General features: G+C 64.3%; 98 protein-coding genes and 2 pseudogenes (1 of these 100 cut by a window edge). 41 read left to right on the top strand and 59 right to left on the bottom strand.

Annotation, left to right across the window (positions count from 1 at the left end):
- Nucleotides 1-146: 146 nt before the first annotated feature.
- A complete protein-coding gene (locus NOV72_RS00750) occupies nucleotides 147-713 on the top strand; it encodes a phasin family protein (RefSeq protein ID WP_245932842.1) in 567 nt (188 codons plus the stop codon).
- Nucleotides 714-767: 54 nt separating this feature from the next.
- On the opposite strand, the gene NOV72_RS00745 is transcribed toward NOV72_RS00750, so the two are convergent.
- The 4 genes from NOV72_RS00745 to NOV72_RS31795 are packed head-to-tail and all read right to left on the bottom strand — an operon-like array spanning nucleotide 768 to nucleotide 3440.
- Nucleotides 768-1136 carry a DOPA 4,5-dioxygenase family protein gene (locus NOV72_RS00745; RefSeq protein ID WP_106852671.1) on the bottom strand — a complete coding sequence of 123 codons (369 nt, stop codon included), beginning with the start codon at nucleotides 1134-1136 and terminating at the stop codon, nucleotides 768-770.
- Between the two features lie 53 nt (nucleotides 1137-1189).
- Nucleotides 1190-1540, bottom strand: a complete 351-nt coding sequence (locus tag NOV72_RS00740; RefSeq protein WP_106852670.1) for a hypothetical protein — start codon at nucleotides 1538-1540, stop codon at nucleotides 1190-1192.
- Nucleotides 1537-3117, bottom strand: a complete 1581-nt coding sequence (locus tag NOV72_RS00735; protein WP_106852669.1) for an FAD-binding oxidoreductase — start codon at nucleotides 3115-3117, stop codon at nucleotides 1537-1539. The genes NOV72_RS00740 and NOV72_RS00735 overlap by 4 nt, the downstream gene beginning before the upstream one ends.
- Entirely contained in the window at nucleotides 3114-3440 is a 327-nt protein-coding gene (locus tag NOV72_RS31795; RefSeq protein ID WP_146149929.1) for a hypothetical protein, read from the bottom strand. Before NOV72_RS31795 ends, NOV72_RS00735 begins: the two co-directional genes overlap by 4 nt.
- Between NOV72_RS31795 and NOV72_RS00730 the strand changes: the two are divergent.
- The 4 genes and pseudogenes from NOV72_RS00730 to NOV72_RS00715 all read left to right on the top strand — a co-directional run.
- Nucleotides 3387-3908 (top strand): annotated as a pseudogene (locus NOV72_RS00730) (aminotransferase class I/II-fold pyridoxal phosphate-dependent enzyme); the annotation flags it as partial. The gene NOV72_RS31795 and the pseudogene NOV72_RS00730 overlap by 54 nt on opposite strands.
- Before the next feature lie 41 nt (nucleotides 3909-3949).
- On the top strand, nucleotides 3950-6274 hold the full coding sequence (locus NOV72_RS00725; RefSeq protein ID WP_106852668.1) for an ATP-dependent DNA helicase: 2325 nt from the start codon (nucleotides 3950-3952) through the stop codon (nucleotides 6272-6274).
- A gap of 118 nt (nucleotides 6275-6392) precedes the next feature.
- Entirely contained in the window at nucleotides 6393-6887 is a 495-nt protein-coding gene (locus NOV72_RS00720; RefSeq protein ID WP_106852667.1) for a hemerythrin domain-containing protein, read from the top strand.
- A gap of 94 nt (nucleotides 6888-6981) precedes the next feature.
- Entirely contained in the window at nucleotides 6982-7716 is a 735-nt protein-coding gene (locus NOV72_RS00715) for a 2OG-Fe(II) oxygenase (protein WP_106852666.1), read from the top strand.
- A 9-nt stretch (nucleotides 7717-7725) separates the two neighbouring features.
- Here NOV72_RS00715 and ribA read toward each other — a convergent pair whose 3' ends face one another.
- Both ribA and NOV72_RS00705 read right to left on the bottom strand, forming a co-directional pair.
- A complete protein-coding gene (ribA, locus tag NOV72_RS00710; protein WP_106852665.1) occupies nucleotides 7726-8394 on the bottom strand; it encodes a GTP cyclohydrolase II in 669 nt (222 codons plus the stop codon).
- 171 nt (nucleotides 8395-8565) lie between these two features.
- Entirely contained in the window at nucleotides 8566-9261 is a 696-nt protein-coding gene (locus NOV72_RS00705; RefSeq protein WP_106852664.1) for an NADPH-dependent F420 reductase, read from the bottom strand.
- Nucleotides 9262-9476: 215 nt separating this feature from the next.
- Here NOV72_RS00705 and ahpC point away from each other — a divergent pair, with 215 nt between their 5' ends.
- Nucleotides 9477-10040, top strand: a complete 564-nt coding sequence (gene ahpC / locus NOV72_RS00700; RefSeq protein ID WP_106852663.1) for an alkyl hydroperoxide reductase subunit C — start codon at nucleotides 9477-9479, stop codon at nucleotides 10038-10040.
- A 145-nt stretch (nucleotides 10041-10185) separates the two neighbouring features.
- Nucleotides 10186-11772: an alkyl hydroperoxide reductase subunit F gene (ahpF, locus tag NOV72_RS00695; protein ID WP_106852662.1), complete on the top strand. Its 1587-nt coding sequence runs from the start codon at nucleotides 10186-10188 to the stop codon at nucleotides 11770-11772.
- Nucleotides 11773-11829: 57 nt separating this feature from the next.
- Here the strand turns inward: ahpF and NOV72_RS00690 are convergent, their stop codons facing one another.
- A complete protein-coding gene (locus tag NOV72_RS00690) occupies nucleotides 11830-13059 on the bottom strand; it encodes a sensor histidine kinase (RefSeq protein WP_106853205.1) in 1230 nt (409 codons plus the stop codon).
- 353 nt (nucleotides 13060-13412) lie between these two features.
- Between NOV72_RS00690 and tam the strand changes: the two genes are divergently transcribed.
- Nucleotides 13413-14192, top strand: a complete 780-nt coding sequence (tam, locus tag NOV72_RS00685; RefSeq protein WP_106852661.1) for a trans-aconitate 2-methyltransferase — start codon at nucleotides 13413-13415, stop codon at nucleotides 14190-14192.
- 3 nt (nucleotides 14193-14195) lie between these two features.
- Here the strand turns inward: tam and NOV72_RS00680 are convergent, their stop codons facing one another.
- Nucleotides 14196-15131: a LysR family transcriptional regulator gene (locus NOV72_RS00680; RefSeq protein WP_106852660.1), complete on the bottom strand. Its 936-nt coding sequence runs from the start codon at nucleotides 15129-15131 to the stop codon at nucleotides 14196-14198.
- Between the two features lie 140 nt (nucleotides 15132-15271).
- Between NOV72_RS00680 and NOV72_RS00675 the strand changes: the two genes are divergently transcribed.
- The 3 genes from NOV72_RS00675 to NOV72_RS00665 all read left to right on the top strand — a co-directional run bounded on the left by NOV72_RS00675 (nucleotide 15272) and on the right by NOV72_RS00665 (nucleotide 20570).
- Complete coding sequence (locus NOV72_RS00675) at nucleotides 15272-16855, top strand: aldehyde dehydrogenase (NADP(+)) (RefSeq protein WP_106852659.1); 1584 nt, start codon at nucleotides 15272-15274, stop codon at nucleotides 16853-16855.
- A 570-nt stretch (nucleotides 16856-17425) separates the two neighbouring features.
- Nucleotides 17426-19255 (top strand): zinc ribbon domain-containing protein, encoded by a 1830-nt coding sequence (locus NOV72_RS00670; protein ID WP_106852658.1) that lies wholly within the window; start codon nucleotides 17426-17428, stop codon nucleotides 19253-19255.
- A gap of 178 nt (nucleotides 19256-19433) precedes the next feature.
- Complete coding sequence (locus tag NOV72_RS00665; protein ID WP_106852657.1) at nucleotides 19434-20570, top strand: TAXI family TRAP transporter solute-binding subunit; 1137 nt, start codon at nucleotides 19434-19436, stop codon at nucleotides 20568-20570.
- A 10-nt stretch (nucleotides 20571-20580) separates the two neighbouring features.
- Here NOV72_RS00665 and pdxR read toward each other — a convergent pair whose 3' ends face one another.
- From pdxR to NOV72_RS00650, 3 genes are read right to left on the bottom strand one after another with little or no spacing between them, the layout of a single operon-like run.
- Nucleotides 20581-22032, bottom strand: a complete 1452-nt coding sequence (pdxR, locus tag NOV72_RS00660) for a MocR-like pyridoxine biosynthesis transcription factor PdxR (RefSeq protein ID WP_106852656.1) — start codon at nucleotides 22030-22032, stop codon at nucleotides 20581-20583.
- A 60-nt stretch (nucleotides 22033-22092) separates the two neighbouring features.
- A complete protein-coding gene (locus NOV72_RS00655; protein ID WP_106852655.1) occupies nucleotides 22093-22365 on the bottom strand; it encodes a helix-turn-helix domain-containing protein in 273 nt (90 codons plus the stop codon).
- Nucleotides 22362-23795, bottom strand: a complete 1434-nt coding sequence (locus tag NOV72_RS00650; RefSeq protein WP_106852654.1) for an aminotransferase-like domain-containing protein — start codon at nucleotides 23793-23795, stop codon at nucleotides 22362-22364. The genes NOV72_RS00655 and NOV72_RS00650 overlap by 4 nt, the downstream gene beginning before the upstream one ends.
- Nucleotides 23796-23943: 148 nt before the next feature.
- Between NOV72_RS00650 and NOV72_RS00645 the strand changes: the two genes are divergently transcribed.
- Both NOV72_RS00645 and NOV72_RS00640 read left to right on the top strand, forming a co-directional pair.
- Nucleotides 23944-26256 carry an FdhF/YdeP family oxidoreductase gene (locus NOV72_RS00645; protein WP_106852653.1) on the top strand — a complete coding sequence of 771 codons (2313 nt, stop codon included), beginning with the start codon at nucleotides 23944-23946 and terminating at the stop codon, nucleotides 26254-26256.
- Between the two features lie 31 nt (nucleotides 26257-26287).
- Complete coding sequence (locus NOV72_RS00640) at nucleotides 26288-26539, top strand: hypothetical protein (RefSeq protein WP_106852652.1); 252 nt, start codon at nucleotides 26288-26290, stop codon at nucleotides 26537-26539.
- A 180-nt stretch (nucleotides 26540-26719) separates the two neighbouring features.
- Here NOV72_RS00640 and NOV72_RS00635 read toward each other — a convergent pair whose 3' ends face one another.
- The 8 genes from NOV72_RS00635 to NOV72_RS00595 form a co-directional block, all read right to left on the bottom strand.
- Complete coding sequence (locus NOV72_RS00635; protein WP_106853204.1) at nucleotides 26720-29458, bottom strand: MGH1-like glycoside hydrolase domain-containing protein; 2739 nt, start codon at nucleotides 29456-29458, stop codon at nucleotides 26720-26722.
- 84 nt (nucleotides 29459-29542) lie between these two features.
- Entirely contained in the window at nucleotides 29543-31459 is a 1917-nt protein-coding gene (locus NOV72_RS00630) for an amylo-alpha-1,6-glucosidase (RefSeq protein ID WP_106852651.1), read from the bottom strand.
- Nucleotides 31460-32567: 1108 nt separating this feature from the next.
- The gene (locus NOV72_RS00620) at nucleotides 32568-33851 is read right to left on the bottom strand and encodes a DUF445 domain-containing protein (RefSeq protein WP_106852649.1); all 1284 of its coding nucleotides are present in this window, start codon (nucleotides 33849-33851) and stop codon (nucleotides 32568-32570) included.
- Between the two features lie 11 nt (nucleotides 33852-33862).
- A complete protein-coding gene (locus NOV72_RS00615; protein WP_106852648.1) occupies nucleotides 33863-34282 on the bottom strand; it encodes an ACT domain-containing protein in 420 nt (139 codons plus the stop codon).
- A complete protein-coding gene (gene uvrA, locus NOV72_RS00610) occupies nucleotides 34272-40085 on the bottom strand; it encodes an excinuclease ABC subunit UvrA (protein WP_106852647.1) in 5814 nt (1937 codons plus the stop codon). Before uvrA ends, NOV72_RS00615 begins: the two co-directional genes overlap by 11 nt.
- A 154-nt stretch (nucleotides 40086-40239) precedes the next feature.
- Nucleotides 40240-41130: an alpha/beta fold hydrolase gene (locus NOV72_RS00605; RefSeq protein WP_106852646.1), complete on the bottom strand. Its 891-nt coding sequence runs from the start codon at nucleotides 41128-41130 to the stop codon at nucleotides 40240-40242.
- 63 nt (nucleotides 41131-41193) lie between these two features.
- Nucleotides 41194-42321, bottom strand: a complete 1128-nt coding sequence (locus NOV72_RS00600; protein ID WP_106852645.1) for a succinylglutamate desuccinylase/aspartoacylase family protein — start codon at nucleotides 42319-42321, stop codon at nucleotides 41194-41196.
- Between the two features lie 10 nt (nucleotides 42322-42331).
- A complete protein-coding gene (locus NOV72_RS00595; RefSeq protein WP_106852644.1) occupies nucleotides 42332-43102 on the bottom strand; it encodes a transporter substrate-binding domain-containing protein in 771 nt (256 codons plus the stop codon).
- Between the two features lie 115 nt (nucleotides 43103-43217).
- Here NOV72_RS00595 and NOV72_RS00590 point away from each other — a divergent pair, with 115 nt between their 5' ends.
- Nucleotides 43218-44141 (top strand): LysR substrate-binding domain-containing protein, encoded by a 924-nt coding sequence (locus NOV72_RS00590; RefSeq protein WP_106852643.1) that lies wholly within the window; start codon nucleotides 43218-43220, stop codon nucleotides 44139-44141.
- On the opposite strand, the gene NOV72_RS00585 is transcribed toward NOV72_RS00590, so the two are convergent.
- From NOV72_RS00585 to NOV72_RS00515, 15 genes are all read right to left on the bottom strand, one after another.
- Entirely contained in the window at nucleotides 44126-44614 is a 489-nt protein-coding gene (locus tag NOV72_RS00585; protein ID WP_106852642.1) for a DUF6496 domain-containing protein, read from the bottom strand. The two genes, NOV72_RS00590 and NOV72_RS00585, sit on opposite strands and share 16 nt — an antisense overlap.
- 73 nt (nucleotides 44615-44687) lie before the next feature.
- Nucleotides 44688-46541, bottom strand: coding sequence for a TadE/TadG family type IV pilus assembly protein (locus tag NOV72_RS00580; RefSeq protein WP_245932841.1), 1854 nt, complete (start codon nucleotides 46539-46541; stop codon nucleotides 44688-44690).
- The gene (locus NOV72_RS00575) at nucleotides 46538-47176 is read right to left on the bottom strand and encodes a TadE/TadG family type IV pilus assembly protein (protein ID WP_245932840.1); all 639 of its coding nucleotides are present in this window, start codon (nucleotides 47174-47176) and stop codon (nucleotides 46538-46540) included. The genes NOV72_RS00580 and NOV72_RS00575 overlap by 4 nt, the downstream gene beginning before the upstream one ends.
- A 38-nt stretch (nucleotides 47177-47214) precedes the next feature.
- Nucleotides 47215-47691 carry a TadE/TadG family type IV pilus assembly protein gene (locus NOV72_RS00570; RefSeq protein WP_106852641.1) on the bottom strand — a complete coding sequence of 159 codons (477 nt, stop codon included), beginning with the start codon at nucleotides 47689-47691 and terminating at the stop codon, nucleotides 47215-47217.
- Complete coding sequence (locus tag NOV72_RS00565; protein ID WP_106852640.1) at nucleotides 47688-48551, bottom strand: tetratricopeptide repeat protein; 864 nt, start codon at nucleotides 48549-48551, stop codon at nucleotides 47688-47690. The genes NOV72_RS00570 and NOV72_RS00565 overlap by 4 nt, the downstream gene beginning before the upstream one ends.
- A complete protein-coding gene (locus NOV72_RS00560) occupies nucleotides 48548-49516 on the bottom strand; it encodes a type II secretion system F family protein (protein WP_106852639.1) in 969 nt (322 codons plus the stop codon). Before NOV72_RS00560 ends, NOV72_RS00565 begins: the two co-directional genes overlap by 4 nt.
- Nucleotides 49513-50490 carry a type II secretion system F family protein gene (locus NOV72_RS00555; protein ID WP_106852638.1) on the bottom strand — a complete coding sequence of 326 codons (978 nt, stop codon included), beginning with the start codon at nucleotides 50488-50490 and terminating at the stop codon, nucleotides 49513-49515. The genes NOV72_RS00560 and NOV72_RS00555 overlap by 4 nt, the downstream gene beginning before the upstream one ends.
- Nucleotides 50487-51899, bottom strand: coding sequence for a TadA family conjugal transfer-associated ATPase (locus NOV72_RS00550; protein WP_106853201.1), 1413 nt, complete (start codon nucleotides 51897-51899; stop codon nucleotides 50487-50489). Before NOV72_RS00550 ends, NOV72_RS00555 begins: the two co-directional genes overlap by 4 nt.
- On the bottom strand, nucleotides 51899-53119 hold the full coding sequence (locus NOV72_RS00545) for a CpaE/TadZ family protein (protein WP_106852637.1): 1221 nt from the start codon (nucleotides 53117-53119) through the stop codon (nucleotides 51899-51901). Before NOV72_RS00545 ends, NOV72_RS00550 begins: the two co-directional genes overlap by 1 nt.
- Before the next feature lie 20 nt (nucleotides 53120-53139).
- The gene (locus NOV72_RS00540) at nucleotides 53140-53526 is read right to left on the bottom strand and encodes a CpaD family pilus assembly lipoprotein (RefSeq protein WP_106852636.1); all 387 of its coding nucleotides are present in this window, start codon (nucleotides 53524-53526) and stop codon (nucleotides 53140-53142) included.
- A 10-nt stretch (nucleotides 53527-53536) separates the two neighbouring features.
- A complete protein-coding gene (locus NOV72_RS00535) occupies nucleotides 53537-55018 on the bottom strand; it encodes a type II and III secretion system protein family protein (protein ID WP_425428704.1) in 1482 nt (493 codons plus the stop codon).
- A 159-nt stretch (nucleotides 55019-55177) separates the two neighbouring features.
- Nucleotides 55178-56131 carry a Flp pilus assembly protein CpaB gene (gene cpaB, locus NOV72_RS00530; RefSeq protein ID WP_106852634.1) on the bottom strand — a complete coding sequence of 318 codons (954 nt, stop codon included), beginning with the start codon at nucleotides 56129-56131 and terminating at the stop codon, nucleotides 55178-55180.
- 12 nt (nucleotides 56132-56143) lie between these two features.
- Nucleotides 56144-56653: an A24 family peptidase gene (locus tag NOV72_RS00525; protein ID WP_106852633.1), complete on the bottom strand. Its 510-nt coding sequence runs from the start codon at nucleotides 56651-56653 to the stop codon at nucleotides 56144-56146.
- 86 nt (nucleotides 56654-56739) lie between these two features.
- Nucleotides 56740-56904 carry a Flp family type IVb pilin gene (locus NOV72_RS00520; protein ID WP_106852632.1) on the bottom strand — a complete coding sequence of 55 codons (165 nt, stop codon included), beginning with the start codon at nucleotides 56902-56904 and terminating at the stop codon, nucleotides 56740-56742.
- Nucleotides 56905-57334: 430 nt separating this feature from the next.
- The gene (locus NOV72_RS00515) at nucleotides 57335-57766 is read right to left on the bottom strand and encodes a low affinity iron permease family protein (RefSeq protein WP_106852631.1); all 432 of its coding nucleotides are present in this window, start codon (nucleotides 57764-57766) and stop codon (nucleotides 57335-57337) included.
- Between the two features lie 60 nt (nucleotides 57767-57826).
- Between NOV72_RS00515 and NOV72_RS00510 the strand changes: the two genes are divergently transcribed.
- On the top strand, nucleotides 57827-58399 hold the full coding sequence (locus NOV72_RS00510) for a DNA-3-methyladenine glycosylase (RefSeq protein WP_106852630.1): 573 nt from the start codon (nucleotides 57827-57829) through the stop codon (nucleotides 58397-58399).
- Between the two features lie 4 nt (nucleotides 58400-58403).
- Here NOV72_RS00510 and NOV72_RS00505 read toward each other — a convergent pair whose 3' ends face one another.
- Genes NOV72_RS00505 through NOV72_RS00490 form a run of 4 tightly spaced genes read right to left on the bottom strand, consistent with a single transcriptional unit; the run spans nucleotide 58404 to nucleotide 62983 of the window.
- On the bottom strand, nucleotides 58404-59594 hold the full coding sequence (locus NOV72_RS00505) for an ABC transporter substrate-binding protein (protein ID WP_106852629.1): 1191 nt from the start codon (nucleotides 59592-59594) through the stop codon (nucleotides 58404-58406).
- Between the two features lie 34 nt (nucleotides 59595-59628).
- Nucleotides 59629-60336, bottom strand: coding sequence for an ABC transporter ATP-binding protein (locus NOV72_RS00500; RefSeq protein WP_106852628.1), 708 nt, complete (start codon nucleotides 60334-60336; stop codon nucleotides 59629-59631).
- Nucleotides 60333-61106 (bottom strand): ABC transporter ATP-binding protein, encoded by a 774-nt coding sequence (locus NOV72_RS00495; RefSeq protein WP_106852627.1) that lies wholly within the window; start codon nucleotides 61104-61106, stop codon nucleotides 60333-60335. The genes NOV72_RS00500 and NOV72_RS00495 overlap by 4 nt, the downstream gene beginning before the upstream one ends.
- Nucleotides 61103-62983, bottom strand: coding sequence for an ABC transporter permease (locus NOV72_RS00490; protein WP_106852626.1), 1881 nt, complete (start codon nucleotides 62981-62983; stop codon nucleotides 61103-61105). Before NOV72_RS00490 ends, NOV72_RS00495 begins: the two co-directional genes overlap by 4 nt.
- Nucleotides 62984-63025: 42 nt before the next feature.
- Between NOV72_RS00490 and NOV72_RS00485 the strand changes: the two genes are divergently transcribed.
- From NOV72_RS00485 to NOV72_RS00475, 3 genes are all read left to right on the top strand, one after another.
- Nucleotides 63026-63376: a hypothetical protein gene (locus NOV72_RS00485; RefSeq protein ID WP_342753358.1), complete on the top strand. Its 351-nt coding sequence runs from the start codon at nucleotides 63026-63028 to the stop codon at nucleotides 63374-63376.
- Between the two features lie 143 nt (nucleotides 63377-63519).
- Nucleotides 63520-64854 (top strand): glutamine synthetase family protein, encoded by a 1335-nt coding sequence (locus NOV72_RS00480; RefSeq protein ID WP_106852624.1) that lies wholly within the window; start codon nucleotides 63520-63522, stop codon nucleotides 64852-64854.
- A 13-nt stretch (nucleotides 64855-64867) separates the two neighbouring features.
- Nucleotides 64868-66244: an aspartate aminotransferase family protein gene (locus tag NOV72_RS00475; protein ID WP_106852623.1), complete on the top strand. Its 1377-nt coding sequence runs from the start codon at nucleotides 64868-64870 to the stop codon at nucleotides 66242-66244.
- Here the strand turns inward: NOV72_RS00475 and NOV72_RS00470 are convergent.
- Both NOV72_RS00470 and NOV72_RS00465 read right to left on the bottom strand, forming a co-directional pair.
- A complete protein-coding gene (locus tag NOV72_RS00470) occupies nucleotides 66228-67124 on the bottom strand; it encodes a LysR family transcriptional regulator (protein ID WP_106852622.1) in 897 nt (298 codons plus the stop codon). The genes NOV72_RS00475 and NOV72_RS00470 overlap by 17 nt on opposite strands.
- A gap of 67 nt (nucleotides 67125-67191) precedes the next feature.
- Complete coding sequence (locus NOV72_RS00465) at nucleotides 67192-68145, bottom strand: 2-hydroxyacid dehydrogenase (protein ID WP_106853200.1); 954 nt, start codon at nucleotides 68143-68145, stop codon at nucleotides 67192-67194.
- Nucleotides 68146-68452: 307 nt separating this feature from the next.
- Between NOV72_RS00465 and NOV72_RS00460 the strand changes: the two genes are divergently transcribed.
- Nucleotides 68453-69835 (top strand): MFS transporter, encoded by a 1383-nt coding sequence (locus tag NOV72_RS00460; protein WP_106852621.1) that lies wholly within the window; start codon nucleotides 68453-68455, stop codon nucleotides 69833-69835.
- 49 nt (nucleotides 69836-69884) lie between these two features.
- Here NOV72_RS00460 and NOV72_RS00455 read toward each other — a convergent pair whose 3' ends face one another.
- The gene (locus NOV72_RS00455) at nucleotides 69885-70520 is read right to left on the bottom strand and encodes a TetR/AcrR family transcriptional regulator (RefSeq protein ID WP_106852620.1); all 636 of its coding nucleotides are present in this window, start codon (nucleotides 70518-70520) and stop codon (nucleotides 69885-69887) included.
- A 165-nt stretch (nucleotides 70521-70685) separates the two neighbouring features.
- On the opposite strand from NOV72_RS00455, the gene NOV72_RS00450 reads away from it, so the two are divergent.
- The 4 genes from NOV72_RS00450 (at nucleotide 70686) to folE (ending at nucleotide 72578) form a co-directional block, all read left to right on the top strand.
- Nucleotides 70686-71117 carry a YybH family protein gene (locus NOV72_RS00450; protein WP_106853199.1) on the top strand — a complete coding sequence of 144 codons (432 nt, stop codon included), beginning with the start codon at nucleotides 70686-70688 and terminating at the stop codon, nucleotides 71115-71117.
- A 14-nt stretch (nucleotides 71118-71131) separates the two neighbouring features.
- Entirely contained in the window at nucleotides 71132-71575 is a 444-nt protein-coding gene (locus NOV72_RS00445) for a VOC family protein (RefSeq protein WP_106852619.1), read from the top strand.
- A 68-nt stretch (nucleotides 71576-71643) separates the two neighbouring features.
- Nucleotides 71644-71847 carry a hypothetical protein gene (locus NOV72_RS00440; RefSeq protein WP_106852618.1) on the top strand — a complete coding sequence of 68 codons (204 nt, stop codon included), beginning with the start codon at nucleotides 71644-71646 and terminating at the stop codon, nucleotides 71845-71847.
- Between the two features lie 80 nt (nucleotides 71848-71927).
- On the top strand, nucleotides 71928-72578 hold the full coding sequence (gene folE, locus NOV72_RS00435) for a GTP cyclohydrolase I FolE (RefSeq protein WP_106852617.1): 651 nt from the start codon (nucleotides 71928-71930) through the stop codon (nucleotides 72576-72578).
- Between the two features lie 57 nt (nucleotides 72579-72635).
- Here the strand turns inward: folE and epsC are convergent, their stop codons facing one another.
- Nucleotides 72636-73616, bottom strand: a complete 981-nt coding sequence (gene epsC, locus NOV72_RS00430; protein ID WP_245932874.1) for a serine O-acetyltransferase EpsC — start codon at nucleotides 73614-73616, stop codon at nucleotides 72636-72638.
- 135 nt (nucleotides 73617-73751) lie between these two features.
- Nucleotides 73752-73985 carry a hypothetical protein gene (locus tag NOV72_RS00425; protein ID WP_106852616.1) on the bottom strand — a complete coding sequence of 78 codons (234 nt, stop codon included), beginning with the start codon at nucleotides 73983-73985 and terminating at the stop codon, nucleotides 73752-73754.
- 282 nt (nucleotides 73986-74267) lie between these two features.
- Between NOV72_RS00425 and NOV72_RS00420 the strand changes: the two genes are divergently transcribed.
- A complete protein-coding gene (locus tag NOV72_RS00420; RefSeq protein WP_106852615.1) occupies nucleotides 74268-74882 on the top strand; it encodes a DUF3005 domain-containing protein in 615 nt (204 codons plus the stop codon).
- 42 nt (nucleotides 74883-74924) lie between these two features.
- On the opposite strand, the gene NOV72_RS32125 is transcribed toward NOV72_RS00420, so the two are convergent.
- Nucleotides 74925-75083: a hypothetical protein gene (locus NOV72_RS32125; protein WP_181290780.1), complete on the bottom strand. Its 159-nt coding sequence runs from the start codon at nucleotides 75081-75083 to the stop codon at nucleotides 74925-74927.
- A 175-nt stretch (nucleotides 75084-75258) separates the two neighbouring features.
- On the opposite strand from NOV72_RS32125, the gene NOV72_RS00415 reads away from it, so the two are divergent.
- The 3 genes from NOV72_RS00415 (at nucleotide 75259) to NOV72_RS00405 (ending at nucleotide 76927) form a co-directional block, all read left to right on the top strand.
- A complete protein-coding gene (locus NOV72_RS00415) occupies nucleotides 75259-75717 on the top strand; it encodes a hypothetical protein (RefSeq protein WP_106852614.1) in 459 nt (152 codons plus the stop codon).
- 100 nt (nucleotides 75718-75817) lie between these two features.
- A complete protein-coding gene (locus NOV72_RS00410) occupies nucleotides 75818-76420 on the top strand; it encodes a short chain dehydrogenase (protein ID WP_181290831.1) in 603 nt (200 codons plus the stop codon).
- A gap of 81 nt (nucleotides 76421-76501) precedes the next feature.
- Nucleotides 76502-76927 carry a GNAT family N-acetyltransferase gene (locus NOV72_RS00405; protein WP_106852612.1) on the top strand — a complete coding sequence of 142 codons (426 nt, stop codon included), beginning with the start codon at nucleotides 76502-76504 and terminating at the stop codon, nucleotides 76925-76927.
- On the opposite strand, the gene NOV72_RS00400 is transcribed toward NOV72_RS00405, so the two are convergent.
- The 3 genes from NOV72_RS00400 to NOV72_RS00390 form a co-directional block, all read right to left on the bottom strand.
- Entirely contained in the window at nucleotides 76924-77862 is a 939-nt protein-coding gene (locus NOV72_RS00400) for an SMP-30/gluconolactonase/LRE family protein (RefSeq protein WP_106852611.1), read from the bottom strand. The genes NOV72_RS00405 and NOV72_RS00400 overlap by 4 nt on opposite strands.
- 45 nt (nucleotides 77863-77907) lie before the next feature.
- Nucleotides 77908-79482, bottom strand: a complete 1575-nt coding sequence (locus NOV72_RS00395) for an aldehyde dehydrogenase (NADP(+)) (RefSeq protein ID WP_106852610.1) — start codon at nucleotides 79480-79482, stop codon at nucleotides 77908-77910.
- A gap of 212 nt (nucleotides 79483-79694) precedes the next feature.
- Nucleotides 79695-81224, bottom strand: coding sequence for an MFS transporter (locus NOV72_RS00390; protein WP_106852609.1), 1530 nt, complete (start codon nucleotides 81222-81224; stop codon nucleotides 79695-79697).
- Nucleotides 81225-81494: 270 nt separating this feature from the next.
- Here NOV72_RS00390 and NOV72_RS00385 point away from each other — a divergent pair, with 270 nt between their 5' ends.
- The 3 genes from NOV72_RS00385 to NOV72_RS00375 all read left to right on the top strand — a co-directional run bounded on the left by NOV72_RS00385 (nucleotide 81495) and on the right by NOV72_RS00375 (nucleotide 84260).
- A complete protein-coding gene (locus NOV72_RS00385; protein ID WP_106852608.1) occupies nucleotides 81495-81965 on the top strand; it encodes a universal stress protein in 471 nt (156 codons plus the stop codon).
- A 108-nt stretch (nucleotides 81966-82073) separates the two neighbouring features.
- Nucleotides 82074-82793, top strand: a complete 720-nt coding sequence (locus tag NOV72_RS00380) for a helix-turn-helix domain-containing protein (RefSeq protein WP_106852607.1) — start codon at nucleotides 82074-82076, stop codon at nucleotides 82791-82793.
- Nucleotides 82794-82958: 165 nt separating this feature from the next.
- Entirely contained in the window at nucleotides 82959-84260 is a 1302-nt protein-coding gene (locus NOV72_RS00375) for an SUMF1/EgtB/PvdO family nonheme iron enzyme (protein WP_106853197.1), read from the top strand.
- A gap of 78 nt (nucleotides 84261-84338) precedes the next feature.
- On the opposite strand, the gene NOV72_RS00370 is transcribed toward NOV72_RS00375, so the two are convergent.
- Together NOV72_RS00370 and NOV72_RS00365 are read right to left on the bottom strand one after the other, a co-directional pair.
- Nucleotides 84339-86549, bottom strand: a complete 2211-nt coding sequence (locus NOV72_RS00370; protein WP_106852606.1) for a TonB-dependent receptor — start codon at nucleotides 86547-86549, stop codon at nucleotides 84339-84341.
- 255 nt (nucleotides 86550-86804) lie between these two features.
- Nucleotides 86805-88025: a PepSY-associated TM helix domain-containing protein gene (locus tag NOV72_RS00365; protein ID WP_106852605.1), complete on the bottom strand. Its 1221-nt coding sequence runs from the start codon at nucleotides 88023-88025 to the stop codon at nucleotides 86805-86807.
- 255 nt (nucleotides 88026-88280) lie between these two features.
- On the opposite strand from NOV72_RS00365, the gene NOV72_RS00360 reads away from it, so the two are divergent.
- On the top strand, nucleotides 88281-90428 hold the full coding sequence (locus NOV72_RS00360; protein ID WP_106853196.1) for a TonB-dependent siderophore receptor: 2148 nt from the start codon (nucleotides 88281-88283) through the stop codon (nucleotides 90426-90428).
- A gap of 161 nt (nucleotides 90429-90589) precedes the next feature.
- Nucleotides 90590-91516: a sterol desaturase family protein gene (locus tag NOV72_RS00355; protein ID WP_181290779.1), complete on the top strand. Its 927-nt coding sequence runs from the start codon at nucleotides 90590-90592 to the stop codon at nucleotides 91514-91516.
- Nucleotides 91517-91568: 52 nt separating this feature from the next.
- Here the strand turns inward: NOV72_RS00355 and NOV72_RS00350 are convergent, their stop codons facing one another.
- Nucleotides 91569-93146 (bottom strand): MFS transporter, encoded by a 1578-nt coding sequence (locus NOV72_RS00350; RefSeq protein WP_245932839.1) that lies wholly within the window; start codon nucleotides 93144-93146, stop codon nucleotides 91569-91571.
- Between the two features lie 168 nt (nucleotides 93147-93314).
- Between NOV72_RS00350 and NOV72_RS00345 the strand changes: the two genes are divergently transcribed.
- The 3 genes from NOV72_RS00345 (at nucleotide 93315) to NOV72_RS00335 (ending at nucleotide 95240) form a co-directional block, all read left to right on the top strand.
- Nucleotides 93315-93806 carry a hypothetical protein gene (locus NOV72_RS00345; protein WP_106852603.1) on the top strand — a complete coding sequence of 164 codons (492 nt, stop codon included), beginning with the start codon at nucleotides 93315-93317 and terminating at the stop codon, nucleotides 93804-93806.
- Nucleotides 93807-93837: 31 nt separating this feature from the next.
- Nucleotides 93838-94464, top strand: coding sequence for a superoxide dismutase (locus NOV72_RS00340; RefSeq protein WP_106852602.1), 627 nt, complete (start codon nucleotides 93838-93840; stop codon nucleotides 94462-94464).
- Nucleotides 94465-94535: 71 nt separating this feature from the next.
- On the top strand, nucleotides 94536-95240 hold the full coding sequence (locus NOV72_RS00335) for a hypothetical protein (RefSeq protein WP_106852601.1): 705 nt from the start codon (nucleotides 94536-94538) through the stop codon (nucleotides 95238-95240).
- Nucleotides 95241-95248: 8 nt separating this feature from the next.
- Here NOV72_RS00335 and aliA read toward each other — a convergent pair whose 3' ends face one another.
- Genes aliA through badH form a run of 4 tightly spaced genes read right to left on the bottom strand, consistent with a single transcriptional unit; the run spans nucleotide 95249 to nucleotide 99653 of the window.
- Nucleotides 95249-96889 carry a cyclohexanecarboxylate-CoA ligase gene (gene aliA / locus NOV72_RS00330; RefSeq protein WP_106852600.1) on the bottom strand — a complete coding sequence of 547 codons (1641 nt, stop codon included), beginning with the start codon at nucleotides 96887-96889 and terminating at the stop codon, nucleotides 95249-95251.
- Nucleotides 96890-96916: 27 nt separating this feature from the next.
- Nucleotides 96917-98068, bottom strand: coding sequence for a cyclohexanecarboxyl-CoA dehydrogenase (gene aliB / locus NOV72_RS00325; protein ID WP_106852599.1), 1152 nt, complete (start codon nucleotides 98066-98068; stop codon nucleotides 96917-96919).
- Between the two features lie 14 nt (nucleotides 98069-98082).
- On the bottom strand, nucleotides 98083-98865 hold the full coding sequence (gene badI / locus NOV72_RS00320; protein WP_106852598.1) for a 2-ketocyclohexanecarboxyl-CoA hydrolase: 783 nt from the start codon (nucleotides 98863-98865) through the stop codon (nucleotides 98083-98085).
- 20 nt (nucleotides 98866-98885) lie between these two features.
- Entirely contained in the window at nucleotides 98886-99653 is a 768-nt protein-coding gene (gene badH, locus NOV72_RS00315; protein ID WP_106852597.1) for a 2-hydroxycyclohexanecarboxyl-CoA dehydrogenase, read from the bottom strand.
- Between the two features lie 206 nt (nucleotides 99654-99859).
- On the opposite strand from badH, the gene NOV72_RS00310 reads away from it, so the two are divergent.
- Nucleotides 99860-100285 (top strand): MarR family transcriptional regulator, encoded by a 426-nt coding sequence (locus tag NOV72_RS00310; RefSeq protein WP_216858847.1) that lies wholly within the window; start codon nucleotides 99860-99862, stop codon nucleotides 100283-100285.
- A gap of 29 nt (nucleotides 100286-100314) precedes the next feature.
- Here NOV72_RS00310 and NOV72_RS00305 read toward each other — a convergent pair whose 3' ends face one another.
- Nucleotides 100315-101490, bottom strand: a complete 1176-nt coding sequence (locus NOV72_RS00305; protein ID WP_106852595.1) for a porin — start codon at nucleotides 101488-101490, stop codon at nucleotides 100315-100317.
- 115 nt (nucleotides 101491-101605) lie between these two features.
- Nucleotides 101606-102052: a hypothetical protein gene (locus tag NOV72_RS00300; RefSeq protein ID WP_245932838.1), complete on the bottom strand. Its 447-nt coding sequence runs from the start codon at nucleotides 102050-102052 to the stop codon at nucleotides 101606-101608.
- A 265-nt stretch (nucleotides 102053-102317) separates the two neighbouring features.
- Between NOV72_RS00300 and NOV72_RS00295 the strand changes: the two genes are divergently transcribed.
- Nucleotides 102318-104714 (top strand): phosphoketolase family protein, encoded by a 2397-nt coding sequence (locus NOV72_RS00295; protein WP_106852594.1) that lies wholly within the window; start codon nucleotides 102318-102320, stop codon nucleotides 104712-104714.
- On the opposite strand, the gene NOV72_RS00290 is transcribed toward NOV72_RS00295, so the two are convergent.
- On the bottom strand, nucleotides 104715-107003 hold the full coding sequence (locus NOV72_RS00290) for a mechanosensitive ion channel family protein (protein WP_106852593.1): 2289 nt from the start codon (nucleotides 107001-107003) through the stop codon (nucleotides 104715-104717).
- A gap of 111 nt (nucleotides 107004-107114) precedes the next feature.
- A complete protein-coding gene (locus NOV72_RS00285; RefSeq protein ID WP_106852592.1) occupies nucleotides 107115-107738 on the bottom strand; it encodes a TetR/AcrR family transcriptional regulator in 624 nt (207 codons plus the stop codon).
- A gap of 269 nt (nucleotides 107739-108007) precedes the next feature.
- On the opposite strand from NOV72_RS00285, the gene NOV72_RS00280 reads away from it, so the two are divergent.
- The 3 genes from NOV72_RS00280 to NOV72_RS00270 are packed head-to-tail and all read left to right on the top strand — an operon-like array spanning nucleotide 108008 to nucleotide 113699.
- Nucleotides 108008-109120: an efflux RND transporter periplasmic adaptor subunit gene (locus tag NOV72_RS00280; RefSeq protein ID WP_245932871.1), complete on the top strand. Its 1113-nt coding sequence runs from the start codon at nucleotides 108008-108010 to the stop codon at nucleotides 109118-109120.
- Nucleotides 109117-112239, top strand: a complete 3123-nt coding sequence (locus NOV72_RS00275) for an efflux RND transporter permease subunit (RefSeq protein ID WP_106852590.1) — start codon at nucleotides 109117-109119, stop codon at nucleotides 112237-112239. The genes NOV72_RS00280 and NOV72_RS00275 overlap by 4 nt, the downstream gene beginning before the upstream one ends.
- A complete protein-coding gene (locus tag NOV72_RS00270) occupies nucleotides 112236-113699 on the top strand; it encodes an efflux transporter outer membrane subunit (protein WP_106852589.1) in 1464 nt (487 codons plus the stop codon). Before NOV72_RS00275 ends, NOV72_RS00270 begins: the two co-directional genes overlap by 4 nt.
- Before the next feature lie 169 nt (nucleotides 113700-113868).
- On the opposite strand, the pseudogene NOV72_RS00265 reads toward NOV72_RS00270, so the two are convergent.
- A pseudogene (locus NOV72_RS00265) lies at nucleotides 113869-114156 on the bottom strand (RBBP9/YdeN family alpha/beta hydrolase); the annotation flags it as partial.
- A 164-nt stretch (nucleotides 114157-114320) separates the two neighbouring features.
- Here NOV72_RS00265 and NOV72_RS00260 point away from each other — a divergent pair.
- A protein-coding gene (locus tag NOV72_RS00260) for an FAD-binding monooxygenase (protein WP_106853193.1) crosses the window boundary here: on the top strand, nucleotides 114321-115343 show its 5' portion. It continues 873 nt past the right edge of the window; only the first 1023 of its 1896 coding nucleotides appear in the window; it begins with the start codon at nucleotides 114321-114323; its stop codon lies beyond the right edge, outside the window.

Below are 115343 nucleotides of genomic sequence, written 5' to 3'. Positions count from 1 at the left end.
CGATTTTTGAATAACGGGCTATATGGTTTAAAGTCAAGCGGGGAAAACGTAATTGACACTCCACACGCTTCCCTTAAAATGGATCAATCGCTGCACTGCACAAATTCATCGCATAATCATTGGGCCACTTCCATATGGAGTCGAGCATGAGCAGTCTTGCGCCGGAAAATGTCATCGCGTCACAGAAGGCCGGGGTCGACACGACGTTCGGTCTCGCCGCCCAGTCTGTCGGGGGCTTCGAAAGGCTGGTCGACCTGAACGTGCGCACGGTCAGAACGGCGCTCGACGAGCATCAGGCGCTCATCGCCAAAACGCTCTCCGTGCGCGATCCGCAGGAATTCTTCGCGGTTCAGAATCAACATCTGCAAAGCAGCGTCCAGCGCGCGCAGGCGTACTGGACGGGCGTCTACGAGATCATGTCGGGCGTGCGCGGCAGCTACATGGAAGCGGCGCAGGATCACATCGAGAAATCGCAGCGTAATGTCCAGGCTTGCTTCGAAAGCCTCGTGAGCAACGCGCCCGCCGGCAGCGAAGCGGTCGTGGCGGCGTGGAAGACCGCGATCGATGCCGCGACCCAATCGGCGAATTCGGCTTACGAAGCCGCCAGGAAGGCCGCGAAGCAGGTGGTCGAAGCGGCGCAGAACGACGCCACGATGGCGAACCAGACGGCCGTGCGCGTCGTGTCGTCGAAGACGGCGAGCGCGAAGAAGTAAGGCGCGAATATCGGCGAAAAAGGCGGACGCGTTCCGCCTTTTTCTTTTTTCGCGTCAGCCGCCCAGACTCTTCAGCACGAGTTCATGCGAGCGGCCGATCCAGACGGCCGAATCGCGATGATCGACGAGCGCGTCGCCCGTATTCGGATGCATGAAGACATCGAGCGCGCCGTGGTTCAGCGCGAGCCAGGCGAGCATCGGCGCGAGCAGCTCGCCGCCGAATCCCAACTGGAACGACCACATCGGATGCGGTCCGACAGGACGTTCGTGAAAGCGTCCGAGGCGCAATGCGCCGCTTTGCAATTCGCCGGCGAATCGTTGCTCGATGACGAGCCGAAGCTGCCACGCCGCGTCGCGGCTCGCGGCGTCGAAATAGATATGCGCGTGCCAGTCGGCGATCGTGCGGGAGTCCGTGGCGTTCATCGTTGATCCGTGCGCGGCAATATCGAGACACGTTTCATTTTAGCGGACCGCTTTCAGCAACGTTCGAGCGTCCAGAGCACGGCGCCGTCAGCGAAGGCGCGGTGATGCGTCGCGCGCATGCCGATATCCGCGCCGAGCTGCGACAACACGAACGCGTCGGCGAAGCGCGTCAGGCCGCCGATCGGCATCGTTGCTTTCGACAATCGCTCGATCCACAGCCAGCCCGCGTCGCCGGAAAGCGATTCGACGCGGCCCTTGATCGACCGCACGAGAACGCGGCTTTGCGGCAAGCCGTCATCGATGACCCAGATTCGCGTCGAAGCCTGCGACGCGCCGGCAAGCGAAATCCACGGCAATCCCGATGCGCCCGCCGCAATGAGAAACGCGCGCCGCGTCGCGTTCACCGCCCTTCTCCGTCCGCGCTTTTCGGACCCTTCGTCGGCCAGATGCCCTGCTTGCCCGGCGACAGAATTCCGTTCGGATCGAGCGCCGTCTTGATCGTGTCCGACAGCCGCATCAGCGCGTGATCGTTGAAGTCGTATTGCGCGGCGGCCAGATCCATATACGAGAGATGCGTCCGGTATTGCCCGTAACCTGCCGCGCCCGCATCGCGGATCAGCGTTTCGATGAGCGCGCCGGCATCGCGCGACTGCTTCGGATCGTCGTGATCGAAAATCGCCGCGAAAATGTGATGCATCGCGCGCGCGCCCGCGGTGAAACCGCCGTAATAATCGAAGCCGAATTGCGCGGCGCGCTCGCGCACCATGCGGACCTGCTTCGCGGCATCGCGTCCGATCGGCGGGCAGATCGGCGAAAAATCGATATGCGCGCCCGAGCCGCCGCGCCAGTTCAGCAGATTGAACGCTTCGAGCCCCGGAATGCCGACTTGCGCGCGATCGCCGCCGCCTTCCGGCTCGACGGACGCATCGCGATACGGCATCTCGAAGAGCGTCGCGCCCGCGATCGGCTGAAAACGCGCATGCACGATATCGCGCCGCGCCTTCACGAGCGACGGCGCGCCATATAAGCAAAAACGCAGATTCCAGCGCCCGATGCCGATCTTGCGCGCCATGGCGCCGATGGCGTCGTCGGGCATCGCGCCTTCGCCGTCGTACCATTCCTTTCGCGTCGAGACGCCCGCCGCCCAGCGCACGGCGCTTTCGATGACCGCGTTGCTTTGAATCGTGCCGTCCATTTTGAGCGGACGCAGCGTATCGACGACGCGTTCGAGATCGTCCTCGCGCGCGAACGCGTAGCGGCAGATCATGTAGCCCTCGGGCGCGGGCATGAGCCAGATGCCGAGCTTCGTCACGACGCCGAAGTTCGACTGCATGAACATGTCGTCGTAGGACGGCCCGAAGCCGCTTCTGAAAACCTGCCAGTCGCGGCTCGACGCCATCGCGCCCATGCCGGTGCGCACGACGTCGCCGTTCGCAAGCACGACTTCCATGCCGCACTGATGCGCCGCGTGATCGCCGTAGGGCGTCGTGCCATAGCCGCGTTCGAGCGTGTTGCCGATCACGCTGCCCCAGCCCGCCGCGGGCGGATCGAGCCAGAATTTTCGCGGCACGCCGAGCGCGCGATGCAGCTCGTAATACGTCACGCCCGGCTCGACCAGCGCATAGCCGAGCGTTTCATCGATTTCGATGATGCGGTTCATCCGCCGCAAGTCGAGCACCACGCAGCCGTGCATGCGCGGCGCCGCGCCGCCGTAAGCGAAGTTGCGTCCCGTCGATACGGTCCAGAGCGGCACGCGATACCGGTTCGCCACCGCCAGCGCCGCGCGCACGCCTTCGACGTCCTTCGGCAGCACGACGGCGGATGGCGCGTGCGCGAGGGCGTCGGCGGGTGCGAATGGATCGAGATACGCAGCAGGATCGCCGGACAGGACCGCATCGTCGCCGAGCGCCGCCGCGAACGACGCCAGCGCCGCGCGAAACCGCTCCGCCGACAGTCCCGGCGGCAGGGGCGCCGCGCTCAATATCCGCCGCTGCTGCCGCTGCTGGACGTCGTGCCCGATGAGTTCGAACTGCCATCGGTCTGGCATCCCGCGAGCAGGCCGGCGAGCAGGGCGAGCACGACTGTTGCGATTCTGGCGAGCTTCATGAAAGCACCTCCGAAAGGTTTGAAAAGCCGGGCACGGCGATTAAGCCGCTTGTCCATTAAACGCTCGACGGTGCGCCGATATTCCTTCGCGAACCCGTGTGAGACAATTTCGCGCCCTTTCTCCCCAGCACGCGATGAAGCGCTCTCGCGAAGCACGACGTCCCGCTCATCGAGGACGATGTCTACGGCGAACTGCATTTCGCGCCGGGTTACCGGCTCGGCTGGGTCGCGGCGGGCCGATACGCCGGCGCGATCCGGCGGCTCAAGCTGATGACGAGCATTTCGACGAGCATCCCGGTGCAGGCGGGCATCGCCGACTATCTGCAGCATGGCGGCTTCGACAGACACCTGCGCAAGCTGCGCGTCGCGCTCCTCACGCAACGCGACGCGATGGAGCACGCCATCGCGCGCTGGCTGCCGCCTGACGTCGCGTTCGTTCAGCCGGACGGCGGCTATTTCCTGTGGCTGCGGCTGGCCGAGCACGTCGACGCGATGCAACTGCACAGGCGCGGGCTCGAACATGGCATCAACGTGACGCCCGGACCGATTTTCTCCGCGCGCCACGCGTTCGGGAATTACGTGCGCATCAACTTTGGTCATCCGTGGTCGCCGCAGATCGAAGACGCGATGAAAACGCTCGGCGAATTGCTGCGCGCGGCATCGTAGAAGGCGCGTCGGCGCCGATCACCAATGCTAGACTGCTGTACATGCATACAGTATCCGACGAGCCCGCCTACACCGTCGCCGTGCGCGCGCTGTGCGAGTTCACCGCGAAACAGGGCGATCTCGACCTGCGCTTCACGCCGACGCCGAGCGCGCAGGAAGGCGTCGCGGGCCACGTCGCGGTGACGAGCCGGCGGCCGGCCGGCTATCAGAAGGAAATTTCACTGTCGGAAACCTGCGGGGCGCTGTGCGTGCGCGGCCGCGCCGACGGCTACGATCCCGCCCTCAACCGTCTCGAAGAGATCAAGACGCATCGCGGCAAGCTCGAATCGATGCCGCTGAATCATCGGCATCTGCATTGGGCGCAGGCGCGCGTGTACGCGCATCTGATGTGCCGCAAGCTCGGGCTCGAAGCCATCGAGGTCGCGCTCGTGTATTTCGATATCGTCGATCAAACCGAGAGCGTGCTCGTCGAAACGCAGACAGCCGAAGCGCTCGCTGCGCATTTCGCGGCGCAGTGCGAGCGCTTCGTCGCGTGGGCGAAGCAGGAAATGCAGCACGGCGCGGCGCGCGACGACGCGCTGAAAACGCTCGCCTTCCCTCACGCGGATTTCCGGCCCGGCCAGCGCGCGCTCGCGGAAGCGGTGTATCGCTCGGCGGTGTCCGGCCGATGTCTCGCGGCGCAAGCACCGACCGGCATCGGCAAAACGGTCGGCACGCTCTTTCCGCTGCTGAAGGCATGGCCCGGCCAGCGGCTCGACAAGATCTTCTTTCTCACGGCGAAGAGCGCGGGGCGCCAACTCGCGCTCGACGCGCTGACGACGCTCGCCGCCAGGCCATTGCGCGTCGTCGAACTCGTTGCGCGCGACAAGGCGTGCGAGTATCCGGATCGCGCGTGTCACGGGGAATCGTGTCCGCTCGCACGCGGCTTCTACGATCGCCTCGCCGGGGCGCGCGCCGCCGCGCTCGAATGCGCGCAGTTCGATCGCACGTCGGTCGCGGAGGTCGCGCGGCGGCATGAAGTCTGTCCGTACTATCTGAGCCAGGAACTGTCGCGCTGGGGCGACGTGATCGTCGGCGACTACAACTATTACTTCGATACGAGCGCCATGCTCTTCGCGCTCGCGGAGGCGAATCGCTGGCGCGTGTCGGTGCTCGTCGACGAAGCGCATAACCTCGTCGAACGGGCGCGCGCCATGTATTCCGCGACGCTAGATCAGGCCGCCTTCAACGCGATGCGCCGCACCGCGCCGCCTCCGCTCAAGCAGGCGCTCGGGCGCGTGGCGCGAAGCTGGAACGAGATCACGCGCGATCAGGACGCGGCGAACATCGAATACGCGGCCCATGCGGAGCCGCCCGCGCGCCTTTTGACCGCGCTCGGACAGGCTGTCTCGCTGATGACCGAAACGCTCGCCGGGCAACCCGACGTCTTCACGCCCGACACCTTGCGCTTCTATTTCGATGCGATGCATTTCACGCGTATCGCGGAGCGCTTCGGCTCGCATTCGCTCTTCGACATCACGCTGGCCGGCGCGCGTTCGAGCGCCAGGAAACGCCACGCCGTGCTGTGCCTGCGCAACGTGATTCCCGCGCCGCACCTCGCGCCGCGTTTCGCGCGCGCCCACAGCGTCGCGCTGTTTTCCGCGACGCTCACGCCCGCGCACTTCTACGCCGATACGCTCGGCCTGCCGGAATCGAGCGTGCGCATCGAAGTCGAATCGCCCTTTTCCGCCGAACAGCTCGACGTGCGCGCCATCGCCGATCTTTCCACGCGTTATCGCGACCGCGAGCGCTCGGTGGATCGCATCGCCGATCTCATCGCCGCGCAGTTTTTCAGCGCCGAGGGCAATTACCTCAGCTTCTTCAGCAGCTTCGAGTATCTGGCGCAGGTCGCGGCGGCGCTCGCGGCGCGACATCCGTCGATTCCCTGCTGGCAGCAGTCCCGCGCGATGAGCGAAGCGGCGCAGCGCGAATTCCTCGCGCGTTTCGTCGCCGACGGGCGCGGCGTCGGCTTCGCCGTGCTGGGCGGTGCGTTCGGCGAAGCGATCGATTTGCCCGGCACGCGGCTCATCGGCGCGTTCGTCGCGACGCTCGGTCTGCCGCAGCTCAACCCCGTGAACCAGCAAATGAAAGCGCGCATGCACGCGGCGTTCGGCGAGGGTTATGCGTACACGTATCTGTTTCCCGGCTTGCAAAAAGTCGTGCAGGCGGCCGGGCGCGTGATTCGCGGGCCGCTCGATCGCGGCGTGCTTTATCTGCTCGACGACCGCTTCGCGCGCGCCGACGTGCGGCGTCTTTTGCCCGCGTGGTGGCAGGTGAAAGTGCTGCGGCAACGCGACCTGGACGAATCGCGCAATCCCGCCATTTAGACGCGCGCGAGGCCGCCGTTAACTGACTCATCGCGGGCATTCGTCTTGCTGCTCTCAGGCACCTCAGGGACACGCAGATGTCCCCACAGGGCCGAGAAAGCCCACCCTAGGAGAACCCATGTCTGCCGCTCATAACCCGCGACCCATCGATGCGCTCGACATGCTCGAAGCCGATCACCGCGCCATCGAACAATTGTTCGATGCCTTCGAACGCGCGGAACGCGACGACTACGAACGCAAGAACACGCTCGTTCAGCGCGCGTGCGAACTGCTGACGATCCACGCGATCGTCGAGGAAGAAATGCTGTATCCGGTCGCGCAGAACGCGCTCACCGCCGACCAACGCATCGACGTGGACGAAGCCTACGTCGAGCATTTTCTCGTGAAGACGCTGATCGAACGAATCACGAGCCTGAGAGCCGGCGACGACGGTTTCGACGCGACCTTCAAGGTGCTCAAGGAGAACACGACGCATCACATCGAGGAAGAGGAAACCACGCTGTTTCCGGAAGTGCGCAAGACGCAGATGGATCTCGTCGCGATCGGCGCGAAGTTGGCCGCGCGCAAGCTCGCGCTGCATGAACACATTGCAGAGACCGCGCTGGCGCACTGACACGTCTTTCCGAATTGCGCAGCAAGACCCGGAGTGCGTGCGCTGCGCGCGCGGCGCACACTGACGGCAATTCACGCACATCCGGAGAAAACACATGAAGCTGCTGGAACGCGCGACGGCGGACGATATCGGCGAACGCATCGACGCGCTCGACTGGGCCGATCTCGAAGCGCAACTCGACGGCTACGGCTGCGCGACGGCGCCCGCTCTTCTCTCACGCGACGAATGCGAAACGCTCGCCGCGCTGTACGATCGCGACGGCATTTTTCGCAGCCGCGTCGTGATGGAGCGCCACGGCTTCGGGCGCGGCGAATACAAGTACTTCGCGTATCCGCTGCCCGACACGCTGGAACGCGCGCGGCACGCGGTGTATCCGCATCTCGCGCCGATCGCGAATCGGTGGAACGAAGTGATGCGCATCGAGACGCGTTATCCGCGCGCGCACGCGGAATTCATCGAGCGCTGTCATCGCGCGGGACAGACGCGGCCGACGCCGCTCCTGCTACGTTACGTGCCCGGCGATTTCAACTGCCTGCACCAGGATCTCTACGGCGAGCACGTCTTTCCGATTCAGATGGCGATCCTGCTTTCCGCGCCCGGCCGCGATTTCACCGGCGGCGAATTCGTGATGACGGAGCAACGTCCGCGCATGCAGTCGCGTGTGGAATCCGTGCCGCTTTCACAGGGCGATGCGGTGTTCTTCGCCGTGCATCATCGGCCGGTGCAGGGCACGCGCGGGCCGTATCGGGTGAACATGAAGCACGGCGTGAGCCGCCTCAAGTCGGGGCGGCGGCATATGCTCGGCGTGATCTTTCACGACGCGCAATGAGCGCGGGCGTTATTCGTTTTCGTCGAAGTAATGCCCGAAGCGCGCCTGCTTCGTCTTGATGTAGCGCTCGTTTTCCTCGCGCATCGGGATGGCGAGCGCGACGCGTTCGCACACGGGAATATCGTGCTTGAGCAGCGTGTCGAACTTCGACGGATTGTTGCTCATCAGGCGCACCGACTGCACCTTCATCGCGCGCAGGATCGCGGCGGCGGAGTCGTATTCGCGGGCGTCGTCGGGCAGGCCGAGATGCAGGTTCGCATCGACGGTATCGAGCCCCTGCTCCTGCAATGCATACGCGCGGATCTTGTTCGCGAGGCCGATGCCGCGCCCTTCATGCCCGCGCAGATACAGCAAAATCCCGCGATCTTCCGCGGCGATATAGCGCAACGCCAGGTCGAGCTGCTCGCCGCAATCGCAGCGGTACGAGCCGAACACGTCGCCGGTAACGCATTCGGAATGCAGGCGCGTGAGCACCGATTCGCCGTTGCTCACGTCGCCCATCACGAAGGCGATGTGCTCGACGTCCGTGTGCTTCACGCGATAGACGTAGGAATCGAACGTGCCGTAGCGCGTCGGAATGGTGGCGGTCGCCACGAGTTCGACATCCGCGCACTCGTCGCACTCGCCGAAGCGATGTTGCGAATCCTGCACGTCCTGCGGGGGAGAAGCGGTTTTCATAGGTCAATCTGCGAGTCCACGACGCCGGACCTCGGCCGATGCGTCATGCTTCATCACGCCAGCCCGGTTCGTCATGGTAAAGCCCATCGGGAAAGTTTGCAGATTGTCGCACGGCGCGCACCGCTTCCCGCGCTTTCCCGTACGGGCGTGCCGCTTATCGGAGCGCCGCGCTCACGCAGGTTTGTCGAACGTGCCGGGACTACTGTCCGTCGCGCGCCACTCGGGCTTGCGGACCGGATCGGCCTTCTGCAGCGCCGCGCGCACGCCGGCCGCGTCGAAATCGCCGGTATAAACGGGCGTCGCGGGCTGCTGACGCCACGAATCGTCGATTTCGCCCGCATCGACCGGATCGAAACCGATTTCATCGACGAGCTTCATTACGACGGCTTTCGCCTTCGCATCGTCACCGGCGACCGGCAGCGCGATGCGCCCCGGCGCGCCCGAAGGCTTGCCGCGATTGCGCAGGTGGTCCGCATAAATATTGTTGAACGCCTTCACGACCGGCCGGCCGATCTGCTGCTCGACCCAGCGGCTTTCAGTCGCGCCCTTCTCGATGCCGTCGATACGGCCGTCGCGCTGCCGCGGATAATAGTTGCCGGTGTCGATCACGACGACGTTCGCCGCCACGCCCGCGAACAGATCCTTCGGCAGATTCGGCACTTTCGCCTCCGGAATCGTCACCACGACGATATCCGCGTCCTTCACCGCCTCCCGCGCCTCGACGGCTGTCGCGCCGGTTTCGCGCTCGACCTCCGCGAGCGACGCCGGCCCGCGCGAATTGGCGATGCGCACGTCATGGCCGTTCTCGCCGAACCGCAGCGCCAGCACGGAACCGATATTCCCGGCCCCGATAATTCCGATTTTCATAACGCCTCCTTGAAATGAAGGTGGAAGCAGTCAAGTGCTTCCAGGGAACCTGTAGCGAACGACGCAATCCCAATGCCTTATGCGGGAAAACGACGAATATCGGCCTGATAGCCCCGGACTATCCCGACAATAAAATCAATCCACTTCGCAGGTGTGATAGTTTTACCGTATAGTTCACTTACTTCTTCAACACCACTCCAAAAGGAATCTGGTAAATGCCTATCATCAACAGCCAAGTCAAGCCGTTCAAAGCAACCGCCTACCACAATGGCGATTTCACGACCGTCACCGATGAAAGCCTGAAGGGCAAGTGGTCGGTGTTCGTGTTCTACCCGGCCGACTTCACGTTCGTGTGCCCGACGGAACTGGGCGACCTGGCTGACCGCTACGAAGAATTCCAGAAACTCGGCGTGGAAATCTACTCGGTTTCGACCGACACGCACTTCACGCACAAGGCATGGCACGACACGTCGGACACGATCCAGAAGATCAAGTATCCGATGCTCGCCGACCCGACGCTCGCAATCTCGCGCAACTTCGACGTTCTGATCGAAGAAGAAGGCCTGGCGCTGCGCGGCACGTTCGTGATCAACCCGGAAGGCGAGATCAAGCTGTGCGAAGTGCACGACAACGGCATCGGCCGTGACGCCGGCGAACTGCTCCGCAAGGTTCAGGCTGCGCAATACATCGCGAAGAACCCGGGTCAAGTGTGCCCCGCCAAGTGGACGCCGGGCGCTGAAACGCTGACCCCGTCGCTCGACCTGATCGGCAAGATCTAAGCCTCGTTTCTCGCGAGCGCTGCATCGAACTTGTCGCGGTTCAGCGGCAAGTTCACCCCGAAAAACGCCTTCGTCCGGCGCTGCGAACATCGCAGCGACGCGGCGAGGCGCGTCTGCAAGACCCAGTCAAGGAACGGACATCGCCATGCTCGACGCCAATCTCAAGAACCAGTTAAAAGCGTATTTGGAAAAAGTCACCCGGCCGATCGAACTCGTCGCCTTCCTCGACGACGGCGACAAATCGCGCGAGCTGAAAAGCCTGCTCGACGAGATCGCCTCGCTGTCGCATCAGATCAGCGTCGTCGAGAAAGAGGACGCCAGCGCGCGCCGTCCGTCCTTCACCATCGGCGAAGCGGGCAAGCCCGCGGGCATCCGGTTCGCCGGCATCCCGATGGGCCACGAATTCACGTCGCTCGTGCTTGCGCTGCTGCAGGCGGGCGGCCACCCGATCAAGCTCGACGACGCCACCATCGAGCAGATCAAAAATCTCGACGGCGACTTCGCGTTCGAAACGTATTTCTCGCTGTCGTGCCAGAACTGCCCGGAAGTCGTGCAGGCGCTGAACGTGATGGCGGTCATCAACCCGCGCATCAAGCACGTCGCGATCGACGGCGCGTTGTTCCAGCAGGAAGTCGAAGCGCGTCAGGTCATGTCCGTGCCGATGATGTTCATCAACGGCGAGAGCTTCGGCTCGGGCCGCATGGGCGTGAAGGAAATTCTCGCGAAGCTGGACACGGGCGCATCGGCGCGCGCGGCGAAGGAACTCGAGAACAAGCCGGTGTTCGACACGTTGATCGTCGGCGGCGGTCCGGCCGGCGCGGCGGCGGCGATTTATTCGGCGCGCAAGGGCATTGCGACGGGCGTCGTCGCGGAGCGTTTCGGCGGCCAGGTGATCGATACGATGGCCATCGAAAACTTCGTTTCCGTGCAGGAAACCGAAGGACCGAAGTTCGCGACCGCGCTCGAACAGCACGTGAAAACCTATGAAGTCGACGTGATGGACGTGCAGCGCGCCGAAAAGCTCGTGCCGGGCCGCATCAACGAGATTCATCTGGCGAGCGGCGCGGTGCTGAAGGCGAAGACGGTGATTCTGTCGACCGGCGCGCGCTGGCGCGAAATCGACGTGCCGGGCGAGCGCGAATATCGCGGGCGCGGCGTGGCGTACTGCCCGCACTGCGACGGCCCGCTCTTCAAGGGCAAGCGCGTCGCGGTGGTGGGCGGCGGAAATTCGGGCGTCGAAGCGGCGATCGATCTCGCGGGCATCGTCTCGGCGGTCACGCTGATCGAGTTCGGCAACGAGCTGCGCGCGGATGCGGTGTTGCAGAAGAAGCTGCGCAGTCTGTCGAACGTGACGATCGTCACGGCGGCGCAGACGACCGAAATCACCGGCGACGGCAAGAAAGTGAACGGCATCACGTACACGGACCGCGCGACGGGCGCGAGCCATCACGCGGAACTGGAAGGCGTGTTCGTGCAGATCGGCCTCGTGCCGAACACCGAATGGCTGAAGGGCACGGTGGAATTGTCGAAGCACGGCGAGATCGTCGTCGATGCGAGGGGCGCGACGTCGCTGCCGGGCGTGTTCGCCGCCGGCGACGTGACGACTGTGCCGTACAAGCAGATCGTGATCGCGGTCGGCGAAGGCGCGAAGGCATCGCTGTCGGCGTTCGATCATCTGATCCGCGCGTCGGTGGAAGACGAAGCAGTGGTCGAAGAAGAAGCGGCGGCCTGAGCGCAGTTCAGGCGTCGTGGTGACCGAAGGCGGACGGGGCGACCCGTCCGCCTTTTTTTATTTGCCGTCCGCCGGTTTCGGAACGAGCACCATCGGGAACGTCACCTCAAACACGCTGCCGTGCCCTTTCGACGACTGGAACCGCAACTCGCCGTCCAGCGTGCGCGACAATTCCTTGACGATGGCAAGCCCGAGTCCCGCGCCGGGAATGTCGTCATCGGCGGCGCGCTCGAACTCTTCGAACACGCGCTCCTGATCCGCCACGCTGATGCCCACGCCCGTGTCGGAGACACGCAGCTTCCAGCGCTCGTCGGGCGCCGCGGCGATCGCCAGCACGATTTCGCCCGACGACGTGTACTTGATCGCGTTCGACAGCAGATTCAGCGCGACCTGCTTCACCTTCAGCCGGTTCGACGTCACCGCGCCGAGCGCCGGATCGAAGTGGCCGATGAGCTTCAGCCCCTTCGATTCGGTCGAGACGCGGCACGCCTGCATCAGTTCGTCGAAGAGGCCGACGAGATCGAACGGCTCGACCGTCAGCAGCGAATCGTCGCCGAGAACTTTCGAATATTCGACCATTTCATCGACGAGCGTGGCCATGTCGGCGACCTGCCGGTTGGCGAGACCGAGCGCCGTGTCGCGCTTCGCGGGCGAGCGGGCGGCGAGTTGCAGCGCCGTCGAGAATACGTTCAGGAAGTTGCGCAGATCGTGCGCGACGCGCCGCGCGATCTGCATGCGCGTCTCGTACAGATCGCTGATGAGTTTTTGCCGCAGCGTCAGCTCGTAGTTCGCGCGCTCCAACATGCCGGTGTATTCGTCGATCTTGCGATCGCGCTCGCCGATCGCCTCGCGTATCGACGCGAGCGTGACGAAGCTCACCACCTCGTCGGTCATGAGGCGCGCGTGCTCCTCGTCCTCGCGGGAGAAATTCTCGTGCGTGCCGGCGTACTCGCCGATGGCAAGCAGCAGCACCTGCCGGAACAGATCGAGCTCGCGCACGAGTTCATCGACACGATAACCCTGCTGCCAGCGCCATTGGCCGTGCTGGCGCGCGTTGCGCTCGATCGCGCCTTCCTGGTCGCGCAGGTTGCGCGATTCCAGCACGACGCAGATTTCCTCGAAGATGCTCGGCAGATGATCCGCGAGCTGGCGATACGTCAGTTGATCGGAATGTTCGACTTCCTGATCGCCGAACACGAGCTTCATCCAGCGCTCGGTGAGCGCGTGCTGTTGCACGCGCAGCGCGGCCACGAGACCCTTCAAGCCGCCGACTGACGTGTCGCTCATCTGCGAGTTCCCCGTTGCCCAAGGCGCCGAAAAGTGGCGCACGGTGATCCTGATATGCAGTCGGAAGCGCTTCCCGATGCCGCCCGCGAATGCTTCGCCAGTATAGGCGCGATGCCCGCGCCGATGGTGCATTTCCGAGTTTTCTACTGGACGTGGAGTTGCGTTCTGGATTCAGTATTCTATTCAGTTGCCGTCTCGCGATTTCGTCAGCATTGCGTAAAGCGGCTGCGTGGTGCGCTCGATAGCGGCATGCCGAGAAAATGCACGCCCGGCGAATCGATTTCGTTTTACGCGGGGCGCGGGCGCGTCCAGAATCGCTGTCGTCCCCAACCTACGATCGACTGGAGTTCGACATGACGACATCATCGGCCGGCTGGCAAGCCCGCCAGTACACACGCTTCGAAGCGGAACGCACGCGCCCGGTACGCGATCTGTTGAACGCGACGCAAGCCGAAACCGCGCACGCGGCGGTCGATCTCGGCTGCGGCCCCGGCAACTCGACCGAAACGCTTATCGCCTACGCGCCGAAAGCGCGGGTCATCGGCGTCGACAATTCCGACGACATGATCGACTCGGCGCGAAAGCGCCTGCCGAACGTCCAGTTCGAACTCGCCGATATCACCGCCTGGAACGGCCAAGGCCCGTTCGATCTGATCCTCGCCAATGCGTCGCTGCAATGGGTGCCCGGTCACGAGACGCTCTTGCCGTCGCTCGTCGGCAAACTCTCGAAGGGCGGCCAACTGGCCGTGCAGATGCCGGACAATCTCGACGAGCCCGCGCACCGGCTGATGCGCGAAACCGCCGCGGACGGCCCGTGGCGCGACAAGCTGAAAGGCGTCGAACGCACCGAGCGCTATCGGGCGGACAGGTATTACGCGCTGCTCAAGCCGCATTGCGAGCGTGTCGACGTGTGGCGCACCACGTACCATCATCCGCTCGACGGCGGTGTCGATGCGGTCATCGAATGGTTCAAGGGCTCGGGACTGCGGCCGTTCCTCGCGAAGCTCGACGCCGACGAAACGGCCGCGTTCCTCGATCGCTATCGCGCCGGGCTGAAAGCCGCCTACACGGTGCTCGACGACGGCACGGTGCTGCTGCCCTTCCCGCGCATCTTCATCGTCGCGACGCGCTGAAGCTCAATGCGGCCGGCTCCGTTCGCGCAGCATCTGCACGAACTGGCGCGCGGCGGGCGAAAGCTCGCCGCCCTTGCGCGTGACGATGCCGTAAGTCTGCGACTTCGATTTCATGCGCACCGGCAGGATGCGCAACATGCCGTGACGCTCGAATACCTTCGCGACGCTCGCCGGCAAGATCGACACGAGTTCCGGACTCTCCTGCAAGAGCGTCACCGTCATGAGCGGCGAGGCGGTGGAAATCGGATTGGCGGGCATCGGCAGTCCGGCGAGATCGAGTTCGCGTTCGAGCAGCGCGCTCATCGGCATGTAGCTCGGATAAGTGACCCAGCGATAACGCGCGAGGTCCGCCAAACCGACGTCCAGCGCGCCCGTGCGCTCGTGACCATGACCGACGACGATGCAAAGCGGCTCGTCCGCAAGCGGCTGATAGTGATATTTCGACGGCTGATCCGACACGCTCGATCGGCCGATCACGAGATCGACGCGGCCGTCGTCGAGCATCGGCAGCATGCGTGCGCTCGTATCCTCCAGAATTTCGATCGCCAGATCCGGATGCCGCGCGTGCATTTCGTTGACGATCGGCGCGACCACGCCCGGCACCGCGCCCATGATCGTGCCGACCGTCAGGCGCCCGCCCGTGCCCGCGCGAATCTGCGCGACTTCCTGGCAGAGCGCGTTCAGATCGGCGGCCAGCACGCGCGCGTAGCGCACGACGCAGCGGCCGAACGGATTCGGAATCAGTCCGCTCTTCGCGCGCTCGAAGAGCGGCGCTTCGAGCATCGATTCGAGTTCGGCGAGCGCCTTGCTCGCGGCGGATTGCGTCATCGCCATCGCGCTCGACGCCTTGTGCAGCGATTTGTGGTCGTCCAGCGCGATCAGCAACTGCAACTGCTTCATGCGCAGCCGCGACATGAGCACGTCCAGCGTGTTCTTCATGAACAGGGGGATTCCAAAAAGCGATCAAGCGATGGAAAGGTTTCACTATACAGCCGCCCGCGCGAGGCCGTATAGTCGGGCATGAGGCAGTCATCGTACAACTGGCTGCCACGAATCACTCCAAGCAAGGACGAGACAACATGCAACTCACTGGCAACCTGCTCATCGGTCAGGAATCGGTCTTCGGCTCGAACGGCTCGATCAAGGCCGTCAACGCGTCGACCGGCGCGGCCATCGAACCGGCTTTCGGCGGCGCGACGCTCGCCGATCTCGACCGCGCGTGCGCGCTCGCGTGGGCCGCGTTCGACGTTTATCGCGAAACCGCGCCCGAAGCGCGCGCGAAATTTCTCGACACGATCGCGCAAAATATCCTCGATATCGGCGACGATCTGATCGAGCGCTGCATGATCGAAAGCGGTCTGCCGCGCGCGCGTCTCGAAGGCGAGCGCGGCCGCACGGTCGGCCAGTTGCGCATGTTCGCCGACGTCGTCCGCAACGGCGATTTCCTCGGCGTGCGCATCGATCCGGCGCAGCCCGAGCGCAAGCCGCTGCCGCGCGTCGATCTGCGTCTGCGTCACATCGGCGTCGGCCCGGTCGCCGTGTTCGGCGCGAGCAACTTCCCGCTCGCGTTCTCCGTCGCCGGCGGCGACACGGCTTCGGCGCTCGCGGCCGGCTGCCCGGTCATCGTCAAGGCGCACTCGGCGCATCCGGGCACGGCCGAACTCGTCGGCCGCGCGGTGCAGAAGGCGGTGAAGGACTGCGGCATGCCCGAAGGAACGTTCTCGCTTCTCTTCGACAGCGGCCGCGACGTCGGTCAGGGTCTCGTCAAGGACAATCGCATCAAGGCGGCGGGCTTCACCGGCTCGCGCGGCGGCGGCACGGCGCTGATGAAGCTCGCGGCGGCGCGCGCGGAACCCATTCCCGTCTACGCGGAAATGAGCAGCATCAACCCGGTTTTGCTGTTCCCGGCGGCGCTCGAGAACCGCGGCGAAGCCATTGCCCGTGCATTCGTAGGCTCGCTCGTGCTCGGCGCGGGCCAGTTCTGCACGAATCCGGGCCTCGTGCTCGCCGTCGACGGTCCCGATCTCGACAAGTTCATCGCGGCGGCATCGGCGGCTCTTTCGGAAACCGCCGCGCAGACGATGCTCACGCCGGGCATCTGCAAGACCTATCAGGGCGCCGTCGAGCGCGCCGGCGAGCATGCCGGCGTGACGACCGCCGCGCGCGGCGTCGCGGCGAAGGGCGAGAACCAGGGCCAGTCGGCGCTGTTCGTCACCACCGCCGACGCGTTCCGCAAGAGCCACGCGCTGCAGGAAGAGATCTTCGGCGCGTCGTCGCTCGTCGTGCGTTGCCCGGACCTCGCGACCATGCTCGATCTGATCGAATCGCTCGAAGGGCAGTTGACGTCGGCGCTGCACATCGACGAAGCGGATTACGCCGATGCGAAGCGCATCCTGCCCGCGCTCGAACGCCGCACCGGCCGTCTGCTGGTGAACGGCTTCGGCACGGGCGTGGAAGTCGGCCACGCGATGGTGCACGGCGGCCCGTTCCCGTCGACGGCGGATGGCCGCTCGACTTCGGTCGGCAGCCTGGCGATCAACCGTTTCCTTCGTCCGGTGAGCTATCAGGATTTGCCTGACGCGCTGCTGCCCGACGCGTTGAAAACGGATAATCCGCTCGGCCTGAACCGCCGTATCGACGGCAAGCTGCAACTGGCCGAATAAGGCTTCCGTACCCGCTCGGGCTGTCGAGGGCCGCGGCGCGACATTCGCGTCGCGGCCTTGCTCGTTTTCGGACGTTGCTTCGGATGTCTAATCGATTCCCGAGCGGCACGCGGAAATTCGACCAATCGGTGTTTACGCGCCCCGCGTGGGCATGCAGCAACGCTTTTGCGGGCGTGCGAATCGCTTTGGCATCAGTGGGTTATCCGCCAATCGCGCGGCCTTGTCGTTTATCGGCTAAGGATTGGCGGTTCAAAACCGCCGGCGCGATCCCAAAATGTCAGAAATATCGTGAACGAGAGAAGCTAGCGTTCGGCCCATGCCGTGGCGCGTCGCAATGGTGTAGTCGCTTAAGCCTCGCGCCCCGGAAATAGGTGCGAAAGGCAATTGACGTCCGATAGTGATTGAACCATAGTCGGAAATCGTTCCCCGCGGGCGCATCGCGCGCGGGAGAGAATACGAAGGATTGCTGTTGCGGGACTGCGTTCCTGCGTACAGGCGCGACGACCCGGCGCGCATTGGCGGCCACGCGATTTTGGCAACCTCACGCACATGTCCTTCGAGGGCTCCAGCATGACCACGCGTCTGACCTTCCCCGCATCCATGTTCTCCGTCGTCTGCCAGCGGTGCGGCAGCACGGTGCGCAAAAACGCCGACAGTTGCCCCAATTGCGGCGCCGATCGCAACGCCGCGTTCGGCGAGCAGCGCGCGACCGCGTCGGGCAAGTCGCGCACGAACGTTTTCGAAGAGGCGGGTGCGCCGCTCGCATCGGCGGCGGCATCGACTTCATCCGCGACGATCGGCAGGGACGCCTCCGGGCGCGTCGAGCCGGACATGCGCTCGCGCTGGACCGAGCGCGCGAGCGAGCGCATCGCGCAGAAAGCGGCGGAATATCGCGCGCGGCGCGCCGAAGAATCCGCACGGAATGCCTACGCCGAATCCGGCAACGATCCCGACGCCCTGCCCGGCTCCGAGCGCTGGAACACGAAGAAGACGATCATCGCCGGCGCATGCGGGCTCGTCCTGCTGCTCGGCGCGACGTTCTATTACCAGCTCGGCGATTCCGATGGCGGCGGCGGCACGCCTTCCGCCGATCACAGCGTCTCGGGCGCGATCGATTCCAAAGTCGGCTCGCTCATGCGCGGCGCGACGGCGGACGCGCCCGCGGCTGTCGAACATCGCGTTCCCGCCGAAACGCGCGCACTCGGCACAAGCGATACGCTGCAAGGCGTGCGTGTCGCGCTGGATCAGCACGATCTCGCCACCGCCCGCGCGCGGCTCAAAGTGCTGCCGTCGCAGCAACAGGCGCGCGCCGAATACGAAGTCCTGAAAGACGAACTGCTCAAGCGCGAATCGCAACGCGACGCCGCGCTGCAGCTCGCGCGCGCCTGCGAGCGCACCTCCGCGTGGGCGTGCGTGCAGCAGAACGCGGGCGAAGCGCTCGCGCTCGACGGCAGCAACATGGAATCCCAGGCCATGCTCGAACGCGTGGTCTCGCATGCGGGCTGGCTCGCGCCGACGGCAGCGGCGGCGCTCGCCAAAAAGGTGCCCGGCTCGACGCAGCCGCCCGCTGTGCCGAACCCGTCCGACGCGACGAACACGGCCGCCGCCGCGCAGCCCAAACCCGCCGCTGCCGTGACCGCGCCGCCTCCGGCGCAGGCAAACGTCGCAGCGGTCGCGCCGGCTGCGAAGTCGAACGTCCTCGCGCCGAAATCCGCGGCCGAGCGCCGTGCGCCGCAACGCAGCGCCGCCGCGCGCCAGTCCGACGACGACGCCGCGTACGAATCGCGTGCCGAAAAAATCGCGCGTGGCCAGGCGGCGACCGCCGCCATCACCGCGACGACGACCGCGCCGGCCGCCGCACCCGCCGTCCCCACGACGACGACGACGACGACAAAGCCCGCGCAGGCCACGGCGTCTGCACAACCGGCGCAACGCGCGCCCTATTATCTCGGCGACGAAGACGCGCAACCTTCCACCTCGACCACCGCGCGCGGCGCGAATCCGCGCACGCCTTACTATCTCGGCGACGAGCCGCCGCAGCAGGCCGCTCGCCCGGCCAACTCGCGCGGCGCGTATTACCTCGGCGAAGATCCGCCGCAGACGTCGGCGCCGGCCACGCGGGCCGCCGTGCCGCGTCCGCCGCCATCCAGCAATCAGAGCAGCGCGGCGCCGCCCTCCACGGCGACGATGCAGGCCGCCGTGCCGCGCCCGCCCGCGGCCGTCGCGCAGACGAACGCATCGGCGCGCGGCACGCAGACGACCGCCAGCGCGTCGCCCCAGTTCGGCAACGTGCCGGCGGCGGGCTCGCGTCTCGACTCCGACAAATCCGAAGAGCTCGAACGCGCCATCAAGCAATACGGCTGGAGCGGCGGCGCCCAGGCTCCCAAGCCATCGCACTGAGCAAAAAACAGAAGAGCGCACGGAGACGACCACGACGCACGGCAAGCACGCGCCACGCACGTTCGCGTCGGCCGCATGCGAGAGCGTGTCCGGGCATGAGCGAATTGCGCGCCTTGCGGGCGATATCCGCGTCGCGCAAGTTTCAAAAGTACCCGTCCAACACGATTAAGGGTCAATCATGTTCACCACAAAAAGCATGCGCAACGCCGCACGGGGCGCGCTGGCGCTTCTCGCCATCGCCGGGCTGATCGGCGCGGGACCGGGCTTCGCCGCCGATCCGATTCCCTACAAAATCACGACAGGCCAGGAGCGCGGCACGTATATCCAGATCGGCCAGGACTTGTCGAAGTACGTGGCGGAACCGGCGGGCATCGAACTGGAAGTGCTGCCGTCGAAAGGATCGGCGGAAAACGTGCAGCGCATGCGCTACGAGCCCGGCGTGAAGTTCGCGCTCGTGCAGTCGGACGTGTATCAGGCGTACATGGACATGGCGACCTCCGGCAACGCGGACGCGGGCAAGATCATCAAGCCGCTGCGCCTCATCATGCCGCTCTATGACGAGGAAATTTACTTCGTGACGCGCTCGGATTCGCCGATGAAGTTCATCCAGGAGATCAAGGGCAAGAACATCAGCGTCGGGCCGATCGGCAGCGGCACGGCGCAATCGGCGGAAACGCTGTATCGGCTGATGTTCGGCGAGCCGATCGCCGACGCGAACGAGCAGCATCTCAACAACGAGGATTCGCTCGCGCGGCTGATCGTCGGCAAGATCGATGTCGCGGTGATCGTCGCGGGCCAGCCGGCGAAGCTCTTCCAGGACATGAATCCCGAGTTGCTGAAGCAGATCAAGCTGCTGCGCCTCGATACGAGCGCGCCCGAAACCGCGCGCGCGAAGCAGACTTACTTCCCCGCGACGATCCGCACGTCGAGCTATCCGAACTGGATTCAGGAAGACACGCCGACGCTCACCGTCAAGGCGTTCCTCGTGACGTACGACTACGGCTTGCGCGGCACGGTCGGCGCGCTGTCGAAATTCGCCGATTCGCTCTGCACGAACTTCGACACGCTGCAGGCGCAAGGCCATCCGAAGTGGAAGCAGGTGCATCTCGACCTGCCGCCGCTCACGAAGGGCTGGAAATACTATCCGCCGATGGAGAAGCGCCTGCGCGCGTGCATCGCGCAGCGCACGGCGGCGGAGCAGTCGCAGGATCCGGCGCGCAGGGTCGCGGCGCGCGACGCCGATGCAGCCCCGCAAAAGCCGAAGAAGGCGACCTGCAGCGCACAGGAAAAGCTGTTGCTGCTGTGCGATCAGTGATGCCGCGAAGCTAGGAGACGAGCGTCGGCATGAGCGCGGCGAGGCGCTGCATGCCGCGCTCGATCGCCGCGGCGTTCGTTCCGCCATAGCCGAGCAGCACGCCTTGTCGCGCCGGCTGGCCCGCGTGGAACGCGCGTATTCCATAGAGCCCGACCGATATGCCGCGCGCCGCCGCGACGACATCGCTCTCGCGCAGCGAAGCGTCGAGCCGCGCGACGAGATGGATGCCCGCCGTCGACGGCAGCGCTTCGACCCAGGGCGCGAGTTGGCCGCTCAGATGTTCGAGGAGCAGCGCGCGGCGCTCCGCATACGCCTTGTGCATGCGGCGCAGATGCTTCGCGTATTCGCCGTCGAGCATGAACGCGCCGAGCGCCGTCTGCGTCAGCATGCAACTGTGCCAGTCGCAGGTCTGCTTCGCGTTCCAGATCGGCTCGGAGAGCGTCGCGGGCGGCACGACGTAGCCGAGCCGCAGATCGGGAAAAAGCGTCTTCGAAAACGTCCCAACATACGCGACGAGCCCCGCGCGATCCAGACTCTTCAGCGATTCCACCGGCCTGCCTTCGAAGCGGAACTCGCCGTCGTAGTCGTCCTCGACGATCACCGCGCCGCGCTTCGCGGCCCATTCGAGCAATTCGACGCGGCGGTCGAGGCTCATCGGCATGCCGAGCGGAAACTGGTGCGACGGCGTCACGTAGACGAGGCGCGTGTTGCGCGGCAGCTTGTTCACGACGATGCCCTCGCCATCGACCGGCACATGCGCGACGCGCGCGCCGAGCGCCGCGAACAGCGCGCGGGCGGGTGGATAGCCCGGTTCCTCGACCGCAACGACATCGCCCGGCTGGATCGTCACGCGCGCGAGCAGATCGAGCGCCTGCTGCGCGCCTTGCGTCACGATCACGTCCTGCCAGTTGCATACGACCGCGCGGCTGAATCCGAGATAACGCGCGATGCCGAGCCGCAGTTCCTGCTCGCCGCCCGGATCGCGATAACCCGCGACGCCGTTGCCGGCGCGCGCCTGCGTGCGCAACGCCTGATTGAGACAGCGCCGCCACGCGTCGTAGGGAAAGAGCGTCTTGTCGGTGACGCCGCCTTTGAAATCGCAGTCGAGCGTTTCGTGGGCGGGCGGCATCGGCATCGCCATGCGCTCGGGCATCTTGCGCCAGATGCCGGTCGCGCGGGCGCGAGCCGAGACGGGTTCGGCCTGCGCCGATGGCAGCCGCGTGAGGCCTTCGGCGACGAAAGTGCCGTCGCCCGCGCGCGTGCGCAGATAGCCTTCGGCGATGAGCCGCTCGAAGACGTCGAGCGTGGTCTTGCGCGAGACGCCGAGTTGCGCGGCGAGGTCGCGCGTGGACGGCAGGCGCGCGTTAGCGGCAAGTCGCCCTTCGACGATGCCCGCGCGCAATTGGCCGTAGATCTGGCCGGTGAGGTCGCGTCGGCCGTGCAGGGTGATGTGGATGTCCAAGGTCGCCACGCCGGAAGTGAACGTCGGGTGGCTACCTTAACATGCGCGTTCGGACCCGTTTCAGGGAGCCGGTTCGTCGTCTCCGAACACTGCGCGGCAAAGCGCTGCGCCCTCTTCCGTCAGCCAGGCGCTTCCCGTTCCGTCCTCGCTCATCTGCATGTCGGCCAGCCCGTTTTCCGTGAGACCGGTCAATTGCCGCCGCAATGCGCTCATCGGCAAGCCGGCCTGTTTTGCGAGCTTCGCGAGCGACCACGCGCGCCCGGGCGTTTCCGTCCGCGCGCGCCACAACTGCGTCAGCACGGCGACGAGCGCCGGATCGATGTCATCGCTCATGGGCGTTCTCCCTCGCGCGCTTCGATGTCCCTGACCAGCGAGCCGAGCCGCTGCAACGCGGCCTCGCTCTGCGCGGTCCACGGATAACTGTAGTTGAGCCGGATGAAGTGGCTGAAGGCATTGCGCGTCGAGAACATGTAGCCCGGTCCGACCGTGATGCCGCAGTCGAGCGCCGCGCGATACAGCCGCATCGAATCGACGCGTTCCGGCAACTCGACCCACAGCACGTAGCCGCCCTGCGGCGCGGACGTCCGCGTGCCCGGCGGAAAGAAGCGCTCGACCATCGCGCTCATGATGCGCGACTGCTGCCGATACAGCCTGCGCACGCGCCGCAGATGCCGGTCGTAACCGTCCTGCCGCAGATAATCCGCGATCGCGACCTGCGGCACGGAAGGCGTCGTCAGCGTGTTGAGGAACTTGAGCTTTTCGACCTGCGCCCGATACCGCCCCGGCATCGCCCAGCCGATGCGGTACGACGCGCTCAGGCTCTTCGAAAACGACGCGCAGTGCAGCACGAGTCCTTTCGTGTCGAAGTTCTTGAGCGTCGACGGGCGCGCCTCGCCGTAATAAAGCTCGTGATAAACATCGTTTTCGATGACCGGAATCTCGTGCGCCGACAGCACATCCACGAGCTGGCGTTTGCGCGCGTCGGGCATCTGGAAGCCGAGCGGATTCTGGAAATTGGGCATCACCATGCACGCGGCGATTTTCCCGCGCGCGATGATCTGCGACAGCGCTTCGATGTCGATGCCGTCGGCCGGATGCGTCGGCACTTCGATCGCGCGCATGCCGAGACGCTCGATCGCGTGCAGCATCGCGTAATACGTCGGCGATTCGACCGCCACGGTGTCGCCCGGCTTCGCGACCGCCTGCAGGCTCAGATTGATCGCCTCCGTCGCGCCGACGGTGATGACGATTTCATCCGGATCGACCGGCACGCCATTTTCCGCATAACGCCGCGCGATCTGGCGGATCAGTTCCGGATTGCCCGGCGGCAGGTCGTCGATGAGATTCCAGCTCGAATGCCGCCGCGCGATCGCGTTCGCGTACTGGTTGATGCGCCGCCACGGGAACGGCCCCGGATCGGGATACGGCGAGCCGAACGGCACGGCGTCGTGCGCGCGGATGCTGCGCAACGTCGAAAGCACGAGCCGGCTGACATCGACTTCCGAGGCCGTCGCGACCACGCGCGCCGGCTGATTGCGCGCCGCGCCCGCCTGCGGCGTCGCGCGCACGAAATAGCCGGATTGCGGACGCGTCTCCAGAATGCCGCGGCTTTCCAGAATCGCGTAGGCGTGCAGCACGGTCTTGATGCTCACGCCGTGCTGCCGGCTCGCCTGCCGCACGGACGCGACCTTCTCGCCCGGCGCGAACACGCCGCGCCGCACGGCTTCCTCGATTTCATCGGCGAGCTTTTCGTAGAGCTTCAACGCGCGGTCCTTTCGTTTCGACGTGAGTCGCAGTCTATGTCAAAACGTCGCAACTGTACTCCTTCTATTTCATATTTTCTGTGCGCCGCGCTCGATTCGGGACACAGTAATCTGAGTGCCATCGCATGATTTATCGAAGACGAACGCCATGAAGAAGCCGGAACCCCGCATCGAACCGTACACGCACCCCGCAGCGGGCTGGGGCGCGCTGAAGCAGGTCGCCATCAATCTCGTCAAGGAAAAGGTGGCGGGCGGAAACTACCGGACGCTCTTCAAGCAGAATCAGCCCGACGGCTTCGACTGTCCCGGCTGCGCGTGGCCGGATCGCGAGCACGGCTCGACCTTCGAATTCTGCGAAAACGGCGTCAAGGCCGTCGCCGCCGAAGCGACGAGCAAGCGCGTGACGCCGGCGTTTTTCGAAGCGCACACGGTTTCGTCGCTGATGGCGCAGAGCGACTACGAACTGGAGCAGCACGGCCGCCTGACAGACCCGCTCGTCTACGACGCGAAGCGCGACCGCTACGTGCCGATCGAATGGAACGACGCGTTCGAACTCATCGCGTCGCATCTGAAAAAACTCGACGATCCGGATCGCGCCGCGTTTTACACCTCGGGACGCGCGAGCAATGAAGCCGCGTTTCTGTATCAATTGTTCGTGCGCATGTACGGCACCAACAACTTTCCGGATTGCTCGAACATGTGCCACGAAGCGACGAGCCGCGGCTTGCCGCATACCGTGGGCATCGGCAAGGGCACGGTCACGCTCGACGACTTCGAGCACGCCGACACGCTCCTGCTCTTCGGCCAGAACCCGGCGACGAACCATCCGCGCATGCTCGGCGAGTTGCGCGACTGCGCGAAACGCGGCGCGACGATCGTGTCGATCAACCCGCTGAAGGAGCGCGGCCTCGAGCGCTTCGCCAGCCCGCAGCACACGCTCGACATGCTCTCGCCGAAGGGCGTGAAGATCAGCTCGGTGTTCATCCGCCCGAAAGTCGGCGGCGACTTCGCGCTCATCAAGGGCGTCGCGAAGCGCGTGATCGAACTGGACGACGAGGCGCGCGCGAACGGCGGCGAGCGCGTGCTCGATGTCGATTTCATCGCGGAGCATACGGCCGGTTTCGACGCTTTCGCCGACGACCTGCGCGCCGAAAGCTGGGACGCGATCATCGCGGAATCCGGCGTGGAAATGGACGATCTGCTCAAGCTCGCCGATATCTACGCGAAAGGGCGCGCCGTCATCTCGACCTGGGGCATGGGCCTCACGCAGCACAAGAACTCCGTGCCGACGATTCAACTGCTTTCGAACCTGATGATGATGCGCGGCAATATCGGCCGGCGCGGCGCGGGACTATGCCCGGTGCGCGGCCATTCGAACGTGCAAGGCGACCGCACCGTGGGCATCGAGGAAAAGCCGACCCAGGCGTTCCTCGACCGGCTCGGCGCCGCCTACGACTTCGAGCCGCCGCGCGAGCATGGCTACGACGTCGTCGAAACCATTCACGCGATGCTCGAAGGCAAGGTGAAAGTGTTCATCGGTCTGGGCGGCAATTTTTCGATTGCGACGCCCGACACGCCGCGCACTTGGCAAGCGATGCGCTCGTGCGACCTCACCGTGCACATCACGACGAAACTCAACCGCAGTCATCTCGTGCATGGCCGCGACGCGCTGATTCTTCCGACGCTCGGGCGCACCGAAATCGATCTTCAGAACGGCGTGCCGCAAGGCGTGAGCGTCGAGGATTCGATGAGCATGGTGCACATCTCGTACGGCATGAACAAGCCGGCCGCGCCGACTCTGCTTTCGGAAGTGGCGATCGTCGCGCGCATGGCGCGGGCGACGCTCGGTTCGTCGAAGGTGGACTGGCGCGCCCACGCAGCGGACTACGCGTTGATCCGCGATGGTATCGAGAAGGTGCTCGATGGCTTCGAGCGCTACAACGAACGCCTGAAGCAGCCCGGCGGCTTCCATCTGGGCGTGGCCTCGCGGGATCGCGTGTGGATGACGCCGAGCGGCAAGGCGCAGTTCATCGTGCACAAGATCGCGTTCGACACGCCGATCCACCGTGCCCGCGCGCTGTACGGCGAGCGCCTGATGACGCTCATGACGACGCGCTCGCACGACCAGTACAACACGACGATCTACGGCCTCGACGACCGGTATCGCGGCGTGTACGGACAGCGGCACGTGTTGTTCGCCAACCGCGACGATATCGACATGCTCGGCTTCGAGCCGGGCGAACTCGTGGATATCACGAGCGTGTGGGACGATGGCGTCGAGCGCCGCGTGGATGGCTTCAGGCTCGTCGAATACGACATTCCGCGCGGTTGTCTCGGCGCGTACTATCCGGAGACCAATCCGCTCGTGCCGTTGTCGTCGGTTGCGGATGGCGCCGGTACGCCGACGTCGAAATCCATCCCGGTGCTGCTGACGTCTTCGAACCAGGCCAGCGCTGCCTGAGGCCGCTCGCCAGGGACTTGCTGCACAGCGCATGAAGGCGCGCCTTCTGACGCTGACGGATGCGGCGTTCGAGCGCGACCGCGCCGCTGAACCGGCGATCGACGAATCCGCCAAGCATGGCGAGGATAGCGACCCACGCGATCCATCCGGCGGCGAAGCTGTCGAACTGGTGGCTGCACCATGCGCCGCCCAGCATGGCAACGGCGAACACCAGCATGACCAGCGTGAACGGCGGAGAGTGCTCGTGTTCGACACGGGTGTTGCCGCTGACTCCCATGCCTAGCTTATAGCCGCTGAAAGAGTGTGCGCCGATGGCTTGATTCATTCGGTCCCCCGGACTGGCATCGATTTGTGTTTTCGCAAATTTACGCAGTCGCGGAGACCGAAAACACCAGAGGATTCCGAACATTGGTTTCGGCGTCATGCCATTGACTCTTGTCAGCGACCGACGCCGTTCAGCGCGCTATTTTGCCCCGGCGAACTCCTGAATGTCGGCATCGGCTTCGCCCGCGAGCGGCACGACGCCGGACGGTCCCGTCGCGTGGGGCTGCAACAGCAGCGCGACCAGTCCGCTCCAGCCCGTCTGATGCGAAGCGCCCACGCCACGCCCGTTGTCGCCATGAAAATATTCGTGGAAGAGCACGAGATCGCGTGAACGCGGATCGGCCTGAAGCAGCGGATACGCCGCCATCACAGGACGTTCGCCGTTCTTGTCGAGCAAAAAGAGCGTGGTCACGCGGCGCGCGAGTTCGTCGGCGATCTGCGCGAGCGAGAATTTCTGCCCCGAGCCGGTCGGATATTCGACGCGGAAATCGTCGCCGTAATAGCGATGAAACTCGTGGATCGATTCGATCAGCAGATAGTTGACGGGCATCCACACCGGGCCGCGCCAGTTCGAATTGCCGCCGAACACGCGCGAATCCGATTCCGCCGGCAGATAGCGGATGCTGAAGCTCTCGCTGTTGTGATAGAAGACGAACGGGTTGTCGAGATGTACGCGCGACAGGGCGCGCACGCCGTGATCGGAGAGAAATTCCGTTTCGTCGAGCATGCGCCGGAGCAACGCCTTCATGCGATGCCCGCGCAAGAGCGAAAGCAGCACGCTGTTGCCCTGCCCCGAGACGTTCCAGCGCGACACGAGCCGCGCGAGATCGGTGCGATGCTCCAGGAACCAGTGCAGCCGCTCGCGCAACTCCGGAAGCGAGCGATACACCTTCGGCTCCAGCACATGCACGGCGAAGAGCGGAATCAGCCCGACGATCGAGCGAATGCGCATCGGCACGTTGGAGCCGTCGGGCAGCCGCAGCTTGTCGTAGAAGAATTCGTCTTCGCTGTCCCAGAGACCGGTGTCGCAATCGTCCTCGCAACTCACCGCCTCCGCGATATACAGGAAGTGCTCGAAGAACTTCACCGCGATATCGACGAACACCTTGTTCGCGTACGCGAGCTCCAGCGCGATGCGCATCAGGTCGAGCGCATATGCGGCCATCCACGCGGTGCCGTCGGCCTGATCGATGTGGCCGCCCGTCGGCAGCGGCGACGAGCGATCGAAGATGCCGATGTTGTCCAGCCCGAGAAAGCCGCCCTGGAAGACGTTCTTGCCGTCGGCATCCTTGCGGTTGACCCACCACGAGAAATTCAGCAGCAGCTTGTGGAACACGAGTTCCAGGAAATCGCGGTCGCCCGTGCCGGTGATCGCGCGGTCGATCTCGTAGACGCGCCACGTCGCCCAGGCATGCACGGGCGGATTGGCATCGCCGAAAGCCCATTCGTAGGCGGGCAACTGGCCGTTCGGATGCTGATAGCGGTCCTTCACGAGCAGCAGCAACTGGCGTTTCGCGAATTCCGGATCGATCAGCGCGAACGCGGCCGCATGAAACGCGAGATCCCACGACGCGTACCACGGATATTCCCATTTGTCCGGCATCGACACGATGTCCGCGTTGCACAGATGCCGCCAGTCGATATTGCGTCCCGAGCGGCGCTGCTTCGGCGGCTTCGGCTGAAGCGGATCGCCGTCGAGCCAGCGCGTGACGTCGAACTGATAGTACTGTTTCGACCACAGTATGCCCGCGAGCGCCTGACGCTGCACGAGCCGCTGATCGGCATCGGCGATGTCGTGTTGCAGCGCGCCGTAGAACTCGTCCGCTTCCGCGATACGGCGCTCGAACAGTCCGTCGACGTCGAGCGGCACGGCGTCCGGCGCGGACTCGGGCCGCCAGCGCATATAAACCACGGCCTTGCCATGCGGCGCCAGTTCGAGATGCGCATGCGCGGCGGCGCGCGTGCCCGCGTCGCGGCGAATCGCGTTTTCGTCGCCTTGCAGGATGTAGTCGTTGAAGCCGTCCTTGAACGGTCCCTCGCCTTCCATGTGAAAGAGACGCTTTACGTTGGTCTCGTTCTCGCAGAAGAGCCATTCGATGCCCGCGGCTTCCCTCGACCAGGCGGTGACGACCATCGGCTCGTGGTTGCCCTGTTGCGCGAGCACGTACGTGCCTGCGCCCTGCACCGTCTCCACTTTCAGCGACGGCTTCACCGGCGTCGGCTTCCACGACCACGTATTGCGCGCCCAGATCTGCGGCAGCACGTCGAGCGCAGCGGACACGTCACCGCGATTCTCGATCGTCACGCGCATCACGATGTCGTCGGCGGTGTGCTTGGCGTATTCCACCTGCACGTCGAAGTAGCGCTCGTCGTCGAACACGCCGGTGTCGAGCACTTCGTACTCGGGCATGTCGGCGCCGCGCCGCGCGTTTTCATCGACGAGATCGGCATACGGAAACGCCGCATGCGGATACTTGTAGAGCATGCGCATGTAGGAATGCGTCGGCGTGCCGTCGACATAGAAGTACAGTTCCTTCACGTCCTCGCCGTGATTGCCTTCCTGGTTCGTCAGACCGAAGAGCCGTTCCTTGATGATCGGATCGCAGCCGTTCCAGAGCGCGAGCGAGACGCACCAGTTGAGCTTGTCGTCGCCGAAGCCGGCGAGACCGTCCTCGCCCCAGCGATACGTGCGGCTGCGCGCATGATCGTGCGGCAAGTATTCCCACGCGGTGCCGAATTCGCTGTAGTCCTCGCGCACCGTGCCCCATTGACGCTCGCTCAGATACGGCCCCCAGCGCTGCCAGCGCGGGCAATCCTTCGAATGGAGTCTGGAGCCTTCGACGGTATCGAGCTGGTTGACGGGGCGCGTTTTCGGCATGGGCGTCTCCTCGTTGGCGGCGTGCGAAGCCGCGGGCAAGACCCGTAATTTAGCGCGTTTGATGGCGGCACGCGCACGCTGCGCCTACTGCGCCCCGAGCAGCTTTTCGACGCGCAGCAGTTCCGCGAGCGACCACGCCTGAAACGGCGTGCCGCCGGGCGTGTGGGGCGCGTCGCCGTCGGCGACTTCGCTGACGTGATCGAGACCGTATTGCTCCAGATGCGCGTACAGCGGCGCGAGAAAGCGCTCGCGCGCGCCCGCCGCGCCATGCACGCGCACCCATGCTTCGACGAACGGCCCCATCAGCCACGGCCACACGGTGCCCTGGTGATACGCGCCGTCGCGTTCCAGCACGCCGCCCGCATAGCGCCCCTTGTAGGCCGGATCGGACGGCGCGAGCGTGCGCAGGCCGAGCGGCGTGAGAAGCTGCGTCTCGACCTGCGCGACGACGGCACGCGCGATATCGCCATCGACGAGCGGAAATGGCAGCCCGCCGACCGCGAAAATCTGGTTCGGACGAATCGAGCGATCGATCTTGCCGGGCTCGTGACCGGCGTCGACGACATCGAAGAGCGTGTGCGTGTCCGGATCGACGAAACGCGCGGCGAACGACGCCAGCGCCTGATCGCGCGAGCCCTGCCAGCGCGGATTCCACGCGCTGGCGATCGAGAGCGCGTTGATCCACAGCGCCTGCACCTCGACCGGCTTGCCGATGCGCGGCGTGACGACCCAGTCGCCCGCCTTCGCGTCCATCCACGTGAGCTGCACGCCGGGCGTGCCCGCGCGCAGCAGACCGTCGCTATCGGCGGCGATCTGAAAGCGCGTGCCGGACGAATAGCCCTCGAGGATCGCATCGACGGCGCGCTGGAGGTGGCTCGCCGTGGCGGCGTGGGGCTGCCCGGTCGCGAGAAAGTCGTGCACGGCGACGGCGAACCACAGCGATGCATCGACGGAGTTGTATTCCGGCAGACCGCCGCTGTCCGGGAAGCGATTCGGCACCATGCCTTCGGAAATCGTGTCGGCCCATTCGAGCAGGATCGACTCCGCTTCCCCGAGCCGGCCGGATGCGAGCAGCAGGCCGCGCATCGAGATGAAGGTGTCGCGGCCCCAGTCGGTGAACCACGGAAAGCCCGCGATGATCGTGCGCCCGACATTGCGATTCACGACATACGCGTCGGCTGCGCGCGCGAGCCGCGAGCCGAACGCCGCGCGGCGCGCGGCTTCTTGCGACGCCAGCCGCGATGCATGCGCGATCGCGCTGTCTTCGAACGGCTTGTCGTGGCCCGCGTGGGCGTGCAGGATCATCACGGCGTCGCCGCGCGCCAGGTCGAAAGTGAACACGCCGGGTGTCGCGAGGTCTTCGGTGAAATCGAGCCCGCGCTCGCGTTCGCGCGCATAGCAGAAGTTGCGATACCAGTCGGGCGCGTGGTCGTACGCGCCGTTCGACGTCGCGCAGATGGCGGGCAGATCGCCGTACGGCTGCCATTGCACGCGCTCGCCTTCGAGTGTGGCATCGAACGAGAAATGCGGATTCTCGTGATGCAGCGCGTGATAGTCGCGGCCCGAAAGCAGCGGACGCACGTCGAGCCTTGCCGCTTTCGATGCGTTTTCAAGACGCCAGCGCAGCACGGTTTCGCGGCTCTCCTTCGCGACGAATGTTTCGGCGATGACGAACGTGTCCGCGTCGATCTTGTATCGCCAGGTCGGCCAGGGTTCGGTGTCGAAGGACAGCAGGCTCGCGGAGGCGTCCGGATACAGTACGTCGGGCGCGTAGCGCTGCATCGTGAGGGGGAAACGCTTGCCGTCCAGTTCGAGCCACGCTTCGATGCCGTTGACGAGCACGACGCGTCCGGCGGGTGGCTGTGTCGCGGCGAGCAGCAGCGCGTGATAGCGACGCGTGCGCGTCGTGCCGACGGTGCCGGATGCGAAGCCGCCCCATGCGTCGGCTTCGAGCCATTCGGCTTCGAGATTGCTTTCATCGGGGACGGCGATTCGGGTCATCGGGCGTGTGCTTCTTCTATGGAATCCTGTTTTTGCGTCGGTCTATTCGTGTTGCCCCTGGGCGGGGCGGCAGTCACTTTCTTTGCTGCTGCAAATAGTGGCTTCGAGATTGCTTTCGTCGGGGACGGCGATTCGCGTCATCGGCGTTTGCTTCTTCTATGGAATCCTGTTTTCGCGTCGGTCTATTCGTGTTGCCCCTGTGCGGGGCGGCAGTCACTTTCTTTGCCGCTGCAAATAGTGGCTTCGAGATTGCTTTCGTCGGGGACGGCGATTCGCGTCATCGGCGTTTGCTTCTTCTACGGAATCCTGTTTTCGCGTCGGTCTATTCGTGTTGCCCCTGTGCGGGGCGGCAGTCACTTTCTTTGCCGCTGCAAATAGTGGCTTCGAGATTGCTTTCGTCGGGGACGGCGATTCGCGTCATCGGCGTTTGCTTCTTCTACGGAATCCTGTTTTCGCGTCGGTCTATTTGTGTTGCCCCTGTGCGGGGCGGCAGTCACTTTCTTTGCTGCTGCAAAGAAAGTAACCAAAGAAACAGCTTTCCCCATCCAAAGTGCTTCACGCCGGCCGCGGCACAGGCGATTGACCTAATGGCCCCCAGAGTAGCGAGTGCCCTCACAAAACTCACGCGGCTTGGACCGCGCACGGTCCGACGCGCTAGTTCTTTGAACACATGGGTTCAGCAATCATACATCCGGCACAGCGCTACGCGCTGCCGCAGGGCATGCAAGGGAAACCAACGAAGAAGAAATGATGCGCGATGATGGCGTCAGCAAGAAAGCAAGCCCGTGCCGACCCGATTGACCCATCGGTCGCGTAGCGGGCCGGAGCTTGCGAGGGCTGAACCGGCAAGCTCGGCGGCGTGATGGCGCGGACCGTGCGCGGTCCAAGCCCCGTGAGTTTTGTGGGGGCACTCGCAACTGCCGGGCCATTCAGCCAATCGCCTGTGCCGCGGCCGGTGTGAAGCACTTTGGATGGGGATAGCTGTTTCTTTGGTTACTTTCTTTGCAGCAGCAAAGAAAGTGACTGCCGCCCCGCACAGGGGCAACGCCAATAAACCGACGCGAATACAAGTTTCCCGGAGAATGGAGAAACGCTGCGGTCCCTAGTCTCACACCGAAACCCAAACCATCACAGCATGAATGAGCACCCCAACCGCCCCCCCCACCAACGTCCCATTCACGCGAATAAACTGCAAATCCCGCCCGATATTGAGCTCGACATCCCGAACAAGCGTCGCATCATCCCATTGCTTGACAGTCGCGGCGATATGTTTCGCGATCCCATCGCGCAACTCCGGCGCCAGCGCCTTCAACGCATCGCGCATATGCTCGTTGATCGAATCGCGCAGCGCCGGATCGCTGCCGAGCGCTTCGGCGAAACCGCCCGCCATCGCCACCACCTTCGCGTGCAGCGCCGAATCCGGCCGCTTGATGTCCGCATCGAGCCAGGCGATGAACTCGTCCCACAGCCCGTTCACATAACCGCGCAACTCGGGCCGCTCGAGCCATTCGCGCTTGTGCCCGTCGATACGCGCCTTGAACGACGGGTCCGTCTTCAGCCGCTCGACGAAGCGCTCCACGGCCGCATCGAAGGCTTTGCGGCGCTCGTGTTCCGGATCGCTGCTCACGTCGTGCAGCCATTGATTCGCGCCGCGCACCAGACCGGCCGCGAACTTGTTGCCAAGCTCCTCGGCGTTCAGTCCGACGAAACCCAGCATGCCGATGAGCTTCGGATACTCCTCGCCCGCCACCGCGACGATGCGCGTCGCCAGCATCTCCTGCACCTCGGGCTTGTCGAGCCACGCGGCCATCTGCTTAAGCCCTTCGTCGAGCAGCAGTTGATGACGACGATCCGACGTCAGCGTCGACAGCACGCTGCCCGCCGCGCTCGCGAGATCGAACGAATCCGCGCGGCGGCGCAGCGTCTCGTAGAGCATGCTCTTGACGCGTTCATCGTCGACGAAAGACAGCAACTGGCCGACCGCCGTCACCGCCTTCCTGCCGAGCAGTTCCGAATTTTTCGGCTCCGCGAGCCACATCGACAGACGGCTCGCCGGATCGAACGCGTTCACGCGCGCGACGAGCGCATCGGTGCCGAGGAAACGGTCGCGCACGAACACGGCGAGATTGTCCGCGACGCGCGCCTTGTTCGCCGGCAGGATCGCCGTGTGCGGGATCGGCACGCCGAGCGGATGCCGAAACAGCGCGACGACCGCGAACCAGTCCGCGAGCGCGCCGACCATCGCCGCTTCCGCGAACGACGATACCCACGCCCACACGCCCGCATCGTGCTGGCTCTTCGCGAGCGCGAACAGGCCACCCGCCGCGACGAGCAGCGCCGCGGCGAACCATTTCATTCTTCTGAGCGCGACGGCTTTGTCCTGCGTTTCCATCTATTTCTTGATCATGGTTTTGGAGAGGCCGAAAGCTTACCAGCACTGCGTTGCAAGTCTCGAAGAACATACACCGCACGTTCGCCGTCTTCGACGGGCACGAAGATGTGATCGTGAAACGCCGCCGCGATCACATTGCAACTGATGTTCGCCTCGCCGAGCGCCCGCGCGAACGCCGCCGTCAGACCGACCGCGTTCAGGTCCGAATGCACGGTCAGCGTGATCCACGCTGCGCGAAACAGCGGCGCGATGCCCGCCGCCTGCGCCGCGCTTTCCTCCATCACGACCGTCATTCCTTCGCGCTCGCGAAACGTCGCGACGACGCCCGCGCCGCTCGCCACCGCATCGTGCGGCAGCGACGCGAACACGTACACGCCCGGTTGCAATTCGGGCTGCATCGATGAAATCAGCGTATCGAGATCACGCAGCATTTTCGGCCTCGCGCGTACGCCCCAAAACCGGCCGCAGCGCCGCGCCGGTATGACTGCGCGGATGCGTCGCGAGCGTGTCCGGGTCCGCCGCCGCGACAATCGTGCCGCCGTTCACGCCGCCTTCCGGTCCGAGATCGAGCACCCAGTCGGCTTCGGCGATCACATCGAGATCGTGCTCGATGACGATCACGCTATGCCCGCCATCCACCAGCCGGTGCAGCACGCGGATCAGCTTCGCGACGTCCGCCATGTGCAGGCCGACGGTCGGCTCATCCAGCACGTAAAGCGTGTGCGGCGGCTTCTGTCCGCGCCGCGTGATGTCGTCGCGCACTTTCGACAGTTCCGTGACGAGCTTGATGCGCTGCGCCTCGCCGCCCGACAGCGTCGGCGAAGGCTGGCCGAGCGTCAGATAACCGAGGCCGACGTCGCGCAGCAATTGCAACGGATGCGCGATGCTCTGCATCGACGCGAAGAATTCGACGGCCTCGTCGATCTCCATCGTCAGCACTTCGCCGATGTTCTTGCCGCGCCAGGTCACCGCGAGCGTTTCCGGATTGAAGCGCTGTCCGTGGCACACGTCGCACGGCACTTTGACGTCGGGCAGGAAGCTCATCGCGATGGTGCGCACGCCCTGCCCTTCGCACGCCGGGCAGCGCCCTTCGCCGGTGTTGAACGAGAAGCGCGACGGCGTGTAGCCGCGCGCGCGGGCTTCGAGCGTATCGGCGAACAGCTTGCGGATGGTGTCCCACATGCCGATGTAAGTCGCCGGACACGAGCGCGGCGTCTTGCCGATCGGCGTCTGATCGACTTCGAGCACGCGGTCGATGGCCTCGAAACCCGTCACGCCCGTGCAGCCCTTCCACGCGTGCGCGACCTCGTATTTCGGACGCGGCGCCTCGCGCGCGAGCACGCTGGCACGCGATTTCGCGACGGGCGCAGCGGCCTGCGCGGCCTTGCGCGCGCGTCGAACGGCGGGCGACGACAGCACCGAGCGGCCGACGGCATCGAGCAGATTGGTCATCAGCACGTCGCGCGCGAGCGTGGACTTGCCCGAGCCCGACACGCCGGTAATCGCGACGAGGCGATTCAGCGGCACGCTCGCCGTCACGTTGCGCAGGTTGTGCAGCGTCGCGCCTTCGACGGTGAGCCATTGCGCGGGCGTCGCCGGACGTTTCGCGGTCCCGGCGCGCACTTCGCGGCGCGGCTGCAACGGATGCACGATCGGGTTCGCGAGGAACTGTCCCGTCAGCGACGCCTTGTGCGCCGCGAGATCCGTCACGTTGCCTTGCGCGACCACCGTGCCGCCGCGCTTGCCCGCGCCCGGCCCGATATCGATGATGTGATCCGCGCGGCGAATCGTGTCCTCGTCATGCTCGACGACGACGAGCGTATTGCCCTTGTCGTTCAGCTTCTTCAGCGCCGAAAGCAGAATGAGGTTGTCGCGCGGATGCAGACCGATGGTCGGTTCATCGAGCACATAGCACACGCCTTGCAGGTTGCTGCCGAGTTGCGCGGCGAGGCGAATGCGTTGCGCTTCGCCGCCGGACAGCGTCGGCGCCGCGCGATCGAGGCTCAGATAACCGAGCCCGACTTCTTCGAGAAACTGCAATCGGCCTTCGATTTCGCTGACCACGTCGCGCGCGATATCCGCATCGCGGCCTTTCAGCTTGAGCGCGGCGATCCACTCGCGCGTGTCGCTCACGGTCCAGCGCCCGACTTCCGTGATCGGATAATCGCCGAAGGTCACGGCGCGCGCGACTTCGTTCAGGCGCGTGCCTTCGCAATCCGGGCAAGGTTGATCGACGATATCGTCCGGTTCCTGATCCACCGAGCCGATGCTCTGCTCGCGCCCGCGATCGTCCTGCGCGAACAAGGTGTCATCGAACGCGGCGCGTTGCTCGCGCGTGAGCTTCACGCCCGTGCCGACGCATGTGTTGCACCAGCCGTGCTTGCTGTTATACGAGAACATGCGCGGATCGAGCTCGGGATAGCTCGTGCCGCAGACCGGGCACGCGCGCTTGGTCGAGAACACGCGCGTCTCTTCCTTGCCGCGACGCACGCCGTCCTGCCACGATCCGTGCAGATCGTCGAGCGGCGCGCACAGATGCATCACGCCCTTGCCGATCTCCAGCGTTTCGTCGAGCAGGCGGCGCAGGTCGGCTTCGTTGTCCGCCGATACGACGAGATCCGCGACCGGCAATTCGATCGTATGTTCGCGGAATCGATCGAGCTTCGGCCACGGACTCACCGGCAGGAATTCGCCATCCACGCGCAAGTGCGTATTGCCGCGCGCCTTCGCCCATTTCGCGAGATCGGTGTACACGCCCTTGCGATTCACGACGAGCGGCGCGAGCAGGCCCACATGTTGCCCCTTGAAATCGCGCATGATCTGCGCGGCGATCGATTCCGAGCTTTGCGACTGCACCGGCGTGCCGTCGTGGATGCAATGCTGGATGCCGAGCTTCACGTACAGGAGACGCAGGAAGTGCCAGACTTCCGACGTCGTCGCGACCGTCGACTTGCGCCCGCCGCGCGACAGGCGCTGCTCGATCGCGACGGTCGGCGGAATGCCGTAGACGGCATCGACTTCGGGACGTCCCGCAGGCTGCACGATGGAACGCGCATACGCATTCAGCGATTCGAGGTAGCGCCGCTGGCCTTCGTGAAAGAGGATGTCGAACGCGAGCGTCGATTTGCCCGAGCCGGACACGCCCGTCACGACGTTGAACTTGTTGTGCGGGATATCGACATCGAGCGACTTCAGATTGTGCTCGCGCGCGTTGACGATGCGCACGACGTCCTCGCCCTGCAATGCGCGCCGCGCGCTCGCGACTTCCGCCGCGAGTTGCAGCGGCACGCCCGCGCGCTTTTCCGCCGCGCCGGGCGCCATCGCTTCTTCGTATTCGACGAGCGCGCGGCCCGTATGCGACTGCTCGCAGGCGGCCACGTCGTCGGGCGTGCCGACGCACACGACCTGCCCGCCGCCATCGCCGCCTTCAGGACCGAGATCGATGATCCAGTCGGCCGCGCGAATCACATCGAGGTTATGTTCGATGACGATCAGCGAATGCCCGCGCTCCAGCAGTCGCCGCAGCGCCTGCATCAGCTTCGCGATGTCGTCGAAATGCAGGCCGGTGGTCGGCTCGTCGAACATGAAGAGACGGCTTTCGCTCGTCCTGGCTTGCGATGTTTCAGCCAGGTAACCCGCGAGCTTCAGACGCTGCGCCTCGCCGCCCGAAAGCGTCGGCACCGGCTGACCGAGCTTCACGTATTCGAGCCCCACATCGACGATCGGCTGAAGCACGCGCAATACTTCGCTATCCGAAGCAAATAATTCCACTGCTTCGCTGACGGTCAGTTCGAGCACATCGGCGACGCTCAATTGACGATCGCCGCGCTCGATCTTCACTTCGAGCACTTCAGCGCGATAACGCCGCCCATCGCAATCGGGGCAGCGAAGATAAACGTCGCTCAGGAACTGCATTTCCACGTGCTCGAAGCCCGAGCCGCCGCACGTCGGGCAACGTCCGTCGCCTGAATTGAAGCTGAACATGCTCGCGCTATAGCCGCGCTGCAACGCGAGCGGCGCCTTCGCATAGAGCTTGCGGATTTCGTCGAACGCGCCGACGTAGCTCGCCGGATTCGAGCGCGCCGTGCGTCCGATCGGCGATTGATCGACGAACACGACATCGCTCAAATGTTCCGCGCCCTTCAATGCGCGAAACGCGCCGGGCGCTTCCGTCGCCTTGCCGAAATGACGCATCAGCGCGGGCGCGAGCACGTCCTGAATCAACGTCGATTTGCCCGAGCCGGACACGCCCGTCACGCAGACGAGGCGTTGCAGCGGAATCTCGACGGTCACGTCTTGCAGATTGTGATCGCTCGCGCCTTCGAGCACGAGACGCGGCGTGTTCGCATCGACGACGCGCCGGTTCCAGTTCGACGCATGCGCGACATGCTTGCGCCCGCCGAGATACGCGCCGGTCAATGTGTCGGTGGACTGGATGTCGTCGGGCGCGCCGTCGTAGACGATCTGCCCGCCGCGCTCGCCCGGTCCCGGTCCCATGTCGATGAGACGATCCGCCGCGAGCATCACGGAAGGATCGTGCTCCACGACGACGAGCGTGTTGCCCGCGTCGCGCAGCCGATGCATCGCCTCGACGATGCGGTTCAGATCGCGCGGATGCAGACCGATGCTCGGCTCATCGAGCACGAACAGCGTGTTCACGAGCGACGTGCCGAGCGCGGTCGTCAGATTGATACGCTGCACCTCGCCGCCGGACAGCGTGCGGCTCTGGCGGTCGAGCGTCAGATAACCGAGGCCGACATCGCAGAGATATTTCAGGCGCGTGCGCACTTCCGCGTGCAGCAGTTTCAGCGCTTCGTCGAGCAGGGTCGATGGCAGCGTCAGCGAATCGAAGAAGCGGCGGATGCGCTCGATCGGCATCAGCATCAGATCGTGCACCGTGAGGCCGGGCAGCGCTTCGAGTTGCGCGCGCGTCCAGTCGACGCCTTCCGGCATGAAGCGATCCGATGGCGACAGCACCGCGTCGGCCTGTTCCTTCGTGCCGAGACGCCACAGCAGCGATTCGGTTTTCAGGCGCGCGCCGGCGCAGACCGGGCACGTCGTATAGCTGCGATATTTCGACAGCAGCACGCGGATGTGCATCTTGTACGCCTTCGACTCCAGATAGTCGAAGAAACGCTGCACGCCATACCACTGGTTCTGCCACTTGCCGGTCCAGTCGGGCGAGCCCTTGATGACCCAGTCGCGCTCTTCCTGCGTGAGATCTTTCCAGGGCACGCCGAGCCGGATGCCGGCCTTCGCCCCGTACTTCACGAGATCGTCCTGATTCTCTTTCCACGCGGGCGTCTGCAGCGTCTTGACCGCGCCTTCGCGCAGCGTCTTTTTGTCGTCGGGAATGACGAGCCCGTAATCGACGCCGATCACGCGCCCGAAGCCGCGGCACGTTTCGCACGCGCCGTAGGCCGAATTGAACGAGAACAGCGCCGGCTGCGGGTCCGCGTAGCGCAGATCGCTTTCCGGGCTGTGCAGACCGGTGGAGAAGCGCCAGATGTCCGGCTCGCCTTCGTCCTTCAGCACATAGATGTCGACGCGGCCGGTGCCGCGCAGCAGCGCGCTCTCGATCGCTTCCAGCGCACGCGAGCGCTCCGTGTTCTGCAGGCGGAAGCGGTCCGCGACGACATCGAGCATCTGCCGCGCGCCGTATTCGGTCTGAACGCGGCGCTTCGCCTGCACGCGCGTATAGCCGCTCGCGGAGAGCCATTGCTCGACTTCCTCGTCGCTCGCGGTATCGGGCAATTCGACCGGAAACGTGATCGCGAGACGCGGATCGCCGGCGCGCGTGCGTTCGAGCAGCTCGGCGTAGATCGTTTCGGGCGTGTCGTGGCGCACGCGATGCGACGTCTTCTTGTCGAAGAGCTCGGCGGCGCGCGCGTAGAACAGCTTCAGGTGATCGTTCAGCTCGGTCATCGTGCCGACGGTCGAGCGCGAGCTGCGCACCGGATTCGTCTGGTCGATGGCGATGGCGGGCGGCACGCCGTCCACGCGATCGACCTGCGGGCGGTCCATCCGGTCGAGAAACTGGCGCGCGTACGCGCTGAAGGTCTCGACGTAGCGGCGCTGGCCTTGCGCGTAGAGCGTATCGAACACGAGGCTCGATTTGCCCGAGCCGGAGGGCCCGGTCACGACCGTCATCTGGCCGGTGTGCAGGTCGAGATCGAGATTCTTGAGGTTGTGCTGACGGGCGCCGCGAATGCGAATTGCGTTGTTCGATGCCAATTTTTCAACCGGTTCAATAGGTTAGGCGGCTCTTTGGAAGCCGTGGGCGAGGCCGCGCAAATGTTCGGAAGTGCGTGGCTGCCTTAGCGAACAGTACTGTACACGCATACAGTAGTTGTCGCAAAACGTGTCAGGAGTGTCGGTGATCGCCGCTTCACTTCAGGTGCGCGATGACGGCGTCCGCGACGGCGTCCGGCGCTTCCCGCAGCGGAAAATGCCCCGCGCCATCGATGACGACGCGCCGGTATCCCGCCGGAAAATACGCGTCCTGCCCTTCCGAACTCGCGGGCTCGTCGCACGAATCCGCGCCGCCCTGGATCATCAGCGCGGGCACGCCGATGCGCTCGACGGTCCCAAGCCGCGCATACAGTTCGGCGAGCGCCGGATCGGACGGTTGATCGCCGCGCCAGCGCCGCCGATACGCGTTCAGCGTGATCGGCACCCAGTCGGGATTCTCGAAGGCGCGCGCCGTCGCCGCGAATTCGGCTTCGTCGAACCAGCCGGACGGCGACCATGTTTCCCACTGGATGCGCGCGAAGCCTTTGGGATCGGCGGCGACGGCGTCCGGGCCGCCGTCGAGCGACATGAACCATTGGTACCAGAAGCGCCGCGCCTGAGAGAAATCCGGCAGCGTGAAGACGCCGCGCGGCTGATAAGCGAGCGCGAGCGCGGCCATGCGTCGCACGCGATCCGGAAACAGCGCGGAGATCGTATAGGCGGCGCGCGCGCCCCAGTCGTGGCCGACGACATCGAATTGCGCGATGCCGAGCGCATCGGCGAGATCGACGGCATCTTGCGCGAGCGCGACGCCCGAGCCGTCGCGCACGGTGTCGCCGGAGAGAAAACGCGTGCCGCCCGCGCCGCGCAACTCCGGCACGATGGTCCGGTAGCCGGCTTCGTTGAGCCGCGTCGCGACCGCGTTCCATGCGCGCGCCGCGTCCGGCCAGCCGTGGATCAGGACGGCGACGGGACCATCGGCGGGACCGGAATCGGCGTAGGCGATATCGAGCGTCGGCGTGCGGGCGTGGCGTGCGAAGTCCAGCATGGCGAGACTCCTCGAAAGGGAAGAGTCATTCTAGCGAGCAAGGACAAGGCCCGCTTGGCGTGCTCACGCGCCGATCAGCACGCCGCTTCTCACCGCCTTTTCGCCCGTGACCCGCCCCATCGGCGCGCCGGCGTACACGAAACGGATCGCGCGGCGCATGTAGAACACGCCGTCGTTGGCCGTCGTGACAGTGGTCACCGCGTCGGTGACCGGATCGACGATATCGAACACCGGATCGCCCGCTTTCAGGCGCGCGCCCACTTTCGCCCGATACACGACGATCCCGCTCACCGGCGCGCTCAACTGCTGGCTGCCCGCGAGCGGCGTGGCGGGTTGCGCGAGCGGCGGCGCGTCCTTCGCCTCGCCTGCGATCACGCCGCGCGCGACCAAATAATCGACGATGGCATCGGCATCGTGCGCGGCGGTGCCGTAATCGACGTCCCGCTGTCCGCGATGCTCGATCGTCGCCGCAATGTTCGGCGCGCCGAGCGGCGTCGCGTCGCCGAGCCGCGCGCGCAGTTCGTGCCACAGGAGCGCGTGAACTTCGTCGAACGACTGCCCGCCGGAATCCGTCGCGAGCAGCACGCCGTTTGCGCCGAGACGGCGCGCGAGCGGCTCGATCGCGGGCCAGCTCGCGGGGCTCGTGTAAATGTGCATCGTCGCTTCGAGCGAGCAGTGCAGATCGAGCACGATATCGGCGCGCGAAGCCAGCGTGAGCAGCGCGAGCCGCAGCGATTCGAACTCGTTTTTCGCGGTCGTTTCGCCGAGCATCTCGACGAGCGCGCCGCGCAGAAGACGCGCGTTGTGCGTGGCATCGTCGGACGAGAAGCGCGCGCCCACGCGCTCGATCAGCGCGGCGGCGGAAGGCATCGGAAAGCTGCGGTTGAAGTTGTGGCCGCTGTTCGCCTCGAAGCGCCCGAGAAACTGCCCGAGCACGTGCTGCGACAGGCCGATCGGATTCGCGACCGGCACGAGCACGATCTCGCCGCGCACGCGGCCTTCGGCGTCGAGTGCAGCGAGGCGCTTCTTCAACGTCCATGCGGCGAGCATCGCGGGCGTTTCGTCGGCGTGCAGCGACGCCTGGATATAGACGCGTTCGCCTGAGCCGGCGGCGTCGCCGAAATGAAAGCTGACGAGCTCGCGCGACGTGCCGATCGTCGTGGAGACGAGTGAATGGCGTTTCGTTTGCATCGAAAAATCCTTACTCGCCGTACACGTCGAAGTCGAAATACTTGCGCGCGATCTTCTGATACGTGCCGTCGGCGCGCATGTCGCTCACGGCCTTGTCGATCTTCGCCTTGAGCGCGGTGTCGTCCTGACGCAGGCCCATGCCGACGCCGTGATCGCCCATCGAAAGCGGCTCGCCGACGAACGCGAAACCCGCGCCGCGCGGCGTCTTCAGGAAACCGTGCTCCGCTTCCACCGAGCCGAGCAGCGCGGCGTCGAGGCGTCCCGCCGTCAGGTCGTTCAGCACGCCTTCCATGCTCTGATACGACACGACTTCGACGCCGCCCGGCTGCCAGTTCTTCAGCGCGTAGGTTTCGAACTGGCTGCCGCTCTGCACGCCGACGCGCTTGCCGCGCAGGCTCTGCGCGCTCGCGGTGAGCGGCATGCCCTGCTTCGCGATCAGGCGCGAGCGGAACTGAAAGAGCTTGGTGGAGAACGCGATCTGCTTCATGCGCTTGTCGGTGATCGCCATCGACGACATGATCCCGTCGATCTTGCGCGCCTGCAGCGCGGGAATCATCCCCGAGAATTCGAGCTCGACCCATTGGCAGCGCATCGCGATGCGGCGGCAGATTTCATCGCCGAGATCGACGTCGAAGCCCGCGACGTGGCCATCGGGCGTCTTGACGTCCATCGGCGGATAGCCGGGATCGATGCCGAGGCGCAAGGCGTCGGCGTCTTTCGCGTGGACCGGTGCGGCCGCGACGAGCGCGGCGGCCAGAAAGAGTGAGCTGAGTCTGAACATGAACGCGGTGTCTCCTTGTCGATGCCACCGATGGTACGGGCGCAAAACGCTCGCAAAAAGACGCGTTTTGCTTATCATGATCACTTTTCGAGATCACCCGACGGAGACGCCCAGCGTGGATCTGACTCTGACGCAATTGCGCATGTTCGTCGCCGTCGCCGATGCGGGCAGCGTGCGCGCGGCCGCGCGCGGGCTCGATGTCGCGCAAAGCGGCATCACGCAGCAGTTGCAGAAACTGGAAACGCTGGCGGGCGGGCCGCTGTTCGAGCGCGATGTGCGCGGCGCGCGTCTGACGCCGATCGGCGAGCGCTTGCGTGTGCGCGCCGACCTGATTCTCGGCGAATGCAGAAAGACCGAAGACGAGATGCGCCAGTTGCGCGGCGAACTGACGGGACGCGTCGCGCTCGGGCTGGCCGCCGAAGCGACGATGCGCCTCTTTCCCGCGCTGCTCGAAAGCTATCGCGAGCGCTGTCCGCGCATCGACGTGCATCTGACGAGCGCGACGTCGCGCATGCTGACGTCATGGGTTCGCGACGGCAGCCTCGACTTCGCGCTCGCGCTGATCGCACCCGACGCCGACATCCACGACATGGACGCCACGCCGCTCTTCGATACCGACGTCGCGGTGATCGCGCGGCGCGGTCATCCGCTCGTGCACGCTCGAACACTGCGCGAATTGCAGGACGCCGAATGGGTCAGCACGCGGCAACGCGGCGGCGGTGCGCTCGGCAACAAGCTGTCGGCGCTTTTCGAGCGCGCGGCGCTCGCGCCGCCTCGCATCGCCGCGACGACCGAAGCCGTCTTCGACACGCTGCATTGCATCGCCTCGAGCGATTACATCGGGCTCGAGCCTGCGAGTCTCGCCGCGCATCCGTTCTTTCGCGAGCATGTCGAGATCGTGCCGGTCGCCGAGCGCGCCGCCAAAACGCCGGTGTGCCTGCTGCGGCGCGCGGGCGTGCCGCTCACGCCCGCGGCGCAGGAACTCGCGACGATGGCCGTCTCGTTCGCGCGGATGCTGCCCGTTCAGCGCGACGCGTGACGCGCGCTTTTCGCTGCATTGGCGCGGCGCGTCGCCCAGCCCTTCTTCGCTGCGGCCGAGCGATCCGCCGCCGAGCGCCGGCTCGACGCCGCATGCGACTGGCGCGACAGCGACTTGTGCGAGGCGGCCTGGGTGCTTTCGCGCTTGAGCACGCGTGTCGACACGGCTGAACGCTTCGCCTTCGACTCGGTGCCCGCGCTCTTCTTCGTGCGATGCGAAGCCTTCGTGTCCTGCGCGGCCTTCTTGCGCGTGGCCTCGGACGCCGCGCCCTTCTTCGGCGGCTTCATCTTCACGCCCGAGCGACGCGCTTCGGACAGCCCGATCGCGATGGCCTGCTTCGCCGATTTCGCGCCGTGCTTGCCCTCGCGAATGTGATCGATCTGCTCCTTCACGAACTCACCCGCCTGCGTGCTCGGGGACTTGCCTGCGCGCTTCGCTTTCGCTGCGCGCTTGAGGGTTTTCTTTTCGGGCATGTCGGACCTCCGTATGAAGTGGACTTGCCCTTGGCAAGCGAGCAACGTGCGTGCCCGCCGTGCCTGCGGAGCCTTACTGGGTCAGGCGCAGCACGCCCAGGTTGCCGGCGATTTGCTGGAAGATCTGGTTGAGGGTCGCGTTGCTGGGCGCGTGATAGTAGTTGCCGGGGCTTGCGCATGCTTGCATCGTCGTCTGCGCGTTGATGCTGTCGGTGTCCGTGCCGTAGGTGCCGAAGGTGATCGAGTAGATGATGATGCCGTTCTGTTTCATCGCCGTGCAGACCGCGAGCTGGAACGCGTTGATGTCGTCGATCGACGTCATCTTGCCGTCGGTGAGCATCGTGTTGTTGAGCGTGCGCTGGACGGTCGATGCTTTCAGCGTGTTGTCGCCGACGCCGGAGAGGCCATTGAAATAGGGCGGCGCGAGCAGTCCCGAGCTGCTGCCGAACGCGTTCTCGCCGTCCGTCAGCACGATCGCCACGCGCTGCAGCCCCGGCGTCGACTCGATGCGCGGCAGCGACGGATCGCTCGACTTGAAGCCGTTGCTCGATCCCGCCGTGTTCTGCGACCAGTCCGACGACAACATGCGCCAGCCCCACAGGAGTCCGGTCGGAATGAGCGTGTTGCCGCCCGGATTCATCGCCTTGATGGACGTCGTGAGCGCAGTGGAATCCTTCGAGAGGAATTGCGCGGACGCGATTTCGCACGGACCCGACAGGCTTTGCGTGCTGACGACCTTGTTGTTCTTCAAAGAGGTCGCAACGTAGTTGTAGTTCTGATCGTACGTCTTCGTCGGGGTGAACGTGGTGCCCGGGTCGGGCTGGCCCCACCAGTCATAGATATTGCCCGCGTTGCCGCCGCCGCTGCAATACGAAAAACTGCCGTTGGTCTGCAGCGTGAGCGGCACGCCCAGGACGGTCGTCTTCGGGTTCTTCGCGTTGCAGTTGGAGATCACGCGGCCCTTGCTGTCGTAGCTCGTCGTGTAGTTCTGAATCGTGAAACCCGCGCGCGGCACGTTCCAGTACCACGGCGTGAAACCGGGATTGTCCTTCGGCGCGTAAGCCTTCGGATACAGATTCTTGTTGGCGTCGCGTGGTTCCACCGCGCAGCCGCGCCAGGCGGATATGTTCGTGCCCTGCGAGTTGTAGCCGGAGAAGTCGTTTCTGAGCCACGTCGTGCCGGTCGCGGGCAGGACGTTGCCGACGTTGACCATCGTCGTGAACGGCACCAGACCCACGTAGGAATCGTTGGTGCTCTGACTGAGGAGGCTGCCCACCAGATTTTGCGCCGCCGCCTTCAGGCCGTCGATCTTCATCGTCGAATCGGTCTTGCTCGCGTTCTGGTTCATCGAGGTCGAGTTGTCGAGCACCATCACGAGCTCGAGCGTGCTCTTCGGCAGGCGCAGCGCCGAGTTGCTCGCGCTGACCGAGGCGTTGTCGGGCGTCACCGGGTTGCCGCTTCCGCCCGATCCCGTGCCGCTCTGACTGCCGTTCTTGGCCCAGATGAGCGGCGCGAGCAGCGGCACCGATCCCTTCGCCGAAAGCTGGATGTTCTGCCCCACCGTCGGCGTGCCCGTCACCTGCGCCGAGAAGCCGGCGTCCGGCAGGTTCAGGTCCATGTAGCCCGCCGGCATGTTGACGTTGTAGTACGAGCGAGCGTCGTTTTTCCACGACGAGAGATCGGCCGAATTCGTCGTGTCGAAGTGCGCGAGGTTCGCGCCCGCCGACAGCGTCGCGACGTCGAGCGCCATCTGCATGCGCGCCTGCGTCATTTCGTAGTGGATCGAGTCGATCGCCGTGCACATCGCGCCGACCATGAAACTCGCGCACGCCGCGAACAACATCGCGACGGCACCTTCGTCGCCGCAGAACAGGCTGCGCGCGCCACGTGCGTCCGACGGACCGCCCCAATTTCGCTTCACGCTCATGTCGAGGGACTCTGAATGGTGAGCGCCTGTCCGTTGCGCGGACGCACGAAAACGCGCTCGTGAAAAGTCACCGCGCCGGGCGCGTTCTGCCAGAACGGCGCGGTCATCGAAAACGGCGTGTACTTGTAGAACACTTCGACGGCCACGGCGGCATCGCCCTGACGGAACGGCCAGTTCGTCGGCAGCGGGTTCGTCGACGAAACACTGCTTGCCATGCCCGAGGGTTGCCACAACGGCTTTCTCGTCCAGAGGACTTTCGGCGTGCCCATCAAACGCCATTGCGCCTGAGTCGAGTTGACATAGGTGAGCCCGTTGCACGTCGAGTTCGTCTCGCAGATCGACGTGACGATCACGCCGCCGTTCTTTTTCAGGTCGTTCGGAGTTCCGAGCTGGATCGCCGCGGCCCAGATCGACGCGAGCGTGTTCGCCTGCGTGATGCCCGACTGGTCGTCGATCACCTGGCTCATCTGGCCGATCGTATCGGCGAGCGTAAACGCCGTGTGCTCGACGAGGCTCTTCGCGCGCATGTATAGATAGAGCTCGGTGAAGCCGAGCATCATGAGCAGCATGATCGGCACGATGAGCGCGAACTCTATCGCCGAGACGCCGCTCTCCGAGCGCGCCAGCCGGGACATGAACGACCGGCGCGTTTTCCCCTTCGTGCTTCGCATCATCATTTTTCGTTCTGCACGATGTAGTTGCGTTGGAATTTCATCACGTCGATGCCGAAGGCTTGCGGAATGCCCGAGAACGGCGGCATCGTCACGCTGATGTTGTAGGCCACGATGTCGCCCAGTCCGCCCATCGTCTGCTGCGATTTGCCGGTCGCGATGTCGTTGTAGGTCGCGTAGGAAAGCGTTGCGATATTCACCGTGCCGCCGAACTTCGTCCATCCGCCGAGGATGTTGTTCACGATCTGGCGCGCCTGGTCGTCGCGCGAGCCGGACGACGGCACGGACGTCGTCAGTCCCGCGCGCGAGGCCTGTTGCGCCGCGTACTGCACGGAAGCGTCGACGATCATGTCGAGCGCGATCTCCATCGTCATGAGAATCATGATGAGCAGAAACGGCGAGACGAACGCGAATTCGATCGCCGTCACGCCCTGATCGTCGCGCCCGAGGCGCCCGAAGATGCGCCGGATCAGCTTCACTTGGCGCTCGCCGTCTGGACTTTCGGCGTCGCGACGGTGGAGACGGCGACACCCTTCGCGGGCTTCTCCTCGCGCTCGCGCTGCAACTCGTAGTAGCGCAGGTTGTCCTGCACCGCCGACTTCGGCAGATCGCGCGAGAGAATGGCGGCGGCCGCGTCGTCGTTGCCGAGCAGGCCGTAGGCGAGCGCGAGATTCTGGCGCGCCTGCGGCGGCGCGGCGGGAAAGCGCGTCACGTCGAGCAGCACGTTCGCGCCCTGACGCGGATCGCCGGCGAGCGTGAGCGAAAGACCGAGGTTCACCGACAGCATCGGATCGCCGGGGTTGGCGATCAGCGCTTCGCGCAGCAACGCCTGCGCGTGGGCGTGTTCGCCCGACAAATCGAGCGCCGCGCCGAGGCCCGCGCATGCGAGCGGATCGTTCGGCGTCAGCGTCAGCACACGGCGATAGGTCGTGATGGCGTCGCTGAAGCGCCGCTGATGAATCGCCACGCGCGCAATGCCGATGAGCGGCGCGGTCGCTTTCGGATCGATTTCGCTCGCGCGCCGATAGTAGACGCCCGCGCGCGTGTAGTCGCCGACGCTGTATAGCGTGTTGCCGAGGCCGGTCAGGCCCGGCACGGATTTCGGATCGGCCTGCACCGCCTTTTCATAGAGCGAGGTCGCGAGATCGAAGTTGTTCGACTCGAGCGCCGTGTCGGCGATGCGCAGCTCGCTCATCGTGCTCGGCGCGGAGTTGCGCAGCACGGGGCGCGTGTCGGTGACCTGGCGCGTGGTCGTCGTGCAGCCCGTGGCCGCGAACACGAGCGCAATGGCGCACGCGACAGCCGTGCCGCGCACGGTGGATCGAACGGATGACTTCATTTTCCATCTCCTGCGATGAACGCAAGCAACTGAATGACGGCAGGTCCCGCGGCGATCGCGATGATCGCCGGCAGAATGAACAGCAACATCGGCACGACCATCTTCGGCGCGAGTTTCGCGGCCTTTTCCTCGAGCGACACGATGTGCGCAAGACGCTCCGTGCGCGAAAGCGTGCGCAGCGCCTGCGTGATGGGCGTGCCGTAGCGCATCGACTGATTGAGCGTCGAGATGAGCGCGCGGATCGACGGCAGGTCGATACGTTCGGCGAGATTGTTCAGCGCGCGCGTGCTGTCGCCGGAGAGCTTGAGCTCGTCGGCGGCGAGCGAGAATTCGTCGGATAGCGGCGGGCAGATCGTCGTCAGTTCGTCGGCCACGCGGCGAATGGACACGCCGAGACTGTTGCCCGCGTTCGTGCAGATGACGAGCAGATCGAGCGCGTCGGGCAGGCAGGACGCCATCGCGCGGCGCCGGTACGAAGCCTTGATCGCGACGATGTACTCCGGCACGATCATCCCGACGACGAACACCATCAGCATCGCGATGCCGCGCCCGGCGGGATAGGCGCCGAGCACCGGAATGTGCGAACCGAGCATCACGGTGCCCGCCGCGCACGCGAGGCCGCAGAAGAACTTCACCGCGAGCAGGATCGACACCGCCATGTTGCTGCGATAGCCGCTGCGCACCATGTCTTTTTGCAGCTTGAGACGGTACTTGCCGTCGAAGAACGGAATCTTGTCGCCGATGCGCGCGAGGCGGCGCAGAATGCGCTCGCGCCGCGAGGTCTCTTCGTCTTCGTCGTCGAGCGCGAGACCGTCGAAGCGATGCGTGGCCGCGGCCATGCGCGCGCGCTCCGCGATGCGCCCGCGCTTGCCGCCGTGCTTGTGCGCCCACCACACGCCGAGCGCGGCGAGCAGCCCGAGCAGCATCAGCAGATTGATGAGGGTTTCGACGTTTTGCGGACTCATCGCGAGGTATCGAGCTTGGACATTTTGCCGATCACGATCAGACCGGCCACGATCGAGATGACGCCGAACGTGAGCGTCTTGTGGCCAGCTTCGGTGTTGAACAAAATGAGCAGATAAGATTTGTTGAGCATGTACATCGACAGCATGATGAACACGGGAATCGCGGCGAGAATCTTCGTCGTGATGCGCGCCTCGCCGGTCAGCGCTTTGGTTTTCTGGCGAATCTCGCGGCGCGTGCGCACGATGCCCGACAGGTTTTCCAGTGTTTCACCAAGCTGGCCGCCCGTCTCGCGCTGCAACAGCAGGCACACGCAAAAGAACGAGAAGTCGGCTATTTCGATCCGCCGCATCGCCACCGTCAGCACTTCCTCCAGATCGAGACCAACCTGCAGCGAATCGGCCATGAGCTGAAACTCGCTCTTCAACGGCTCGGCGCATTCGCTCGCGGCCGAACCGATCACGTGCGTCACCGGCACGCCGGCGCGCACGGCACGCACGATCATGTCGATGACATCGGGAAAGCCGTCGAGAAAGCGCTTGCGAAAGCGGTTCACGAGAAAGCGATACGACTGCACGGCGCCGGCGATCGGCATGCCGGCGAGGACGAATGGCTTCGTGAACTCGGGCAGCGGCATGAAGGTGACCATCAGGAAACCGACGAGCCCGGCCACGAGCGCCACGACGATGACGACGCGCAGCCCGTTCGTGCCCGCCACGGTGCGCAGGCGCGCGAGGCGCGGACCCGTCCAGCGCGTGAGCGCATTGTCCTTGCGGCTCGTCCTGAAGAGATCGAGATCGGGCTGGCCGGCGGCATTCGCCACATGCCCGCCATGCGCCATGAACGAGTTCGTCATGCGCAATTTGATGCGCGACGGCGGCTGGTTGCGCTGCATGTCCTGCAGGATGACCAGCATCACGCCGGCGAGCAGCACGCAGACGAACGACGCAATGGTGACCAGATCGACGAGACTCATGGTTTCATCGCGTCCAGAAGTGCGTCCTCGAGACCGTAGTAGGCCGCACGCTGCGTGAACGCCGGACGCACGGCAGCGGTCTCGAATACGCCCTTTACTTCCTCGCTGTAGGCGCTAGCGTCGTAGCGGAACGTGAAGAGATCCTGCGTGATGATGACGTCGCCTTCCACACCCACCAGTTCGGTGATGCGCGTGACGCGCCGCATGCCGTCGCGCATGCGCTCGATCTGCACGATCAGATGCACCGCGCTCGCGATCTGACGGCGGATCGACAGAAGCGGCAGGTTGCCGTTCGCCATCATCACCATGCTTTCCAGACGCGTGATGCCGTCGCGCGGCGTGTTCGCGTGGATGGTGGTCATGGAACCGTCGTGGCCGGTGTTCATCGCCTGCAGCACGTCGAAGGCTTCGGCGCCGCGCGTTTCGCCGAGGATGATGCGGTCCGGGCGCATCCGCAGCGCGTTGCGCACGAGGTCGCGCTGCGTCACCGCGCCCAGGCCTTCGGCGTTCTCGGGACGCGTTTCCAGACTCACGACGTGCGGCTGGACGAGTTGCAGTTCGGCCGCGTCCTCGATCGTCACCGTGCGCTCGCCGTGACCGATGAAGTGCGACAGCGCGTTGAGCAGCGTCGTCTTGCCCGAGCCCGTGCCGCCCGACACGATGACATTGAGCCGGCACGTGCTCGCGAGCTTGAGCACGTTGGCCATCGCGAGCGACATGTTGCCTTGCTGCGACATGCGATGCAGCGTGATGTTGCGCTTGGAAAACTTCCGGATTGAGATCGACGCACCGTGGATCGCGAGCGGCGGCAGCACGACGTTGACGCGGCTGCCGTCGGCGAGACGCGCATCGACCATCGGGCTGCTTTCGTCGACGCGCCGCCCGACGCCCGCCGCGATGCGCTGCGCGACGTTGACTACGTGCGCGTTGTCGCGGAACTTGCAGTTCGTGAGTTCGAGCCGTCCGTGCCGTTCGACATAGACCTGATCCGGTCCGTTGACGAGCACGTCGGTGATGGTTTCGTCGGCGAGCAAGGGTTCGATCGGACCGAGACCGAACATGTCGTTCAGCAGTTCGCCGACGATCTGCACCTGCTCCGAGATCGTGATGTTCAGACGCTCGCGCTCCGCGACGTCGAGCACGAGCGTCTCGACGGCGGGCTTCATCTGCTCGCGCGTCTTGCCGACCGCCGCGGAAGGGTTCATCGCGGCGAACACGCCCGAGCGGATCGTCTTGAAGAGGTCCGAGCGCACGAGTGCTTCGTTGCCTTCGGCGGGCTGCGTGCGCGCGGGCGCGGGCGCAGCCTTCTCGACGAGCGAAAGCGGCGGCGCCTCGCCCTGAGGCTGGCCGTTCGTGCCGTCCGTGGTATCGGTCGGCGAAGTCGCGCGCGCCTGCTTTTGCCCGAACATCATCCCCTCCTCAGCCTGAACTTGCTCAGGAATGTGTTCTCGACCGCGGCGTGCTGGCCCGTCAGATCGTTGGCGAGCCGCGTGATGGTTTGCGTGAACCCGTTCTGCGCGCGTTCGATCGGCGCTTCGCCGAGATTCTCGGCGGTGGCGAGCGCCTTCGCCTCGAACTGCACTTCATGCAGCACGGTGCGGCCGATCGCCGTCATGAAGTCGGTCTGCTGCACCTTGCCCGAGCTCGCCGCATTCGGATTGTTGAGCAGGATGGAAGTCGGCGGATTGTTGTCGCGGTCCTCGATATAGCGCAGCAGGCGAATGGTCTCGCGGGTCGAATGCACCGAGCGGTCCGCGACGAGATACACGCGCGACGCGTGATCGAGCGCTTCCGCGGCGAGCGGCCCGTTCGCATTGCCGACATCGAGAATCACGTAGTGGAAGCTGTCGCACAGCAGCTCGACCACGCGGCGCAGCGCGCCCGGCTCGAAGTCCTTCGTGGTGCCGTAGTCGATATCCGCCGAGAGCATGAACAGGCGGCTGCCGTTCGCGACCAGTGTGCGTTCCACGTATTGCGGATCGAGACGGTGCACGTTTTGCAGCACGTCGATGAGACCATTGTTGCTTTGCATGCCGAGCATGCTGTTGGCGGCGCCGCCGCACAGCTTGAGATCGACATACGCGACGCGGCGATGCGTGTCCTCGGCCAGATAGCGCGCGAGGTTGAGCGCGAGCGTCGTCACGCCGACGCCGCCACGCGTGCCCGTGAAAGCGATCGTCTTGCCTGCGCGCGCCAGCGTAACCGGGCTCACCTTGCCCTCGGACACGTTGACGGTGCGCTTCAGCAGCTCGACGGTCAGCGGCTTGACGAGATAGTCGCGCACGCCGATCTTGAGCAGGCTGCGGAACAGGCCGACGTCGTTGCGTTCGCCAAGCGCGACGACCTGCACCGACGGCTCGCACACTTCGGCGAGGCGGCCGAGATCGGAGAGCGGCATCACCGAGCCTTCGAGGTCGACCAGCAGAAAGAGCGGCGAGCGCTCGATCTTCGACAGATGCGCGATGGCGTCATCCACATTGCCGACGGCGATATGCACGTGGGGCATCGCCTGTTCGAGCACGAAGCTCTTCAACACCTGCTCGGTCTTGCGGTCCGCCACGAACGCGATGAAATCCGCGATGCGCACGCCCGGCTTGCCCTTGAAGAAACTGATCTCTGTGGTGCTCATGATGTCCGTCGATTGAGGCGTTACTTTGAATCGCGCGACGACGACTTGTCGAGCGGGATCACGCGGCCAGTCTCGTAGCGATGCACGGCGCTCGCGGCCACGGCGGCGTCGGCGGGTCCGAGCGTCTGCGGCGCGACGATATCGGCCGGACGCGCAAGTTGCGCGGCGAGGTTCGTGTAGGTTGCGCAGCCCCATTGCATCGACGGGCGGTGGACGCCCGCGTCGGTCAAGAGCGATTTGCGCGTGAGCGAATCGCAATCGGGCGGCACGGCGTACTTGCCGTCATAGCCGATCACCGTCTCGTTCGGCATGGTGAGCGGCGGCTTCAGGCACCCGGAAAGGCCGCACGCGAGCGCGAGCAGCACGGCGAGTGTCGGGTAGCGGGTCGAACCGGATATGAATTTCATGACTGGGCGCTCAATAGACATAGCCCGCCGCGCCGACGAGACGCGGTTCGGAAGCCGACGGCTGCGTGCCGCCCGCCTTGCGCTGGAAGCTGTACTCGACGTCGCTCGAAGGCGAGATCAGCGAATCGAGCGGCGAGCGCAGCTTCGCGGGATCGGTCGGCTCGACGAGATACGGCGTCACCATGATGACGAGCTCGGTCTTGTTGTTCTGGTAATTCGACGACGAGAACAGCTTGCCGAGCACCGGAATCGAGCCGATGCCAGGCACCTGCGAGACGATGTCCGTCGTATTGGTCTGCAAGAGGCCACCGATCGCGAAGCTCTGCCCGCTCGCGAGTTCGACCGTCGTGTCGGCGCGGCGCACCGAGAGCCCTGGCACGGTCACGCCGCCCGTCGTCACGCTGGCGGTCGTGTCGATCTGGCTGACTTCCGGGCGCACCTTCAGGCTGATGCGCCGCTCGTTCAGCACGGTGGGCGTGAAATCGAGCTTGACGCCGAACTGCTTGAACTCGACAGTGATCGCGCCATTGACTTGCGAGACGGGAATCGGGAACTCGCCGCCCGCGAGGAAGCTCGCGGTCTGGCCGGACAGCGCGACCAGATTCGGCTCCGCGAGCACGGTGAGCAGGCCTTCCTGATTCAGTGCGTCGATGAGCGCGCGAATATCGGTGTTACCGGCCTTGAAACCGCCGAGGAAAGAGAACGCGTTGTTGGTCGGCAGGTTGACCGGATAGGTGATGCCGCCAACACCGTTGGCAATCGGCTGGTTCAGATTGAGGATCGAGCGGCCGCTGAAAATGCCTCCGAGCCAGTTGCCCGAATTGCCGAGCGCCTGCCAGTTGATGCCCAGTTGCTGCGTCACGTTGCGGTCCACTTCGGTGATGCGCACACGCAACTGAACCTGCAACGGACGATCCACCGTCATGCGGTTGATCAGCACTTCCTTCTCGCCGAGATACGGCGTCACGGCCTGCACGATCGCATCGGCATCGGCCGAATTCGGCACCTGGCCCGTCAGCAGCAGCGAGCCCTGGCTCGACGTTGCCTGCACGTTCAGGTTCGGGAAGCGCGCGGAGATCATGTTGCGCAGGGCCATCATGTCGCGCGCGACGATCACGGTGCGCTGCAAGAGCGTCTTGTTGCCCGGGCCCAGCACGTACAGCGTGGTCGTGCCGGTCTTCTTGCCGAGCACGAACACGGTCTTCGGCGACGGTACGTGCACGTCCGCGATCGACGGATCGGCGACGAACACGGACGTGGCGTCTTCCGGCAGGCGCAGCATCGTGCCCTTGCCCGCGTCGAGCGTGAGCGCGCCCTGCCCGATATCGACGCCCGGCGCGACGGTGCCGTAAGGCGCCGCAACCGCGGTCCTGACGAGCGGGTGAGCGTGCGGGCGAGCTTGCGCGAGCTGAGTCGCCGGGACGCCCGCTTCATTCGACGGGCGCGCGGGAACGACCGGTTGCGCCGCCTGAACCGACCATGTCAGCAACATGCCCGCGCACGCGAGCGCGAGCCGCGCGCTCCGTTTTTCGATGCTGCCGAAGTCCAACTGCGTTCTCATGAGATTCGATCCTGGCACTGTGAGGCCGTGACTGTGTGCTGCTGTGATGACTGCCGGCGTCACCGCGCTTGAACGCGGCGCGCTGAACGTTTATCGCGTGGGCACGGTCGGCAACGGCGGCGCATCGGACGTAGCGCCGACTTGTGCGACCGTCGAACCTGCGTCGCTCCTCTCCGAGCCACGGTAAATCGTGACGGGGCGCGCCGGCGCCGCCACGTGAACCGGCGCGCTGACCTGCGGAGTCTTCGAGCGCGGCAGATCACGCACCGCGCGGGAAATGTCGCCGGCCCAGATCGGTTCGCGCTGCGAGGCGGACGCCGCGACCGCCGTCGATGCGGACGGGACGCGCGTTTCAGTCGCAAAGCTGCGCAGCGCCAGCGATAGCGAGCCGAGACGCGCGGCGACCGCGACGACTTCGCTCATTCGCGGCGTCACTTCGAGCGTCACCGTGCGAGCACGCGCGATGGCTTCGGCGACGTCGCCGTTGATCTTCGGACGCTTGATCTCGGAGCCGACCGCAAGCACGCGCACATGCTCGACAACTGTTTCGCTCGAGACCGCGAGGTCCGGCGAATCGGTGCGGCGGTCCATCTGTTGCGTGAGCAGCAGATCGACGTAATCGCCTGGCTGGATGAGCCCCGCGTTGCCGGAGACGTCGTCCACGGCAACCGACACCGCCCGCATGTCGGGCTTGAGTGTGGCGGCGAGGAAGCCCGGCGCGCTCGGCAGGATGACGTCCGCGCTCGTGAGCACGGCGCCGTTCTCGACCGGATGACGCAGCAGCGCGCCCTTGATGTCGGGTGCGTCGGCCGCGCCGGATACGATCGCGTTGGGCGGAATCTTGTTGGCGGGCAGGCTTTTCCACGCGAGATCTTCGTCGCGCAGGAGCAGGCCCTGAGGCAGATCGGCCGCGCTCACCTGCACCTTCTCGGTGGTGACCACATGATTGCTCGGGCGCGAAGCGCTCGCGACCACGACACGCACGATCAGCGCAATGAGCAAAGCGCCGATCAGCAATATGGCGAACTTGATGATGTTGGACATGAGCGCGCCGTCCTATCGGTTTGCAAGGTAAGGCAAGAGCGCCGGCAGCACGATCACGGCGCCGCCGCCGAGCGCGAGCGCCACGCCGTACGGAACGCCGCGTGCGCCGGAAAACATGGCGAGCACGCGCATCGGCAGCAGTGGCTGCACGGGATTCATGGAGCGCGTCGCGAGACTGATCAGCGACACGACGGTCCCGATCACGGAAATCAGCGTCAAGGCAGGCAGCGAGAAAGCAAGGCCGGCCCAGAGAAAGATGACGGAGGCGAGTTTCGCGTCGCCTCCGCCCAGCATCTTCGCCGCGAACAGCACGGCGCAGACCAGGAACACGCCAAGAGCAAGCAGCAGATGAACGATGACATCGTCGACCGGCATGCGGCGAGTGAGCGCGTCGGCAAAGAAGAGCGCTCCGACGGTCAGCACGATTTTGGTCGGCAGGCGTCGGGAGCGCACGTCGATGACCGCGAGCCACAACAGCGCGCAGAGCACGATCAGGCGGATGGCAAGTGACAAGAGCTGCACGATGGTCTTTTTGTTATGGAGTCGGGAGGCGGATCGTCAACAGCGGAAAGCACCGCCCGCCAGACAGAAACGTCCTTCAATTCGCTTTAGGTGACCTTGGCGAACATGTTCGTGAACAGCGTCTGGAACTGGCCCGGCAAGAACGCGCTGAGGCTGGCCAGAGCCACCACGATAATGCCAGCCAGAACCGCATACTCCATCGCGCTGACACCGCGCTCGTCGCGCACGAATGCCTTCATCAATTTGCGCATTTTTCTTCCTTCAATGGTTTAGGTAGGTGTGGACCCGATAAAAGAAATTACCGGGCAAGACACATCCTAGCGATTTCGGGAAGGAATAACTTCGCGAATTAAAGGCCTGAAATGCCCTCTTTCCGGGCTTTAGAAATGGCTTGTGCGCGCCCTTGTCGGCAGCAATTCGCAAAACTTTAGCGAGCGGATTTTTCTTTTTTCGCTCTTGCTCGATCAATCGGGCAGGCGCCGGATTGTTTCGAAGCGTTTTGCCGAAGATGGCGAAAACGTTTGCGGATGCTAACGGATATTTATTCGGAAGAAGCGGATCGCCAGACCATGAATGTCAATGGCTCGCCGCTTTGGACAGCACGCGAACGCCGCTGGAATATCTCAAGGTTACATTCAAATGCCCGGCGGTGTCACGCAATTTGGGAAACTTGCGAGGAATTTAGCTATCGCGCTTCTCGTCTTGCGGAAAAGAAGGCATTTCAATGTCCTTGCTCGCCGAACGCAAATCGTCGCGTGCTTCCTGCGCAAGCTTTTCATAACGCTTGCGAAAAATCGCGAGTTCCTTTTCGTCGAGCTCTTCGAGATCGAGCAGCGCGTTATGCGCCTTGTCGATCGCGCGTATGAGTTCGTCGAGCTTGATCTGCATCGCGGCGGTGTCGCGGTTCTGCGTGTTCTGGATCAAAAAGACCATCAGAAACGTGACGATGGTCGTCGACGTATTGATGACGAGCTGCCAGGTGTCGCTGAAATGAAAGATCGGCCCCGAGGCGGCCCACACGATGACGAGCAGCACCGCAATCACAAATGTCGATGCGCGCCCCGCGAGTTGCGCGAGCGCATTCGAGAACTTGAGGAACCAGGAAGTCTTCATTCGGCATCTCCGGATATTCACGTTTCATGCGTTGGCACGGCCGCGGCTAGAATACCGCTTGTGAACCGGAAGCCCAAACCCATCGATTTCCATGCGCCGTCCGAGATCGTCGCGCAACGCCTCATCGGCGCGATCGTGACCGTCGACGGCGTCGGCGGACGTATCGTCGAAACGGAAGCTTACGACCGAGAAGATCCCGCCTCGCATAGCTTCTCCGGGCCGACGCCGCGCAACGCAATCATGTTCGGGCCGCCCGCCTATGCCTATGTCTATCGTTCCTATGGCATTCACTGGTGCCTGAACTTCGTGTGCCGCGAGGCCGGCCACGGCGCCGGTGTGCTGATTCGCGCGATCGAGCCGCTCGTCGGCATCGATTCGATGCGCGAGCGTCGCGGACTGGAGCCGATCAAACTGCTATGTTCCGGTCCGGGCCGCGCCGCGCAAGCGCTCGGCATCACGCACAGGAACAACGGCATGTCGCTGCTCGAAGCGCCGTTTCATATCGAGCCGCCCGAGGAAGACTTCCCCATCGTGCATGGACCGCGCATCGGCATTACCAAGGCGATCGACGTGCCCTGGCGCTTCGGGCTTGCCGGTTCGAAATTCGTCAGCAAGCCCTTCCCGAAGGACTGAGAGGTCACTCCGCCGGGCGCAGCTTCTTCACCTCTTCATCCGATGGCTGTACGCTCGCGCCATCGACATAACGGAACGACGTCATCACGCCCTTGCCGTCCTTCAGGCCCGTGACGCCGACATACGCGCCCATCGTCGATTGATTGTCCTGCCTGCGATACGTGATCGGACCGAACGGCGTATCGACGGGCAAGCCCTTGAATGCGGCGGCGAGCTTGTCGGCATCGGCCGAGCCGGCTTTCTTGAGGCCGTTGGCAATCGACATCATCGCCGTATAGCCGACGACCGAGCCCAGGCGCGGATAGTCGTGATACTTCGCTTCGTAGTCGGCGACGAACTTCTTGTTCGCCGGCGTATCGATCGAATACCACGGATAGCCCGTCACGATCCAGCCGACCGGCGCTTCCTTGCCGAGCGGATCGAGATAATCCGGCTCGCCCGTCAGGAGCGACACGACCGCGCGATCCTTGAAAAGCCCGCGCGTGTTGCCCTCGCGCACGAACTTGCCGAGGTCCGCGCTGAACAGCACGTTGAAGATGGCGTCGGGCTTCGCATCGGCGAGCGCCTGCGTGACCGCGCCCGCATCGACGTTGCCGAGCGGCGTCGCCTGCTCCGCGACGAATTCCACATCCGGCTGCGCCGCCTTCAGCAAGCGCTTGAACGTGGCCACCGCCGACTGGCCGTACTCATAGTTCGGATAGACGAGCGCCCAGCGCTTCTTCTTGAGCTTCGCGGCTTCCGGCACGAGCATCGCGACCTGCATGTATGTCGAAGGACGCAGACGATACGTGTACTTGTTGCCGTCCTGCCAGACGATCTTGTCGGTGAGCGGTTCGGCCGCGAGGAAGAAGATGCGCCTTTGCTTCGCGTAATCCGCAAGCGCGAGGCCCGTATTCGACAGATAACCGCCGAACAACAATTTCACCTGCTCGCGCGTGACGAGTTCCTGCGCAACGCGAACGGTATCGCCAGGATTACCGTTGTCGTCGCGCGAAACGACTTCGAGCTTGTTGCCATCGATGCCGCCCGCCGCGTTGATCTCGTCGAGCGCGAGATTCCAGCCGTTCTTGTACGGCAGGAGAAACGCGGGCTGTGCCTTATAACTATTGATTTCGCCGATCTTGATGGTATCGGCGTGCGCGGCGAATGCGAGACTCGCTGCAATGGCGGCGATGGTGAAGCGCGGTGGCGTCATCGGGTTCTGTCCTCTCTGTTTGGATTCGGTTCGTTCATACGCCAAGGAATTCGCGGCGCGCTGCATCGTCGCGTGCGAAAGCGTGCATCGCGGCTTCATGCCGTATCTGACCTTTTTCCAGCAGATACACGCGGTCGCTCACGAATTCCGCGAAGTGCAGGTTCTGTTCCGACAGAAGTATCGCGAGTCCTTCGCGCTTCAGTTCGAGAATCATATCGGCCATCTGTTCGACGATCACCGGCGCGACACCTTCCGATGGCTCGTCGAGCAGCACGAGGCGCGGATTGCCCATCAGTGTGCGCGAAACGGTGAGCATCTGCTGCTCGCCGCCGCTCATGCGGCTCGCGCGACGGCCGCGCATGTCGCCGAGATTCGGGAATACGCGAAAGAGCTTGTCGGGCGTCCATAGAGGCGCGTCGTCGCGCGGCGGCTGACGGCCCGTGTCGAGATTTTCCATCACGGTGAGGTCGCCGAATACGCGGCGATCTTCCGGCACGTAACCCAAACCCTTGCGCGCGATGCGATGCGGCGCCATGCCCGCGATGTTCTCGCCCATGAACGACACGGCGCCCGATACGCGCGGCAAGAGTCCCATCACGGCTTTCATCGTCGTCGATTTGCCCGCGCCGTTGCGCCCCATCAACGCGACCACTTCACCGCGACCGACTTCGAAGCCGACGTCGAACAGGATCTGCGCGCGGCCATAAAACGCATTCAGCGCATCGACCTTGAGGAGCGTCATAGCGTTGCTCCCGCACGCGGCGCGAACGATGCGCCCGTGCCGAGATAAACCTCGCGCACGCGCGCATCGTTGCGGATGGCTTCGGCATCGCCTTCCGCGATAAGACGGCCGCGTGCAAGCACGACGAGCTTGTCCGCATGCGAGAACACCACGTCCATGCTGTGCTCCGTGAACAGCACGCCGATGTTGCGCTCTTTCGCGAGACGCGCGGTGAGCGCCATCAGTTCATTGCGCTCCTGCGGCGCCATGCCCGCGGTCGGTTCGTCCATCAACAGGAGCTTTGGATTGTTCGCAAGCGCGATCGCCAGCTCGACGCGCTTCACGTCGCCATAGGCGAGCACCGCGCAACTACGCTGCGCATGCGCCGTCATGCCGACGAGATCGAGCAAGGTCATCGCTTCGTCTTTTCCGCAGGACGCGGCGCGCCCGAAAAGACGGTAGATGCGCCGTTCGCGCGACAGCAACGCCATCTGCATGTTTTCGAGCACGGTCATCGAGTTGAAGGTCGCGGCGATCTGGAACGTGCGGCCCACGCCAAGACGCCAGATATTGCGCGGACGCATGCCGGCGATGTCGTGCCCGTCGAAACGGATCGTGCCCGCGCCCGGTTTGAGCTGTCCGTTGATCATGTTGAAGCATGTCGATTTCCCCGCGCCGTTCGGGCCGATCAGCGCGAGCAACTGCCCCGCTTCGAGATCGAACGATACGTCGTCGACGGCCTGCACGCCGTCGAAAGACTTCGACAAACGTGCGATCGAAAGCAGCGTCATTGCGCCTCCCTGAAGAAGCGCTCGCGCACGAAGCCCGCGATTCCCTGCGGAAACGCGATGACGAGCACGAGGATCGCGGCGCCGAGCAGCGCCTGCCAATAGTCGGTCTGACGCGCGACGGTGTCCTGCAGCCACGTGAACACGCTCGCGCCGACGATCGGCCCGGCGAGCGTCTGGATGCCGCCGAGCAGGACCATCACGAGGCCATCGACGGAACGGCCCACGCTGATCGCTTCGGGCGAGATGTTGCCCTTCGAGAACGCGTAGAGCGAACCCGCGAGCCCGCATACGAGCGCGGCGACGATGAACGCGACCCATTGCACGCGCGCGACGTCGATGCCGATCGCTTCGGCGCGCAAGGGCGAATCGCGGCCCGCGCGCATCGCGAGGCCGAGCGGCGAGAAGAGCATGCGGCGCAGGAGCCATACGCCGATCACCGCGAACACGAGCGTGAGGTAATAGAACGCGACGGGCGACGCAAGCCACGGCGACGGCCAGATGCCCAGGATGCCGTTGCTTCCGCCCGTCACGGCGTCCCATTGAAAGACGACGGACCACACGATCTGCGCGAACGCGAGCGTGAGCATCGCCAGATAGACGCCCGAGAGGCGCACGCAGAACCAGCCGAACACGATCGCGCCGATGCCCGCGATCAACGGGCCGAGCACGAGCGCGGCTTCCATCGGCAACGCGAAGACCTTGAGAAACAGCGCCGCACCGTATGCGCCGAGACCGAAGTAAGCCGCGTGACCGAACGAGTGCATGCCGCCCGGTCCCATGATGAAGTGCAGGCTCGCCGCGAACAGCACCGCGATCATGATCTCGACGAACAGCACGGGCATGTAGGGGAAAGCATCGGCGGCGAGCGGCGCAAGTGCAAGCGCGATCACGATACCGGCCGCGACGATCTTCATGTTGCGCGTGGCGGGACGCAAAGGCTGATCGGCGGGCGCGGCGGAGCGTGCGATGGTTTGCGCGCGGCCGAAGAGTCCCCACGGCCGCAGCACGAGCACGACGGCCATCACGACGAACTCCGCGACCAGCGTGAACTTCGACAACGAAAAGTCGCTGCCCGCGATCGACACATGCCCGATGCCGATGCACATCGCCTTGATCTCCGCGATCAACAGCGCCGCGACGAACGCGCCCGGAATCGAACCCATGCCGCCGACCACGACGACGACGAATGCATTGCCGATGGTTTCGATATCGAGCGAAAGATTCGCCGACATGCGCGGCACCTGCAACGCGCCGCCGAGTCCCGCGAGCAACGCGCCCACGAAAAACACGCCGGTGAAGAGCCACGCCTGGTTGACGCCGAGCGCGCCGAGCATTTCGCGATCCGCGCTGGCCGCGCGCACGAGCGTGCCCCAACGCGTGCGCGTGAGCGCATACCAGAGCGCGAGCAATACGAGCGGCCCGATGACGATCAACGCGAGATCATACGTAGGCAACGCATGCCCGAGCAATTGCACGGCGCCTTCGAGATGCGGCGCGCGCGGCCCGAACAGATCTTCCGGCCCCCACAAATAAAGCGCCGCATCGCGAATGATCAGCACCAGCGCGAATGTGGCAAGCAGATGAAACAGTTCCGGTGCGCGATAGATGCGCCTCAGCACGCTCACTTCGATCGCCGCGCCGATTGCGCCGACGACGAGCGCCGCACCCATCATCGACGCCCAGAAGCCCGCGACGCTCTCGCCGAATCGGCTCGTCAAGCTATAAGCCACATACACGCCGAGCATATAGAGCGATCCATGCGCGAAGTTGACGATGCGCGTGACGCCGAAGATCAGCGAGAGACCTGAGGCGACGAGAAACAGCGCGCAGGCATCGGCGAGGCCGTTGACGAGTTGGACGAGCAGGTTGGCGAGCATCGGGCTCAATGGGCGTGTCGGCGGAAAGAGCCGACATTATCGATGAATTGGGCAACAAGCTTATCGCCCGACAAAATCGCCACGCGCGCGGCCGATGGAAAAAACGTATTGACGGCGTTTATGTCTCGTATATGCTCGTCCAAGGGCCATCGCCGGAATCGGCAATCGCTCTGCCAATCCACTCGCCAAACGAGTCTTATCGTGAAAGTCCAAAGCCCTCTGGCACGTCGGAGCCGCGGCTCCTGCGCCGATCGCTGCGGCAAGCTTCCCGATCGCCGCTTCCTGTCGGTTCTCACCGTCCTCTCCCGCCGCTGCGTGCGGCGTCGCAACGCCATTTCCGCGCGCGCGTTCATCGCCGTGCATTGCGTCGGCGCGGCTTCGCTGCTGCCGTAGCGCCTCCTTCCGTTTTCTCTTTCTGGCTGACGGGTCCGCGCGCGTGCGACCGCACGCGTGAATGCGCGCCTTGCTTCTTTGCGCTTTTGCGATGCATCGCGAAGGCCGTGGAAGCATGCACGCGTCCAAACACGAGAACGACAATGGAACGCATCGACGAATTCCTTCGCAAACATCGCATCACCGAAGTGGAAGCGATCATTCCCGACATGGCGGGCACCGCGCGCGGCAAGATCATTCCGCGCAGCAAGTTCGAGTCGGGCGAATCGATGCGCCTGCCGCAAGCCGTGATGATTCAGACGGTCACGGGCGACTATCCCGTCGATGGCAGCTTCACGGGCGTCACCGATCCCGACATGGTGTGCGTGCCCGATCCATCGACGATTCGCCTGATTCCGTGGGCCGCCGATCCCACGGCGCAGGTCATCCACGACTGCGTGCATTTCGACGGCACGCCCGTCGCGATTTCGCCGCGACGCGTGTTGAGGCAAGTGCTGCAAAAGTTCGCCGAGAAAGGCTGGCGTCCTGTGGTGGGGCCCGAGCTCGAATTCTTTCTCGTCGATATGAATCGCGATCCGGATCTGCCCTTGCAGCCGCCCGTCGGCAGAACGGGGCGCGCGGAAACCGGACGTCAGGCGTATTCGATCGATGCCGTCAACGAGTTCGATCCGCTTTTCGAAGACATCTACGAGTATTGCGAGGTGCAGGAACTCGAAGTGGACACGCTGATTCACGAAGTCGGCGCCGCGCAAATGGAAATCAACTTCATGCACGGCGACGCGCTCAATCTCGCGGATCGCGTCTTTCTCTTCAAGCGCACGGTGCGCGAAGCGGCGCTGCGCCACAAGATGTACGCGACCTTCATGGCGAAGCCGATGGAGAACGAGCCGGGCTCGGCAATGCACGTTCATCAAAGCGTCGTCGATGAAGAAACGGGCCGCAATCTCTTCACGGATCGCGAAGGCGAACCCACGGGCCTCTTCTATAGCTATATCGCGGGCCTGCAAAAATATACGCCCGCGTTGATGCCGATCTTCGCGCCGTACATCAATTCGTATCGCAGGCTGTCGCGCTTCATGGCCGCGCCGATCAACGTGCAATGGGGCTACGACAACCGCACCGTGGGCTTTCGCGTGCCGCATGCGTCGCCGCAGGCGCGGCGCGTCGAGAATCGCATACCGGGCGTGGATTGCAACCCGTATCTCGCGATCGCGGCGACACTGGCCGCGGGCTATCTCGGCATGACGCAGCATCTCGAACCGACCGAGCCGCTCGCAAGCGACGGTTATCGTCAGCCATACCAATTGCCGCGTAATCTCGACGAAGGTCTCGCGTTGATGGGCGCGTGCGAACCGCTTGCCGACATGTTCGGCGAGAAGTTCGTGCGCGCCTATCTCGCGTTGAAGGAAACCGAATACGAAGCGTTCTTCCGCGTCATCAGTTCGTGGGAACGCAAGCATCTGCTGCTACATGTATAAAGGAGATCACGACATGAACGATCGAATCGACCCGACGCCGCAATACCGCGCGCTCGATGCCGCGCATCATCTGCATCCTTTCTCCGACATGGGCGCGCTCAATCGCACGGGCAGCCGTGTGATCGTGAAGGCCGAGGGCGTCTATCTCGAAGACTCGGAAGGCAATCGCATCATCGATGGCATGGCGGGATTGTGGTGCGTGAACGTCGGCTATGGACGGCGCGAACTCGTCGATGCCGCGCTCAGGCAAATGCAGGAACTGCCCTTCTACAACACGTTCTTCAAGACGACGCATCCGCCGGTGATCGAATTGTCGGCGCTGCTCGCGGAGATCGCGCCCGCGCAGTTCAAGCGCTTTCTCTATTGCAACAGCGGCTCGGAAGCCAACGATACGGCGCTGCGCGCAGTGCATCGCTATTGGGCCGTGCAAGGGCAGCCGGCGAAGCGATACGTCATCGCGCGAACGAATGCGTATCACGGCTCGACCATCGCGGGCGCGACGCTCGGCGGCATGAGCTACATGCACGAGCAAATGCCCTCGAAGATGGAGCATGTCGCGCATATCGATCAGCCTTACTGGTTCGGCGAAGGCGGCGAGATGGATGCGCAGGCATTCGGCCTCGCGCGTGCGCGTCAGCTCGAAGAGAAGATCATCGAACTGGGCGCTGCGAATGTCGCCGCGTTCATCGGCGAGCCGTTTCAGGGCGCGGGCGGCGTGATCTTTCCGCCGTCGAGTTATTGGCCTGAAATCGAACGCATCTGCCGCAAGCATGATGTGCTGCTGATCGCCGATGAAGTAATCGGCGGATTCGGGCGCACGGGCGAATGGTTCGCGCATCGGCACTTCGGTTTCGAGCCGGATGTCATCACGATGGCCAAGGGCCTCACGAGCGGCTATGTGCCGATGGGCGCGGTCGCGCTGTCGGATCGTATCGCGGACGCAATCGTGAACGGTGGCGAGTTCGCCCACGGCTTCACGTATTCGGGGCATCCGGTGGCGGCGGCCGTCGCGGTGGCCAATCTGAAGCTGTTGCGGGACGAAGGCATCGTCGCGCGCGTGAAGCACGATGCGGGTCCGTATTTTCAGAAGCGTTTGCGTGAGGCGCTGGGCGACCATCCGATCGTCGGCGAGATTGCGGGCGCGGGGCTCGTCGCGGGCATTCAGCTTGCCGAAGATCGCGCGACGAGAAAGCGCTTCGCGAATGCCGACGATATAGGCACGCTATGCCGCGACTTCAGTTTCGCGGGCAATCTCGTGATGCGCGCAAGCGACGATCGCATGTTGTTGTCGCCGCCGCTCGTCGTTACGCATGACGAGATCGACGAGATTGTCGACAAGGCCAAAGCAGCCGTCGATGCAACCGCGCTTCAGATCAGGAACGCCGCCTAGCGAAGTATTCCGCCGCCATGTGCCTGAAGGCCGTGACGGCGGGATTGTCCTGATCGGAACGCCACGCCATGCTCATTTCGGCCTGCACGGTATTGCCCGCGATTTCCCTGAACTCGACATGGTCGTAATGAAACCGTTGCGACGACGCCGGCAGGATCGAAACGCCCAGTCCCGCGCGAACGAGCGACAGAATGGTGGGCGTCTGATCGATGTATTGCGTGAAGTGCGGCTTCACGTCATCGGCGACGAGCATGCTCACGATGCGATCGTGGAAGTACTTGCCGTGCGTGGGCGAATGCATGATGAACGCCTGTTCGTGCAACTGCGCGAGTTCGAGCCGATCGAAACGGCATAGCGCGTGTTCCGCCGGCAGCGCGACGATCATCGGCTCGCGATCGACCAGAAGGAATTCCACTTTCTGCCGCGAAGGCAACGGCCGCATGAAGCCGAGATCGATCGCGTTCGCCTCGAAACCTTCTATTTGCGCGACGGAAATCATTTCGAGCAGAACGACGTCGATATCCGGCAGAGCGCGCTTCGCCGCGACGAGCAGTTCGGGTATCAACTCGTAGCCCGCAGCGCCCGTGAAACCGATGCGCACGCGCCCGGTCGCGCCCTTGCTCGCGCGTCTCACGGTGCTTTCGGCCTGCTCGGCCAGATTGAGCAGGCGCGTTGCATCGGCGAGAAACACGCGCCCTTCCGGCGTGAGCTTCACGGTGCGGCCGACGCGCTCGAACAACTGCACGCCCAGATTCTCTTCGAGCAGATGAATCTGTCTGGAAAGCGGCGGCTGCGTCATGTGAAGCAATGCAGCCGCGCGCCTGAAGTTCAGCTCCGTCGCGGCCGCAACGAAGCAACGCACTTGTCCGAGATCGAGCATTCGTCATCGACATTGAAGTGATAGCCGATCATTATATGTTCGCCCCGGATGAGTTCATGCACTTGCATCAGGTCGTGAGGCTGCCTTCCGGACGCTGGCCCGCGAGACCTTGCGCGAGACTGGCGAGCACCATCTCGCCCATCGCCGTGCGCGATTCCATCGTCGCGCTCGCGCGATGCGCCTGCAACACGACGCGATCCATATCGAACAATTCGGGCGGCACGTTCGGTTCGTCGACGAAAACATCGAGGCCCGCGCCCGCGATCGCGCCACGCGACAATGCTTCGACGAGATCGCTTTCCACCACGAGCTTGCCGCGCGCGATGTTGATGAGATAACCGTCCTTGCCCAATGCATCGAGCACGGCGGCATTCACGATGCCCCTGGCTTTATCGGCGGCGGCGGCGAGCACGAGAATGTCGCTTTCGCGTGCGAGCGACAAAAGATCCGGCACGAAGCGATAGCCGATATCGTCCATCGGGCGCACATCGGTATAGGCAATCGGACAGTCGAAGGCGGCTGCGCGCTGCGCGATTGCGCGGCCGACTTTGCCGAGGCCCACGATGCCCACGCGCTTGCCGCTGAAACGGCGCGATAGCGGAATCGCGCTCGGGCTCGGGTTCTTCACCCACTTGCCGGTCTTCACGAAATCGTTGCCGGGGCAGATCTCGCGCAGGACGGTCAGGATCAAACCGATCGCGAGATCGGCGACATCCTCGGTCAACGCGCCGAACGTGCCCGTCACCGGAAGGCCGCGCGAGCGTGCGAATTCGAGATCGACCGCATCGGTGCCGACACCGTTCACCGCGATCACCTGCAACGCGGGCAAGCGCTCGATGAGAGCGTTCGAGATGCCCGTATGCCCGCCTGTGATCACGCCGCGAATCGATGCGCCGTGCTCGCGGATATAGGCGTCCTTATCCTCTTGTTCGAAGAGACGATGCATGGTGTACAGCGCATCGAGCTTTTCGTTGATGGCCGGTACGAGGATCGGGTTCAATTGCAAAATGCTCGGCTTCAATTCGCGTGCTCCATGATGTTCGTTTCCAATGTGGAGCGGATGATGTCCGCTTTTGCCGGAGGCGTCCAATCCCAAAAGGCTATCAATTGATCCACGAATCGATCGATTCAATCCGGGCATCAGGTAATAGCAATAAAAGATTGGACGCTCCGGTACACCGTCCCCACAATTCGAAGCATCGGAAGGCATATCAACAATAAAGCCTTGAAAATGACATCGGAGACAACAGCGTGAGCCTGCGCCCTACCCGCTTTCCATCTATTCGCCTCCTTCAAGCCGCAGCGCACGCGCAACAGGAGGCATCGCGATGAACAACGCCGACGGCATCATCGCTCCCTCGAAGGCGGAACCTGTCGCGGAGAAACGCACGAAGCACCGCTGGGTCGTGATGGGACTGATCTTCTGCATCTGGGCGGTCGCGTGCGCGGATCGGGCCAACTTCGGCATCGCGCTGCCGTATCTGAAGAAGGAATATCACATCACCAATACCGAAGCCGGTCTGATCGTGAGCCTGTTTTCGTTCGCGTACGGCTTCGTGCAGATTCCCGTCGGACTGCTCTATAAGCGGCTCAGCGCCAGGACGACGGGCCTGCTTTTCTCCGTCTTCATGATCCTGACTTCCGTATTCACGGGATTGATGGGCACGACGTCCTCGGTGTTTCTGCTGATGACGTATCGCGTAGGGCTCGGCTTGTCGGAAGGGCCGCTCGGCATCGGCTGCACGAACGTCATCAATCGCTGGTTTCCCGCGAAGGAAAAAGGCACGGCCACGGGCCTGTGGATCGCGGCATCGAAACTCGGGCCGCTGATCGTGCCTTCGGTGTGCATCATCGTGATTCAGTTGTGGGGATGGCGCGAGATCTTTTATGTGTTCGCGGTGCCGGGCATTTTGCTCGCCGTGGTGTGGATGTTCTTCGTCACCAATTCGCCGGGCGAGAACCGTTTCTGCTCACCCGCCGAACGCCGTTATATCGCCGATGAAACGACCGTCGGCGGCAATAGCGGCAAGTCGCTGTCCCGCGCCCAGATGACGCCGATGCCCCGGCTCGACGCGATCAATCGCACGAAGCGCGTGCCGCAACTCGAAACGATTCGCCAGGTGTTCGGCTCGTGGAATATCTTCGGCATCGCGCTCGGTTATGGCTGCATGATCGGCATCAGCAACATCTTCATCTCGTGGATTCCCACGTATCTCGTCACGGTGAAGGGCTTCGCTTCGGTGAAGATGGGCTTTCTCGCCTCGGCGCCCTTCATTGGCGCGGTGGCGGGCAACATGCTCGGCGGCATCATCTCGGATCGTCTGCTCGGCGGCCGCCGCAAGCCGATGATGATGCTCGGCGCACTCGGCACGATGATCATGACGTTCCTGCTGATCGATGCGCCCGACAGCGTCGCGTATCTCGGCGCGGCGCTGATCCTGGCGGGTCTCATGCTCGGCATCGGCTTCGCGGGCTACTCCGCGTATCCGATGGGACTCGCGACCAAAGCGACCTATCCGACGGCGTTCGGTATCGTGAACTCGCTTGGGCAGATCGGCGGAGCATGCGCGCCGCTTGCGGTCGGCCTGCTGCTCGACAGCTATAGCTGGACCGCCGTTTTTCTGTACATGGTCGGAACGGCGACGCTGTGCCTGTTGCTGCTCTTCAGCGTGGTCGAGCCGATAGCCGGCGAGAACCCGTCCGGAAAGTAATCGCATCGATCACACGAATCGCGCCGCTCAAAACGGCGCGATCTTCATTTCAAAGCCCGTTCTCGACCATATCGAGCAAGCGCCCCGCGAGCGGCTCGATCTGCGCGCGCTTCAATCCCTGCAACGGGCCTTCGATGACGAGCAGCGCGAAACCATGCACCGCGCTCCATGCGAGATATTCCGCTTCGGTTCTGCGCTTGGCGTCGAGTGCGCCCGCGTCCACCATTTCGTCCAGCGCCCGGCTGAGCAATTGAAACGGATCGAGTCCGCTCGGACCGACACCGTACGGCGCTTCATGTTCGGCCCATTCCGCTTGCGGCGCGGCGAAGGCCGTGCGGAACAGCCCCGTTTCGATCTGCGCAAATCGCAGATAACCCGCTCCGATGGCCCGCAATCCCGCGCGCGCCGCATCCGCGCGACGGCGCTTTTTCGGGCGCGCCGCCAGTTCCTCTTCCATCGCCTGCGCGACGAACGACAGCGCCGCCGAACGCACCGCCGATAGCAATTCCTGCCGGCTCTCGAAGTGACGATAGGCCGCGTTCGGAAACACGCCCGCACGACGGGTCGCCTCGCGCAGAACGATCGCATTCGGGCCGCCCTCGCGCGCCAGTTCGATGCCCGCATCGATCAGCGCGCGTCGCAAATCCCCATGCCGATAAGTATTTCGCGGCTTGCCATTTGTCATTTTGATTCGTCGGGCTTTCCATATGTGGACACTGTCCATTATCTCTGCTACTTTTTGTGGACGGTGTACACAACGGAAAATAATTTCGCATCGGTGCTTGCCGTTGCTTTGTCACGACGCGGCGGCATCGTGTGCAATGCGGGCCGTCAAACGAAGGAGGCAGCCATGACAAAGCCGAACGATCGTGCTCATGAGAATGAAGATGTCGCGCGTATTCGCGAGCAGATCGAAGCGTGGCGGCAGGCGGTGCTCGCGAAAAATGTCGACGCGCTCGTTCGCCATTACGCGCCGGATGTCGTCGTGTTCGATGTCGTGCCGCCCGCGTTCATCAAGGGCGTCGAGCGCTATCGCGAGAACTGGCGGCGCTGGTTCGACAGCATGAAAGGCCCGCTTGCGTTCGAGATGCGGGACGTGGAAGTCGCCGCGAGCGGCGATCTGGCTTATGCGCACTCCGTCAATCGCGTCGCCGTGGGCGAGCAGGAGGACATCGTGCGCGCCACCGTGTGCATGAGAAAGATCGACGGCGACTGGCGTGTCGTGCATGAACACGCATCGGTGCCGCTCGTGATGGATATGGACCCTGACGAGAAGTCATAACTCAAGGAGCAGACATGCAAGTGCAACCCTATTTGTTTTTCGAAGGCCGCTGCGAAGAGGCGATCACGTTCTATCGCGAGAACCTGGGCGCGCAAGTCGTCATGATGATGCGCTACAGCGAAAACCCGGAAGCCGGCAAGGCCGAAACGGCCAGCGGTTGCGGCATTCCGCCGGGATCGGAAAACAAGATCATGCATTCGGCGTTCACCATCGGCGAATCCATGCTGATGGCCTCCGACGGCATGTGCAGCGGCAAGCCGGACTTCAAGGGCGTGTCGCTCTCGCTCACGGCCAGCGACGAACAGCAGGCGGAAAAATACTTCAACGCGTTGTCGAACGGCGGACAAGTGCAGATGCCGATGACGCAAACGTTCTTCGCCAAGCGTTTCGGCATGGTCGCCGACAAATTCGGCGTGTCGTGGATGGTGCTCGGCGGCGTCGAAGGCAAGCCCGCGTAATCGTCAGATAGCCGCCTGGAATGTCTCTTGCGGCCCTTTCATCGCATCAAATCGAAAGGAGCCGTGACATGAGCAACTACGCCGGACGTTCTCAGGAAGACCGCATCGAGCAGCGCAAGGGCAAGCAGCCTACATCGAAGGAACAGCCGGGCGGGCCGATGGCCGAGCCCGGCACGGAACCCGATAAGGACCGCAGCAGCGGCCAGTTGTCGGAGGAAGGCAAGCAGGCATGGCGCACAGGTTCGGGCATCGATGGAGGCGGAAAAACCTGACATGCATATCGACCATCGGAAACGTGGAACAATAGCGGGGTGCCCATGATTTAATTGCATCTTGATGACAGGAGCTTTCGATGAGCGCCCCGCGCAAAAACCATCTTTCAGGCTCGGACATACCCGCTGACAAAGCCGATCGTCCAAGCCGCGAGGAAGCCGAAGCCGCCGTGCGTGTTCTGTTGCGCTGGGCGGGCGACGACCCGAGGCGCGAAGGCCTGCTCGACACGCCGGGCCGCGTCGTGCGTGCGTATGAAGAGTTCTTTGCAGGCTATACGCAAAATCCGCACGATATCCTCGCGCGCACGTTTTCCGAAGTGCAAGGCTATGACGAAATGATCGTCCTGAAGGACATTCGTTTCGAAAGCTATTGCGAGCATCACATGGTGCCCATTATCGGGCGCGCGCACGTCGCCTATCTTCCGAACGAGCGCGTCGTCGGCATTTCGAAGCTCGCGCGTCTCGTGGATGCCTTCGCAAAGCGTCTGCAGATTCAGGAAAAGATGACCGCGCAGATCGCGGACACGCTGAACGAAGTGCTGCAACCGCTCGGCGTCGGCGTGATTCTCGAAGCCGCGCATCAATGCATGTCGACGCGCGGCGTGCATAAGGCGGGCGTGTCGATGGTCACGTCGCGCATGCTCGGTTCGTTCCGCGACGATCCATCGACGCGCCGCGAATTTCTTTCCATCGTCAGCAATCAGAACGCGTTCAGCGTGTCGAACACGTAACGCCGCCAGCTAAAACGCGCACGCAAAAAGAAAGGGCCTCGCGGCCCTTTCGTCGTTTCATGCGCCGAATCCGTTACCCGGCGCGTCCGGCCCGCTGCCCTCGCGGATCTTGCCCTGCGACACGTTGCTGCCCGGCGGCACGCTATGCGTGAGCCACACGTTGCCGCCGATGACCGAACCCTTACCGATGGTCACGCGCCCGAGAATCGTCGCGCCCGCGTAAATGACGACATCGTCCTCGACGACCGGATGCCGCGCATTGCCTTTGACAAGGGAGCCATCGCTCATCGAAGGAAAGCTCTTCGCGCCGAGCGTCACGGCCTGATAGACGCGCACGTGCTGCCCGATCACCGCCGTCTCGCCGATCACCACGCCCGTGCCGTGGTCGATGAAAAAACTCGGCCCGATGGTCGCGCCCGGATGAATGTCGATGCCCGTCAGCGAATGCGCGATCTCGTTGATGAAGCGCGCGAGCAGCGGCACGCCGAGCTTGTGCAATGCATGCGCGAGACGATGATGCGTCATGGCCCAGATGCCCGGATAGCACAGCAGAATCTCGGTGATGTGCTGCGCAGCCGGATCGCCGGTGAAGGCGGCCTGGATATCGCTGACGAGTAACGCGCGGATGTGCGGCAACTGCGAACCGAATTCACGCGCGATGGCAAAGGCTTGCGCGGAAAGCGCTGCGTCGCTCGTATCGCGATGTTCGGGCAAGAAGCGCAGCGCGCGGCGAATCTGTTCGTGCAAGAGACGCAAGGTGCTTTCGAGCGTCTGGCCGACGTAATAATCGACGCTTTCGTCGGTCAGATCGGGCGCGCCGTAATGCGTGGGAAAGAGCGTCGAACGCAAGCCGTTGACGATCTTCACGATCGCCTCGCGCGAAGGCAGCTCGCGTATGCCGAGCGGATGCCGTGTGCGATGCAGCTCCTCGCGCGACTGGCGCAAGTCCGCGACGATGCGTGCAAGGCCCCATTCCTGAGACGTGTCGCGGGTTGTGTCGAGGGATGGTATGGTGCCGGGCGTGAGCGTGTTCTGCATGTCGGCCATGAAGCAAGGGAAGCGGCCGCCGCGCTCGCGCACGACGGGTGAAACGTCAAGGGTAACCGGTTTTGGAGAAGCCTGCCGCCCGGCGGCATGGGCTCTCGCGTTCGCACGGTTTCATCGGAACATGACTCACGCTATGACGTTACTTGCGTCGATCCAGCGCACGGCCCAGTCGCGCGCGTGCGCGATTGCATCGCCCTCGCTGCGAAATCGCAAGTCCGATGGAAAAAAACGGTTCGCGACGAGTTCGCCATCGCTCGATCGCGAGATCACCACATACGGCTGGTAGCTGCCATCTCCGGCCCGGGCGGGCGCGCAGTTTAGAAGGTAGCCTCGATGTGAGAAGGCTGCATCGTGTTGCATGAGTCACCTGTGTGAAAGTGCCCTGCTCGCTCGAATCGCATTGCTCTTCTTCGACGACAATGAAACGCGCCCTCCTGATTGCTCGCGTCTTCGTTGTTGCGCTTTGCCGCCGACAGGTTCCAAATAATACTTGCAGGAAATCGGCTTGGGGTCGAAAAAAAAGCCTGAAATTGTAGCTATCCGTTAAGGCGCCCGCTGGCAAGGCTCGCGGTTCCGTCGCCATATAGCCGGAACGAGTCTTGCGTAAGGGCTTGGTCAGTTCAGGTCCAACGGAGCAACGCAATGAGCAACGCTGAATCAAACCAGACGCAGGACAAGCAGAAGGATCAGGTCGCCGGCAGCCCGATCAAAACGCCCGCCGCGGAAACCGCTCACGTGAAGTTGAGCGATGCGATGAAGGCGGCATCGGGCGGCGAAGCGCATGCGGGCGCGGGCGCATCCGTGAGAACGGAAACGACGAAGGAAGGAATGCACGTCGGTCCGCAAGGGTTCTACGAAAAGCCGCCGCGCGGCGTCGATGTCTCGAACGACGACGGACCCGACGACACCGTCGATGCCGACGCGAAGAGCATCCACGCAAGACGCGAGGCGGAGATGCGCGCACGCGAGCCTGACTCGGTCATCAATTCGAATGCGACGCCGGTGAACTACGTCCCCGAACCGGGCGATGGCCTCGGCGGATTCGACAGCCGTATCGGACGCAATGGTGTCCTGCTCGCGCTGGAAAGCGGCTATCGGCTGATCGATCGCGGCATGGTCGCGCCGACGGTTCCCGAAGTCGAAGACAAGGTTCGGTTCGAAGGCCGCGATCCACACGGCCATACCTTACGCGGGCGCAAGCACTATGCGCTGAATCATCTGCGACCGTCGCGGCTCTTCGAACTCGAACGTGGCTGAAGAAGGATGAGCGCATGAACGCCTCTCATGCATGAGCGGCGTTCAGCGCTCCTTCTTTTCTTTCTTCTCGTCATCGGATTCGATGCGCGTCACGCCGCCTGTCGCGGGCGGATCGCTTGCGGGAAAGGTGTCTTCGACAGCCTTGTCCAGATCGTCTTCGTCACGCTCCGAATGAGGCCGTTGTTCCTTGATGTTGCTCATCGCTCGATCCCGTGGTCGTTGGTTCCTTATGTCGATGTAAGCAATACGCGTTCCCCGGACCAGGCACGGCGTATGCGCAGGGAGACGGCCAACGAAGCGCCGCATCGCAGCAAATGCGATTGCGGCCGACAAGACGACCTTGCAACGCCTGGAATCGATAAAGGGGAAAGACCACATGACCACGATCCACGCATACGACGCGTATCCGCCGGATTCCGACGAGACCGCGCAACTTCAGACGGCGACGCCACGCCACATCGTCGCGCCGGAGCAGCGATTCACCTCCGCGATGGCGTGTCTCGGCGCGGCTTACGCGCTCTCGTGGGCGGAGTTCGCGCTGACGCTCGCGATCGGCCTGCCCGGCGACGCGTCGAGTCATCCGGTCGCGGCATCGATCGCGTCTCGCGTGCTGGTCGGCCTGCTTTATGTGTGCGTCGCGTCGCGGTTGCAGTGGGCGCGCTGGCTCACGGTCGCGCTCGGTTTCGCTTCGGTCGCGCTCGTTGCGCCGACGCTCGCGCTGCAATGGCACGTGTTTCCCGCAGCCGCGTTCGTGTGCGGCGCGGGACTCGTCTGCAAGTTCGCGGCTTCGCTCTATCTTCTCTCGCCGATGCCCGCGCGCCGCGCGACGCCCTAGCCATTCGAAACCCGCGGTTTGCAATCCCCGAAGCGGACGCGCCTTTTTCGCGCGTCCGCTCGCTCGCACAATGCGAAGTTCATCAACCGTTGCGAGCCAGATCATGAAAATCGCTGTCATCGGTGCGACCGGCACGGTCGGCCGGGCGGTCGCCGCCGAACTCGAAGCCCGTCACGAAGTCGTCGAAATCGGTGCGACGCGCGGTGCGCATCGCGTCGATCTGCTCGATCTCGACAGCATCGCGCGGCTCTTCGATGAAATCGGCCGCGTCGATGCGATCGTCGCGGCTGCCGGTCATGTCCACTTCGGTCCGCTGGTAAAAATGACACCCGAGCAGTTCCGCCTCGGCCTCGACGACAAGCTGATGGGCCAGGTCAATCTCGTGCTCGCCGCGCGCGATTATCTGAACGACGGCGGCTCGTTCACGCTGACGAGCGGCATCGTCGGCGCCGCGCCGATTCGTGAAGGCGCGAGCGCGGCGGCCGTGAACGGCGCGATCGAAGGCTTCGTGCGCGGCGCGGCGATCGAGTTGCCGCGCGGCCTGCGCATCAACGCCGTGAGCCCGACGATGCTCGAAGAAGCCCGCGAGAGCTTCGGCCCATATTTTCGCGGCTTCGAGGCGGCGAGCGGCGCGCGTGTGGCGCTGGCGTACAGTCGCAGCGTCGAGGGCGCGGAGACCGGGCGCATCTACAACGTGCACTGACACTGACAGACGCGAAGTGTGCATGGAGCGGGGCGCATCGATCGCTTATCCTCAGCGCTTCGAAGGCCTTGGAGCGGTGCGATGCAGTGGACCCGGGACGACTATCGGCTCAGCACGGACATCGAAGAATTCGACTTCGATGTCGTGCACCGTTACCTGAGTGAAGTGGCGTATTGGTCGCCGGGCATCGCGCGCGAGAAGGTCGAGCGCGCCGCGCGACATTCGCTCGCGTTCGGCCTGTTTCGCGGCGGCGCGCAGATCGGCTACGCGCGCATGATCACCGACACCGCGACCTTCGCCTACCTCGCCGATGTCTTCGTGCTGCCCGAGCATCAGGGCGCGGGCCTCGGCAAATGGATGATGCAATGCGTGATGGCGCATCCCGACCTGCAAGGATTGCGCCGCATGATGCTCGTCACGTCCGACGCGCACGGGCTGTACGCGCGCCACGGCTTCGCCGCGAGCCGGCATCCCGAGCGCATCATGGAGAAGATCGCGAAGGCTTAGCCGCCCTTCACGCCCTGTGTATTGACGTAGAGCGAATACAGCCCGTGGCTCGCCGCCATGAACAGCCGGTTCCGATGCCGCCCGCCGAAGCACACGTTCGCGCAGCGCTCCGGCAAATCGATATGCCCGATCGCCTCGCCCTGCGGCGTGAACACGCGCACGCCGTCGAGTTCGGCGTCGCCCATGCCCCAGCCGCACCACAAATTGCCGTGGATATCGACGCGAAAGCCATCGGGCGTGCCCGCGCCCGCGTCGATCAGCGCACGCGGCTCGCCGAGTCTGCGGCCGCCGTCGAGCACGTCGAACGCGTAGATCTTGCGCGGCGTCGCGCGTGACTCGACCACGTACAGCACCGATTCATCCGGCGAGAACGCGAGACCGTTCGGGCCGACGAACGCGTCGATCATCATCGCGATGTCGCCGCTCTTGCCATCGACGCGATACACGCACGGCTTGAGTTGCGCTTCGTTCTGCTCGCCTTCGTAGAAGCCGTCGATACCGAAAGTCGGATCGGTGAACCAGATCGAGCCATCCGATTTCACGACGACGTCGTTAGGCGAATTGAGCGGCTTGCCTTCGTAGCTGTCCGCGATCACGGTGATGGAGCCGTCGTATTCGGTGCGCGTCACGCGCCGCGTCCGATGCTCGCAGGTCACGAGCCGCCCTTCGCGATCGCGCGTGTTGCCGTTCGCGTTGTCCGACGGCTTGCGAAACACGCCGACCTGACCGCTCTCCTCGTCCCATCGCAGGATGCGATTGTTCGGGATATCGCTCCAGAGCAGACAGCGGCCGTCGCCGAACCAGACCGGCCCTTCGGACCAGCGCGCGCCCTGATAAAGACATTCCACCGACGCCGATGCGATGCGCAGTGCGTTGAAACGCGGGTCCAGCACGCGCACGGCGGGGTCGGGGTAGCGGCGCGAGTCGCTTGTCATGTGGGTTCATCTCCTTTGCTGGTTTTGAGTGCTCTGAATCGCGGATCAGTTCGGCCCGAGTTCGCCGTCGCGCAGGCGCCAGAGCGAAAGCGGATTGTCATCCGCGAGCGCTTCCGGCAACAGCGCCGCCGGCAGATCCTGATAACACACCGGCCGCAGGAAGCGTTCGATCGCCATCGCGCCGACCGACGTCGAGCGGCTGTCGGATGTCGCCGGATACGGCCCGCCGTGCACCATCGCGTAGGACACTTCGACGCCCGTCGGAAAGCCGTTCGCAAGAATCCGCCCGGCCTTGCGTTCGAGCACCGGCAAGAGCCGCCGCGCGAGTTCGACGTCGTTTTTTTCCATGAGCAGCGTCGCGGTTAGCTGGCCTTCCAGACTGCGCGCGACCCGGATCATCTCGTCTTCGTCGCGGCACACGACGATCACCGACGTCGGCCCGAAAATCTCCTCCGCCAGTTGCGGCTTCGCGAGAAATTCCTCCGCGCTCACGCGATACAGCGCCGGCAGCGCGCCGCTCGACGCCTTGCCCGTTTCGCCCGTCGCGATGCGCTTCGCGGCCGCATCGCGATGCTTGACGCCGTCCTCGTACGCCGCCGCGATGCCCGCCGTCAACATCGTCTGCGTGCCCTTCTTTTCGAGCGCGGCCGCGGCGTTGTCGATGAAATCGTCGAGATCCGAATCCGCGAGGCCGATCACGAGGCCCGGATTCGTGCAGAACTGGCCGACGCCCAGCGTGACCGAATCGATAAAAGCCGCCGCCAGCGTGTCGCCGCGCGCCGTCAGCGCGCCCGGCAGCGCGAACACCGGATTGACGCTGCTCATCTCGGCGAAAACGGGAATCGGCGCGGGCCGCTTCGCCGCGATATCGACGAGCGCCAGCCCGCCGCGCCGCGAGCCGGTGAAACCGACGGCCTGAATGGCCGGATGCGCGACGAGCGCCTCGCCGATCGCATTGCCCGCGCCGACGACGAGCGAAAACGTGCCTTCGGGCAAGCCGCTGTCCGCGACCGCCTTCTGCACCGCCCGTCCGACGAGCTCGGAGGTGCCCAGATGCGCCGGGTGCGATTTCACGACGACGGGACACCCCGCCGCGAACGCCGACGCGGCATCCCCGCCCGCCACCGAAAACGCCAGCGGAAAATTGCTCGCACCGAACACCGCGACCGGCCCGAGCGGAATCTTTTGCAAACGCAGGTCGGAACGCGGCAGCGGTTTTCTGTCCGGCTGGGCGGAATCGAGCGTGGCAGAAAGCCATCGGCCCTCGCGCACGAGCGATGCGAAAAGGCGCAATTGCCCGACCGTGCGGGCGCGCTCGCCTTCGAGACGCGCCTTCGGAAGCGCGGATTCGGCCATCGCGCGCTCGATCAGCGTGTCGCCGAGCGCGACGATGTTGTCGGCGATCGCTTCGAGAAACTGCGCACGCGTTTCGAACGGCGCGTGGCGATAGTCGTCGAACGCGGCTTCGGCCAGTTCGCAGGCGCGCGCCACTTCCGCCGCGCCGCCGCCGCCGAACGCGGGGTCGAGATCGGCGTTGCGCGCGGGGTCGAACGCGCGGAGCGTGGCATCGGTGCCCCGCACGGCCGATGCGCCGATCAGCATGTCTCCGGTGATTTTCATGTCAGCTCCTCATCTCTGTTGGCGTTGGGCGGCGGGCGCGTCGCGCGGCCGCCCGCTCAAGCGAGTGACCCGCGCCCCGCGCAAGCGTTCCGCGCAAGACGTGCGAACCGCCGTCGGGAGAAGTGAAGCAAACGCGGTGCGCGGTCGCGAACCGGTCCGTTCCGCGACGCAAAAACTATAGCCGCGACGAACCGCTTGTCAAAGAAACCGCGTCAGGACTTCGCGACGGGCGTCGCGTGCTTCTTGAACGTGATGTGCGCGATGCGCCGCACCAGGAGCGCCGCCACGAGCGCCGCGACGGCCGTCAGCGACACGCCGATGTGGATCGACTGCACGAGCGCGTCGCGGGCGGCGTCGAGGAGCGCGGGCGCGTCGAGGCCGGCGGCGCGCAGTTCGTCGAGGATACGGTTGCGCAACGCTTCGTCGACGAGAATGCGCGGATCGGACAGGCGCGGCAGCCATTGCGCCGACGCCGACGCGCCGAGCACGCTGACCGTGCGCGTCACCACGCTCGCATAGTGATGCGCGACGATCGTCCCGACGATGCTCGTGCCCATCATCCCGCCGACCATGCGCGTCGATTGCAGCAGCGCGGTCGTGATGCCGAAGCGCTCGCGCCCGGCGATCTCCTGCCCGAAGATGTTCATGTTGTTCAGGATGAAGCCGAGGCCGATGCCGGTCGCGGCCATCGGCAGTTCGATCCACAGATGCGGCGTCGATTCGCGCGCGAACGCCAGCGCCACCGACGCGAGCAAGAGCAGCGTGAAGCCGATCGAAAGAATGTTCACCGGCTTGCGCATATGAATGACGATGCGCGTGTTGATGAAGCTGCCGAGCGCGATGCACGCGGCGATCGGCGTCGCGAGCAGACCGGCGGCCTGCGGCGAAAGGCCGAAGCCGCCTTGCAGCAGGAGCGGCGCGAAGAAGATCAGCGAGAACATCACGAATCCCGCCAGGAACGACAGCGTGAAGAGCGTGTTGAGCTGCGCGTCGCGGAAGATGTCGAGCGGGATGATCGGATGCGTCGCGCGCCGCTCGCAGATCAGAAGCGCCACCCCGCACACCGCCACGCCGGCGCCGAGCGCGATATTGGCGGTCGTGAGGCCGTCCTTCGGCAGCGCCTCGATCAGCGCCTGGAAGCCGCCGAGCACCAGCGCGACGAGCGCCGCGCCCGTCCAGTCGATCTTCACGTCGCCTGCTCGCGGCCGGTGCAGATTCGGCAAATGCGCCCAGATGAAGTAAAGCGCCGCCGCGCCGACCGGCAGGTTCACGAGAAAGGTCGAGCGCCAGCCCCAGTGCTGGCTCATCCAGCCGCCGAGCGACGGCCCCGCCGCCGTGCCGATGCCGTACGCCGCCGCGAGCACCACCTGCCAGCGCACGCGGGTGCGCGCGTCGGGGAACAGATCGGGAATCGACGCGAACGCGGTGCCGACCATCATCCCGCCGCCGATGCCTTGCAGCCCGCGCGCGAGCACGAGGAACAGCATGCTCGGCGCGAGCCCGCACAGCACCGACGCAACCGTGAACGTGATCACCGCCGCGAGCACGAAGCGCTTGCGCCCGAAGTAGTCGCCGAGCCGCCCGAAGACCGGCACCGTGACCACCGAGGCGAGCAGATACGCGCTCGCGATCCACGCGTAGAACTCGAAACCGTGCAATTCCGCGACGATCGACGGCAGCGCGGTGCTGACGACCGTCTGATCGAGTGCGACGAGCATGTTGACGAGGCCGATGCCAAGCATCGCGTAGAGCGCTGTTCTGAACGGTAAAGCAGGCGGCGTTTGGGTCACGGTCGGGCGGGCTGGCTGGAGAAATGCTAAAAAGAGGTCGCGCCGGCGGATTCTTAAGCAGGCGCTGATGCCGAAGAACCACGAATTGTACGGCCTGCCATGCGCCAGATCGACTCATCGCAAAAAAGCGGCGCGGCGGTGCGAGGCCCGCGCTCTATGATGCAAAGGCGTGAAACACAGCGCATGCCGTGCGCCAATCGATCGTTCCAGGGGGAAAACGTCATGTTCAAACGCATTTTCGTCGCCATCGACGGCAGCCGGACTTCCGGGCGCGCCTTCAGCGCCGCGCTCGATCTCGCCGTCACGCATCAGGCGGTCGTGCAGCCGTATTACGTCGTCGAATCCGGACCGATGTACCTCGACGTGCCCGGCTACGATCCGTCCTCGCTGCATTCGAGCCTGATGGCGCAAGGCGCGTCGCTCGCACGCGAAGCCGCCGACCAAATGAAGGCGCGCGGCGTGAGCGGCGAAGTCGTGACCGTCGAGGCGACCGCAAGCGACGACGTCGCGACGCTCGTCATCAACGCGGCGAACGCTTTCAACGCCGACGTGCTCGTCATGGGCACGCATGGCCGCAAAGGCTTCCAGCGTCTGATTCTCGGCAGCGTCGCCGAGCGGTGTCTGCGTCAGGCGACCTTGCCGGTGCTGCTGATTCCGTCGGCGGCGGGCGGGCCGCAGGAAAAATCAATCTGACACGGTAGAAAAATTTGATCGATGCCCTGGCCGCGTCAATTTTTCACGCGGCCGGGCTGAGGGCCTATGGGACAATCGTTTTGTCATTGATCAACAAAACGAACCCAAATGGCCGCCTTGTCCGACACTTCCCGCGCGCGGCGCGATTCGGCGCATTGCTCGACCTGTGCGATGCGGCATCTCTGCATGCCCGAAGGCCTGTGCGCCAACGACGTCGCCAAGCTGGAGCACATCATCTCGGTGACGCGCAAAGTCAAGCGCGGCGACGCGCTCTTTCGCGCCGGCGATCGCTTCGATTCCCTGTTCGCCGTGCGTTCGGGGTCGATCAAGACGGTCGTCACGCACGACGGCGGCCGCGAGCAGGTAACGGGACTGCTGCTCGCGGGCGACGCGCTCGGCTTCGAAGGCATCGAGGAAGGCGAGCACACGTGCGCGGCGATCGCGCTGGAAGACAGCTCCGTCTGCGTCGTTCCGTATTCGCTCTTCGAACGCATGTGCCGCGAAACCGACGCGCTGCAAAAACGCCTGCATCGCATGATGAGTCACGCGGTGAACCGCGAGGCGAATCACGTCGTGCGGCTCGGCATGTTGCGGGCGGACGAGCGCGTCGCGCGGCTCCTGCTCGATCTGTCGTCGCGGCTGTCGAAGCGCGGCTATGCATCGTCGGAGTTCACGCTGCGCATGACGCGCGACGACATGGGCAGCTATCTCGGCATGACGCTCGAAACGGTCAGCCGCACGCTATCGCGCTTCGACAAGGCGGGCCTGATCGAGACGCAGGGCAAGTTCATCCGTATCCGCGATTTCGACGCGCTGCGCGCCGTCTGACGGAACATCGCCCGCGATTATTGCGTCTGCGGAAATAATCGCCGCTCATATTTCAGTTGGCACGCGGTTCGCTAAGGTTTAGTCTCTTTTGTTCGGCGAAAGCGGCGCTTCGGCGCCGTTTCGTCGAATGCGAAGCCAACTGGCCAGCCACGGAGATTGGGCGACATGAACCGCGAACCTTCCCTGCGTCATCCGCTGCTCGAGCGCCTCGCCGAAGCGCGCCGCGTGACCGACGAACTCTTCGAAGTCGTCAGGCCCGAGCACCTTTACGACAGGCCGATCGCCGAGCGCCATCGCATCGTCTTCTATATCGGGCATCTCGAAGCCTTCGACCGCAATCTGCTCGATCAGCGGCTCTTCGACCTGCCGAGCCCGAATCCCGCGTACGACGAGCTTTTCGCCTTCGGCATCGATCCGGTGGACGGCGGGCTGCCGACCGATCAGCCGGCCGACTGGCCGTCGCTCGACGAAGTGCGCGCGTATCGGGACACCGTCCGCGCCGCGATCGACGCGCATTTCGATCCGATCCGGATCGCCGCCGAGCCGCTTTCCGCCGGCGAATCGCCCGTGCAATTGCTGGAAGTTGCGATCGAACATCGGCTGATGCACGCCGAAACGCTCGCGTACATGCTGCATCAATTGCCGGTCGATAGAAAAATTGCACCATCCGATGCGCGTTCGGAGCGCGCCTCTGATCGCGAACTGAAGCATGAAACCGTGCGCGTGCCCGCCGGCCGCGCGACGCTGGGTCTCACGCGCGAAAGCGGCCTGTTCGGCTGGGACAACGAGTTCGGCGAGGAGCGCGTCGAGGTGCCCGCGTTCGAGATCGATCGCCATATGGTCACGAACGGCGACTATCTGCGTTTCATCGACGCGGGCGGCTACTGGAATCGCGACTATTGGGACGCTGTGGACTGGGCGTGGAAGGAAGAGCAGCGCATTGCGCATCCGGCCTTCTGGATTCCCGGCGACGGCGACGACGCGCAGAACGCGTGGAAGCTGCGCACGATGTTCGATGAAATCGCGCTGCCGCCCGACTGGCCCGTGTACGTGAGCCATGCCGAAGCGAAGGCCTATGCGCGCTGGGCGGGCAAATCATTGCCGACGGAAGCGCAGTGGCAGCGCGCGGCGCTCGGCACGCCTCATGTCGCCGAGGGCAATTTCGATTTCCGCCGATGGGATCCGTCGCCGGTGCAGGCGCATCCCGAGAACCGGAGCGAGTTCGGCGTCGAAGGACAATTCGGCAACGGATGGGAATGGACATCGACCGAATTCGGGCCGCTGCAAGGCTTCGAGCCGTTTCCGTTCTATCTCGGCTATTCGGCGAATTTCTTCGACGGCAAGCACTTCGTCATCAAGGGCGGCTCGCCGCGCACCGCCGCGTGCATGTTGCGGCCGAGTTTCCGCAACTGGTTCCAGGCGCATTATCAATATGTGTATGCCGGGTTTCGGTGCGTGAAGAACTGAGCGGCCGCGCGCCCCAAAGACAAACGCCGCGCGTTCTCACGAACGCGCGGCGTTTTTCATCGTTACGACGAAGGCCGGTCAGAAGTCCGTCGTCATCGACAGTAGCACCGTGCGCGGCGCGCCTTGCGTCAGATAACCGCCGATCGTCGATGCCCAGTACGACTTGTTGGCCACGTTGAGCACGCTCGCGCGGAAGGTCGTCGGCTTGCCGAACAGCACGGTCGCATAGCGCGCGCCGAGGTCGAAGCGGTCCCATGCGGGAATCGACAGCGTGTTCGTCACGTTCAGATACTGCGAGCCCGTGTGGATCCAGCGCGCGGTCAGCGTGAGGCCGTTCAGCACCGGCACGTCGTATTCCGCGTTGACGTTGAACAGCATCGTCGGGACGCCGATCGGCTTGTTGCCGTCGGTCGTGCCCGCGCCCGTGTCGTACTGCGTCGCGTGGATGTAGCTCGCACCCGCGATCAGGCGCACGCCGTGCAGCGGCTCGCCGTAAATCGATGCTTCCAGGCCGCGATGACGCTGCGTGCCGTCCGCGACGAAAATGTTCGAGCTGTTCACGAAGGTCAGCGGCTTCTCGATCTGGAACGCCGCGAACGACGCGCCGTACTGGCCGTTGTCATACTTCGCGCCGACTTCCCATTGCTTCGACTTCGCGGGCGGCAGCTGCTGGCCGAAGTTCGCCGCCGTGTTCGGCGCCGTATCGCCGATGGTCAGCGCTTCGCTGTGATTCGCGAAGAGCGCGACGTTTTGCATCGGCTTGACGACGAGACCGAAGACCGGCGTCGTGATCGAATCGTTGTAGGCCTGCGTCTGCACGCCGGTGTAGCTGTAGCCGTTCGTCAGCAATTCCTGATGACGCGCGCCGATCGTGAAGAGCACGCGATCGTTCAGGAAGCCGAGCGTGTCGGAGACCGCCACGCTGCGCATCAGGTTGAGCGTGACCGTCTGCGGATCGGACAGGTTGCCGCCCGACAGCACCGTCGCCGGGAAAGGCACTTGCGGCGTGTCGTAGATGCTCGTCGGGAACGAGCTGCTGAACGTGAACGCCGATTTCGAATCGACGCGCACGATCGACGCGCCCGCCGTCACGAAGTGCGACACCGGACCCGTGTTGAAGTGGCCGCGCACGCCCGCTTCGGCGGAGGTGCCATCTTCCTTGTGCGGCACGCCCAGGCGCGTCGCGGTGGTCGTGCCGTCCGCCTGAATGCTCGGCGACGAATATTCGCCGTGCTCGTCGGTGTGACGCGCGCCGCCCGTGATGTACGCCGTCCATCCCGGCAGGAAATCGTATTCGGCGCGCAGGATGCCGACCGTGTCTTCGAGCGAGCTGAAGCTCCAGGTCTGCGCGTAGTTATAGGTCGCCGACGGCGGCTCCGGAATGAAGTTCGCGAAGTCGTTGACGGTCGGGCGGCCGCCGTTGACGCGCTGTCGCTGATACAGGAAATCCGCGTAGAGACGCAGCTTGTCGCCGCGCCAGTCGAGCGAGACGGCCGTGGTGTTGTCGCGGCGGTGTTCGCCGTCGATGCTCGTTTCGCCGTCGTGATTCGCCTGATTCACGCGGATGCCGAACTGCCCTTCGCTGCCGAAGCGCCGGCCGATATCGACGTGCGCGCCGATCTCGCCCGACGCCGTGCCTTCCAGCGTCACGCGCGTGAGCGGCTTGTCGTCGGCGCGCTTCAGTTGCAGGTTCAGGCCGCCGCCCACCGCCGAGCCGTTCGGCGACGCGCCGTTCAGAAACGCATTCGCGCCCTTGAACAGATCGACGCGCTCGATCGCGTCCGTCGCGACGAGCTGGCGCGGCGTGATGCCGTACAGGCCGTTGAGCGACACGTCGTCGCCCTGCAACTGGAAGCCGCGGATGATGTACGTCTCCGCGAAGTTGCCGAAAGCGTACGCGGTCCGAACGGACGGATCGTTCGCGAGCACGTCGGCGATGGTGCGCGCCTGCTGGTCTTCGATCAGCTTCGACGTGTAGGTCGTCATGCTGAACGGCACGTCGAGCATCTTCTGCTGGCCGAGCACGCCGAAATCGGCGCCGCGCGCGACCTGGCCGCCCGCAAAGGTCGGCGCGAGATCGCCCGGCAACTGCTCTTTCGACGCCTGCACCTTGACGGCGGGCAACGCGCTTTCCTGCGGCGCGGCAGCGGCGTTGCTGTTGCCGGTATCGGCCGATTGGGCGTGAGCCGACAGGGAAAAGACCATCGCCACGGCTGCGACGATGGCGGCGCGATGCGTCAGCGCCTTCGCGGGCGCGAGGCGCGAGGTTTGAATACGGGAAACGGACATGGATGCGAAAACGACGAGGTTGGTCGGTCTTCCGTCCCGGGGCGTGAAGGGAATCCGGGCGGCGTTGTTCTGTGTCGAACACCGGTCGCGGACAGCGCGCGCGACAGGCGAGACGATTTACGCCCGGATTATAGGGTAAATAAGAGTCGTTATCATTCAAGAATCGACGGATTTGCGCGAACACAACATCCGCGCTGTCGCGATGATTTTTGACGAGCTTTATTCGAGTGATCGGCGCCGATTCCGACGCTATCGTCAGGAAGAAAGCGTTCCGCGCGCCGCCCGCGCACTGGCGACGGCCGCCGAATGGCGTCGCGCCGAGCGCTTTCTGAACCAGATGATGAGGCCCGTCGCGCTGAGCACCGCGACCGCGACGCCGACCGCGCTCACGAGCACGCGCCCGCCGATGCCGACGATCCGCCCCGAGTGCAGCGGAAACTGCGCCTGCATGAAGATGTCGCCGGCCGAGCCGCGGCCGGGAATCGACGAGCCCGCCAGCGCGCCCGTCTGCGGGTTGTAGTAGAGCCACGCGTTGCCGAGACCGACGTCGCCGTGATCGCGGCCGGGCGCGAAGAACCCGACGCCGTAGGCCTTGAACATCGGCGCGTAGTAGAGCGCGCCCATCGGCTCGGTCAGGTTTTCGCGTTTCGCGTCGCGCGCGGCCATCTCGAGAATCTGCTCGCGCGTGGCGGGCGGCTTGCCCGGCGGGCCGGCGCGCACGAGTTCCGCGTTGTCGAGAAACGAGGGCGACAGCTTCGAGAACAGCGAAACGACCGGGCGCACCACGGGCTCGGAAAGGTTCATCGAAATCGACGTGAACGCGATCACGAGCAGCAGGCCCCAGATCCACACGCCGCCGGAGCGATGCAGGTCGAACGTGAGCGCGTAGCCGCCGCGCTTCACGCGAAACGCGAAAGACTTGCGCCATGCCTTCACGCTCGGGAACGACAGGATCAGCGCGATGCCGCTGTCGAAGAACCACAGAATGCCGACGATGCCGATCAGCCACGTGCCGGTATCGAAACCGCCGACGATCGGCAAGTGCAGCGTGTAGTGTAGTTTGTAGAGAAACGGCACCAGGTCGATGCGCGCAAGCGACACCGCGCCCCACATGCGCTGCGCCTGCACCTGACCGGTCGCCGGATCGACGGCGATCTGGTTGTACGGCACGTCGTAGGGCGCGTTCGTCGCCGGATTCGTGCGCGGCATCACCATCATCTGGACGGTGTGTCCCGGCTCGACACCGAGCGGCAGATACGTCACTTCGACGCGCGGATCGGCGGCCTCGACGCGTCGCGCGAGTTCGAGCGGCGGCAGCGCGGGAGCGTCGGTGCGGGCCTGGAAGAACGAAGGATTGAGCAGCGCATCGATCTCGTGATCCCACGCGATGATCGCGCCGGTAAGCCCCGAGACGAGCAGAAAGAGCGCGGTCGCGACGCCGAGCCAGCGATGCAGGCGAACCAGAACCGGTCTCATGCCCGCGAATCCTCGGAGCGATAGTCGTGCGCGACAGCAATCATCTTTTCGATACGTAAATGGGAATTGTTCGCAATTCTAGCGGCGCCCGATCGTGCGCGCAAGCTTCTCGTAAGCTGCTTACCAATATTTTGTCGCTAATCCGTCGCATGTACGGAATAGATGTTTACACAGCCCTGAACGCTGTTGCAGAATGCCGCCGTCAAATGCGAATCGTTCGCATTTATCACAACAGAAATCGACGACGGAAAGACCATGAATTCAGCGACGCGCGGCTGCGCATTCCCGGCCACTTCAACACTGCGGCCTTCCACGGCGGCGGCCTTGCTGCTCTTCGCGATGAGCCAGTCTGCAATGGCGCAAGCTTCGGATCAGCCGCAGGAAACGTCGCTGCCCGCGATTTCGGTCACCGCGTCGCAGGACACGCTGCAGCATCTGCGCGACGACGTCAGCAGCGGCGCGCTCGGTTCGCGCACGCAGCTCGACACGCCCTTCTCGACGACCATCGTCACCGGCGAAGAACTCGCCGATCGTCAGGCCAACAAGCTCGGCGACGTGTTCGCGCAGGACGCGTCGGTCTCCGACAACAGCAATCCGTACAACGCGTGGGCGAGCTACATCACCGTGCGCGGCATGCAGCTCGACTGGCAGAACGGCTTCAAGATCGACGGCCAGCCGTACAACGGCTACGGCATCACGCTGCCTTACGAGCAGCTCGAAAGCGTCGAGTTGCTGAAGGGTCTGTCGGGCTTCATGTACGGTTTCGGCGCGCCCGGCGGCGTCGTGAACTACGTGACGAAGAAGCCGCCCGTCACCGACAAGCAGATTGCAAGCGTCGATGTCGGCTATCGTTCGACGGCCGTCTGGAGCGAGCATCTCGATCTCGGCGGGCGCGTCGGGCCGGACAGCATGTTCGGGTATCGCTTCAACGCGACGCACGAGGAAGGCAAAACGTACAACGACGGCAACGTGCGGCGCGATTCCTTCTCGCTCGCCGCCGACGCCCGCCTGACCCGCGATCTCACCGCGACCTTCGGCGCGCTGTATCAGGAGCGGCACGCGTCGGGCATCACGACGGCGATTTCCACCGCGCAATACACGCCCACGTCGCTGCCCGAAACGCTGTCGGGCGGCAGCAGCACGCTCAGCACGCCGGATCAGCATCTGAACACGAACCTGCAGATCTACACCGCCGGACTGCGCTACAACCTGAGCCCGGACTGGTCGCTCTCGGCGACCTACAGCTTCAGCAAGAGCACGCGCTACCGCAATGAAGGCACGTGGTATCTGCTCGATCAGGCGGGCGATTACGACGACTATCGCTTCGAAGGCAAGGAAGGGCATCAGCTCAACACCTTCCAGGTGATGGCCGAAGGGCTCGTGAAAACCGGTCCGCTCAGGCATCAGCTCGTGTTCGGCGCGGCGTATCAGAAGCAGACGACCGACTACGGCGCGAACTCGTTCTACGGGCAGATCGGCACGGGCAATCTCTATCAGCCGAACGTAAACCGCTACGACAGTTCGGGCTTCTACACTTATCGCGCCGCCGACGTCACGCAGAAGGCGCTGTTCGCGAGCGATACGATCGCGCTCACCGAACGCTGGTCCGTGCTCGGCGGCGTGCGCTACACGAACTACGAGCAGCACGGCTACGGCCTCGACGGCAGCACGGCATCGACCTACGATCAAAACGGCGTGGTGACGCCGACCATCGCGCTGCTGTACAAGCTCACGCCGGGCACGACGCTCTACGCGAGCTATGTCGAATCGCTCGAAGCGGGCAGTGTCGTCAGCGAGACGTACGCCAACGCGGGCCAGTTGCTCAAGCCGCTGCGCAGCAAGCAATACGAAGTCGGCGTGAAGAGCCAGAACGCACGCTGGAGCGCGACGGCGGCGCTGTTCCGCATCGAGCGCGGCGCGCAGTACGCGAACAGCGACAACGTCTTCGTGGAAGACGGCGAGTCGATCTTTCAGGGTGCCGAAGCGGGCGCGGACGTGCGTCTCGGCAACAACTGGACGGTCGGCGGCGATCTGATGTGGATCGCGACGCACTACGAGAAAGGTTCGACGAACAACGGCAATCGCGTCGCGGGCGCGCCCGGCTTCGTCGCGGCGGCGCACGTGAACTACGCGGTGCCCGTGGTGCCGGGGCTCACGCTCGGCGCCGACGCGAAGTTCACCGGCAACACGAGCCTCAGCCCGTCCGGCAATATCAAGGTGCCGGGCTATCTGACGATGAACCTCGGCGCAACCTACACGACGCGCATCGCCGGACATAACGTGGGCTTGCGCGCGGCGATCGACAATCTGACCAATCGCCGCTACTGGGAATTCCAGTACGCCGACTATATCCAGCCGGGCGAGCCGCGCACGCTGTCGCTCAACGCGCGCGTCGAATTCTGAAGCGACATCCTTTGAAATAACTCCCGCAGAACACCCGCCCCTTATGCCACAAGGCTTTGCGGGCGGGCCGTGACATTCCATGAAATAGTTTGCGCGTGGTTTTTAAGCGGCCCGGTCGCCACAATGGGTTCATTCGCAACCACCCACCAAGGCGAACCATCATGGAACTGGAGCTGCTCGGAAAAATTTCGCTGTACGCGATGGGCATCGTTCTCGCTGCGTCGATGATCGAAGCCGTCGTGCTGCACTTCAGGCACAAAGGCACCGACAAGGCCTTCGACTGGCACGAGACCTGGATCTCGCTCGCCGATCTCATCGGCCGCAAGCTGCTCGCGTTCGTGCCGATCTCGCTCGCGACGCCGGTGTTCGACTTCGCGTGGGAGCACCGCATCCACACGGTCACGACGAATACCGCGCTGACGCTTTTCCTGCTCTTCATCGGACAGGAGTTCTGCTACTACTGGTATCACCGCGCGTCGCACACGATCCGCTTTTTCTGGGCGAATCACGCGGTCCATCACTCGCCGAACCAGTTGACGCTCTCGTCCGCGTATCGTCTCGGCTGGCTGACCAAGCTCGCCGGCTCGGCCATCTTCTTCACTCCGCTCGTGTGGCTCGGCGTGAAGCCGGACGTGGTGCTCGCGGTCGTGTCGATCAACCTGCTCTACCAGTTCTGGCTGCATGCGACGTGGATTCCGAAGCTCGGCTGGCTCGAATTCGTGTTCAACACGCCGTCGTCGCACCGTGTGCACCATGCGTCGAACGCGACGTATCTCGACGCGAACTTCGGCGGCGTGCTCATCATCTTCGACCGCCTGTTCGGCACCTACGTCGAAGAGCGCGCCGAGGAGCCCTGCGTGTACGGCCTGACGACGCCGGTGACTTCGCATAACCCGATCGTCGTCGAGATGCAGCACTGGGTCAGTCTCGTGAAGGACATGTGCAACGCGAAGAGCGTGTCGGATGCAATGGGCTTCCTGCTGCGTCCTCCGGGCTGGCTGCCCGACGGCGAAGGCCACACGACCGAAGCGCTGCAAAAGCGCGCGGCGAAGTCGATGGAACAACAAGCGGCGCATATCGGCCACTAAGAAGCAGCACCTTCGTATCCCGATGTTCGGCTCACGCCGGCATCGGGATTTTTTATTTCTTGCGACGGATCGTCGCCGACGCGACGCCCGCAGCCGCGAATGCGCACACGGCGGACAGCGCGGCGACCGCGCGCAGGGCATCGGCGATCGAATCCGCTTGCGCGCGGGCGAGCGGCGTCGATGGCGCGGCGGACGCTGCATCCGCATCGAGCACGCGCATGCTCGGATGCGGCACGTGCAGGCGATCGAGCCGCGCCGACAAAGCCGCGTCGTGCGACCACACGAACACGATGCCCAGCACCGCGATCGCCAGCAGGCTCCCCACGCGCGCGACCGCGTTGTTGATGCCCGACGCGATGCCCGCGCGCTCGCTTCCCACGGACGCCATCACGGTCGTCGTGAGCGGCGCGACGGTGATCGTCATGCCGAGCCCGAGCACGACGAGCGCGGGCAGAAAACCCGCCCAGTAACTGCCCGCGACGAACGGCAGCGCGAGCATCGCGAAGCCGAGACCCGCGACGCACGGCCCCGCGATCAACAACGCCCGCGCGCCGAAGCGGCTCGTCAATCCGCCCGTGAAGCGCGACAGCAGGCCGATGATGAGCGGCATCGGCAGCACGGCCGCGCCCGCTTGGGTCGCGCTGAAACCGTATGCGCGAATCAGAGTGAACGGCAGGAAGAACAGCACGCCGCCGAGCCCGAAGTACAGCAGCAGCGTGACGAGATTGGCGCCGCTGAAATCGCGCGAGCGGAAGATGTCGAGCGGGACCATCGGATCGTGCGATCTCGCCTCGATCGCGATGAACGCGGCGAGCAGCGCCACGCCCGCGCCGATCATGCCGAGCACGAGCGGATCGGCGAAACCGCGCGACGGCGCCTCGGTGAGACCGTAGGTCAGCGCCGCGAGTCCCGCCGCCGTGCTCGCGGCGCCGGGCCAGTCGAGCGTCTGCGGTGCGTCGGCCTTATGGCTGTCTGGGACGGACGCGACGGCCAGCGCGATCGTCGCGGCGGCGAGCGGCAGATTGAGAAAGAAGATCGCGCGCCAGGAAAACGCATCGACGAGCCAGCCGCCCGCCGCCGGTCCCACCGACGACGTGATCGCGCCGAAGCCCGCCCAAGTGCCGATCGCGCGTCCGCGTTCTTCGCCTTCGAACACCGCGCCGATGATCGCGAGGCTGCCCGGCACGAGCAGCGCCGCGCCGACGCCCTGCCACGCGCGCGCCGCGATCAGCCAGCTCATGTTCGGCGCGAAGCCGCACGCCGCCGACGCAACCGTGAACAGCCCGATGCCCGCGATGAACACCTTGCGCCGACCGAGCTTGTCGCCCATCGCGCCGCCGACCAGCACGAGCGCGCCGAGAAACAGCAGATACGCGTTGACGACCCATTGCATCGCCGCGATGCTCGCGCCGAGCTCGTTCTGGATCGACGGCAGCGCGACATTGACGACCGAGCCGTCGATGAACGCCATGCTCGAACCGAGGATCGTCGCCGAAAGCGCCAGGCGTTTGCGCCGGCACGGCTGGCCGGCCGCGACGCGCTGCGCGCGAATGACGAGTTCATCGCACGGACTCGCCTGCGAGGCGACGGCGTGTGGACGTTGCGGGGAATCGAGATGTCGGCTGGTCAATGTCGCTTCCTTCTCTCGTCGACGAAATGCCTGAAGAGAGGCCAATCGTGACACATGTCCACGCCGTCGACATGGTTGGCAAGCCAAAATGATAATGGTTATCATTGAGCAACCCGAGTACGCAGGCATCCGGTCGACGCAAAGGGCGATGGAACAGGAGCCCTCGCCATGCATCAGCAGATTGCCGACTTCGCCGCGGACAAACCGACTTCGGACACGCCGAGCCTGCCGCTATGGGAAGCCGCGATGCGGCAAGCCGTGCAAGCCGAGCGCGACCGGCAAATCGCGCTGGCGCTCTGCGGTTACGAACGGGCGCTCGCCATCGCGCAATGCCTGATCGACGCGCCGCCCGCGGGCCGCGCGGACGATTGCCTCGCCGCGCTCGTCGTCTCGCATCTCAATCTCGCCGATCTTCGCGTCGCACAAGGCGATCCGAACGCGGCCGCGCCCGTTCTCTGCCACGCGCACGAAACGCTGATCGCGCTGTCGCTCGATGCCGCGCGGCCCGCGTCGCTGCGACAGGCCGCCCTGCGCCACGGCCGCGAAACGTATGTCGCGCTGATCCGCCATATCTCGCGGCACGGGCCGCATCCGCTCATTACGCGCGCGCTCGCCGATGCCGACGCCGCGCTTCATGGCGCGAGCCCCGCGCGGCATTGATCCCGTTCACCGATCCGAAAGGAGAATCACGATGCCTTATTCCCTGCCTCCCCTGCCCTATGCCTTCGACGCGCTGGAACCGCATATCGATGCCCGCACGATGGAAGTGCATCACACGAAGCATCATCAGACGTATGTGAACAACCTGAACGCGGCGCTCGAGAAATCGGATCATCGGGACGTGGCCGTCGAAACGCTCATCGCGCAAATCGACGCGCTGCCCGAAGCGCTGCGCCTGCCCGTGCGCAACAACGGCGGCGGCCACGCGAACCACAGTCTCTTCTGGACGATCATGTCGCCCGATGGCGGTGGCAAGCCGGAAGGCGAACTCGCCGATGCGATCGACACGGATCTCGGCGGCTTCGACGCCTTCAAGGACGCCTTCACGAAAGCCGCGCTCACGCGCTTCGGCAGCGGCTGGGCGTGGCTGAACGTCGACAGGCAAGGCAAGCTCGCGATCGAAAGCACCGGCAATCAGGACAGTCCGCTCATGACCGGCATCGCGTCGGGCAATACGCCGATTCTCGGCCTCGACGTCTGGGAGCACGCGTATTACCTGAAGTATGAGAATCGCAGGCCGGAGTACATCGCGGCGTTCTACAACGTGATCGACTGGCCGGAAGTCGCGCGCCGCTACGCGCAGGCGCGCGGCAAATAGTAGAAACGGCGTCGCGCGCACTTCTGTCGAGCGAGTTAAGCTATTGTTTCCGCTCGCATCGGGATGACGCCATGAAATCAGAAGATGGAGTTGCGCAAAGCCGATGGCTCGCCGATGCGCGCGAGGAAATCGCCGCAGCGCTGCGAACGTCAGACGAAACGTGGCTCCATGACATGAGCATGCGCTGGGGATGCCGTCTCGCGATGCTCGTCGCCGATTTCAGCGTGCGCGTGATGCTGCACGAAGAAGGCATCGCGATGAAGCTGGAGCCGCCATCGGACAGCAATGGCGCGCTCATCGACTGCGACGACGGCAAACCCGATTCCCTCGCCCGCGCCGCCTCGATCAAGCTCGCGAAATTCGAAGAGCACGCGACCGCCGTGCTCGAAGCGAGCGCGCTCATTCAGGGCGATGCGCAATGCAACGCCTGCCGCGAGACCATTCTCGCGTGGCGTCAGATGCTCATCGCCGCGAACGAGTGGCCGCGAGAGGAAGCCGATCCCTACATCAGTCACGCGTGCCGGCCGATCCTGAAGCGGTTCATGAACCTCGCGTCGTGCGCGACGGACGGCAATCAGTTCGATCTCGCACGCGAAGGCGATTACGAGGACGCGTGGCGCGAGTTCGAAAACTTCTGCACAGACGAAAGCGCCGTGCCCGTGACCGAGTGGGGCCGTAAATATCGGCATCGGGAGGAAGCTCAGGCCGAACACGCACCGCCGACGATTCCGCTTCCATACGGAATCGATCAAGTCGGCGTCCGGCCCGCCGCCTGATCGCCTGCTCACGCGTCTTCGCGCAATAACTCGCGCAGCTTGAACTTCTGCACTTTGCCGGCGGGCGTGGTCGGCAGGCTGTCGCGCACGACGAGCCGTTCCGGAATGTACTGCATCGCGACCTTGTGCGACTTCAGAAAGCCCGCGATGGCGGGCAGATCGACATGCTCGCCCGGCTTCGTGACGACGACCGCGCACGCGCGTTCGCCGAGCCGCGCATCCGGATACGCGACGAGCGCAGCCGCCGCGATCGAAGGATGCCGGTACAGCAGCGCCTCGATCTCGACTACCGGAATATTCTCGCCGCCGCGAATGATCACGTCCTTGCTGCGGCCGCTGATGCGGATATAGCCGCGCGCGTCGACATAGGCGAGATCGCCGGTGTCGAACCAGCCTTGCGCGTCGGTGGCGTTCTGATGCGCGCGATGCAGATAGCCGCCGAAGCCCGAGCACGCGCGCACGAACAGGCGGCCGACCGAGCCTGTCGGCAACGGCGCATCGTATGCATCGACGATGCGCACTTCGACGCCGGGAAGCGGCGCGCCATCGGTGGTGAAGGCGCGTTCGTCGTCGTCATCGAGACGCGTCAGCGTGACCGCGCCCATCTCCGTCATGCCCCACGCCGATACGATCTTCGCGCCGAGCGCCGCGCGCGCCTTCTCGACGAGCGGCCCCGGTATCGGCGCGCCCGCGCACAGAAACGCGCGCAACGTCGGCACGGACTGCGCGCTGTCGCTGAGCGCGTCGGCGAGATCGGTCAGAAACACGGTCGAGGCCATCGTGAAGCTCACGCGCTCGCTGCGTATCAGCGCGATCGCCGGCTTCGGCTGCCAGATATCCTGGAGCACCGCGCCCGCGCCGAGCATGACCGGCATCATCATGCCGTACATGAAGCCGGTCTGATGCGCCATCGGCGAGGCCATCAACACGACATCGCCGGGGCCGAGGCGCATGGCGTCGGCGTAAGGCCGGATGTTCGACATCAATGTGTTCGCCGTGTGCATCACGCCCTTCGGCTCGCCCGTCGTGCCGGACGTGTAGAGCAGTTGCGTGATGTCGTCGGGGCCGGGGCGATTGCGCGTGAGGATCTCGCGCGCATCCGGCTCGCATTCCCACGCGGGTTCGCTCAATAGCGCTTCGAAACTGTCGATGCCTTCTCCGCCGACAATCACAACATGTTCGAGCTTCGGCATGCGCGCTTGCAGCCCCTTCGCCATCTGTTCGAAGTCGAAGCCGCGAAAGACGCGCGGCACGATCAGCACCTTGCTCGCGCCATGTTCGAGCATGAAGCCGAGCTCGCGCTCGCGAAGGATCGGCATCAGCGGATTCACCACCGCGCCCAGCCGCGAGCACGCGAGATACGTCAGCGTGAATTGCCACGAGTTCGGCAATTGCATCGACACGACGTCGTTGCGCCCGACGCCGAGGCGCGCGAGACCGACCGCGATGCGATCGGCCATCGACGCCATTTCGCGATACGTAAAGCGCGTCGTCGTTCCGCTCTCCACCTGAAGCGCGGTGAGCGCGATCTTGTCGGGCGAGCGCCGCACGCAAGCGTCGAGATCGTCGTTGATGGTGCGGTCCTGCCAATAGCCGCGCGCGATGCTTTCGGCGCGCCTCGGCGCAATCAGAACAGCGTCGAACTCCATGTGATGTCTCCGATGTCCCGATGAATGTCACGCCGGAACCGCATCGCGCCCGGCGCGCGTGCGGGCGATGATCGTCTTCATGATCTGCGCGGTGCCATCGCCGATCTGGAAGCCGAGCACGTCGCGCAGGCGCTGCTCCATCGGCCCGCGATCGTAACCGCCGTGCCCGAACGAAAGCAGGCATTGATGCACGACGTCGTACGCGAGCTTCGGCCCCCACCACTTGCACATCGCGGCCTCGGCGGTGTGCGGCAGGCCGCGGTCCTTGAGCCAGAGCGTCTGCAAGCACAGAAGACGCGCCGCCGCGACCTGCGTCTCGAAGTCCGCGAGCGGATGCGACACGCCTTGAAACGCCGACAACGGTTTGCCGAACGCCTCACGTTGAGCGACGTATTCCCAGGTTTCTTCGAGACTCACCTTCGCGACGGCGAGCACCTGCAAGCCGATCAACGCGCGCGAGAAGTCGAATCCCTGCATCACCTGCACGAAGCCCTTGCCTTCGTCGCCGAGCCGATGATCGGCCGGCACGCGCACGTTCTCGAAGAAGATCGAGCCGCGTCCGATCGCGCGCTGGCCGTGACAATCGAAGCGGTTGCGCGTGATGCCGGGCAGGTCCATCGGCACGAGCAGCGCGGAGACGCCGCGCGCGCCCTCCTCGACGCTGCCCGTGCGCGCGAACACGACGGCCGCATCGGCCTGATCCGCCGCCGATATCGACGTCTTCTCGCCGTTGAGCACGTAGTGATCGCCGACGCGCTCCATGCGCAATCTCAGGTTCGCCGCGTCCGATCCGCCGCGCGGCTCGGTCAGCGCGATCGCGAGCAGCGCGCGTCCTTGCGTGAGCCGTTCGAGCCACGGCTTCGCGATCTCGGGCGCCGCGTGATGCGCGAGAATCTGCCCGTTGAGCGACGCGAGCAGATTGATATACGACAGGCTCAGGTCCGCGCGCGCGATCTCTTCATGGATGACGCCCGCCGAGAGACAACCGAGCCCTTGCCCGCCGTATTCCTCGGGCAGTTCGGGCGCGATGAAGCCCATCTGGCCCATTTCGAGCATGAGTTCGCGGTCGAGCGTGCGCGTCGTGTCGCGTGCTTCGAAGCCGGGCGCGACGCGCCCTTGTGCGAAGCGCCGCGCATGTTCGCCGAGCGCGACGAGGTCTTCGTCGAGATAGGGATTCATGACATGGCTCCCGCTCACTTCGCGTGACGCCGGAAATCCGGCTTGCGTTTCTCCTGGAAGGCGCGCACGCCTTCGCGCGATTCCTCGGTGTCGTAGTAGAGCTTCAGCGCGTACATGCCCATGCCCGCGATGCCCGCCTGATGCGCGGTGTCCATGTTGAACGAGCGCTTGGCGATGGCAATCGCGGTCGGGCTCTTCTCCATGATTTCGTCGCACCACTTCTGTACTTCGGCATCGAGTGCCTCGTGCGGAACGACGGCGTTGACGAGGCCCATCGCGAGCGCTTCGGATGCGGGATAGCGGCGGCACAGATACCAGATTTCGCGCGCCTTCTTTTCGCCGACCACGCGCGCGAGGAACGCCGTGCCATAGCCCGGATCGACCGAGCCGACCTTCGGCCCCGCCTGCGCGAACACGGCCTTCTCCGATGCGATCGTGAAATCGCAGATCGTGCACAGCACGTTGCCGCCGCCGACCGCATAGCCCTGCACGCGCGCGATCACGGGCTTGGGCACGTCGCGGATCGCGTTGTGCAACTCTTCCATCGGCAAGCCGATGGTGCCGCGTCCGTCGTATTGCCCTTCGTGCGCGGATTGATCGCCGCCGGTGCAGAACGCTTTCTCGCCCGCGCCCGCGAGCACGATCACGCCGATCTCACGCGAATAGCCCGCGCGATTGATCGCGTGAATCAGCTCGTCGCAGGTGCGTCCGCGAAACGCGTTCATTTTCTCGGGACGGTTGATCGTGATCCACGCCGCGCCGTTGCGCACTTCGTAAATGATGTCTTCGTAATTCATGATTCGGTATCCTATGTTTTTCAGCCGGCCATCGTCAGGCCGCCGGATACGCTCAGCACCTGGCCGGTGATGTAGCGCGCGTCGTCGCTCGCGAAGAAGACGATCGCGCCCGGCAGATCGTCGGGCTGGCCGATGCGGCCGAGCGGAATCGAACGCTGGAAGGCTTCGAGCAATTTCTCCGGATTGCCCGCGCCTTCCTTGTATTCGGCGAAGAGCGCGGTATCGGTCGGGCCGGGACATACGACGTTGACCGTGATGCCATGACGCGCATGCTCGCGCGCGATGGTCTTCGAAAACGACACGAGCCCGCCCTTGCACGCCGCATAGACCGCTTCACCCGATGACCCGACGCGCGCCGCATCCGAAGCGATATTCACGATGCGGCCCGACTTGCGCTCGACCATGCGCGGCAGCACGGCATGATGAAGATGCAGCGGTCCGGTCAGATTGATCGCGATGAGCTTGTCCCACTGGCCCGGCTCGGTCTTCGTGAAGGGTTTGAAGACGTCCCAGCCCGCGTTGTTCACGAGGACATCGACGGGACCGAGCTTCGCCTCGATCGATGCGATGGCGTCGTCCACGTCCGCGCGATGCGTGATGTCGCAACGGATCGCTTCGGCGATGCCATCGGCGCGGCGAATTTCGTCGCACACCTTTTCGGCCGCTTCGAACGACAGGTCCAGCACCGCGACGCGCGCGCCTTCCGCCGCGAAACGCCGGCACGTCGCCCCGCCGATGCCGCCGCCACCGCCCGTGACGATCACCGTCTTGCCTTGCAGTTTTTGCACAGTCTTCTCCGTAAGTGGTCAGAGTTACCATTGCAGCGTTGCCGCCGCATCAATACGTCAATATATTGGCGTATACTAGGAAGACTGAATGGTGAAGACAAGAACAACCTAATTAGGAGAATCCCTTGGTATCGGCTAAATCAAGCAACGCGGCGAAGCTGGAGCTCGCCAACCGGCTCTTCTTTCGGCTCTATCAATGCGCAAATATGTTGCATAAAACCGGAAGCCGCGCGGTCGAAGCCGAAGGGCTGACGACGCAACAATGGGCGGTGCTCGGCGCGCTTTCGCGGCCGGAAGCGGAACGGGGCATGAGCGTGGGCGATCTGGCGCGCTATCTGATGGTGAGCCGGCAGAATCTGTCCGGGCTCGTGAGCCGGATGGAGCGCGATGGCCACGTGAGCGCGAGCGCCGATGGCCGCGACCGCCGCTCGCGTCTCATCACGATGACGGCGCCGGGCCGCGAACTATGGACGCAGCACGCGACACCGAAGATCCACGGCTATTACGAGGAAGTGTTGAAGAACTTTTCGGTCGATGACGTCACGCACACGCTGCATTACCTGCTCAAGCTGCTCGACAACATGAAGAAGCTCGACGATGCCGCGCAGAAAGGTGCGGACGAGGAAGCGTGACGCACGGGAACGGGACGGCTGACGACGCCTCAGAAGCGATGCCGCAAGCCGACCGTCGCTTCGACCTGATTGCTCGTCGATGACGGCGCCGTGAGGCCGTTGATCCACGCGACGCCCAGTGGCGAATTGCTGCTCGCGCTCACGCCTTGCCACACGCCCTGAACATAGACATCGGTGCGCCGCGAGAAGCTGTAGCCGGCCATCGCGCTGACCTGATTCCAGTGCGGATTGCCGCCGCCCGCGAGGCCGCCCGCGCGCGAATACGTGTACGCGGCGGAAAGCTCGACCGCCGGCGTCAGCGCATAACGCACGTTCCCTTCGAAGTTCTGCACGTGCGTGCTCAAACCGGTCTGGAACAACTGCGTCAGATTTGTTTGCGTGTAGACGACGCCCGCCACCGCCGGGCCGAACGCATAGTTCACGCCCGCGCCCCACGTCTGCTGACGGCTCGACAGCGCGCCCAGCGGAACCGGCTGCGTCGTGAGCACGCCGAGCAGCGAGGAACCCGTCGTATCGGTGACGGCGCCGTTGCTGTTGAGCTGTCCCGGCGTCGCTGCGTCGCTGTTGAGTTGCAGGAATCCGGCGCCGAAGTTGAGCGGCCCCCACAAATACGAAATGCCGAGGCTGTAAGCGCGATTGTTCGAGAAACCGCCCGCCTGATTGGAGAAACCATATAACGCGCCGAGCTTGAATCCCGCGAAATCCGGGCTCTGATACTTCACCGCGTTATTGATCTGGAATGAATCGTTGAGATTGTCGATATCGAATGGATGCGCGAAATGCGTGCCGCCATATTCCGTGCCCGTCAACGAAAGCGGCGCGACGAAATCCACCATGTCATCCGTCTGACGGCCAAATGTGAGCACGCCGTAATCGCGGCTCGACAACCCGACATACGCCTGCCGATTGAAGATGCGATTGCTCGATGTGAATTGACCGTCGTTCAGGTCGAAGCCGCTTTCCAGATTGAAGATAGCTTTCAATCCGGCGCCGAGATCTTCCGCGCCGCGCAAACCCCATCGGCTGTACTGCACCGGGCCGCTTTTCAGTTCCCAATTGCTGTGCCCGTTGCCCGCCGTGCTGATCTGATTGTTCGAATAAGTAACACCCGCGTCGATAAGACCGTAGAGCGTAACGCTGCTTTGCGCATGGGCCGCCCCGGCGAGGAGCATCGTCGTTGCGCCGGTTATGAGCAACTTTTTCATTTGCCTCAGCTCCATCGATCTCGAGGAAAGACGCGCACTGCCTCAACATTATGCGACCGAATCGGCGCCCTGCAACCTCAAAATCGCGCACGTGATCGCGAAGCCACGCGAGCGTTCAGAAATCGCGGCGTACGGAAAACGTCATGGCTTTTTCATGCTCGTGATTCACGCCGAGCTGCGGATTGGCGGAGAAATGCCAGTCGTCGTCGGGCGTGATGTCGTCGCGCGGACGCACCGGAACGGGGACGGAAGTCGGCGAAGGCGGGAGCGGAGAAACTCGGGCGAGTTGATTCAGATCAGGATGCACGTTCCTGTCGTTTTTCGGCAACGTGACGGCATCCATCGCGTCCAGCGTGCCTTTGAAGAGATACCGCGGATGACGAGACGCGGCGGCCGCGTGCGCGCCCGCGGTCGAGACGATGGCCGGATAGGGAAAGAACAGCACACTCGCCACCACTCGCTGAATGGGATTCAAGCGAGTTTGCTCACTGGCTGACGCAAAGTTGCCGACTAGAAAAGCCACGATGCCGGCGACCCAATATCTCGAGATATGGCGTGTCATCGAATGCCTGCGGACGTTACGGTGGTATGAAACCCCGGCCTTCTTAAATCATTTTAATTCATTTGACACGGTATTGTCCGGCGAGGGCGGCATCGGAGAAATAATGTCGCGCAGATGACACGGCACCATATTTCGGTCAATCGGAAATAGCCTCGCCCGACTCCTTTCGCACTGCCCACGCAGCAACTATCTTGAAGAGCGTTCCGCGCATCATTTGCCCGCATCCGCAACTGCCGATGAACCTTCAATGCAAGGAGACTTTGTAATGAGCAAACACTCCGGAAGTGGCGCGTCGCATTCTTCAGCGCTCGAAGGCGATGAACTTCGACTCGTCGATGCATGGTGGCGCGCGTGCAATTATCTTTCGGCGGGCATGATCTTTCTCGCAGAAAATCCGCTCTTGCGCGAACCGCTGAAATCCGACCACGTAAAACAACGCCTGCTCGGGCATTGGGGCGCGAGCCCCGCGCTGTCGTTCGTGTGGGCGCATCTGAACCGCGTAATTAAACGCGACGACCTCGACGTGATCTTCATGGCCGGACCGGGTCACGGCGCGCCCGGCGTGCTCGGACCCGCCTATCTCGAAGGCACGTACTCCGAGGTCTATCCGGACAAGAGCGAAGATGCAGAAGGCATGCAGAAGTTCTTCAAGCAGTTTTCCTTTCCCGGGCACATCGGCTCGCATGTGACGCCCGAAACGCCGGGATCGATTCATGAAGGCGGCGAACTGGGCTATAGCTTGTCGCATGCGTATGGCGCCGCGCTCGACAATCCCGACCTGATCGTCGCATGCGTCGTCGGCGACGGCGAAGCCGAAACCGGCCCGCTCGCGACGGCGTGGCATTCGAACAAGTTCATCAATCCCGCACGCGATGGCGCCGTGCTGCCGATCCTGAATCTGAACGGCTACAAGATCGCCAATCCGACGATTCTCGCGCGCATCAGTCATCAGGAACTGGAGGCGTTGTTCGTCGGCTATGGTTATCGGCCGTTTTTTGTCGAAGGATCGGACCACGAGGAAATGCACAAGAAGATGGCGGAAACGCTCGATGCCGCCATCGCCGATATTCACGCGATCCGCGAAAAGGCGCGCAAGGATAAACACGTCGAGCGCCCGCGCTGGCCGATGATCGTGCTGCGCACGCCGAAGGGCTGGACCGGTCCGAAGGAAATCAACGGCCACAAGGTCGAAGGCTCGTGGCGCGCGCATCAGGTGCCGTTCTCGGATGTGCATAGCAATCCGGCGAATCTCGCGATACTCGAGCGCTGGATGCAGAGCTACAAACCCGAAGAACTCTTCGACGAAGGCGGCCGGCTGCGCGAAGAAATCAGGGCGACGGCGCCCACGGGCACGCGGCGCATGAGCGCGAATCCGCATGCGAACGGCGGCGTGCTGCGCAAGGAACTCAAGATGCCGGATTTCCGCGAGTACGCCGTCGATGTCGGGCAGGCCGGGAAAATCCTGTATGAAAACACGCGCCCGCTCGGCGCTTTTCTGCGTGACGTCATGCGCTGCAACATGGACACGTTCCGCGTGTTCGGTCCCGACGAAACTGCATCGAATCGTCTTCAGGCCATCTATGAAGTCAGCAAGAAAATATGGATGGCGGACCTACTTCCCGAAGACGAAGACGGCGGCGAGCTGTCGCGCGAAGGTCGCGTGATGGAGATGCTATCGGAGCACACCCTGCTCGGCTGGCTGGAAGGTTATCTGCTGTCCGGACGGCACGGCTTCTTTCATACCTATGAAGCCTTCGCGCACGTCATCGATTCCATGTTCAATCAGCATGCGAAGTGGCTCGATATCTGCAAGAACCACGTGCCGTGGCGCGCATCGGTTTCCTCGGAAACTATTCTGCTGTCGTCCACCGTATGGCGGCAGGATCACAACGGCTTCTCGCATCAGGACCCGGGCTTCATCGATCTCGTCACGAACAAGAGCCCTTCGGTTACGCGCGTGTACCTTCCGCCCGATGCCAACACGCTGCTCGTCGTGGCCGATCAGTGCCTGCGCTCGAGCGATTGCATCAACATCATCGTCGCGGACAAGCAGAAGCATTTGCAGTTCGCGACCATCGACGAAGCGATCGTGCATTGCGCGAAAGGCATCGGCGTATGGCGGCGTGCGAGCACCGATGAAGGCGAAGAGCCCGACGTCGTGCTCGCCTCGTGCGGCGATGTCGCCACGCAGGAAGCGCTGGCCGCCGCCGCGATCCTGCGCGAGCGTCTGCCCGAACTGAAGCTGCGTTTCGTGAACGTGGTCGATCTGTTCAAGATGCAGCCGGATACCGAGCATCCGCATGGATCGAGCGCGCGTGAATTCGATAGCCTCTTCACGCTCGACAAGCCCGTGATCTTCAACTTTCACGGTTATCCGTGGCTGATTCACAAGCTCGCGTATCGTTTCCACAACCACGAGAATCTGCACGTGCGCGGCTATAAGGAGAAAGGCAATATCAACACGCCGCTCGAACTCGCGATTCTCAATCAGGTCGATCGTTTCAATCTCGTGATCGACGTGCTCGATCGTGTGCCGCGATTGCAGGCAAGGACCGCGCATTTGAGAGAAGACATGAAGAACGCGATCATCCGTCATCTCGACTATGCGCATACGCACGGCACGGATAAACCTGAAATCGCGGAATGGGTATGGCCATTCTGATCAGGGCGATTCCCTGAGCACGCGGAGTTCCGGCTGCACGGCGCTGTCCGTTGCATGCCGGGCCTCCGCCTGCGCGCGTGCCTCGCGATCCTTCGGCGACGCATGAACCTGCATCTGCGGCAACATCATCTCGATGCCCGCTTCATCCAGCTTGAGCTTGAGTTTCGCGTTGAATGCGCGCGCCACGCTCCATTGCTGTAACGGCCGCGTCTTGATCTGCCCTTTCACGACGATGCAGTTCGCTTCGAAACGATCGAGGCCCCACACCTCGACCGGCGCGAGTATCTGGTTGCGAAAGCGAAAGTCATCGCTGAGATCGGCGCCCACTTCCACGATCATGCGCGTGATGTCGTCGAGTTTCACGGCGAACGGCACACGAACTTCGAACACCGCATTGGCGAAATCGCGCGACAGATTCTTCACGATCTTGATCTGCGAGAACGGAATGGTGTGAACCGCGCCTTGTCCGTCGCGCAGGCGCACGGTGCGGATCGTGAGGTCCATCACGGTGCCGGCATGTCCGTCGATATCGATCCAGTCGCCAACCGAAATCGTCTCCTCGACGATGATGAAAAGCCCCGTGATCAGATCGGTGACGAGCGACTTCGCACCGAAGCCGACCGCGAGGCCGATCACGCCGGCGCCGGCAAGCAGCGGCGTCAGATTGATGCCGAGACTCGCCGCCGCGACGATGGCCGCGAGGCTCGCGACCGTCACGAAGATCGCGTTGCGCACGAGCGGCAGCATCGTGCGGGCGCGCACGCCGGGACTGAGCGCCTTGTTGCGCGAACTGTTCGGGCCGAGCGCTTCGAGAATCACGGTGTCGATGAGAATCCAGATGAACCACGCGCCGAACACCGTCGCGACAACCGCGATCAGCGCGTGCTTGAAGCCGGGCGTCATCGCGCTGTGCTTGATGAGCCGCGCGATCGGCCCGCTCCAGAGTTCCAGCTCGAAGCGCAAATAGGCGAGCCAAATGAGCAGCACGACCAGCGTGCATCCGAAGTGCATGAGCCGCGTCAGATGCGGCGCGCGGCGGCGCGCACGCGTGTCGCGGCGGCGCGTCAGATGCAGCAGCAACGCGGAAGCAAACAGCGTGAGCACGAGCAGCGCCGCGCTCAGCAACGAAGGCCGCAGCACGTCGCCTTCCGCGCCGCGCCCGTCGACGATCGCAACGAACGAAGCCACCGCGATCAGCAGGATCGGGATATGCCATAGCGAGGCGAGGATATCGAGCGCTTCCGTCGCGAACTGATGATCGCGCCTGCGCGAATACGGGCGATTGCGGATCAGATGCGTGACGGGCCGCCGGAAAGCGAGCGCGAAATAGCCGGACAGCAAGGCCGCCGCGAGACCCGCGACGGTCGATACGATGCCCGCGAGATTCGGGCCGAGCTGGCGCGTGACATCGGCGTTGGCGGTCGCGTCGCCGAGGGCGCCGCATGCGCCGATCATGAAGAGCGGCCACGGCGCGCGCGCCAGCAGTTGCTGCACGGCGACCCGGCGATGCGCCGTGCTGAACACCGAGAACACGATCATGCAGATGGCCGAAAAGATCGAGCCGGCGACGATCGCGTAAGCGATGACGAGGCCGAGCGTGCGGCCGAGCGCATCGGGCATCGTGCGCACGAAGAGCAGCACCGCGAGGAATGCGACGAGCCACGGCCCGGTCCGCCGCAACGCGAAGGCGAGCAACTGGACCGATGTCGGATTCGGCGCGAGCGTGACGTCCTTGCCATAGCGCGCGAAGATGCGCCGCTGAACGTGGATCAGCAGGAATGCACACAGCCCCCAGCCCGCGAGCGTCGCGCCCATTCCCGCAACGATCTGGCCGGACGACTCGCCGCGCGCACCCGTGACGACGGCCTGCAACTCGCTTGCGGCGGCGCCCGAGCGCTTGCTCCAGACGCGCATCGGCGTGAGGCCGCCGCTCAGATTCGTTTCAACCGATGCAATGCCCGATGCGATCGCGCCGAGAAGATCGGCATTGGCGGGCGCGGGCGCGGACGGCGCGGCTTTCTGTGTCGAGTCACGCAGCGCTTTCAGTTGCGTGACGAGCGCGTTGCGTTGCGCATCGTTGTCGAGCGTGCCGATGAGGCTGTTCAGCGCACGCACCATTTCGGCCTGACTCGCGGGCGAAGGCGCGGAGGCAGCGGCCGGTGCGGAAGCCGGAGGCGAAACGAACCGTTGCATCGCGACGGGAAGCGGCGCGGCCATCACGGACGATACGCACGCCGCACGCCCGATGACGACACCGAGCGCGATGATGCATCGCGTGAATGCGCTCATGGAGATTCCCTCCAGGATGTCATCCCCGTTTCGCGACCAACGCGGCCTTTGCGGCTCTCGCGCAAAGATTAGCTTATCGGGCTTGCGCGTGCCATCGGCACGTTGCGCGCGTTATTCAGCGGCGCCGCTCAGCACGACACGCCGGAAGAACTGCGCGAGCACGTCCTCGGCGAATTGCGCCGGCACCGATTGCGGATCGGACGAATAGAAGAACTGCACGCCGTCGCATAGCGCGATGAGACCGAGCGCCATCTGTTCCGGCGGCATCGTGAGCGGCGTGCCCACGCGCTCGGAGAATGCCCTGATGTAATCGGTCGTGGTCTGCCGCAGCTCGCGCATCAGCGCATTGAAGCTCACGCGGAATTTCGCGTCGCGGCTCGCGTGCAGCTTCGCTTCGACCCACAGCAAGAAACACGCGTTGTTCTGGTAGCACTCGCTGTAATACTGCAGCACGCGCGCTTCCATGTCGGCGCGCGAGGCCTCGCCGTCTTCGAAGAGCGTGGAGAGGCGCTGCATGATCGTGTCGTGATCGCGCTTGAGCACTTCGAGCAACAACTCGGCCTTGCTCGAAAAATTCGAATAGAACGCGCCGCGCGTATAGCCCGCGTCGGCGGCCACGTCTTCGACGCTCGATGCGCCGAATCCCTTCTGCATAAAAACCGCCTGCGCAGCGTCGAGCAGACGCTGGCGCGTCTGGTCGCGGCTCTGCTCACGGGTGAGTCGAACAGGTTTCATGCGCGAAGTGTAGCACCGCACGGCTTACAAATCCGGCTTTGCATTCAGATACAACTGTGTATTAAAATTCAACTCGTATTCGCGTCCGGGTCGTCGAAACCCTTGCCGGACGGGGCTTTCAGATTAATGCGCCGATCCGCCCCGCTTACGCTCGTTTCTCGAAATTGCCCGCCGGGTCGCCCTTTCCTTGCTTCGACCATGAGCCGCGCAGCCCGTTGCGAGGCGCGCGGCTCCATGCCCTAGCGGGCGCCGAGGTTCCTGTGAAGCTCTTGCACTTACCTGTGTCGGTCGTGGCGCGCGCGGCATTCGTTCCGATCGTCTGTGTGTCGCTCGTCGCCTGCAAGCGGCATGAAGCGCCCGCCCCCGCGCCGCGCCCGGTCGTCGCCGTCGCGGCGCAAGCGGACGGTCACGCGAGCGCATCCAGCCTGCCCGGACAGGTTCAGTCGCGCTATTCGACGCCGCTTTCGTTTCGCATCAACGGCAAGATTCTCGAACGGCGCGTGCGTCTCGGCGACAGCGTGAAGGCGGGGCAAATCGTCGCCCGCCTCGATCCCGCCGATGCCGAGAAGAACAACGCGAGCGCCCGCGCGCAACTCGATGCCGCCGAGCACCAGCTCGTCTATGCGAAGCAGCAGCTCGATCGCGATCGCGCGCAGGCCGCGGAGAATCTCATCGCGCCCGCGCAACTCGAGCAGACGCAGAACGCCTATGCGTCCGCGCTCGCGCAACGCAATCAGGCGCAGCAGCAGGCGGGACTTTCCGCCGATCAGTTGCGCTACGCGACGCTCCCCGCCGATCATGCGGGCGTCATCACCGCCGAGCAGGCCGACACCGGGCAGAACGTGACGGCGGGTCAGGCCGTCTACACGCTCGCCTGGAGCGGCGATATCGACGTGATCTGCGACGTGCCCGAAGCCGCGCTCGGCGCGTTCGCCGTGGGCAAGGAAGCGAGCGTGAAACTCGCGGCGTTGCCCGGGCAGACCTTCAAGGCGCGCGTGCGCGAGCTTTCGCCCGCCGCCGACACCCAAAGCCGCACCTGGCGCGCGAAGCTCACGCTCGAAGCGCCGACGCCCGACGTGCGCCTCGGCATGACGGCGGATATCGCGTTTGCCGGATCGAATGGCGCGAAGGGCGCGTTCACCATTCCATCGACGGCACTGTTCCACGACAACGGCCATCCCGCCGTATGGATCGTCAAACAGCCGGGCGATGCGCTCGAACTGCGGCGCGTCGAGGTCGCGCGCTATGGCGAGCGCACGGTGACGCTCGCGGGCGGAATCGCTGCGGGCGAGCGCATCGTGTGGCAAGGCGTGCATACGGTTTCCGCGGGCGAGAAAGTGCGCGTCGTCGCGCCGCTGCATCCCGAGGACTTCGCGTCATGAGCGACACTCGCGAAGACGACGACGCGCATCGCCACGAAGAAGGCCGCTTCAATCTTTCGGCGTGGGCGTTGCGGCATCGCGCGCTCGTCGTGTTTCTCATCGCGATGGCGACGATCTTCGGCATCCTCGCCTACACGCGGCTCGCGCAGTCGGAAGATCCGCCCTTCACGTTTCGCGTGATGGTCATTCGCACGTTCTGGCCGGGCGCGACCGCGCGTCAGGTGCAGGAGGAAGTGACCGACCGCATCGCGCGCAAGCTGCAGGAAACGCCGTACACGGATTTCATGCGCAGCTATTCGCGCCCCGGCGAATCGCTCATCTTCTTTCAGATGAAGGACTCCGCGCCCGCGAAGGACGTGCCGGAAGAGTGGTATCAGATCCGCAAGAAAGTGGGCGATATCGCCGCGACCCTGCCGCCGGGCGCGCAAGGCCCGTTCTTCAACGACGAATTCGGCGACGTCTACACGAACATCTACGCGCTCGAAGGCGACGGCTTCTCGCCCGCGCAACTGCACGATTACGCCGATGCCTTGCGCACGGTGCTGTTGCGCGTGCCGGGCGTCGCGAAGGTCGATTACTTCGGCGATCAGGAAGAGCGCATCTATGTCGAGATTCCCAATACGACGCTCACGCGCCTGAACATCTCGCCGCAGCAGATCGCGCAGGCCATCGACGGGCAGAACGCGGTCTCGACCGCAGGCGTGCTGACGACGCCCAACGATCGCGTGTTCGTGCGTCCGAGCGGCCAGTTCAAGAATGTCGATGCGCTCGCCGATACGCTCATCAACGTGAACGGACGCTCGTTCCGCCTCGGCGATATCGCGACGATCAAGCGCGGCTATATCGATCCGCCGGCCACGCAGATGCGCTCGGCGGGCGCGCCCGTGCTCGGGATCGGCATCACGATGCAGCCGGGCGAAGACGTCGTGCGTCTCGGCAAGTCGCTCAACGACGAGATGACAAAGTTGCGTGCGCAACTACCGGCGGGGTTGAAGCTCACCGAAGTGTCGAGCATGCCGCAAGCGGTCTCGCATTCCGTCGACGACTTTCTCGAAGCCGTCGCCGAAGCGGTCGTCATCGTGCTGATCGTGAGTCTCGTGTCGCTCGGCGTGCGCACGGGCATGGTGGTCGTGATCTCGATTCCGATCGTGCTCGCCGTCACCGCGCTCTTCATGTATCTGTTCGATATCGGCCTGCATAAAGTCTCGCTCGGCACGCTGATTCTTGCGCTGGGTCTTCTCGTCGACGACGCGATCATCGCCGTCGAGATGATGGCCGTGAAGCTCGAACAAGGCTGGAGCCGCGCGCGCGCCGCCGCGTTCGCCTACACGAGCACCGCGTTCCCGATGCTGACCGGCACGCTCGTCACCGTCGCGGGCTTTCTGCCGATCGCGCTCGCGAAGTCGAGCACCGGCGAATACACGCGTTCGATCTTCGAAGTGTCGGCGATCGCGCTGATCGCGTCGTGGCTCGCGGCCGTCGTGCTGATTCCGTTGCTCGGTTACCGGCTCCTGCCCGAACGGAAGAAGGAAGCGCATCTGCCCGACGATCACGAGCACGACATCTACGACACGAAGTTCTATGGACGCCTGCGCCGCTGGGTCGGCTGGTGCGTGAAGCGGCGCTTCGTCGTGCTCGCGATCACGGTGCTGCTCTTCGTCGTCGCGATGGCCGGCTTCACGATCGTGCCGCAACAGTTCTTCCCGAGTTCGGATCGGCCCGAACTGCTGATCGACGTCCGCTTGCAGGAAGGCGCGTCGTTCGATGCGACCTTGCGCGAAGCGAAGCGGCTCGAAGAAGCGCTCAAGGGCCGCGATGAAATCGATCATGTCGTGAGCTTCGTCGGCACCGGCGCGCCGCGTTTCTATCTGCCGCTCGATCAGCAGTTGCAGACGCCGAACTTCGCGCAGTTCGTCGTCACCGCGAAGTCGGTCGAAGCGCGCGAGCAGCTCGCGCGCTGGCTCGATCCGATGTTGCGCGAGCGCTTCCCCGCCATACGCACGCGTTTGTCGCGTCTGGAGAACGGTCCGCCCGTCGGCTATCCGGTGCAGTTTCGCGTGAGCGGCGACGAGATCGGCACGGTGCGGCACATCGCCGAGCAGGTCGCCGCCGACATGCGCGCCGATGCGCGCACGGCCAACGTGCAATTCGACTGGGACGAGCCTTCGGAGCGCTCCGTGCGCTTCGAGATCGATCAGCAGAAGGCGCGCGATGCCGGCGTCTCGTCGCAGGACGTGGCGAACTTTCTCGCGATGACGCTGACCGGCACGACCGTCACGCAGTATCGCGAGCGCGACAAGCTCATCAACGTCGATCTCCGCGCGCCGCGTGCGGAGCGCGTCGATCCTGCGAGACTCGCATCGCTCGCGATGCCCACGCCGCATGGTCCCGTGCCGCTCGGCGCGCTCGGGCGTGTCGTCGATACGCTCGAATACGGCGTGATCTGGGAACGCGACCGCCAGCCGACCATCACCGTGCAATCCGACGTGAAAGGCGACGCGCAGGGCATCGACGTGACGTACGCCATCGACAAGAAGCTCGACGAGATTCGCCGCGCGTTGCCGGTCGGCTATCGCGTGGAAGTGGGCGGCTCGGTCGAGGAAAGCGGCAAGGGCCAGGCGTCGATCAACGCGCAGATGCCGGTGATGGTGATCGTCGTGCTCACGCTTCTGATGATTCAATTGCAGAGCTTCTCGCGCGTCATGATGGTCGTGCTCACCGCGCCGCTCGGGTTGATCGGCGTGGTCGTGACGCTGCTCGCGTTCGGCAAGCCCTTCGGCTTCGTCGCGATGCTCGGCGTGATCGCGATGTTCGGCATCATCATGCGCAATTCGGTGATTCTCGTCGATCAGATCGAGCAGGACATCGCGTCCGGGCACAAGCGTTTCGATGCGATCATCGGCGCGACGGTGCGGCGCTTCCGGCCCATCACGTTGACGGCCGCGGCCGCCGTGCTCGCGCTGATTCCGCTTCTGCGCAGCAACTTTTTCGGCCCGATGGCGACCGCGCTGATGGGCGGCATCACGAGCGCGACCGTGCTCACCCTCTTCTATCTGCCCGCGCTCTACGCCGCGTGGTTTCGCGTGAAGCTCGACGAACGCGAAGGAGCATCGTCATGAATCAGCGGCTTTTGATGCTTGCGGCGTGCGTCGCGCTCGGTGCGTGCGCGCTCGGTCCGGACGGCAAGCCGCCCGCGATGCCGCAGCCCGCGCACTACGGCGCACAGCCGCAAACGGACGCGAGCGTCGCGGCCGAAGGCGCGTCGCAGCGCTTCGTCGCGGGCGCGAAACCCGTGCCGGAGTGGTGGAAGCTGTATCGCTCGGATGCGTTGAATGCGCTCGTCGACGAAGGTCTGCGCGCGAGCCCGAATCTCGCGGCGGCGGACAAGAGCCTCGTCGCCGCGCGCGAACAGTTGCGTGCGCAAATAGGTTCGTCGCTGTTGCCGCAGATCGACGCGGGCGCGCAAGCCACGCGGCAACGCGGCTTCGGCATTCCCGAGGCCGGCCCGCCGACCGTGCTCTACAACCTCTTCGTCGGGCAGCTTCAGGCGCAATACACGTTCGATCTCTTCGGCGCCGCGCGTTACGCGAATGCGGCGCTGGCGGCGCAGGTCGATCAACAGGCGTTTCAGCTCGACGCCGCACGTCGCGCGCTCGCGGCGAACATCGTGACAGGCGCGATCGGCGCGGCTTCGCTGCATTCGCAGATCGACGTGACGGAGCGGCTCATCGCATTGGCCAACGACGACGCGCACGATGCGCAGCGCCGCTACGCGCTCGGCTCCGCATCGCGCACCGAGATGCTCAACGCGCAGCAGAACGCCGCGTCGCTCGCGGCGCAATTGCCGGGCTTGCGCGCGCAATGGCTCGCGACGCGCCACGCGCTCGCGGTGCTGCTCGGACGCACGCCCGACCAGGCGCCCGACGATCTCGATCTCGCGAGCCTCGCGCTGCCGTCCGATGTGCCGGTCGTGTTGCCGTCGGCGTTGTTGCAGACACGCCCCGACATTCAGGCCGCCGATGCCGCGTTGAAGGCGGCCGCCGCGCAAGTTGGCGTCGCGACGGCGCAGTTGTTTCCGAGCCTCTCGATATCCGCGTCGATGGGCAAAGGCGGCTTCGACTGGCCGACCGCGCTGTCGGGCGCGGGCGCGTTGTGGAGCGTGGGCGCATCGCTGTCGCAGCCGATTTTTCATGGCGGCGCGCTGCTCGCGCAACGCCGCGCGTCCATCGCCATGTATGACGCCGCCGTGGCGCAATACAAAGAGACCGTGCTCTCGGCGTTTCAGAATGTCGCGAACACGCTGGCGTCGCTCGAAACCGACAGCGAAGCGCTCGCCTTCGCCGACAGCGCGAGCAGCGCGGCCCGCGATGCATCGGTGGATGCGGCGGCGCGCGTGCGGCTCGGCGCGATTCCGCCGCGCGCCGCGCGCGGCAGCGAACAGCAGTATCTCAACGCGCGCCTTTCGACGATCCGCGCGAGCAGCGCGCGCATGAGCGACACCGCCGCGCTCTTCCAGGCGATGGGCTCGCCCGTCGCAGCGGGTGCGAGCGTCGCGCAGGCGCGGGACGACAAGCGCTGACGTCAATCGGGCAGACGCCGCAGCGTTTGCCGGCCTGCGCGAGCGCGCGATAGGCGAGCGCCGCGGATACTCACGCGCGGTTTGCCGAAGCGATGCACGCACCACAAGCCGACGCACCGCGTCAATTCTTCGAACGGCCACGATGCTTCACGTTTCCGTTGTCGCGGTTTCAGCCGTATGCGCGTTGTTCCTCTTCTTCGTATTCGGGCGCGGCACGGCGCGCGAGTGTTTCGACGAAATGTTTCGCGAGCGGCCACGGACCGAATCCCGCCGATGTATTGATATGCCCCGCATCGCCGAGATTCACGAACGCGCTGTTCCAGCGCTGCGCGAGCGTGCGCGCATCGTCGAGCGGCATCCACGGATCGGTTTCGCTGCCGACGACGAGCGAGAGCATGTCGAGGCGGCGCGCCATGAACGCGCCCGCGAAACGGAACTTCGCCGGACTCGCGGGCGATCCGGAAGTGCGCAAGGCCGTGCGTATCGCAATCGGGCAGATCGGAGAACGCGTGGCCCGCGCCCTATCAGGGTAAACGTCCATCACAAAGGCATTTTCAAATAGTTGGTGTACGGAGTATATTCCTCATCACACTGACGTGCTGAGGAATGGAGGACGACACCATGCAATTTCATCTGAACGGTTTTTGCGTCGGCGATCCCACGATCGAACCGGCGGCCGATGGCGCACCACGAGTCGAAATGCCCGAGACGGTCGACGTGCTCATCGTCGGGAGCGGTCCTGCGGGACTCGTGCTGGCGGCGCAACTGTCGCAATTCCCGTCGATCAAAACGCGTATCGTCGAACGTCGCAGCGGTCCGTTGCTGATGGGACAGGCGGACGGCGTCGCGTGCCGCACCGTCGAGATGTTCCATGCATTCGGTCTCAGCGAGCGCCTGTTGCGCGAAGCTTATTGGGTCAACGAGACGGTCTTCTGGCGGCCCGACGCGAATGATCGCAACGCGATCAGGCGTACCGGACGTGTTCAGGATACCGAAACAGGTTTGTCGGAGTTTCCGCATGTCATCGTGAATCAGGCGCGCGTGCAGGACTATCTGCTCGATGTGATGCGCCGCTCGCCCGAAAGGATCGAGCCGGATTACGATCTCGAAGCCATCGACATTCAGCGCGACGATTCGCAGGAATTCCCGGTGCGCGTCACATTGCGCCGCACCGATGCAGCGCGGCGCGGCGAGCAGGTGACGGTGCGCGCGCGCTATGTGGTCGGTTGCGATGGCGCACGCAGCGCCGTGCGCACGGCCATCGGGCAAACGCTGCGCGGCGATGCGGCCAACCATGCGTGGGGCGTAATGGATGCGCTCGCCGTCACCGACTTCCCCGACATCCGGCTGAAGGCGGCGATCCAGTCCGCGAGCAAAGGCAATCTGCTCATCATTCCACGTGAAGGCGGATATCTGGTTCGCTTCTATGTCGATCTCGGCGAGGTGACGCCGGAGAATCGCGACGGCATCAAGCAGATGTCCGTCGATCGCATCATCGAGACGGCGCAGCACATCCTGCATCCCTATTCGCTCGATGTGAAAGAAGTCGCGTGGTTCTCGGTCTACGAAGTGGGCCAGCGTCTGACCGACCGTTTCGACGACGCGCTCATGGACGACGGAAGCGCTCGCGATCCGCGCGTGTTC

The sequence above is a fragment of the Caballeronia novacaledonica genome (assembly GCF_900258035.1).
GTDB classification, from domain to species: Bacteria; Pseudomonadota; Gammaproteobacteria; order Burkholderiales; family Burkholderiaceae; genus Caballeronia; species Caballeronia novacaledonica.
This window is presented reverse-complemented; position numbering and strand designations above follow the sequence as displayed.

Bases quoted from the DNA above. Each gene is read 5' to 3' on its own strand.
- NOV72_RS00580 (WP_245932841.1), bottom strand. From the start codon at position 46,541: ATGAGCGTGAAGCGAAATTGGGGCGGTCCGTCGGACGCACGTGGCGCG.
- NOV72_RS00495 (WP_106852627.1), bottom strand. From the start codon at position 61,106: ATGACGCTGCTTTCGATCGCACGTTTGTCGAAGTCTTTCGACGGCGTG.
- NOV72_RS00670 (WP_106852658.1), top strand. From the start codon at position 17,426: ATGACCACGCGTCTGACCTTCCCCGCATCCATGTTCTCCGTCGTCTGC.
- cpaB (WP_106852634.1), bottom strand. From the start codon at position 56,131: ATGTCCAACATCATCAAGTTCGCCATATTGCTGATCGGCGCTTTGCTC.
- NOV72_RS00575 (WP_245932840.1), bottom strand. From the start codon at position 47,176: ATGTCCCGGCTGGCGCGCTCGGAGAGCGGCGTCTCGGCGATAGAGTTC.
- NOV72_RS00295 (WP_106852594.1), top strand. From the start codon at position 102,318: ATGAGCAAACACTCCGGAAGTGGCGCGTCGCATTCTTCAGCGCTCGAA.
- NOV72_RS00305 (WP_106852595.1), bottom strand. From the start codon at position 101,490: ATGAAAAAGTTGCTCATAACCGGCGCAACGACGATGCTCCTCGCCGGG.
- NOV72_RS00370 (WP_106852606.1), bottom strand. From the start codon at position 86,549: ATGTCCGTTTCCCGTATTCAAACCTCGCGCCTCGCGCCCGCGAAGGCG.
- NOV72_RS00425 (WP_106852616.1), bottom strand. From the start codon at position 73,985: ATGCAACACGATGCAGCCTTCTCACATCGAGGCTACCTTCTAAACTGC.
- NOV72_RS00675 (WP_106852659.1), top strand. From the start codon at position 15,272: ATGCAACTCACTGGCAACCTGCTCATCGGTCAGGAATCGGTCTTCGGC.
- NOV72_RS00705 (WP_106852664.1), bottom strand. From the start codon at position 9,261: ATGAAAATCGGAATTATCGGGGCCGGGAATATCGGTTCCGTGCTGGCG.
- aliB (WP_106852599.1), bottom strand. From the start codon at position 98,068: ATGAATCCCTATCTCGACGAAGACCTCGTCGCGCTCGGCGAACATGCG.
- NOV72_RS00615 (WP_106852648.1), bottom strand. From the start codon at position 34,282: ATGCTGCGTGATCTCGATACGCTGATTTCATCGATGCAGCCCGAATTG.
- NOV72_RS00415 (WP_106852614.1), top strand. From the start codon at position 75,259: ATGACCACGATCCACGCATACGACGCGTATCCGCCGGATTCCGACGAG.
- NOV72_RS00270 (WP_106852589.1), top strand. From the start codon at position 112,236: ATGAATCAGCGGCTTTTGATGCTTGCGGCGTGCGTCGCGCTCGGTGCG.
- ahpC (WP_106852663.1), top strand. From the start codon at position 9,477: ATGCCTATCATCAACAGCCAAGTCAAGCCGTTCAAAGCAACCGCCTAC.
- NOV72_RS00645 (WP_106852653.1), top strand. From the start codon at position 23,944: ATGAAGAAGCCGGAACCCCGCATCGAACCGTACACGCACCCCGCAGCG.
- NOV72_RS00690 (WP_106853205.1), bottom strand. From the start codon at position 13,059: ATGAGCGACACGTCAGTCGGCGGCTTGAAGGGTCTCGTGGCCGCGCTG.
- NOV72_RS00420 (WP_106852615.1), top strand. From the start codon at position 74,268: ATGAGCAACGCTGAATCAAACCAGACGCAGGACAAGCAGAAGGATCAG.
- NOV72_RS00480 (WP_106852624.1), top strand. From the start codon at position 63,520: ATGGAACGCATCGACGAATTCCTTCGCAAACATCGCATCACCGAAGTG.
- NOV72_RS32125 (WP_181290780.1), bottom strand. From the start codon at position 75,083: ATGAGCAACATCAAGGAACAACGGCCTCATTCGGAGCGTGACGAAGAC.
- NOV72_RS00460 (WP_106852621.1), top strand. From the start codon at position 68,453: ATGAACAACGCCGACGGCATCATCGCTCCCTCGAAGGCGGAACCTGTC.
- NOV72_RS00345 (WP_106852603.1), top strand. From the start codon at position 93,315: ATGCATCAGCAGATTGCCGACTTCGCCGCGGACAAACCGACTTCGGAC.
- ahpF (WP_106852662.1), top strand. From the start codon at position 10,186: ATGCTCGACGCCAATCTCAAGAACCAGTTAAAAGCGTATTTGGAAAAA.
- epsC (WP_245932874.1), bottom strand. From the start codon at position 73,616: ATGCAGAACACGCTCACGCCCGGCACCATACCATCCCTCGACACAACC.
- NOV72_RS00520 (WP_106852632.1), bottom strand. From the start codon at position 56,904: ATGCGCAAATTGATGAAGGCATTCGTGCGCGACGAGCGCGGTGTCAGC.
- NOV72_RS00470 (WP_106852622.1), bottom strand. From the start codon at position 67,124: ATGCTCGATCTCGGACAAGTGCGTTGCTTCGTTGCGGCCGCGACGGAG.
- NOV72_RS00655 (WP_106852655.1), bottom strand. From the start codon at position 22,365: ATGAGCGATGACATCGATCCGGCGCTCGTCGCCGTGCTGACGCAGTTG.
- NOV72_RS00390 (WP_106852609.1), bottom strand. From the start codon at position 81,224: ATGCTTGGCATCGGCCTCGTCAACATGCTCGTCGCACTCGATCAGACG.
- NOV72_RS00620 (WP_106852649.1), bottom strand. From the start codon at position 33,851: ATGGAAACGCAGGACAAAGCCGTCGCGCTCAGAAGAATGAAATGGTTC.
- NOV72_RS00365 (WP_106852605.1), bottom strand. From the start codon at position 88,025: ATGAGACCGGTTCTGGTTCGCCTGCATCGCTGGCTCGGCGTCGCGACC.
- NOV72_RS00450 (WP_106853199.1), top strand. From the start codon at position 70,686: ATGACAAAGCCGAACGATCGTGCTCATGAGAATGAAGATGTCGCGCGT.
- NOV72_RS00545 (WP_106852637.1), bottom strand. From the start codon at position 53,119: ATGAGCACCACAGAGATCAGTTTCTTCAAGGGCAAGCCGGGCGTGCGC.
- NOV72_RS00665 (WP_106852657.1), top strand. From the start codon at position 19,434: ATGTTCACCACAAAAAGCATGCGCAACGCCGCACGGGGCGCGCTGGCG.
- NOV72_RS00565 (WP_106852640.1), bottom strand. From the start codon at position 48,551: ATGAAGTCATCCGTTCGATCCACCGTGCGCGGCACGGCTGTCGCGTGC.
- NOV72_RS00395 (WP_106852610.1), bottom strand. From the start codon at position 79,482: ATGAAAATCACCGGAGACATGCTGATCGGCGCATCGGCCGTGCGGGGC.
- NOV72_RS00745 (WP_106852671.1), bottom strand. From the start codon at position 1,136: ATGAACGCCACGGACTCCCGCACGATCGCCGACTGGCACGCGCATATC.
- NOV72_RS31795 (WP_146149929.1), bottom strand. From the start codon at position 3,440: ATGCAGTTCGCCGTAGACATCGTCCTCGATGAGCGGGACGTCGTGCTT.
- ribA (WP_106852665.1), bottom strand. From the start codon at position 8,394: ATGAAAACCGCTTCTCCCCCGCAGGACGTGCAGGATTCGCAACATCGC.
- NOV72_RS00440 (WP_106852618.1), top strand. From the start codon at position 71,644: ATGAGCAACTACGCCGGACGTTCTCAGGAAGACCGCATCGAGCAGCGC.
- NOV72_RS00490 (WP_106852626.1), bottom strand. From the start codon at position 62,983: ATGCTCGCCAACCTGCTCGTCCAACTCGTCAACGGCCTCGCCGATGCC.
- NOV72_RS00720 (WP_106852667.1), top strand. From the start codon at position 6,393: ATGTCTGCCGCTCATAACCCGCGACCCATCGATGCGCTCGACATGCTC.
- NOV72_RS00640 (WP_106852652.1), top strand. From the start codon at position 26,288: ATGAAGGCGCGCCTTCTGACGCTGACGGATGCGGCGTTCGAGCGCGAC.
- badI (WP_106852598.1), bottom strand. From the start codon at position 98,865: ATGAATTACGAAGACATCATTTACGAAGTGCGCAACGGCGCGGCGTGG.
- NOV72_RS00500 (WP_106852628.1), bottom strand. From the start codon at position 60,336: ATGACGCTCCTCAAGGTCGATGCGCTGAATGCGTTTTATGGCCGCGCG.
- NOV72_RS00515 (WP_106852631.1), bottom strand. From the start codon at position 57,766: ATGAAGACTTCCTGGTTCCTCAAGTTCTCGAATGCGCTCGCGCAACTC.
- NOV72_RS00540 (WP_106852636.1), bottom strand. From the start codon at position 53,526: ATGAAATTCATATCCGGTTCGACCCGCTACCCGACACTCGCCGTGCTG.
- NOV72_RS00595 (WP_106852644.1), bottom strand. From the start codon at position 43,102: ATGTTCAGACTCAGCTCACTCTTTCTGGCCGCCGCGCTCGTCGCGGCC.
- NOV72_RS00405 (WP_106852612.1), top strand. From the start codon at position 76,502: ATGCAGTGGACCCGGGACGACTATCGGCTCAGCACGGACATCGAAGAA.
- NOV72_RS00360 (WP_106853196.1), top strand. From the start codon at position 88,281: ATGAATTCAGCGACGCGCGGCTGCGCATTCCCGGCCACTTCAACACTG.
- NOV72_RS00680 (WP_106852660.1), bottom strand. From the start codon at position 15,131: ATGAAGAACACGCTGGACGTGCTCATGTCGCGGCTGCGCATGAAGCAG.
- NOV72_RS00715 (WP_106852666.1), top strand. From the start codon at position 6,982: ATGAAGCTGCTGGAACGCGCGACGGCGGACGATATCGGCGAACGCATC.
- NOV72_RS00505 (WP_106852629.1), bottom strand. From the start codon at position 59,594: ATGACGCCACCGCGCTTCACCATCGCCGCCATTGCAGCGAGTCTCGCA.
- NOV72_RS00605 (WP_106852646.1), bottom strand. From the start codon at position 41,130: ATGCTGGACTTCGCACGCCACGCCCGCACGCCGACGCTCGATATCGCC.
- NOV72_RS00335 (WP_106852601.1), top strand. From the start codon at position 94,536: ATGAAATCAGAAGATGGAGTTGCGCAAAGCCGATGGCTCGCCGATGCG.
- NOV72_RS00600 (WP_106852645.1), bottom strand. From the start codon at position 42,321: ATGCAAACGAAACGCCATTCACTCGTCTCCACGACGATCGGCACGTCG.
- NOV72_RS00290 (WP_106852593.1), bottom strand. From the start codon at position 107,003: ATGAGCGCATTCACGCGATGCATCATCGCGCTCGGTGTCGTCATCGGG.
- tam (WP_106852661.1), top strand. From the start codon at position 13,413: ATGACGACATCATCGGCCGGCTGGCAAGCCCGCCAGTACACACGCTTC.
- folE (WP_106852617.1), top strand. From the start codon at position 71,928: ATGAGCGCCCCGCGCAAAAACCATCTTTCAGGCTCGGACATACCCGCT.
- NOV72_RS00475 (WP_106852623.1), top strand. From the start codon at position 64,868: ATGAACGATCGAATCGACCCGACGCCGCAATACCGCGCGCTCGATGCC.
- NOV72_RS00375 (WP_106853197.1), top strand. From the start codon at position 82,959: ATGAACCGCGAACCTTCCCTGCGTCATCCGCTGCTCGAGCGCCTCGCC.
- aliA (WP_106852600.1), bottom strand. From the start codon at position 96,889: ATGGAGTTCGACGCTGTTCTGATTGCGCCGAGGCGCGCCGAAAGCATC.
- NOV72_RS00550 (WP_106853201.1), bottom strand. From the start codon at position 51,899: ATGTTCGGGCAAAAGCAGGCGCGCGCGACTTCGCCGACCGATACCACG.
- NOV72_RS00560 (WP_106852639.1), bottom strand. From the start codon at position 49,516: ATGAGTCCGCAAAACGTCGAAACCCTCATCAATCTGCTGATGCTGCTC.
- NOV72_RS00285 (WP_106852592.1), bottom strand. From the start codon at position 107,738: ATGAAACCTGTTCGACTCACCCGTGAGCAGAGCCGCGACCAGACGCGC.
- NOV72_RS00300 (WP_245932838.1), bottom strand. From the start codon at position 102,052: ATGACACGCCATATCTCGAGATATTGGGTCGCCGGCATCGTGGCTTTT.
- NOV72_RS00385 (WP_106852608.1), top strand. From the start codon at position 81,495: ATGTTCAAACGCATTTTCGTCGCCATCGACGGCAGCCGGACTTCCGGG.
- NOV72_RS00630 (WP_106852651.1), bottom strand. From the start codon at position 31,459: ATGACCCGAATCGCCGTCCCCGATGAAAGCAATCTCGAAGCCGAATGG.
- NOV72_RS00355 (WP_181290779.1), top strand. From the start codon at position 90,590: ATGGAACTGGAGCTGCTCGGAAAAATTTCGCTGTACGCGATGGGCATC.
- NOV72_RS00340 (WP_106852602.1), top strand. From the start codon at position 93,838: ATGCCTTATTCCCTGCCTCCCCTGCCCTATGCCTTCGACGCGCTGGAA.
- NOV72_RS00275 (WP_106852590.1), top strand. From the start codon at position 109,117: ATGAGCGACACTCGCGAAGACGACGACGCGCATCGCCACGAAGAAGGC.
- NOV72_RS00455 (WP_106852620.1), bottom strand. From the start codon at position 70,520: ATGACAAATGGCAAGCCGCGAAATACTTATCGGCATGGGGATTTGCGA.
- NOV72_RS00725 (WP_106852668.1), top strand. From the start codon at position 3,950: ATGCATACAGTATCCGACGAGCCCGCCTACACCGTCGCCGTGCGCGCG.
- NOV72_RS00380 (WP_106852607.1), top strand. From the start codon at position 82,074: ATGGCCGCCTTGTCCGACACTTCCCGCGCGCGGCGCGATTCGGCGCAT.
- NOV72_RS00555 (WP_106852638.1), bottom strand. From the start codon at position 50,490: ATGAGTCTCGTCGATCTGGTCACCATTGCGTCGTTCGTCTGCGTGCTG.
- NOV72_RS00310 (WP_216858847.1), top strand. From the start codon at position 99,860: ATGTTGCATAAAACCGGAAGCCGCGCGGTCGAAGCCGAAGGGCTGACG.
- NOV72_RS00635 (WP_106853204.1), bottom strand. From the start codon at position 29,458: ATGCCGAAAACGCGCCCCGTCAACCAGCTCGATACCGTCGAAGGCTCC.
- NOV72_RS00445 (WP_106852619.1), top strand. From the start codon at position 71,132: ATGCAAGTGCAACCCTATTTGTTTTTCGAAGGCCGCTGCGAAGAGGCG.
- NOV72_RS00585 (WP_106852642.1), bottom strand. From the start codon at position 44,614: ATGCCCGAAAAGAAAACCCTCAAGCGCGCAGCGAAAGCGAAGCGCGCA.
- NOV72_RS00750 (WP_245932842.1), top strand. From the start codon at position 147: ATGAGCAGTCTTGCGCCGGAAAATGTCATCGCGTCACAGAAGGCCGGG.
- NOV72_RS00400 (WP_106852611.1), bottom strand. From the start codon at position 77,862: ATGACAAGCGACTCGCGCCGCTACCCCGACCCCGCCGTGCGCGTGCTG.
- NOV72_RS00535 (WP_425428704.1), bottom strand. From the start codon at position 55,018: ATGTTGCTGACATGGTCGGTTCAGGCGGCGCAACCGGTCGTTCCCGCG.
- NOV72_RS00485 (WP_342753358.1), top strand. From the start codon at position 63,026: ATGAATTGGGCAACAAGCTTATCGCCCGACAAAATCGCCACGCGCGCG.